The 114,165-nt window shown below is 68.0% G+C and carries 101 protein-coding genes and 1 tRNA gene (2 of these 102 only partly in view); 48 read left to right on the top strand and 54 right to left on the bottom strand.

Features of this window, described 5'->3' with window-relative positions:
- The 3 genes in view from C1932_RS14235 to C1932_RS14225 are tightly spaced (each overlapping or abutting the next) and all read right to left on the bottom strand, a layout consistent with a single transcriptional unit that may run on beyond the window.
- On the bottom strand, window positions 1-1,105 hold the beginning of the coding sequence (locus C1932_RS14235) for a ligase-associated DNA damage response DEXH box helicase (protein ID WP_108762605.1). Its footprint begins 1,355 nt before the window's first position; only the first 1,105 of its 2,460 coding nucleotides appear in the window; it begins with the start codon at window positions 1,103-1,105; its stop codon lies off the left edge, out of view.
- Complete coding sequence (locus C1932_RS14230) at window positions 1,102-2,709, bottom strand: ATP-dependent DNA ligase (RefSeq protein WP_108762604.1); 1,608 nt, start codon at window positions 2,707-2,709, stop codon at window positions 1,102-1,104. The genes C1932_RS14235 and C1932_RS14230 overlap by 4 nt, the downstream gene beginning before the upstream one ends.
- A complete protein-coding gene (locus C1932_RS14225) occupies window positions 2,706-3,704 on the bottom strand; it encodes a ligase-associated DNA damage response exonuclease (RefSeq protein ID WP_108762603.1) in 999 nt (332 codons plus the stop codon). Before C1932_RS14225 ends, C1932_RS14230 begins: the two co-directional genes overlap by 4 nt.
- Before the next feature lie 112 nt (window positions 3,705-3,816).
- Here C1932_RS14225 and C1932_RS14220 point away from each other — a divergent pair, with 112 nt between their 5' ends.
- Complete coding sequence (locus tag C1932_RS14220; protein ID WP_108762602.1) at window positions 3,817-5,454, top strand: acyl-CoA dehydrogenase family protein; 1,638 nt, start codon at window positions 3,817-3,819, stop codon at window positions 5,452-5,454.
- Window positions 5,455-5,493: 39 nt separating this feature from the next.
- Here the strand turns inward: C1932_RS14220 and C1932_RS14215 are convergent, their stop codons facing one another.
- The 3 genes from C1932_RS14215 to C1932_RS14205 form a co-directional block, all read right to left on the bottom strand.
- Window positions 5,494-5,904, bottom strand: coding sequence for a hypothetical protein (locus C1932_RS14215; RefSeq protein WP_108762601.1), 411 nt, complete (start codon window positions 5,902-5,904; stop codon window positions 5,494-5,496).
- A 149-nt stretch (window positions 5,905-6,053) separates the two neighbouring features.
- Window positions 6,054-6,395 (bottom strand): hypothetical protein, encoded by a 342-nt coding sequence (locus C1932_RS14210; RefSeq protein ID WP_108750689.1) that lies wholly within the window; start codon window positions 6,393-6,395, stop codon window positions 6,054-6,056.
- A gap of 122 nt (window positions 6,396-6,517) precedes the next feature.
- Entirely contained in the window at window positions 6,518-7,693 is a 1,176-nt protein-coding gene (locus C1932_RS14205; RefSeq protein ID WP_108756858.1) for an acetyl-CoA C-acyltransferase, read from the bottom strand.
- A 181-nt stretch (window positions 7,694-7,874) separates the two neighbouring features.
- Between C1932_RS14205 and C1932_RS14200 the strand changes: the two genes are divergently transcribed.
- The gene (locus C1932_RS14200) at window positions 7,875-10,715 is read left to right on the top strand and encodes an autotransporter serine protease (protein WP_108762600.1); all 2,841 of its coding nucleotides are present in this window, start codon (window positions 7,875-7,877) and stop codon (window positions 10,713-10,715) included.
- Window positions 10,716-10,775: 60 nt separating this feature from the next.
- Here the strand turns inward: C1932_RS14200 and C1932_RS14195 are convergent, their stop codons facing one another.
- Window positions 10,776-11,873, bottom strand: coding sequence for a Glu/Leu/Phe/Val dehydrogenase dimerization domain-containing protein (locus C1932_RS14195; RefSeq protein WP_108753786.1), 1,098 nt, complete (start codon window positions 11,871-11,873; stop codon window positions 10,776-10,778).
- 275 nt (window positions 11,874-12,148) lie between these two features.
- On the opposite strand from C1932_RS14195, the gene C1932_RS14190 reads away from it, so the two are divergent.
- Window positions 12,149-13,219, top strand: a complete 1,071-nt coding sequence (locus tag C1932_RS14190; protein ID WP_108762599.1) for an HDOD domain-containing protein — start codon at window positions 12,149-12,151, stop codon at window positions 13,217-13,219.
- Between the two features lie 3 nt (window positions 13,220-13,222).
- On the opposite strand, the gene C1932_RS14185 is transcribed toward C1932_RS14190, so the two are convergent.
- From C1932_RS14185 to C1932_RS14175, 3 genes are all read right to left on the bottom strand, one after another.
- Window positions 13,223-14,767 (bottom strand): phospholipase D family protein, encoded by a 1,545-nt coding sequence (locus tag C1932_RS14185; RefSeq protein ID WP_108762598.1) that lies wholly within the window; start codon window positions 14,765-14,767, stop codon window positions 13,223-13,225.
- A gap of 126 nt (window positions 14,768-14,893) precedes the next feature.
- The gene (locus tag C1932_RS14180; protein ID WP_108750683.1) at window positions 14,894-15,592 is read right to left on the bottom strand and encodes an RNA pseudouridine synthase; all 699 of its coding nucleotides are present in this window, start codon (window positions 15,590-15,592) and stop codon (window positions 14,894-14,896) included.
- A 47-nt stretch (window positions 15,593-15,639) separates the two neighbouring features.
- Window positions 15,640-16,140, bottom strand: coding sequence for a M48 family metallopeptidase (locus tag C1932_RS14175; RefSeq protein WP_108753782.1), 501 nt, complete (start codon window positions 16,138-16,140; stop codon window positions 15,640-15,642).
- Window positions 16,141-16,202: 62 nt separating this feature from the next.
- Between C1932_RS14175 and C1932_RS14170 the strand changes: the two genes are divergently transcribed.
- Entirely contained in the window at window positions 16,203-16,760 is a 558-nt protein-coding gene (locus C1932_RS14170) for a DUF2058 domain-containing protein (RefSeq protein ID WP_108762597.1), read from the top strand.
- 111 nt (window positions 16,761-16,871) lie between these two features.
- On the top strand, window positions 16,872-17,138 hold the full coding sequence (locus C1932_RS14165) for a DksA/TraR family C4-type zinc finger protein (protein WP_108750680.1): 267 nt from the start codon (window positions 16,872-16,874) through the stop codon (window positions 17,136-17,138).
- Between the two features lie 519 nt (window positions 17,139-17,657).
- On the opposite strand, the gene C1932_RS14155 is transcribed toward C1932_RS14165, so the two are convergent.
- A complete protein-coding gene (locus C1932_RS14155; RefSeq protein WP_108753780.1) occupies window positions 17,658-18,251 on the bottom strand; it encodes a mechanosensitive ion channel family protein in 594 nt (197 codons plus the stop codon).
- Between the two features lie 36 nt (window positions 18,252-18,287).
- Window positions 18,288-18,467, bottom strand: a complete 180-nt coding sequence (locus C1932_RS14150) for a hypothetical protein (RefSeq protein WP_108762595.1) — start codon at window positions 18,465-18,467, stop codon at window positions 18,288-18,290.
- 125 nt (window positions 18,468-18,592) lie between these two features.
- Here C1932_RS14150 and C1932_RS14145 point away from each other — a divergent pair, with 125 nt between their 5' ends.
- From C1932_RS14145 to C1932_RS14135, 3 genes are read left to right on the top strand one after another with little or no spacing between them, the layout of a single operon-like run.
- Window positions 18,593-19,171 (top strand): sigma-70 family RNA polymerase sigma factor, encoded by a 579-nt coding sequence (locus C1932_RS14145; RefSeq protein WP_108762594.1) that lies wholly within the window; start codon window positions 18,593-18,595, stop codon window positions 19,169-19,171.
- Entirely contained in the window at window positions 19,168-19,692 is a 525-nt protein-coding gene (locus C1932_RS14140) for a hypothetical protein (protein ID WP_108762593.1), read from the top strand. The genes C1932_RS14145 and C1932_RS14140 overlap by 4 nt, the downstream gene beginning before the upstream one ends.
- A gap of 11 nt (window positions 19,693-19,703) precedes the next feature.
- A complete protein-coding gene (locus C1932_RS14135; RefSeq protein ID WP_108762592.1) occupies window positions 19,704-20,582 on the top strand; it encodes a DUF4097 family beta strand repeat-containing protein in 879 nt (292 codons plus the stop codon).
- Between the two features lie 47 nt (window positions 20,583-20,629).
- Here C1932_RS14135 and C1932_RS14130 read toward each other — a convergent pair whose 3' ends face one another.
- The 3 genes from C1932_RS14130 to C1932_RS14120 all read right to left on the bottom strand — a co-directional run bounded on the left by C1932_RS14130 (window position 20,630) and on the right by C1932_RS14120 (window position 22,707).
- Complete coding sequence (locus C1932_RS14130) at window positions 20,630-20,812, bottom strand: hypothetical protein (RefSeq protein ID WP_079222716.1); 183 nt, start codon at window positions 20,810-20,812, stop codon at window positions 20,630-20,632.
- An 11-nt stretch (window positions 20,813-20,823) separates the two neighbouring features.
- Window positions 20,824-21,117, bottom strand: a complete 294-nt coding sequence (locus C1932_RS14125; protein ID WP_108763456.1) for a YkgJ family cysteine cluster protein — start codon at window positions 21,115-21,117, stop codon at window positions 20,824-20,826.
- 228 nt (window positions 21,118-21,345) lie between these two features.
- Window positions 21,346-22,707 (bottom strand): Hsp70 family protein, encoded by a 1,362-nt coding sequence (locus C1932_RS14120; RefSeq protein ID WP_108762591.1) that lies wholly within the window; start codon window positions 22,705-22,707, stop codon window positions 21,346-21,348.
- A gap of 562 nt (window positions 22,708-23,269) precedes the next feature.
- Between C1932_RS14120 and C1932_RS14115 the strand changes: the two genes are divergently transcribed.
- Complete coding sequence (locus C1932_RS14115) at window positions 23,270-23,605, top strand: zinc ribbon domain-containing protein YjdM (protein WP_108751627.1); 336 nt, start codon at window positions 23,270-23,272, stop codon at window positions 23,603-23,605.
- A gap of 6 nt (window positions 23,606-23,611) precedes the next feature.
- Here the strand turns inward: C1932_RS14115 and C1932_RS14110 are convergent, their stop codons facing one another.
- Entirely contained in the window at window positions 23,612-24,760 is a 1,149-nt protein-coding gene (locus C1932_RS14110; RefSeq protein WP_108762590.1) for a tetratricopeptide repeat protein, read from the bottom strand.
- Window positions 24,761-24,991: 231 nt separating this feature from the next.
- Between C1932_RS14110 and C1932_RS14105 the strand changes: the two genes are divergently transcribed.
- The 4 genes from C1932_RS14105 (at window position 24,992) to C1932_RS14090 (ending at window position 27,846) form a co-directional block, all read left to right on the top strand.
- Window positions 24,992-25,594: a hypothetical protein gene (locus tag C1932_RS14105; RefSeq protein WP_108762589.1), complete on the top strand. Its 603-nt coding sequence runs from the start codon at window positions 24,992-24,994 to the stop codon at window positions 25,592-25,594.
- 49 nt (window positions 25,595-25,643) lie between these two features.
- Window positions 25,644-25,823, top strand: a complete 180-nt coding sequence (locus C1932_RS14100) for an oxidoreductase-like domain-containing protein (RefSeq protein ID WP_108756846.1) — start codon at window positions 25,644-25,646, stop codon at window positions 25,821-25,823.
- A complete protein-coding gene (locus C1932_RS14095) occupies window positions 25,820-26,437 on the top strand; it encodes a DUF998 domain-containing protein (protein WP_108762588.1) in 618 nt (205 codons plus the stop codon). Before C1932_RS14100 ends, C1932_RS14095 begins: the two co-directional genes overlap by 4 nt.
- Before the next feature lie 71 nt (window positions 26,438-26,508).
- On the top strand, window positions 26,509-27,846 hold the full coding sequence (locus tag C1932_RS14090; RefSeq protein WP_234412151.1) for an AcvB/VirJ family lysyl-phosphatidylglycerol hydrolase: 1,338 nt from the start codon (window positions 26,509-26,511) through the stop codon (window positions 27,844-27,846).
- Window positions 27,847-27,892: 46 nt separating this feature from the next.
- Here C1932_RS14090 and mprF read toward each other — a convergent pair whose 3' ends face one another.
- Window positions 27,893-30,454: a bifunctional lysylphosphatidylglycerol flippase/synthetase MprF gene (gene mprF / locus C1932_RS14085; protein WP_108762586.1), complete on the bottom strand. Its 2,562-nt coding sequence runs from the start codon at window positions 30,452-30,454 to the stop codon at window positions 27,893-27,895.
- A gap of 190 nt (window positions 30,455-30,644) precedes the next feature.
- Here mprF and C1932_RS14080 point away from each other — a divergent pair, with 190 nt between their 5' ends.
- A complete protein-coding gene (locus C1932_RS14080) occupies window positions 30,645-30,992 on the top strand; it encodes a RidA family protein (protein ID WP_108750666.1) in 348 nt (115 codons plus the stop codon).
- 111 nt (window positions 30,993-31,103) lie between these two features.
- Here the strand turns inward: C1932_RS14080 and C1932_RS14075 are convergent, their stop codons facing one another.
- From C1932_RS14075 to C1932_RS14035, 9 genes are all read right to left on the bottom strand, one after another.
- Window positions 31,104-31,463 (bottom strand): hypothetical protein, encoded by a 360-nt coding sequence (locus tag C1932_RS14075; RefSeq protein ID WP_108762585.1) that lies wholly within the window; start codon window positions 31,461-31,463, stop codon window positions 31,104-31,106.
- A 535-nt stretch (window positions 31,464-31,998) separates the two neighbouring features.
- Complete coding sequence (rnfB, locus tag C1932_RS14070) at window positions 31,999-32,412, bottom strand: Rnf electron transport complex subunit RnfB (RefSeq protein WP_108762584.1); 414 nt, start codon at window positions 32,410-32,412, stop codon at window positions 31,999-32,001.
- A gap of 23 nt (window positions 32,413-32,435) precedes the next feature.
- Window positions 32,436-33,026 carry an HAD family hydrolase gene (locus tag C1932_RS14065; RefSeq protein WP_108750664.1) on the bottom strand — a complete coding sequence of 197 codons (591 nt, stop codon included), beginning with the start codon at window positions 33,024-33,026 and terminating at the stop codon, window positions 32,436-32,438.
- 74 nt (window positions 33,027-33,100) lie between these two features.
- Window positions 33,101-35,182, bottom strand: coding sequence for a methionine--tRNA ligase (metG, locus tag C1932_RS14060; protein WP_108762583.1), 2,082 nt, complete (start codon window positions 35,180-35,182; stop codon window positions 33,101-33,103).
- Between the two features lie 102 nt (window positions 35,183-35,284).
- Window positions 35,285-35,734: a DUF2147 domain-containing protein gene (locus C1932_RS14055; protein WP_108762582.1), complete on the bottom strand. Its 450-nt coding sequence runs from the start codon at window positions 35,732-35,734 to the stop codon at window positions 35,285-35,287.
- Window positions 35,735-35,987: 253 nt separating this feature from the next.
- Entirely contained in the window at window positions 35,988-36,389 is a 402-nt protein-coding gene (locus tag C1932_RS14050; RefSeq protein WP_108762581.1) for a VOC family protein, read from the bottom strand.
- On the bottom strand, window positions 36,386-38,293 hold the full coding sequence (locus C1932_RS14045) for a DUF885 family protein (RefSeq protein ID WP_108762580.1): 1,908 nt from the start codon (window positions 38,291-38,293) through the stop codon (window positions 36,386-36,388). Before C1932_RS14045 ends, C1932_RS14050 begins: the two co-directional genes overlap by 4 nt.
- A gap of 94 nt (window positions 38,294-38,387) precedes the next feature.
- Window positions 38,388-39,185 carry a queuosine precursor transporter gene (locus C1932_RS14040; RefSeq protein ID WP_108762579.1) on the bottom strand — a complete coding sequence of 266 codons (798 nt, stop codon included), beginning with the start codon at window positions 39,183-39,185 and terminating at the stop codon, window positions 38,388-38,390.
- On the bottom strand, window positions 39,182-39,865 hold the full coding sequence (locus C1932_RS14035) for a DUF502 domain-containing protein (RefSeq protein WP_108750658.1): 684 nt from the start codon (window positions 39,863-39,865) through the stop codon (window positions 39,182-39,184). Before C1932_RS14035 ends, C1932_RS14040 begins: the two co-directional genes overlap by 4 nt.
- A 74-nt stretch (window positions 39,866-39,939) precedes the next feature.
- Between C1932_RS14035 and C1932_RS14030 the strand changes: the two genes are divergently transcribed.
- Window positions 39,940-41,217: a hypothetical protein gene (locus C1932_RS14030; RefSeq protein WP_108762578.1), complete on the top strand. Its 1,278-nt coding sequence runs from the start codon at window positions 39,940-39,942 to the stop codon at window positions 41,215-41,217.
- Window positions 41,218-41,239: 22 nt separating this feature from the next.
- Here the strand turns inward: C1932_RS14030 and C1932_RS14025 are convergent, their stop codons facing one another.
- Complete coding sequence (locus C1932_RS14025; protein ID WP_108762577.1) at window positions 41,240-41,698, bottom strand: DUF4442 domain-containing protein; 459 nt, start codon at window positions 41,696-41,698, stop codon at window positions 41,240-41,242.
- Between the two features lie 308 nt (window positions 41,699-42,006).
- On the opposite strand from C1932_RS14025, the gene C1932_RS14020 reads away from it, so the two are divergent.
- Window positions 42,007-42,462 carry a transposase gene (locus C1932_RS14020; RefSeq protein ID WP_108762576.1) on the top strand — a complete coding sequence of 152 codons (456 nt, stop codon included), beginning with the start codon at window positions 42,007-42,009 and terminating at the stop codon, window positions 42,460-42,462.
- Between the two features lie 208 nt (window positions 42,463-42,670).
- Here C1932_RS14020 and C1932_RS14015 read toward each other — a convergent pair whose 3' ends face one another.
- The 3 genes from C1932_RS14015 to trxA form a co-directional block, all read right to left on the bottom strand.
- Complete coding sequence (locus C1932_RS14015; protein ID WP_108762575.1) at window positions 42,671-44,293, bottom strand: CHASE2 domain-containing protein; 1,623 nt, start codon at window positions 44,291-44,293, stop codon at window positions 42,671-42,673.
- Window positions 44,290-45,942, bottom strand: coding sequence for a FecR domain-containing protein (locus tag C1932_RS14010; RefSeq protein WP_234412149.1), 1,653 nt, complete (start codon window positions 45,940-45,942; stop codon window positions 44,290-44,292). Before C1932_RS14010 ends, C1932_RS14015 begins: the two co-directional genes overlap by 4 nt.
- A 150-nt stretch (window positions 45,943-46,092) precedes the next feature.
- The gene (gene trxA / locus C1932_RS14005; protein ID WP_108753758.1) at window positions 46,093-46,950 is read right to left on the bottom strand and encodes a thioredoxin; all 858 of its coding nucleotides are present in this window, start codon (window positions 46,948-46,950) and stop codon (window positions 46,093-46,095) included.
- A gap of 141 nt (window positions 46,951-47,091) precedes the next feature.
- Between trxA and C1932_RS14000 the strand changes: the two genes are divergently transcribed.
- From C1932_RS14000 to C1932_RS13965, 8 genes are all read left to right on the top strand, one after another.
- Window positions 47,092-47,691, top strand: a complete 600-nt coding sequence (locus C1932_RS14000) for a DUF998 domain-containing protein (protein WP_108762573.1) — start codon at window positions 47,092-47,094, stop codon at window positions 47,689-47,691.
- An 82-nt stretch (window positions 47,692-47,773) separates the two neighbouring features.
- Entirely contained in the window at window positions 47,774-50,416 is a 2,643-nt protein-coding gene (gene leuS / locus C1932_RS13995) for a leucine--tRNA ligase (protein ID WP_108762572.1), read from the top strand.
- A gap of 138 nt (window positions 50,417-50,554) precedes the next feature.
- On the top strand, window positions 50,555-51,136 hold the full coding sequence (gene lptE, locus C1932_RS13990) for an LPS assembly lipoprotein LptE (RefSeq protein WP_108753755.1): 582 nt from the start codon (window positions 50,555-50,557) through the stop codon (window positions 51,134-51,136).
- A 12-nt stretch (window positions 51,137-51,148) separates the two neighbouring features.
- Window positions 51,149-52,186 (top strand): DNA polymerase III subunit delta, encoded by a 1,038-nt coding sequence (gene holA / locus C1932_RS13985; protein WP_108753754.1) that lies wholly within the window; start codon window positions 51,149-51,151, stop codon window positions 52,184-52,186.
- Between the two features lie 3 nt (window positions 52,187-52,189).
- Window positions 52,190-52,855 carry a nicotinate-nucleotide adenylyltransferase gene (gene nadD, locus C1932_RS13980; protein ID WP_108753753.1) on the top strand — a complete coding sequence of 222 codons (666 nt, stop codon included), beginning with the start codon at window positions 52,190-52,192 and terminating at the stop codon, window positions 52,853-52,855.
- Between the two features lie 58 nt (window positions 52,856-52,913).
- Window positions 52,914-53,324, top strand: coding sequence for a ribosome silencing factor (gene rsfS, locus C1932_RS13975; protein WP_108750646.1), 411 nt, complete (start codon window positions 52,914-52,916; stop codon window positions 53,322-53,324).
- Window positions 53,325-53,390: 66 nt separating this feature from the next.
- On the top strand, window positions 53,391-53,861 hold the full coding sequence (rlmH, locus tag C1932_RS13970; protein ID WP_079222687.1) for a 23S rRNA (pseudouridine(1915)-N(3))-methyltransferase RlmH: 471 nt from the start codon (window positions 53,391-53,393) through the stop codon (window positions 53,859-53,861).
- A gap of 22 nt (window positions 53,862-53,883) precedes the next feature.
- Window positions 53,884-53,960, top strand: a tRNA-Asn gene (locus C1932_RS13965).
- A 158-nt stretch (window positions 53,961-54,118) separates the two neighbouring features.
- On the opposite strand, the gene C1932_RS13960 is transcribed toward C1932_RS13965, so the two are convergent.
- The 4 genes from C1932_RS13960 to C1932_RS13945 form a co-directional block, all read right to left on the bottom strand.
- Window positions 54,119-55,540, bottom strand: coding sequence for a basic amino acid/polyamine antiporter (locus C1932_RS13960; RefSeq protein ID WP_108763455.1), 1,422 nt, complete (start codon window positions 55,538-55,540; stop codon window positions 54,119-54,121).
- Between the two features lie 108 nt (window positions 55,541-55,648).
- Window positions 55,649-58,459, bottom strand: a complete 2,811-nt coding sequence (locus C1932_RS13955) for a TonB-dependent receptor (protein ID WP_108753750.1) — start codon at window positions 58,457-58,459, stop codon at window positions 55,649-55,651.
- A 217-nt stretch (window positions 58,460-58,676) separates the two neighbouring features.
- A complete protein-coding gene (locus C1932_RS13950; protein ID WP_108762571.1) occupies window positions 58,677-59,336 on the bottom strand; it encodes an energy transducer TonB in 660 nt (219 codons plus the stop codon).
- Between the two features lie 263 nt (window positions 59,337-59,599).
- A complete protein-coding gene (locus C1932_RS13945; protein ID WP_108753748.1) occupies window positions 59,600-60,337 on the bottom strand; it encodes an SIMPL domain-containing protein in 738 nt (245 codons plus the stop codon).
- Between the two features lie 130 nt (window positions 60,338-60,467).
- Here C1932_RS13945 and C1932_RS13940 point away from each other — a divergent pair, with 130 nt between their 5' ends.
- The 4 genes from C1932_RS13940 (at window position 60,468) to tldD (ending at window position 67,957) form a co-directional block, all read left to right on the top strand.
- A complete protein-coding gene (locus C1932_RS13940; RefSeq protein WP_108762570.1) occupies window positions 60,468-61,076 on the top strand; it encodes a Maf family nucleotide pyrophosphatase in 609 nt (202 codons plus the stop codon).
- Window positions 61,069-62,556, top strand: coding sequence for a ribonuclease G (gene rng, locus C1932_RS13935; protein WP_108750641.1), 1,488 nt, complete (start codon window positions 61,069-61,071; stop codon window positions 62,554-62,556). Before C1932_RS13940 ends, rng begins: the two co-directional genes overlap by 8 nt.
- 30 nt (window positions 62,557-62,586) lie before the next feature.
- Window positions 62,587-66,447, top strand: coding sequence for a YhdP family protein (locus tag C1932_RS13930; RefSeq protein ID WP_108762569.1), 3,861 nt, complete (start codon window positions 62,587-62,589; stop codon window positions 66,445-66,447).
- A gap of 64 nt (window positions 66,448-66,511) precedes the next feature.
- On the top strand, window positions 66,512-67,957 hold the full coding sequence (tldD, locus tag C1932_RS13925) for a metalloprotease TldD (RefSeq protein ID WP_108762568.1): 1,446 nt from the start codon (window positions 66,512-66,514) through the stop codon (window positions 67,955-67,957).
- Between the two features lie 41 nt (window positions 67,958-67,998).
- Here tldD and yjgA read toward each other — a convergent pair whose 3' ends face one another.
- Entirely contained in the window at window positions 67,999-68,586 is a 588-nt protein-coding gene (gene yjgA, locus C1932_RS13920; RefSeq protein ID WP_108756825.1) for a ribosome biogenesis factor YjgA, read from the bottom strand.
- Between the two features lie 68 nt (window positions 68,587-68,654).
- Between yjgA and pmbA the strand changes: the two genes are divergently transcribed.
- The gene (gene pmbA / locus C1932_RS13915) at window positions 68,655-70,022 is read left to right on the top strand and encodes a metalloprotease PmbA (RefSeq protein WP_108750637.1); all 1,368 of its coding nucleotides are present in this window, start codon (window positions 68,655-68,657) and stop codon (window positions 70,020-70,022) included.
- 86 nt (window positions 70,023-70,108) lie between these two features.
- Window positions 70,109-70,471 carry a DUF4870 domain-containing protein gene (locus C1932_RS13910; protein WP_108750636.1) on the top strand — a complete coding sequence of 121 codons (363 nt, stop codon included), beginning with the start codon at window positions 70,109-70,111 and terminating at the stop codon, window positions 70,469-70,471.
- Between the two features lie 99 nt (window positions 70,472-70,570).
- On the opposite strand, the gene C1932_RS13905 is transcribed toward C1932_RS13910, so the two are convergent.
- The 5 genes from C1932_RS13905 to C1932_RS13885 all read right to left on the bottom strand — a co-directional run bounded on the left by C1932_RS13905 (window position 70,571) and on the right by C1932_RS13885 (window position 76,353).
- Entirely contained in the window at window positions 70,571-71,449 is an 879-nt protein-coding gene (locus tag C1932_RS13905; protein ID WP_108762567.1) for a farnesyl diphosphate synthase, read from the bottom strand.
- A complete protein-coding gene (locus C1932_RS13900; RefSeq protein ID WP_108753741.1) occupies window positions 71,439-71,699 on the bottom strand; it encodes an exodeoxyribonuclease VII small subunit in 261 nt (86 codons plus the stop codon). The genes C1932_RS13905 and C1932_RS13900 overlap by 11 nt, the downstream gene beginning before the upstream one ends.
- 36 nt (window positions 71,700-71,735) lie before the next feature.
- The gene (gene tilS, locus C1932_RS13895; protein WP_108762566.1) at window positions 71,736-73,022 is read right to left on the bottom strand and encodes a tRNA lysidine(34) synthetase TilS; all 1,287 of its coding nucleotides are present in this window, start codon (window positions 73,020-73,022) and stop codon (window positions 71,736-71,738) included.
- A gap of 1,082 nt (window positions 73,023-74,104) precedes the next feature.
- On the bottom strand, window positions 74,105-74,626 hold the full coding sequence (locus C1932_RS13890) for a WG repeat-containing protein (protein WP_234412147.1): 522 nt from the start codon (window positions 74,624-74,626) through the stop codon (window positions 74,105-74,107).
- A 20-nt stretch (window positions 74,627-74,646) separates the two neighbouring features.
- On the bottom strand, window positions 74,647-76,353 hold the full coding sequence (locus C1932_RS13885) for an alkaline phosphatase (RefSeq protein ID WP_108762564.1): 1,707 nt from the start codon (window positions 76,351-76,353) through the stop codon (window positions 74,647-74,649).
- A gap of 154 nt (window positions 76,354-76,507) precedes the next feature.
- On the opposite strand from C1932_RS13885, the gene C1932_RS13880 reads away from it, so the two are divergent.
- From C1932_RS13880 to C1932_RS13850, 7 genes are all read left to right on the top strand, one after another.
- Complete coding sequence (locus C1932_RS13880; protein WP_108756819.1) at window positions 76,508-77,842, top strand: dicarboxylate/amino acid:cation symporter; 1,335 nt, start codon at window positions 76,508-76,510, stop codon at window positions 77,840-77,842.
- A 273-nt stretch (window positions 77,843-78,115) separates the two neighbouring features.
- Window positions 78,116-78,613 carry a hypothetical protein gene (locus C1932_RS13875; RefSeq protein WP_234412145.1) on the top strand — a complete coding sequence of 166 codons (498 nt, stop codon included), beginning with the start codon at window positions 78,116-78,118 and terminating at the stop codon, window positions 78,611-78,613.
- Window positions 78,613-79,230, top strand: coding sequence for a hypothetical protein (locus C1932_RS13870; protein WP_108763454.1), 618 nt, complete (start codon window positions 78,613-78,615; stop codon window positions 79,228-79,230). The genes C1932_RS13875 and C1932_RS13870 overlap by 1 nt, the downstream gene beginning before the upstream one ends.
- Window positions 79,231-79,273: 43 nt before the next feature.
- Window positions 79,274-80,656, top strand: coding sequence for an adhesin (locus C1932_RS13865; protein ID WP_108762563.1), 1,383 nt, complete (start codon window positions 79,274-79,276; stop codon window positions 80,654-80,656).
- Between the two features lie 139 nt (window positions 80,657-80,795).
- Window positions 80,796-81,500, top strand: coding sequence for a C39 family peptidase (locus tag C1932_RS13860; protein WP_108750275.1), 705 nt, complete (start codon window positions 80,796-80,798; stop codon window positions 81,498-81,500).
- Between the two features lie 13 nt (window positions 81,501-81,513).
- Window positions 81,514-82,266 (top strand): hypothetical protein, encoded by a 753-nt coding sequence (locus tag C1932_RS13855; protein ID WP_108762562.1) that lies wholly within the window; start codon window positions 81,514-81,516, stop codon window positions 82,264-82,266.
- Between the two features lie 45 nt (window positions 82,267-82,311).
- Window positions 82,312-83,601, top strand: coding sequence for a transporter (locus tag C1932_RS13850; protein ID WP_108750273.1), 1,290 nt, complete (start codon window positions 82,312-82,314; stop codon window positions 83,599-83,601).
- Between the two features lie 392 nt (window positions 83,602-83,993).
- Here the strand turns inward: C1932_RS13850 and C1932_RS13845 are convergent, their stop codons facing one another.
- The 3 genes from C1932_RS13845 to C1932_RS13835 form a co-directional block, all read right to left on the bottom strand.
- Window positions 83,994-85,346, bottom strand: a complete 1,353-nt coding sequence (locus C1932_RS13845; protein WP_108762561.1) for a sigma-54 dependent transcriptional regulator — start codon at window positions 85,344-85,346, stop codon at window positions 83,994-83,996.
- 231 nt (window positions 85,347-85,577) lie between these two features.
- Complete coding sequence (locus C1932_RS13840) at window positions 85,578-86,282, bottom strand: C40 family peptidase (protein WP_234412389.1); 705 nt, start codon at window positions 86,280-86,282, stop codon at window positions 85,578-85,580.
- A 200-nt stretch (window positions 86,283-86,482) separates the two neighbouring features.
- Window positions 86,483-87,022 carry a C40 family peptidase gene (locus tag C1932_RS13835; RefSeq protein WP_108763453.1) on the bottom strand — a complete coding sequence of 180 codons (540 nt, stop codon included), beginning with the start codon at window positions 87,020-87,022 and terminating at the stop codon, window positions 86,483-86,485.
- Window positions 87,023-87,133: 111 nt separating this feature from the next.
- Between C1932_RS13835 and C1932_RS13830 the strand changes: the two genes are divergently transcribed.
- The 6 genes from C1932_RS13830 to C1932_RS13805 all read left to right on the top strand — a co-directional run bounded on the left by C1932_RS13830 (window position 87,134) and on the right by C1932_RS13805 (window position 92,618).
- A complete protein-coding gene (locus C1932_RS13830; protein ID WP_108753733.1) occupies window positions 87,134-87,616 on the top strand; it encodes a peptidylprolyl isomerase in 483 nt (160 codons plus the stop codon).
- A gap of 128 nt (window positions 87,617-87,744) precedes the next feature.
- Window positions 87,745-88,962: a DUF418 domain-containing protein gene (locus C1932_RS13825; protein WP_108762559.1), complete on the top strand. Its 1,218-nt coding sequence runs from the start codon at window positions 87,745-87,747 to the stop codon at window positions 88,960-88,962.
- Between the two features lie 108 nt (window positions 88,963-89,070).
- Window positions 89,071-90,429, top strand: a complete 1,359-nt coding sequence (gene gorA / locus C1932_RS13820; protein ID WP_108762558.1) for a glutathione-disulfide reductase — start codon at window positions 89,071-89,073, stop codon at window positions 90,427-90,429.
- Window positions 90,430-90,594: 165 nt separating this feature from the next.
- Entirely contained in the window at window positions 90,595-91,515 is a 921-nt protein-coding gene (locus C1932_RS13815; protein WP_108762557.1) for a DMT family transporter, read from the top strand.
- A complete protein-coding gene (locus tag C1932_RS13810; protein ID WP_234412143.1) occupies window positions 91,422-91,850 on the top strand; it encodes an MGMT family protein in 429 nt (142 codons plus the stop codon). Before C1932_RS13815 ends, C1932_RS13810 begins: the two co-directional genes overlap by 94 nt.
- A 93-nt stretch (window positions 91,851-91,943) precedes the next feature.
- Window positions 91,944-92,618 (top strand): rhomboid family intramembrane serine protease, encoded by a 675-nt coding sequence (locus C1932_RS13805; protein ID WP_108762556.1) that lies wholly within the window; start codon window positions 91,944-91,946, stop codon window positions 92,616-92,618.
- 149 nt (window positions 92,619-92,767) lie between these two features.
- Here the strand turns inward: C1932_RS13805 and C1932_RS13800 are convergent, their stop codons facing one another.
- Together C1932_RS13800 and C1932_RS13795 are read right to left on the bottom strand one after the other, a co-directional pair.
- Window positions 92,768-94,354: an NAD(P)/FAD-dependent oxidoreductase gene (locus C1932_RS13800; protein ID WP_108762555.1), complete on the bottom strand. Its 1,587-nt coding sequence runs from the start codon at window positions 94,352-94,354 to the stop codon at window positions 92,768-92,770.
- Window positions 94,351-94,833: a VOC family protein gene (locus tag C1932_RS13795; RefSeq protein ID WP_108762554.1), complete on the bottom strand. Its 483-nt coding sequence runs from the start codon at window positions 94,831-94,833 to the stop codon at window positions 94,351-94,353. The genes C1932_RS13800 and C1932_RS13795 overlap by 4 nt, the downstream gene beginning before the upstream one ends.
- Before the next feature lie 125 nt (window positions 94,834-94,958).
- Between C1932_RS13795 and C1932_RS13790 the strand changes: the two genes are divergently transcribed.
- Window positions 94,959-96,614, top strand: coding sequence for an SDR family oxidoreductase (locus C1932_RS13790; protein ID WP_108762553.1), 1,656 nt, complete (start codon window positions 94,959-94,961; stop codon window positions 96,612-96,614).
- 89 nt (window positions 96,615-96,703) lie between these two features.
- On the opposite strand, the gene C1932_RS13785 is transcribed toward C1932_RS13790, so the two are convergent.
- From C1932_RS13785 to C1932_RS13770, 4 genes are all read right to left on the bottom strand, one after another.
- Window positions 96,704-98,710 (bottom strand): M13 family metallopeptidase, encoded by a 2,007-nt coding sequence (locus C1932_RS13785; protein WP_108762552.1) that lies wholly within the window; start codon window positions 98,708-98,710, stop codon window positions 96,704-96,706.
- A gap of 212 nt (window positions 98,711-98,922) precedes the next feature.
- Window positions 98,923-101,070 carry a M13-type metalloendopeptidase gene (locus C1932_RS13780; protein ID WP_108763451.1) on the bottom strand — a complete coding sequence of 716 codons (2,148 nt, stop codon included), beginning with the start codon at window positions 101,068-101,070 and terminating at the stop codon, window positions 98,923-98,925.
- Window positions 101,071-101,224: 154 nt separating this feature from the next.
- Window positions 101,225-104,149, bottom strand: a complete 2,925-nt coding sequence (locus tag C1932_RS13775; protein ID WP_234412388.1) for a TonB-dependent receptor — start codon at window positions 104,147-104,149, stop codon at window positions 101,225-101,227.
- 410 nt (window positions 104,150-104,559) lie between these two features.
- Window positions 104,560-107,364, bottom strand: coding sequence for a TonB-dependent receptor (locus tag C1932_RS13770; RefSeq protein ID WP_108762550.1), 2,805 nt, complete (start codon window positions 107,362-107,364; stop codon window positions 104,560-104,562).
- Window positions 107,365-107,721: 357 nt separating this feature from the next.
- On the opposite strand from C1932_RS13770, the gene apbC reads away from it, so the two are divergent.
- Window positions 107,722-108,576, top strand: a complete 855-nt coding sequence (gene apbC / locus C1932_RS13765) for an iron-sulfur cluster carrier protein ApbC (protein WP_108762549.1) — start codon at window positions 107,722-107,724, stop codon at window positions 108,574-108,576.
- A 76-nt stretch (window positions 108,577-108,652) separates the two neighbouring features.
- Window positions 108,653-109,225, top strand: a complete 573-nt coding sequence (gene dcd / locus C1932_RS13760; protein ID WP_108750257.1) for a dCTP deaminase — start codon at window positions 108,653-108,655, stop codon at window positions 109,223-109,225.
- 82 nt (window positions 109,226-109,307) lie between these two features.
- On the opposite strand, the gene C1932_RS19945 is transcribed toward dcd, so the two are convergent.
- From C1932_RS19945 to C1932_RS13750, 3 genes are read right to left on the bottom strand one after another with little or no spacing between them, the layout of a single operon-like run.
- Window positions 109,308-109,475: a DUF5668 domain-containing protein gene (locus tag C1932_RS19945; RefSeq protein ID WP_005410498.1), complete on the bottom strand. Its 168-nt coding sequence runs from the start codon at window positions 109,473-109,475 to the stop codon at window positions 109,308-109,310.
- A 15-nt stretch (window positions 109,476-109,490) separates the two neighbouring features.
- Complete coding sequence (locus C1932_RS13755; RefSeq protein ID WP_108762548.1) at window positions 109,491-109,913, bottom strand: HIT family protein; 423 nt, start codon at window positions 109,911-109,913, stop codon at window positions 109,491-109,493.
- Entirely contained in the window at window positions 109,910-110,581 is a 672-nt protein-coding gene (locus C1932_RS13750) for a dienelactone hydrolase family protein (RefSeq protein WP_108762547.1), read from the bottom strand. Before C1932_RS13750 ends, C1932_RS13755 begins: the two co-directional genes overlap by 4 nt.
- Before the next feature lie 204 nt (window positions 110,582-110,785).
- On the opposite strand from C1932_RS13750, the gene rimO reads away from it, so the two are divergent.
- Window positions 110,786-112,147, top strand: coding sequence for a 30S ribosomal protein S12 methylthiotransferase RimO (rimO, locus tag C1932_RS13745; protein ID WP_108750254.1), 1,362 nt, complete (start codon window positions 110,786-110,788; stop codon window positions 112,145-112,147).
- An 8-nt stretch (window positions 112,148-112,155) separates the two neighbouring features.
- The gene (locus tag C1932_RS13740) at window positions 112,156-112,971 is read left to right on the top strand and encodes a DUF3025 domain-containing protein (protein WP_108762546.1); all 816 of its coding nucleotides are present in this window, start codon (window positions 112,156-112,158) and stop codon (window positions 112,969-112,971) included.
- Between the two features lie 306 nt (window positions 112,972-113,277).
- Here C1932_RS13740 and greB read toward each other — a convergent pair whose 3' ends face one another.
- Both greB and C1932_RS13730 read right to left on the bottom strand, forming a co-directional pair.
- Window positions 113,278-113,784, bottom strand: coding sequence for a transcription elongation factor GreB (gene greB / locus C1932_RS13735; RefSeq protein ID WP_108762545.1), 507 nt, complete (start codon window positions 113,782-113,784; stop codon window positions 113,278-113,280).
- An 82-nt stretch (window positions 113,785-113,866) separates the two neighbouring features.
- Window positions 113,867-114,165, bottom strand: the end of a protein-coding gene (locus tag C1932_RS13730; RefSeq protein WP_108762544.1) for a helicase HerA-like domain-containing protein. 1,207 nt of this gene lie beyond the right edge of the window; 299 of the gene's 1,506 nt are visible here — the last part of the coding sequence; the start codon falls outside the window, past its right edge; the stop codon is at window positions 113,867-113,869.

The following is a 114,165-nucleotide window of genomic DNA, read 5'->3' as shown; positions in this document are numbered from 1 at the left end:
GAATGCAGGTGATGCGGCCGCTGGCGCCGGGGCGATGGCGCGCGCGGCCGGCGCGCTGGCGCAGGCGCGCCACACCCTTGGGGCTGCCCAGCTGCAGCACCTGGTCCACTTCCGGGAAATCCACGCCCAGGTCCAGGCTGGAGGTGGCCACCACGCAGCGCAGGCTGCCTGCACGCAGGCCGTCTTCCACCTGCTGGCGCAGGGTCGGGTCCAGCGAGCCGTGGTGCAGGGCCAGGCTGTCGGCGTCTTCCGGCCACACTGCAGCCAGCGCCTGGTGCCACAGTTCGGCCTGTGCGCGGGTGTTGGTGAACAGCAGGGTGCTGCCTGCGCCCTGGATCGCCTGCAGTACCCGTGGCAACTGCACCAGGCCCAGGTGGCCGGCCCACGGAAACCGTTCGCCGGCTGGCGGCAGCAGGGTCTGCACCTGCACCGGTCGCTGCCGCGCGCCTTCCACCAGCGGCGCGTCGGGCAGGTCGGGCAGCAGCACCTGCCGCGCCTGCTGCAGGTTGCCCAGCGTGGCCGACAGCCCCCACAGCTGCAGGCCGGGGCTGGCATCGCGCAACCGTGCCAGGTTCAGCTGCAACAGCACGCCACGCTTGCTGCCCAGCAGTTCATGCCACTCATCCACCACCACGCAGCGCAGGTGCTGCATGCGCGGCAGCGTATCGGCATAGCTCAACAACAGCGCCAGCGATTCGGGTGTGGTCACCAGCACATCCACGCGTCCCTCGCGCGCCTGGCGCCGCTCGCGGCTGCTGGCATCGCCACTGCGCAGGCCGACCTTCCAGCCCAGCCCAACGCCATCGATGACCGTCTGCAGCGCGCGTGCGGTATCGCTGGCCAGTGCCCGCAGCGGGGTGACCCACAGCACCTGCAGCGGACGCACGGCGCTGGCCCGTGCCGGCGCCGGCGGTGGATCGATCAAGGCCTGCAGCAGGGGCCCGCCGAACATCGCCAGGGTCTTGCCGCTGCCGGTGGGCGTGTGCAGCAGGCCCGATTCGCCAGCCAGGTAGTGCCGCCACATCGCGCGCTGGAACGGCAGCGGGCGCCAGCCGCGCGCGGCGAACCACGCCTGCAGGCGCTGCAGGGCCTGCGCACGGGTCATCGCGCCAGTGCCTGCAGGGTGTGCAGCTGGTCGGCCTCGCTGGCGGGCTTGTCGTGGCGCCAGCGCAGGATGCGCGGGAAGCGCACCGCGATGCCCGACTTGTGCCGGCTGCTGCGGTTCACCGCTTCGAATCCCAGCTCGAATACCTGCACGGCGTCGACGCTGCGCACCGGGCCGAAGCGCTCGCGGGTGTGCGCGCGGATCCAGCGGTCCAGTGCCAGGATCTCCTTGTCGTCCAGGCCCGAATAGGCCTTGGCCACCGGTACCAGCGCGTCACCGTCCCACACCCCGAAGGTGTAGTCGGTGTACAGGGTGCTGCGCCGCCCATGGCCGGCCTGCGCGTACAGCAGCACTGCATCGATGGTGAGCGGCTCGATCTTCCATTTCCACCAGTCGCCGCGACGGCGCCCGGCCTGGTAGACCGAATCGCGGCGCTTGATCATCAGCCCTTCCACGCCGCGTTCGCGGGCACCGTCACGCAGGCGCGCGGCCTCGGCCCAGTCCTTGGCGAGCACCGGTGGCGAGAGCTGCAGGCGAGGATCGGCCAGTGCATCGAGCAGCTGCGCCAGCTGCGTGCGGCGTTCGTGCAGCGGCAGCTCGCGAAGATCCTGGCCATCGCGTTCCAGCAGGTCGTAGGCCAGCACGCGCACCGGCGTGTTGCGCAGGCTGGCGGCACCAGGCTTGCGGCGCTGGATGCGGGTCTGCAGGGCGGTGAAGGCACGCGGCAGGTCATCGGCGCTGTCCCAGGCCAGCAGCTCGCCGTCGATCACGCAGCCATCGGGCAGGCCGGCGGCGGCCTGTTCGATTTCGGGGAAGCGACCATCCAGCCGCTCTTCGCCGCGCGACCACAGGGCCACCTCGCCATTCCGGCGCAGCAGCTGCAGGCGGATGCCGTCCCACTTCCATTCCAGCAACCAGTCATCCAGCACGCCCAGCCGCTCGGCCGGCGCGCCTTCCAGCGGCGAGGCCAGGAAGAACGGGTAGGGCTGCTGGCGGTCGGTCGGCAGCTCGTCTGGCGACAGCAGCTGCGCCAGCGCGGCGGGCGAGGGCACCCACTCGCCCAGCATGCGCTGGGCAATGCGGGCGATATCCAGCCCCGACCATTCGGCCAGCGCCTGCTGCACCAGTCGCTGCGATACGCCCACGCGCAGGGCGCCGGTCAGCAGCTTGTTGAACACCAGGCGTTCGGCGGCGGGCAGTTGCTGCCAGCCCTGCAGCACGGCGGCATGGCGTACCGCCTCGTCCTGGTTGGCCACCGCCAGCAGATGCTGTTCGATCCAGTCGGCCAGGGCCCGTTCGGGGGCGGGCGTTGCCGGGTCATCCAGCAGCAGGGTCAGCGTTTCGGCCAGGTCGCCCACCTGCGCATAGCTGTCTTCCACCAGCCAGGCCGGAAGCCCGGACGCCTCGGCGATCCAGCGGCGCAGCTCGCCGCTGGCGGCCACCTTGCGGCGCGCGCCGCCCACTTTGCCACCGCTCAGCAGGTACAGCGCCCAGGCCGCATCGCGTGGGCGCGCCGTGCGGAAGTAGTCGACCAGCGCGGCCCGCTTGTCCAACGTTGCGGTGCTGCGGTCCAGGCGCTGGTAAAGCGCGGCGAAGGCCTTCATTCCTCGGCCCCGAAATCGGTGCGGAAGGCCTCGGCGGCCACGCCGCGCTCGCGCAGGAAGGGGATCAGCGCATCGGTGTTGCCATGGGTGGCGATGATGCGGCGCGCGCCGGTCTGTTCGATGGTCTGCAGCAGCGCCGGCCAGTCGGCGTGGTCGGAAATGACGAAGCCACGGTCAACATTGCGCCGGCGCCGGTTGCCGCGCAGCTGCATCCAGCCCGACGCGAACGCCAACTGGTGACGGCCGAAGCGGCGCAGCCAGGGCGTGCCCGCCGCCGACGGCGGGGCCAGGATCAGCTGCCCGGCCGCATCCGGGGTACGCCCCTGTTCGGCCACGGTCACCGTGTCCAGCATGTCCACCCCGGCCTGGCGGTAGACCGCCACGCCATTGGCGATGGCGCCGTGCAGCCACGCCGGCTGGTCGTCCAGCGGCAGCAGCTCGGCCAGCACGCGCTGGGCCTTGCCCAGGGCGTAGCACAGCAGCACCGCCGCTTCCCCGCGCGCGGCGCATTCGCGGCGCCAGGCGACGATGTCGGCAGCCACATCGGCGGTGTGTGGCCAGCGGTAGATCGGCAGGGCGAAGGTGGCTTCGCTGATGAAGGTATCGCAGGGCACGACCTCGAACGGCGTGCAGGTGGGATCGTGCTGGCGCTTGTAATCGCCCGAGGCCACCCAGACCTGGCGCCCATCGTCGATGCGCACTTGGGTCGACCCCAGCACATGCCCCGCCGGGTGCAGCGATACCTGCACCCGGCCCAGCGAAAAGGGCGTGCCTTCGGCATGCGCGTGCAGCGGCACATCGCCCAAGCGCCAGCGCAGGATCGGCACGCTGCCGGTGCTGCAGTGGTATTCGCCCATGCCCGGGCGCGCATGGTCGCCATGGCCATGGGTGATGACCGCGCGCGGCACCGGGCGCCACGGATCGATGTGGAAATCGCCGGCGGCGCAGTACAGGCCTTCTGGCCGCAGTACCACCAGATCTTCGTTGTCGCTCATGTGGCCACTCTGGCGCGGCGCTCGTGCAGGCGGTGAGAACCGCGCTGAACGGGCGCTGGCCGGACGATGCGGCACAATCGAGGGGCTCCTTTTCCGCAACGGGAAGCAATGGATGAACGGACCGGGCTTCAGCAGCAACGTTCCCTACGAAACGCACGTGGTGCTGAACCAGCCACCACCGTTCGCCGGGCGGCAGTTATGGACCGACGATGTCGCGCTGGTGGAGGCGGTGCAGCGTGAGGGCGGGGGTGCCTTCGCACCGCGCCTGGCGGTGTATGGCGCACTGGCCGGCGATGAGCTGTACCGCCTGGGGTTCGATGCCAACCGCGACCGGCCGCGCCTGCGCACACACGATGCGCAGGGGCACCGCATCGATCTGGTGGAGTTCCATCCGGCGTACCACCAGCTGATGGGCACGGCCAATCAGCACGGCGTGGCCGGGCTGTCCTGGCACGAACCGCAACCGGGCGCACACGTGGCGCGCGCGGCGCTGAGTTACCTGCATCACCAGGCCGAAGCGGGCACCAGTTGCCCGCTCACCATGACCCACGCCGCCGTGGCGGTGCTGCGCTCGCAGCCGCACCTGGCCGAATGGGCACGCAAGGCGGCCGCGCCGGTCTACGATTCGCGCGATGTGCCGGTGGCCGACAAGGCCGGCATCACCCTGGGCATGGGCATGACCGAAAAGCAGGGCGGTTCGGACGTGCGTGCCAACAGCACCCGCGCCGAGCCGATCGACGGCGAGCGTTATCGCTTGTCGGGGCACAAGTGGTTCTTCTCCGCGCCGATGAGCGATGGCTTCCTGGTGCTGGCACAGGCCCCCGGTGGGCTGACCTGCCTGCTGATGCCACGCCGCCTGGCCGATGGTGACCGCAACGCGTTCCGGCTGATGCGCCTGAAGGACAAGCTGGGCGACTGGGCCAATGCGTCCAGCGAAGTGGAGTTCTGTGGTGCGCAGGCCTGGCGCGTGGGCGAGGAAGGGCGCGGGGTGGCCACCATCATCGGCATGGTGATGATGACCCGGCTGGACTGCATGCTGGGCGCGGCGGCGGAAATGCGCATGGCCCTGGCCCAGGCGCTGCACCATGCACGGCACCGGCGCGCGTTCGGCAAACCGCTGGTGGACCATGCGCTGATGACCAACGTGCTGGCTGATCTGGCGCTGGAATCGGAGGCGGCCACGGTACTGGCCATGCGCATCGCGCGCGCGGTGGATCGCGCCGCCATCGATCCGGCAGAAGCCGCGCTGGCGCGGGTGGGCACGGCCTTGGGCAAGTACTGGCTGTGCAAGCGCGCCCCGGCCTTCGTCAACGAGGCGCAGGAATGTCTGGGCGGCGCCGGCTATGTGGAAGAGTCGATGCTGCCGCGCCTGTACCGGCAGGCGCCGTTGAATTCGATCTGGGAAGGCAGTGGCAACATCCAGTGCCTGGACGTGCTGCGCGCGCTGGCGCGTGAGCCGGAAACGATGGCGGCCCTGCAGCAGGAACTGCAGGCGGCGGCCGATGCCGACCTGCGCTACTCACAGGCGCTCCAGCGCTGGCAGGAATCACCCGGGTTCGATGAGGGGCAGGCACGCGCGTTCTGCGAGCGCACGGCACTGCTGCTGCAGGCCGCCGTGCTGTTGCGGGCGGAAAGCCCCATGGCCGATGCGTTCATCCGCAGCCGCTTGCAGGGCGAGCATGGCCTGGCGCTGGGTACCTTGCCGCCGGGGCTGGAACTGGGCGAGATGCTGGCGCGCGCCCTGCCGTAACGTCGCCGGGCCCGAACAGGCCCGGCGACAGGGTCAGGCTCAGTGCTTGGCTTCTTCGTGGGCCGCGTTGGCCTTTGCGTCATCTGCGACATTGCGGGCCTTGTCGGCCACCTTCTGCGCGGCATTGGCGGTGGCATCGCTGGCGTGCGCGGCGGCATCGGTGGCCGCAGCCTTGGCCTGGTCGGCGGCGTTGGCGGTCGCATCGGCGGCCTTGTCCAGCGCCTGCTGGGTGTCGGCGGCCGCCTGCTCTGAAGCCGCGGCGGTCTTGTCAGCGGCCTCGCGGGTGGCAGCGGCGGCCTGGTCCACGGCATCACGCGCGGCGGCGCCCGCGCTGTCGGCGGCCTGCGCGGCATCCTGGCGGGCCTGTTCGGCTTCCGGGCCCTTGCAGGCGGCCAGGGCCAGCACCAGCGAGGCGGCCAGCAGGGAAGTGGTCAGCGTGCGGATCTTCATGGCGGTCTCCGGTACAGCGATGGATGGGGACGCCAGCCTATTCAGGCCCTTGTGAAGACCCGGTCGCGAGGCCAACAGCGGGATTCAGGCAAAGAAAAAGCCGCTGGCGAACCAGCGGCTTTTCCAGAACAGCGTGAAGAAAGAAGTGATTACTTCTTGGCTTCTTCAGCAGCGTCCTTGGCCTGCTCGGCGGTGGCTTCACCGGCCTTGGCAGCGTCGGCAGCAGCGCCGGCAGCAGCGTCGGTGGCAGCAGCGCCAGCCTGGGCAGCAGCGTCGGTCGAAGCGTCGGCAGCGGTGGCGGCGGTGTCAGCGGCCTGCTGGGCAGCGTCGGCGGTCTGGGCGCCGGCGGCGGCGGCCTGGTCGGCAGCAGCCTGGGCTTCGGTGGCGGCTTCGTTGGCCGAAGCAGCGGCGTCCTGGGCAGCTTCCTGCTTCGAGCAGGCGGCCAGGGCCAGGGCCAGGGACATAGCGACCAGCAGCTTGTTGATGCTCATTGTGTGAATCCTCGTCGTTAGATTAGGCAACGCGCAACTGCGCGCCGACAACATGATGACAAGCCAAGATTGGGTGTCAAGCGCTCCCGCATTCATTTTTGCGAAATCGCCGTTAATTCCTTTCAGATCAACTCGATGGCGATTGCCGTCGCTTCGCCGCCGCCGATGCACAGGGTAGCGATGCCGCGCTTGCCGCCGCGCGTGCGCAATGCGTTGACCAGGGTGACCACCAGACGTGCGCCCGAGGCGCCGATCGGATGGCCCAGTGCGCAGGCGCCGCCATTCACGTTGAGCTTGTCGTGGCTGATGCCCAGTTCACGCATCGGCGCCATGGCCACCACGGCAAAGGCTTCGTTCACTTCGAACAGGTCGACCTGGTCCAGGGTCCAGCCGGTCTTCGCCAGCAGGGCGTGGATCGCGCCGATCGGCGCGGTGGTGAACCACTCCGGCTCCTGCGAATGGGTGGCGTGGCCGACGATGCGCGCCAGCGGGGTGATGCCGCGCGCGGCCGCATCCTCTTCGGCCAGCAGGACCACGGCAGCGGCGCCGTCGGAAATGCTGGAGGAACTGGCGGCGGTTACGCTGCCATCCTTCTTGAACGCCGGGCGCAGGGTCGGGATCTTGGCGATGTCCGAACGGCCGGGCTGCTCGTCGCTGGCGAATTCGACCTCACCCTTGCGGGTGGCCACCTTCACCGAGACGATTTCATCGGCGAATGCACCATTGGCCTGCGCGGCCTGCGCACGGCGCACCGATTCGATGGAATAGGCGTCCTGTTCCTCGCGGGTGAACTGGTACTTGTCCACCGCGCATTCGGCGAATTCACCCATGGCCTTGCCGTCGTAGGCATTGACCAGGCCGTCGTGGGCCATGTGGTCCACCGCCTGGAAGTTGCCGAAGCGGTTGCCGGTGCGCGAGTTGGGCAGCATGTGCGGGGCGTTGGACATCGACTCCATGCCGCCGGCCACCACCACCTTGGCCGAACCGGCCTTGATCAGGTCGTGGCCCAGCATGATGGTCTTCATGCCCGAGCCGCAGACCTTGTTCAGGGTGGTCGCGCCGGCCGACAGGGGAATGCCGGCGGCGATGGCGGCCTGGCGGGCCGGGGCCTGGCCCAGGTTGGCCGACAGCACGCAGCCCATCAGGACTTCGGAAACGTCGCTGGCCGGTACCCCGGACTGCTCAAGGGCGGCGGCGATGGCGGCCGCGCCGAGGGTCGGGGTGGGCACGCCGTTGAACTGGCCCAGGAAGGAGCCAATGGCGGTGCGCTTGGCGGCGGCGATGACGATGTTGGACATGGCAATCTCGTTGATGCGTGAGCAATGTTCGGAAAGGAGACGGCGGGCGTTGGAAGCGGCGCCATTTCCCGGCAGACTGCGTGGGGGTCGACCCAGTATAGAGGGTCGGCGGTAGCTGCCGCTGGCAGCACTGGATGCCTGCAAGGGGTTGCGGCAGGCCAACGTTCATGGGAAGGAAACGATGGAACGTAAGACGATGGGCAGGTCGGTTCTGGCTTCGGCGCTGGTCGCCGCGCTGAGTGCATGTGGCGGTGGCGGTGGCGGCAGCAATGTACGCATCGACCCGCCCCCCACCACGCCGCCGGTAACCCCGCCGCCCACCACACCCACGCCGGCCAAGCCGACCGAGCCGGCGGTGAACGCGCATCTGGTGCAGACCAACGCCCTGGCCGCGCAGTCCGCTGGCCTGACCGGCAAGGGCGTGCGCATCGGCATCGTCGATTCCGGCGTGAAGCGCGATACGGCCGCGCTCAATGGCCGCGTGCTGGCCAACCTCAACTACGTCGATCCGGCGCGCAACAACCTGAACGTGGACGACGTGGTCGGCCACGGCACCGCGGTGGCCAGCCTGGCCGCCGGCGCGACCGTGGGCGTCTGGCCCGGCGGCATCGCGCCGGGGGCGCAGATTGTCTCGGCGCGGATCATTTCCGACACTTCGCCCACCGATGACGGCAGTGGCCAGGGCAACTCCTTCAGCGGCCCGCTGGGCGTGGCCGGCATCCACCAGGACCTGATCAGCTACGGCGTGAAGGTGATGAACAACTCCTGGGGCGGGTTGTACTGGACCGATCTGGCCACCACCGCGCAGGTGGCGGCCGAGTACCGCCCCTTCATCATGAGCAACGGCGGCCTGGTGGTGTTCGCCTCGGGCAACGAGGGCCGCGACCAGCCCAGCAGCGTGGCGGCACTGCCCAGCCAGCGCGGCGTGGGCGGTTCGTTGCCGGCGGCTGATCTGGAAAAGGGCTGGCTGGTGGCCACCGCCATCGATCCCAACAAGCCCGGCGAACGCACCAGCTGGGCCAACGCCTGTGGCGATGCGGCGCGTTACTGCCTGACCGCACCGGGCAGCGCGGTGTTTCCCGAGCGCAACGGCAACGGCTACCAGTGGAATTACGGCACGTCGTTCGCCGCGCCCCTGGTATCAGGCGCGGCCGCACTGGTCTGGGAACGCTTCCCGTACTTCGACAACGACCTGGTGCGGCAGACCCTGCTGGGCACGGCCACCGACATCGGCGCGCCGGGCGTGGACGCCATCTACGGCTACGGCCTGCTGAATGTCGGCAAGGCCGTGAACGGCCCGGCCCGCTTCGACTGGGGCAACACCACCGTCAACGTCTCGCAGCTGGGCCTGAATTCGGTCTGGAGCAACAACATCACCGGCAGTGGCGGCCTGGTCAAACAGGGCGAAGGCTCGCTGGGTCTGTCCGGCACCAATACCTACACCGGCGACACCCGCATCGAACGCGGCACGCTGGTGCTGCGCGACGGTGCGTCCATCACTTCCAACGTGGTGCTTACCGCGCAGGCGGTCAGCCCCAACACGGCCGCGCTGCAGTTCATGACCGGCACCACCCGGGTCAAGGGCAACGTGGACAACGCGGCGATGGTGATCGTGCGCGATGCCAACAGCAGCGCCACCATCGAAGGCAACTACCTGCACCGCGACGGCGCGCGGTTGATGATCTCGCTGGGTTCCAGTCCACTTGCCATCACCGGCAGGGCCACCCTGCAGGGCGGCGACGTGCACGTGTCCAGTGTTGTCAGCGGCTACGTGCCGGCTGCCGGCCGCACCCAGACCGTGCTGCAGGCCGGGCAGGGCGTCAGCGGCACGTTCAACGGGGTCAGCAACAGCCTCAACGCGGGCAGCCTGCTGGATGCATGGCTCAGCTATGGCAGCAACGACGTCACCCTGAACATCGACCGGGTCAACGTGGTCAGCGCGGCATCGGCGGCCGGCCTGGGCGCCAGTACCCAGGCCTCGGCCTCGCGCGTGGAACGCGCGTTCGAAGCACTCGACGATGGGACCGACGTCACCGGCGTGTTCGCCCAGGGCGCGGGCGCGCTGCAGGGCGTGCAGGGCAACCTGGCGCTGCAGCAGAGCCTGGACAGCCTGTCCGGCAAGGCGCATGCGCTGGCTACGGCGGCCACCTTCGACAGCATCGATCTGGGCCGCCGCGCGCTGTCCGCACGCTTCGGCCAGGTGCAGGGCGCACCGCGCCTGGCCGGTGCCTGGCAGAACGCGCTGGGCGAGGCTGGCCAGGGCAGCTTCTCGGCCAGCGGCGCCGACACCCATGGCTGGATGATGGGCCAGGACACGGCACTGGGCAGCAACGGCGTGCTCGGCTTTGCCTTCGGTGAAACGCGCAGCTTCGGCAACCGGGCCTGGGGCAGCGATCGCGGCCGCGACCGGCAGTCGCAGGCGCAGCTGTATGCCGGCTGGAATGCCGGTGGCGCGTATGCGCTGGGCCAGGTGGGTGCCGGCCAGTTCAACCGTGAGATCGATCGCCAGCTGCTGCTGGGTGCCGGCCAGTACGGGGTCAACGCCCGCTACGGTGGCACCTTCAGCACGGCCAGCGTGGAGGCCGGTTATCGCTTCGGCTGGGCCGGTGCCTCGCTGACCCCGTATCTGGGCGCCGATTACACCCGCGTGGACAGCGATCGCTTCAGCGAACAGGGGGGCCTGGGCTTCGGCCTGCGCAGCGCCGGCGATGCCAGCAGCCGCAGCCAGGCACTGGCCGGCGTGCGTGCCGAGCGCCAGTGGCGCAACTGGGCGCTGCGTGGCTATGCCGAATGGCAGCAGCAGTTGTCCAGCCAGGGCATGGATGCGCAGGCCAGCTTCGTCGGCATCGATGCCTGGGCGCCGATGGCCGGGTTGCAGCCGATGCGTTCCGGTGGCCTGCTGGGTTTGGCGGTGGAATCGTGGCTGAGCCGCAACAGCCGCCTCAGCTTCGGCTACGACCAGCGCTTCGGCCCGCGCGGCGAACTGAGCCAGGTCGCACTGCGCTACAGCGCCGCGTTCTGACGCGGCGACACGGCATTGCGTGACCACGCCCGGCAGGCTGCCGGGCGTGGCCAGCGAACATCAACCGCCGCGCAGGTTGCCCAGGCGCGGGGTGCTGCGGCCCAGCGGCATCTTCAGCTTGCCGATGGACTGGATGCGCGCTTCGGCAATGCGGTCGGCCGCGCGCTGCGGCGCGATGTTTTCGCGCTGCGACAGTTCGAAGATGCGCGTCAGGTTGTGGTAGATGCTGCGGATCAGGCGCATCGCCCGTTCGCGGTTGTAGCCGTCGATTTCCAGCGACACATTCATCACGCCGCCGGCGTTCACCGCGTAATCCGGTGCGTACAGGATGCCGCGGGCGTGCAGCTCATCGCCGATGTCCAGGCTGGACAGCTGGTTGTTGGCGGTGCCGCAGATGATCTTCGCCTTGATCCGCGGCAGGGTGTCGGCATTGATCGCCCCTTCCAGCGCACACGGGGCGAACACGTCGGCGTTCACTTCGTGGATCTCATCGGGCTTGACCGCTTCGGCGCCGAAATCGCTGACCGCACGATCCACCAGCGCGCTGTCCAGGTCGGTCACGTAGAGCTTGGCGCCGCGGTCGCGCAGCAGCTTCACCAGTTCCATGCCGATGTGGCCCAGGCCCTGCACGGCAATGCTGGTCTTGCCCACTTCTTCGTGCCCGAACTTGAAGCGCAGCGCCGCCATCAGCGCCTGCAGCGCGCCATAGGCGGTGAACGGGGCCGGGTCGCCGGAACCGCCATGGACCTGGTGCACGCCGGTCACGAACTGGCTTTCCAGGTAGATGTTCTCCATGTCGTTCACATCGGTGCCGACGTCTTCGGCGGTGATGTAGCGGCCACCCAGGGAGTCGACGTAGCGGCCGAACGCACGGAACAGCACCTCGGTCTTGTCCACCTTCGGGTCGCCGATGATCACCGCCTTGCCGCCGCCCACGTTCAGGCCGGCCAGGGCGTTCTTGTAGGTCATGGTGCGGCTGAGCCGCAGCACGTCGTTCAAGGCCTCGTCGGTGCTGGCGTAGGGGCGCATGCGCACGCCGCCCAGGGCCGGGCCCAGGGTGGTGTTGTGAATGGCGATGATCGCCTTCAGGCCGGCATCCTGGCTGTGGCAGAACACCACCTGCTCATGACCGGTGGTGGCGAGGGTTTCGAATAGCATGGCGTCTCCGATGGCGCGATCAGCGGCGAACTGCAGCGAACTGCCAATGAACGGTAGGGTCCCAAAACAAAAAAAGCGACGTCGTCATGGCTGGGGGACGGGTCGCGCGGCGCCATTCTAGTCCATTCGCCCGGCCGATGCCGTGCACGGCCGGGGCGGCGGCATTAAAGAAGATGAAAGCGCGGCCGATGCTGCGACGACGGCAGGTCGCCGAATGTGAAGAAGGCGCGGGTGCAGGCAGTGGCAGCAGCAGTGCAACAACACGGCGGGCGCCGGTGAGGCCGGTCTGGTGGCAGGCCATGACGGCGTGGCTGGCGGGCAGGCGCGCGACCACACCGGTGCGCCGGGCCGAATCGCATGTCCGCACGCCCGCCGGTCCCCTGCAGGGCGAGCCGCTGGCCGCCGGCGAGGTCGCCGCGCACCTGCAGCGCAGCCTGCATGCGCTGGCGCTGTCCCCGCATCTGGTGGGCGAACCGGCGGGCGAGGGCAGCTCGCCGCTGGCCGAGGCGGTGGACCGCGCCCTGCAGGACCGCGACTGGGCCACCCGGCAGCTGCCGCGCCGCCCGCAACTGCTGCCGCAGCTGATCCAGACCGTCAACGACGATGCCGCGTCGGCACGGGTGATGGCCGCCATCATCGGCCAGGACCCGGTACTGACCGGCAACCTGCTGCGCATTGCCAACAGCCCGGCCTACAAGGCGCACGAGCGGCCGGTGGAAAGCCTGCAGCGCGCGGTCACCCTGGTCGGTACCGAAGGGGTACGGCAGATCATCAGCGCCGTGCTGGTACAGCCGGTCATGCAGGTGCAGTGCGATGTCTTCCCGCAGTTCAGCACCATCATCTGGGAACACGCGCTGCTGGCCTCGCGCGCCGCGGCCGACCACGCCCGCACGGTCACCTTCGGCGATGCGTTCGCCGCGCAGTGGCTGGGGCTGGTGCAGGGGCTGGGCGCGGCGCTGGTGATGCGGCAGGTGCTGCAGGAAGCGCAGGGCCGCGGCAGCACGGTGGATGCGGCGCTGGCCCTGGACCTGCTGCAGCGCTGGTCCTTGCCGCTGGCGCAACGCGTGGCCGCCGCCTGGGACCTGCCCGAACCGGTGCACCAGGCGCTGGCCGCCGATGCGCAGGGGCCGCTGGCCGACAGCCTGCGCCTGGGCAGCGCGGCGGCCGCGGCCAGCCTGCTGTGTCGGCATGGCCATGGCAGCCAGGTACGCATGCAGGCGTTGCTGGAACAGCTGCCTTCGGCACCGCCCCACGCGCTGCGCTGGATCTGGCGACGGCTGCACGGGCGCGCGGTGGAAACGCTGGATGAAGCCGGCGCCGAGGGCGGTGAGGCGCCCGTGCCGTAAGCGCTACAGCTGTGATTCCACCGGCAGCCAGCTGATCACCCGCGCGGTCCAGCGCTTGCCCAGCGAACTGCCGGGCTCGCGCCCTACCCAGTGCGGCGGCGGCTGCCGTTCCAGCCAGCGCAGCTCGTTGCCGGCGCCCAGCGCCAGCCACCAGCTGTGCTGCGGGTCGGCCAGCCGCAGGTACTCCTGGCGCAGGCGCGCGCCCAACACGGGATCGTCGAACAGCACGCCCATTTCCGTGTTGAGGTAGGCCGAGCGCGGGTCGAGATTGAACGAGCCCACGAAGCCGCGGCGGTCGTCGACGACGAAGGCCTTGGTATGCAGGCTGGCGCCGCTGCTGCCGAACAGGCTGCTGTCGCCCGGTTCGCCGTGTGCCTTCAGTTCGTACAGCTGCACGCCGGCCTGCAGCAGCGGCACCCGGTAGCCCATGTAGCCGCCGTGCACCGCGGCCACATCGTTGGCGGCCAGCGAGTTGGTCACCACGCCCACCTGCACGCCGCGTGCGGCCATGGCCGAAAGACCCTGCAGGCCTTCGGCACCGGGTACGAAGTAGGGCGAGATCAGCAGCGCGCTGTGCTGGGCGGACTGCAACTGCGCGGCCAGCGCGGTCACCAGCCAACCCTCGCGTGCATCGTCGCGGTGCTTCATCGGCGGATCGGACAGGATGCGCACCTGGGCGCTCCAGTGCAGGGGCTCGGGGCCGGGCTGGCGCAGCGCACGCGAGCTGGCCACGCGCTGCAGGTAGGGGCGGCTGCTGTCATGCAGCGCATCGCGGTTGGACTCCTGCAGCAGCACGCGCAGCTGCGCCTGGCTGTAGTGCGCCAGCGCGCTGATCGGAACGGCGGCGTCGCTGTTCCAGTACGCATCGAAGATGGCGCTGGCCTGCTGCACGGCGGGGCCGGCCACGACCAGGTCCAGGTCCTGGAAGTTCACATCGTCGCGCGCGCTGAAGTATTCCTCGCCGATGTTGCGGCCGCCGACGATTGCCACGCGGCCATCGGCGATCCAGCTCTTGTTGTGCATGCGGTGGTTCACGCTGAAGGCGCGCTGCACCAGTTCCAGCGTACGGGCGACGCCGCTGCGGTTGCGGAACGGGTTGTACAGGCGGATCTCGATGTTCGGGTGCGCATCGAGCGCCAGCATCAGTGCGTCCTTGTCCTTGGCATTCATGTCATCCAGCAGCAGGCGCACGCGCACGCCGCGCACGGCGGCGTCGTGCAGCGCCTTGGCCATCAGGTGGCCCACCCGGTCGTCGTGCCAGATGTAGTACTGCAGGTCCAGGCTGCGGCCAGCCTGTTCGGTGATGACCGCGCGCGCGGCGAAGGCATCCATTCCATCGCTGAGGAAGGCCACGCCGGATTGACCGGGGTGGGCGGCCAGCAGCGGCGCCAGCTGGCGATCGATCGCGGTCTGCGCCGGCTGCAGTGGCAGCACCTGCGATGCGGGCCCGCGCGCGCCGGGGGTGAGATGGTCGGCCAGCAGCAGGCCCGACAACACCAGCAGCACCAGCGCAGCAATGATGATGGCGACGATACGCAGCAGTCTCATGCCACCATGCTAGTGGATCCACGCCATGCGTGGATGGTGTTCTGGGCATGGTCACGCCCTGCGTGGATGGCGCTTTGTGGGGTCAGAGCCCTTGCCTGCGGCAGGGGATCCGACCCCGTGGCGGGCTCAGAACCGCTCGTCGCTGCCCAGGTAGCGCCACTGCCCCGGCACCAGCGGCCCCAGCGCCACGCGGCCGATGCGCAGCCGGCGCACCGCCGTCACCTGCAGCCCGGCAGCGGTCACCGCCACGCGCAGGCCTTTCGCGGTCAGGCCCTTGCCGGCAAAGCGCAGCCGCTGCTCGCTCTGCCAGCTGACCTTGGGACCACCGGCTTCCTGCTGCAGGCGCGCCAGCAGCCACGGGCCACGTTCGGGGCCGCCTTCGGCCACGTCCACCAGGTATTCCTGCTCGGTGCGGCCCAGGTTGCGCTGCAGGTGCGCCAGCGTGGCCGGATCCTGGCTGACCACCACCAGGCCGCTGTCGGCGGCCGGCAGCGCGGCGGCCAGTTGCAGGCCGTGGAAGTGGCGCTGCAGGGCGCGGGTGCCGCTGGCATCCAGTTCGCTGCGCGTCGCGCTGCTGACCAGTGCGCACAATGCCTCGGCCGCCATGCCCGCCGGCTTGTGCAGCAGCATGCTGACCCGTTCGGCCTTTTCATCGCTGGCCTGCTCGGCCACCACGATCACCGCGTCCTCATCCACCGGGCGCTGCGGCTGTTCCACCACTTCTCCGTTCACGGTCACCCAGCCACCTTCCACATAGCGCCGCGCTTCCCCGCGCGGGATGCCGAGCAGGGCGGACAGGCGTTTGTCGAGGCGGATCGGTTCCATGGCGGGCAGGTCGGTCAGGGGGCGCGCAGTGTAGCTGCTGCGGCCGGTCAGCGCTGGCTGCGGTTGGCCAGCTCGGTCAGGTACAGGCGGGTATCGAACTCCAGCTGCAGGTAATCCGGCTCCATGTGCTGGCACAGCTGGTAGAAGGCCTTGTTGTGGTCGGCTTCCTTCAGGTGCGCCAGCTCATGCACCACGATCATGCGCAGGAACGCAGCCGGCGCCTGCCGGAACACGGTGGCGATGCGGATCTCGCGACTGGCCTTGAGGCGACCGCCATGCACGCGGGAAATGGCGGTATGCGTGCCCAGCGCGTGCTTGATCACTTCCAGGGTGTTGTCGTAGCAGACCTTGTTGAGCGGCACCGACTTGCGCAGGTAGCGGTCCTTCAGTTCCTGGGTGTAGTCGTACAACTGGCGGTCGCTGCGCACCTCGTGCGGATCGGGGTAGCGCTGCTGCAGCCAGGGGCCGAGCTTGCCCTGGGCCAGCAGTTCGCTGACCTGGGCCACCAGGGGCTCGGGATAACCGGTGAGGTACTTCAGGACAGCCATGCAGGGGCGGCGGGGCGTCGGTAGAATGGGGCTTCCAAGATTACACGCGGTACCGACCGACCATGGCAAAGCCCAACGCGCTGCAGGAACAATTGCTCAAGGCCGGCCTGGCCAAGAAGTCGCAGGCCAGTGCTGCCGCGCGTGAACAAGCCAAGGCGCGGCAGGGAAAGGCGGAATCGGCCTCGGCCGAGGTGCAGCGCGAAGCTGAACGCGCGCGCGCCGAGAAGGTCGAACGCGACCGCGCCCTGGCGGCCGAGCGCAATGCCCAGGCCCGCAAGGCTGAACAGAAGGCGCAGGCGAAGCAGATCATCATGGCCCACGCGGTGCCGCACAAGGGTGATGACGAGTATCGCTTCAGCGATGGTGCGGCGATCCGCACGCTGCTGATCGACCCCAAGCTGCGCAAGGCGCTGTCGGTGGGCGTGCTGGTCATCGTCGCCCACGGCGAGGGCTACGCCCTGCTGCCGCGTGCGGCCGCCGAGAAGGTGCGCGAGCGTGCCCCCGAGGCGATCATCGTCGACCACGGCCAGCCGGGCTCGACCGCCGAGATTTCCACCGGCAACGCCGAGGACGACGCCTATTACGCCCAGTTCCAGGTGCCGGACGACCTGGTCTGGTAAGGCGCGGCTGAACCGGCCGCCAGCACGCCGGGCAGGGCCCGGCGCTGCCGATTGCAGTTACGGGTAAGGTCCCCATATCAGGGGCATACCTGACAGTTGCGGAGGTGAGTGATGGCCACCGGTTGGGCGGGCGACGGCGCGGTCCAGGACCAGATTGACGCCACCGTTGACGATGCCATTGCCCGTGCGCGGCGCCAGCTGCGCCAGGGGCCGGGTCTGGAACACTGTGAAGAATGCGACGCGCCGATTCCGCTGGCGCGGCGCCAGGCCGTGCCCGGTGTTCGCCTGTGCGTGGCGTGCCAGCAGGCGCTGGACGACGAAGAACAGGCACACGCCGGTTACAACCGCCGCGGCAGCAAGGACAGCCAGTTGCGGTGAGGGTGTTTTTGCAGGGCTGCGCCCTGCACCTGCTCAATGCAACGTCAACGTCAACGTCAAAAGCGGCATTCCGTGGGATGGCGGGGCGGTGTCGGATTGCGGGGACGCCGCAAGTACGTCCTTGTAGGCTTGGCAGCCGCATCCATGCGGCTGACACCCCGCAATCCGACACCGCCCCACCTCTGACAGATTCCCGCGGCTGTTGGTAGGTGTCGACCTTGGTCGACACATCTGTCAGATACCGAATGAATTTATCCGTGTCGACCAAGGTCGACACCTACCAGAGCAGAACGCCGTTGCGGCCGATCGCAGGAAACTGTCGAAGGCGGGGTGGTGTGGGCTTGCAGGACCGCAGGCGCCATGGATGGCGCCTACGAGCCCCCATGGACGGGTTTACGGCGTGTCCTGCAAGCCCACACCACCCCGCCAACCCACGGAATGCAAGCTTTTGCCGTTGCCGTTGCCGTTGCCGTTGCATCGAGCAGGTGCAGGGCTGCAAGCCCTGCAGAGAAAACCCCCTCAGCCGTCGCCCTGGATGCCGCCGGGGGCCTGCGACGGGTCGCGCCAGCGGCGCACCGTGCGCTGGAAGAACAGGTTGTTCGGCAGCTGCAGCACCGTGCCCTGGTGGCCATCGCCGGTTTCCTGCAGCGTGGTGTAGATCAGGTTCACGTCGATCACCCGACCCTTCAGCCCCGGCTTCTCGCCGTTCTCCAGGACTTCGATGTAGTCGTGCAGGCGGAACGGGCGCGTGGTGAAGATCAGCAGCGTGCAGAAGATGTTGGACAGCACGCTCCAGGCCGCGAAGAAGGCCACTGCACCCACCGCCGCAAAACCGGTGAACGCGGTCCACAGCACCGAAGGCGATGCGCCCAGCAGGCTGAGGATGTACAGCAGGGCACTGAAATAGACCACGAAGCTGCTGATCCGCCGCGCGCCCATCGCCATTTCCTGCGGCAGGGTGTAATGCTCGGAAAAGCGCCGGATCAGCCGCCGCGCCAGCAATCGCAGCAACCAGGCGGCCAGCAGCGTGGCCAGGATCTGCAGGCCGACGCCGATGTCGTGCAGCCACGGGTGGGTCCAGGCCGGCAGGTGATCCTTCAGTGACAACATCATGGGGCGACAACGGGCAGCAGGAAACAACGCCCGATCTTACCCGGCGCGCGATGGCGTTTCGACTGCCGGGGGCCACTGCAGGCAGACCAGCGCCTGGCGGTGCCGCTGCAGGCACGCGCCGTGGGCCTCGCCGTGCCATTGCAGCGACAGGCCCAGGCCCTGCTGCGCCACGCAGATCACGATGGCCAGCAGCGCTGCACAGTGGGTGGCGGACATGGGGTCTCCGGGCCTGCGGCCACGCGGGGGATGCAGGCATGGATGCAGCGGCGGCCGAAAAGGTTGCATGCCGAAGCGGCCGTCGGCCGTGTAAACCTTTTGCTGGGCCGCTGCATCCAAGCGCTATGCTCGACACCACCATGCCGCCGCCACCTGCTGCCGCTGATGCGCCCGATGAGCCCGCGTTGATACGGGCGGCTGCGGCCGGCGACACCGTGGCCTATGCGTGCCTGTACCGCAGCCATGCGCCGCGCCTGTTCGCCGTGCTGTGGCGGCTGTGCGGCGGGCAGCAGGCACGGGCCGAAGACGCGTTGCAGGAAGCCTTCCTGCAGGCCTGGAAGGCATTGCCGGGTTTCCGCTTTGAAAGCAGCCTGGCCACCTGGCTGCACCGGCTGGGGGTGAATGCCGCGCTGATGGAACTGCGCGTGCGCGCTGGCGGGCAGGACCACCACAGCCTGAACGACATGGAAGGCGGCCTGCAGGAGCTGGCCGTGTATGACCGCTGCGCCGGCACCGAGCGTGATCTGGAGCGGGCATTGGCAACACTGCCACCGCGGGCCCGTGCGGTATTGGTGCTGCACGATATCGAAGGCTGGAAACACCACGAAATCGCCGAACAACTGCAGATGGCCGTCGGCAGTTCCAAGGCACAGTTGCATCGCGCGCGCGGCCTGCTGCGTGCGCGGCTGGGAGACATGACATGACCACCCCCGACCCCGATCACGACCTGCTGGCGCGGCTGCGCGACCTGCCGCAGCAGCGCACTCCGCCTGCCGATGGCTGGGCGCGGTTGTCGGCACGGCTGCCGCCACGCGAGCCGGTGCAGGCGACCAGCGCGCCGGCTGTGGTGGTGGCGCTGCCGCGTCGCCCGCTGCGTCGCGCCTGGCTGCCGCTGGGCGCGGCGCTGGCCGCAGGCCTGGCGCTGTACGCGGTGGCCCCGTGGCGGCATGACGCCGTGCAGGCGCCGGCACCCGGCGGGCTGCAGCTGCAGGCCAATGCCATGGCCGCGCAGTACCAGCAGGCGGTGGCGTCGCTGCCGGCAGCGCGTGCGCCGGAATGGCAGCCGGCGCTGCAGGAACTGGACCGCAGCGTGGTGCAGATCCGCGCCGCCATGGCGCAGGACCCGCGCGCTGCACATCTATTGGCACAACTGCGGCGCACCTACGCGCTGCGGCTGGAACTGACCCGGCAGGCGGCACAGGCCGCCGCTGGACTGACAACCTGAGGAGATTCCCGATGCGAGCCTTGCTTCCCTTGTCTGCTGCGCTGCTGCTGTTGCCAACGTTGGCGCTGGCCGACACCCGCGTGGACGAACGCCACGCCCTGGCCAGTGGTGGCCGTATTGAACTGAGCAACGTGGCCGGTAAGGTGACGGTGCGCGGCTGGGACCGCAACGATGTGCAGCTGACCGGCAGCCTCAGCGACGGCCTGCAGCTGCGCCAGGAAAAGAGCGCCAACCGCGTGCGCTGGGAAGTGGAATACCCGCGGCGCAGCAACAACGGCGGCGCCACCCTGGTGTTGAATGTTCCGCGCTCGTCCGAGCTGCTGCTCAGCACGGTCAGTGCCGACCAGGACATCAGTGGCATCGATGTGCGCAGGCTGCAGGCCGACACGGTGAGCGGCAACCTGAGTGCGGCCGGGCGCAGCGCCGACAGCAAGCTCAATTCGGTCAGCGGCAATGTGACTGCACGGCTGCAGACGCCGCGGCTGGACGTGAACACGGTCAGCGGGCAGATCCAGGCCGGTGGCGGCGTCGCCGGCGACATCGGTGCGCAGACCGTGTCGGGCAGGGTCGGGGTGGATGCCGGTCGCATCCAGCGCCTGGCCGTGGAAACGGTATCCGGCGGCATCGATCTGTCGGCGTCTACCTTGGCGCCGGGCGGCCGTATCAGCGTGGGGTCGGTGAGTGCGTCGGTCAGCCTGCGGCTGCCGCGTACGGTGTCGGCGCAGCTGTCAGTGAACAGCTTCAGCGGCGCGATCAACAGCGATGCGGGCAGCGTGGAACGCCCACGCTACGGCCCGGGCAGCCATCTGGACACCCGCTTGGGCAGTGGTGATGGGGATATCCGCGTGCAGTCGCACTCGGGCAGCGTGCAGGTCCGTCTGGACCGTTGAGCCGGCCCGGCAGGCCGCGGCGGCAGCGCCGCCGCGGTCAGGGTGGGTCAGCTGGCTTTCTTCAGCGCCCAGGTGGTGCCCAGTACTTCGATCTTGCCACCGCTCTTGCGGAACGCGGCCAGATCGGACGCAATCGAATCGCTGCTGACCGTGGTGCTGGCGGCCGCGCCCTTGCGTTCGCTGCGGATGCTGTTGGTAGCCTTCGCGGGGGTCTTTGCCTTGCGGGGCATGGTTGCTCCTGTCAGGTGGAAGGGGAGGAAAGCGCCCAGGCATCGGCCTGGCGCAGGTAGTCCTGCCGCTCGCGGCGGCAGTCATCGCCGCCCATCGCAAACTGGCGGCAGATCGCCGGGCGCTGCGAATAGATCGTGCAGCGCAGGTGATAGGGATCGATCGCCGCGCACCAGCCTTCATCATTGCGCGCCATCACGGCACGGCCGTGCCTGTCGCGCGAGGTATACTGGCGGGGCACGTCGTCGCCCGCCTGCAGCAGCACGGGCAACCGGCAACAGACCGCGTCACAACGGCGGCAGTCGATGGGTGCAGGTGCTTCTTCAGGTTGTGCGGCCACAGGGGCCAGGCGGGTGCCCAAAGCGGGTCTCGATGGCGGCTCGGGTAGTACGCGGACCATGAACGAGCCAGAAGGCATGGCCGCAAGGCCCGCTGCGCGGGCCGGGCCCTACCCGGGGACACACACCGGCGCAGCCGGCGGAAGGTAGAGCCCTATCAAGCCCACCGAGGGTAGCAAAGTTCGCGTAACGTTTTGTTAATCCCGGCTGGCTGCCGCCAGCGCCAGCCCCTGCACCACGCCCAGCGAGGGCTCGCCTTGCACCATGCGGGCACCGGGGAAGGCCTCGGCCGCGGCCTGGCGCAGGTAGCCGGCGCGGGACATGCCGCCGGTCAGGAACACCGCGTCCGGGTCGCCGCCGATATCACGGCGGACCTGCGCCAGCAGGGCCCGGATCTGTTCCAGGTAGCCGTGCGCGGCCGCGGTCAGGCCTTCGGCGCTGGTGTCGACATGCAGGTCGCGGGCAATGTAGTCCAGCGTGCTGCGGTGCTGCGGGCTGCTGCTCAGGGCGATCTTGGCGCGTTCCACGTCGCGGTACAGGCGGGCGGTGTTGCCGGTGTCCTGCAGTGCCTGCAGGCGGTCGCCCCAGGGGGCGTCCACGTGGTCGTACTTGTGCAGGCGGAATTCGCGCTGGCGGGTCATGTCCTGCACCGTGGCCGCTTCCACGTAGTGGTGGGCGGGCACGCGGGTGATGCCGCGGCCGAACAGCGGCATGTAGCTGGACAGGCTCAGTGCCAGGTCGATATCGGTACCGCCGCGGGCGATGCCCCAGGCGCGGTGGATGCGTGGTGCAGCGTCGCCGCCTACTTCGGCGTGGGCGATGTCGGTGGTGCCGCCGCCGATATCGACGATCACGGCCTGGTGCCGCTCGCGGCTTTCGGCGTGGTAATGCATGGCGGCGGCAGCGGGTTCTTCCAGGAAATCGATCTGGTCGAAGCCGGCCTGGCTGGCGGCCTCGCGCAGGATGTCCAGGGCCTGGGCATTGCCGGCATCGCCGATGGAGCTGCGGAACTGCACCGGGCGGCCGAGCAGGGCGGCGCGCAGCGGCTGGCCCAGCTGGGCGCTGGCGGTCAGGCGGATGTGTTCCAGGATGTGTGCGGCGATGCCGGTGATGGTCTGCTTGGCGCGTGGGTGCAAGTTGTAGCCCAGCATCGATTTCGGGCTCTGCACCAGGTTGCCTTCGTGTTCCTCGAAATAGGCTTCCAGCGCCTCGTCGCCGTAGACCGCGTTCTGCAGCAGGTCGCTGGCGCTGCGTTGCTGCCCGGCGCGGGCTTCCATCCATTCGCGGCGCAGGGCGCGCAGGGCTTCGCGGCGCAGGGCCTGCGGCGTGCGTTCCTGGCCGGCAGCACGTGCCGCGCGGGCGGCGCTGTCGATCATCTGCTGCAGCTGGTGTTCCTGCCCGGCATCGAGCTGGAAATCGTCCGGGTCGGGCACCACGCCGGGGAAGTAGACGCTGGTGCGGAACTGTTCGGCGTCGCCGAAGCGGATCGGCAGCAGCTGGCCATCGCGCACGATCGCGGCGGCGGAGTTGCTGGTACCAAAGTCGATGCCGAGGCGCATGGGAAATCCGGGGGACAGGCGGGGGCCGCGCACTCTGCTGCAGTTCGGCGCGTCCTGCAAGTTTCAGTCGGCTTCGGTTGGGTTTCAGCGCCTGCCTGATCCGTGCTCAGCCGAGGGGGCGGCCGGAGCAGGACACGCCGTCAACCCATCCATGGGGGCTCGTAGGCACCTTGCACGCGTGGGCTGTCCTGCGCACACGGCAAGACCGGGGTTGGGCGTCCTGCCCAACCCGCCCGAGGCATGCCTCGGGCCCCCGGCCGCCCCCTCGGCTCTGGACAGTTTCCCGGCGCGCGGCAGCAGACACCAAAGGCGCAGTGCAAGACTTTGATTTTTACGGCGGCCGCCGCGGGAAACTGTCAAGGCGGGACGGAGAGGGGCCGACGGGACCGTAGGCGCCAGGGATGGCGCCTACGAGCTACATGGACGTATTTACCGCGTGTCCCGTCGGCCCCTCTCCGTCCCGCCCCAGCGAGATCAATCAAAGCGCCGCGCGCGAGAAAAATCGGAGCACAGGCGTGCCGGTTACAATGGCGGCTGTTGATTCATTTTGAGGTACTTGCTGATGTCGTCCGCTCCCGCTTGCCCGCAGTGCACCCTGGAAAACACCTATGCCGATGGCGCGCTGTGGATCTGCGCCGACTGCGGCTTCGAGTGGACCGCCGAAGAGGCCAGCGGTGCGGGGCTGGTAGTGCGTGACAGCAACGGCAATACGCTGCAGAGCGGCGATACGGTCACCGTCATCAAGGACCTGAAGGTGAAGGGGTCTTCCATTCCGTTGAAGCAGGGCACGGTGATCCGCAACATCCGCCTGGTCGAGGACGATGCCGAACACATCGAAGGCAATTCGGACAAGATCAAGGGGCTGGTGCTGAAGACCTGCTTCCTGAAAAAGGCCTGACGCGCTTCAGCGCTGCGCCTGCTGCTGCGCGCGCCAGCGGGCCAGGCTGTCCAGCTTGGCCTGGTAACGCGCCTGCTCGGGCGCCCCGCCCAGTTGCTGGGCACGCAGCAGCTCGCGGTCGGCCCGCTGTACCTGCCCGCTGCGGAAATAGGCGCGGGCCAGCCCGAAATGGAACTGGTGCGCACTGTCGTACAGGCGCACCGCGCGGCGGTAGTAGTAGATGGCGCGGGGCAGGTCGTCGTTGCGCTCGGCCTGTGCGCCCAGCATGTACTGCACGAAAGGATCTTCGCGCTGTGCCGACCGCAGCTGCCGTTCCAGCCCGCTGGCCTGCGATGGCAGGCCCAGTTGCCGGTACAGCGCCGCCAGGTTGCTCAAGGCAGAGTCATGGCGTGGCTCCAGCTGCAGCGCGATTTCCAGCGCACGCCGCGCTGCGGCCAGGTCGCCGTCGCGGCTGCGCAGCACGCCGATGTTGTTCCATGCCGCAGCGAACGACGGGTCCTGGGCCAGGGCTGCATCGAAGAAGGCCTGTGCTCCTGCCCGGTCGTGCGCGGCCAGGCGCTCGGCGCCACGGTTGTTGTAGAAGTGCGCCAATGCCCGTTCGGTGGTGATCGGGTGCGGTCCACGCCGGTCGTACAGCACGTTGCGGTCCAGATCGACCGTGCCGTTGCGTCCGTCGACCAGCACGCTGGCATTGACATGACCGACGCTGTAGACAACGCCCTGGTCCTGGTCCTGATACCACGACACCACCCGGTCCACTTCCTGTACGCGCGCCTTGATGCCGGCCTCGCGCGCCAGGGTGACGAACATCAGGGTGAAGGACAGACAGTTGGCACGCCGCTGCTGCCAGATTTCCGAGACCGTGTAGGTCGCATTGGCGTCGTATTGCAGGTCCATGCCCTGCGAACTGAAGATCATTGCGACCAGCGACTGCAGGCGCTGTTCGCGTGAATTCCAGCGGCCGCTCACCTGGCTTCGCAGCATCTGCCGCAAGGCGGGCGGGATGGCCAGCACCTGCTGCGGCGTCGGCACGGTACCGGGTTCGACGGCCACCTGCACAGTGGCGGCAGGTGGGGGTGCCGTGGGCTGCTGCGCTGCGGCCGCGCTGACCCAGAACGCGGACAACAGCGCGCAGATAGCGGGAAACCGGCACATAGTGGACCCCTGCACGACGGCGGACGCTTTGGCCTGTCGGCAGTGTAGATCGGGGCCCCCGGCCGGGCGCACACCGTCCGTCGGCACGGGCGTTGATCCACAGAGGATGTGGACCAGCGCTTCACAAAGCTGTGGACAACCGTCGCCAGCGCTTGCCGGGCAAGCGTTGTGAGTGCGTGGTGAAAAACTGACCAGCTTGCTCTGGCTGGGCGTCGGCGGGATCATCGTTACATGGACTTCGCCCCCGTTCCGCTGGCGCCGGCGCAGTGGCAGGCGCTTGAAGCGGCCTATGCCACGCCACCGCGCGCCTACCACCACTTCGGCCACGTGCGCGCGGTGCTGCAGCACTGCCAGCAGGTGGCCGACGGCCCGGGCTGGCAGCAGCCGGCCGAGGTCTACCTGGCGGTGCTGTACCACGATGCGGTGTACCAGGCCGGGCGCAAGGACAACGAGGCCCGTTCGGCGCAGTTGGCCGTGCAGGCCATTGCCGATGTGCCCGCACTTGCGCAGCTGGATGCCGCGCGGGTGGAACAGCTGATCCTGCTGACCGCACGCCACGGTGCGCTGGGGCCCGATGAGGTGGACGCCGAGGCCGCGCTGTTCCTGGACTGCGACATGGCCATCCTGGGCGCCCCGGCCGAGGTGTTCGATGCCTACGACCGCGGCGTGGCCGAAGAGTACCGGGGTGTCGTGCCCGGCTTCCTGTACCGTGCCGGTCGCCGTCGCTTCCTGCAGGGTCTGTTGCGTGCGCCGCGCATCTTCCTGAGCGATTTCTTCCATGCGCGTCTGGACGCTGCGGCGCGGGCCAACCTGCGCCGGCACCTGGAACGCTGAGCGGGGCCGTTACACTGGCACGGTGTTTCCTGTTCTGTCTGATCTGCCTGTGACCGATCCCGTGCCCGATCCCGACCCGCGCCCGCTGCCGCCGGAAGAACCCGGCCCCAACGAGTGCTGCGGCAGCGGCTGCCCGTTGTGCGTGCTGGACCTGTATTCGGAAGAGCTGCAGCGTTACCGCAAGGCCCTGGCCGAATGGCAGGCGCGGCACCCGCAGGAGGCGCCGTGAGCCGGGCCCGTCCCGCAGCGCTGTTGGCGCTGGTTGCGCTGCTGCTGTTCGCGGCAACCGCACTGTGGACGCAGTTCGCGCGCGCCGACCTGGACTGGGTGCGGGCAACGTTGAGCCTGTACCTGCATGGCCCGTGGGGGCTGGCCCTGCGCACCGCCTACTGCCTGCTGGCGCTGGCCATCGCGCTGCTGGGCATTTCCCTGTACCGCGGCAGCCGCGGGCCGCGCCGCAGCGCCGCCGCCCCCTTGCTGTTCACCGTGGCGGCGCTGGGCCTGGCCACCGTGGCGATCGGTGACAGCTGGCTGCCGCAGCTGGCACCGCTGATCGCGCCGCTGGTGCATGGGCTGGCCGCCAACACCGCGTTCCTGTGCGCCAGCGTGGCCATGCTGCTGCAGGCCTGGTACCTGCGCCGCGAACCCGGCTGGCAACGCAGCGCGGCGCTGCTATGGGCGTGGGCGTGGCTGGCGTTCGTGTTGTTGTGGATGCACGTGCTGTGGCGCGATGGTCCACCGCGCGGGCTGGGGCAGAAGATCGTGATCGCGGTCATTGTCGGTTGGCTGCTGCACCTGGCCGTGATCCTGTACCGCCGCACGCGCATCGCCAGCGCCCGCTGAACCGCCCACGCCGGTACATGCCGTGCACGCGCCGGCAGCGTATCGTGTGCGCATTCCAACGGGGATGCGACATGACGCGTGCAGGGCTGGGCAGGGCGATGGGGCTGGTGTTGGCGCTGGCGGCGGGATCGGCGGCCGCCGATGTGCAGCAGGTCAGCCACGGCCGCTTTGAACAGGTGCCGGTGCATTCACCGGGCGGTGCGCCCAAGCGCGTGGTGATCTGGTTCCACCAGCCGTCTGCCGCGCCGGCCGCCACCACGCCGATCGAAGCCCTGCGCGCCGATGGTGCGCTGGTGGCGTCGGTCGATGTGGACCACCTGCGCGGTGTGCTCAAGCGCGAGGGCAACAGCAGCTGTGCCTTCGGCGCGGGTGACGTGGAGAACTTCTCGCGCTGGGTGCAGGCCTACCTGCATCTGCCCGGCTACCACCTGCCGTTGGTCGGTGGTGATGGTGAAGGCGCCGAGCTGGCCTACAGCCTGGCCGCACAGGCCGATACCCAGGTGTTCGCCGGCCTGCTGACCAGCGGTTTCTGCCCCGACCACAGCCATGAGCGCCTGGTGTGCGGCGACGGGGTGAAGCACGGCCGCCTGCAACCGGCCGAGTTGAATCTGCCGTGGTTGAACGCCGATGGCGGCGCCGGCTGCAAGGCCGGCCATGCCGATGCCTTCGTGCAGAAGGTGGCCATGGCCCGTGGCTTCAAGCGCACCGCCGCCGGCGATGCCACGCCGGGGCTGGTCGCGGCGGCACGGGTGATGGGTGCGCAGGCCGGGGTGAGCCTGGCGCCGCCGCCCGATGCGCTGAAGGGCCTGCCGGTGGTGGAAGTGCCCGCGCGCGGTGACGGTGACACCCTGGCGGTGTTCGTTTCCGGCGACGGCGGCTGGGCGGGCCTGGACAAGAACGTGGCCGAGTCGCTGGCCGAGCACGGCGTGTCGGTGGTCGGCCTGGATTCGCTGCGCTACTTCTGGACCGCGCGCACCCCGCAGGGGTTCGCCGCGGACCTGCAGAAGATCATCGAGCACTACCGCCAGCAGTGGCACCGCGACAAGGTGATGCTGATCGGTTTCTCGCAGGGCGCCGACGTGCTGCCGGCCAGCATCAACCAGCTGGACGCCGCAACCCGTGCGCGCGTGCAGCGCATTGCCCTGCTGTCGGTGGGGCGCAAGGCCGATTTCGAATTCCACGTGAGCAACTGGCTGGGCGGCGGTGGCGATGGCCTGCCGATCGCGCCCGAGGTTGCGCGGCTGCCGGCGGCGAAAACGCTGTGCGTGTTCGGCGAAAACGATGCCGATGCGTTGTGCCCGGACCTGCCGGCCAACGATGGCGTGCAGAAGGTGAAGCTGCCGGGCGACCACCATTTCGGCGGCGATTACGATCTCGTGGCCGAGGTGATCCTGAAGGGCGGCGCGTAAAACCTCAGGCGTTCGCCGGGCATGGCCCGGCGCAAAACCTGTACGATCACCCGCGCCGCGGGTCCAGCGAAATCAACCGGGTGGCATCGAGCAGCGCCGCCGGCAGGTGCATGCCACCCGGTGCAGCCAGATAACGCGGCCGCCACTGCGGGGCGAACTTCGACTTGAAACGGCGCAGGCCGCTGAACCCATAGAAGCGCTCGCCGTGCCGCGCCAGCAGCCCGGCCAGCCGGTTCCAGCGCCCTGCCAGGCGGTGCTGGGCCAGGCCGGACAGCGGCGCCATGCCCAGCGAGAAACGCGCATAGCCCTGTGCACGGCCCCACAGGAACAGCTCGATGAACAGGAAATCCATCGTGCCCTTCGGCGCTTCGTTCACATGGCGCATCAGGTCGACCGACAGCTCAGCGCCAGCAGGGGCCTGCCACAGGTTGGCGAAGGCCACGATCTGGCCTTCGGCCTCGACCAGAGCGATCGGGAAGCGCGCCAGATAGGCCGGGTCGAAACTGCCCAGCGAGAAGCCCTTCTCATCGCCGGCCTTGTCCTCCAGCCACGCGTTGGAAATGGCCTGCAGGCGGGGCAGCAGGGCCGGAATCTTCTCCACCGGCGCTACCCGGAAACTTAGGCCACCGCGCTTGCCGCGGTTCCAGGCCTGGCGCAGGTCAGCACGTTCCCGCCCTTCCAGGCCGAAATCATGCAGCGGCACCATCGCTTCTTCGCCCAGCTTCACCAGGCCCAGGCCCAGGTCCAGATAGGTCTGCCAATAGGCTTCACCCACTTGGTAGAACACCGGGCGCAGGCCCAGCCGGTCGGCTTCTTCGCGGAAGCGCCAGATCAGCGCGCGGGCCACCTCCGGCGGGCCGACCGGGTCGCCCATGGCGATCAACGAACCGCCGTAGCGCTGCATCATCACGAAGCCCTGCTGCGCCTCGTCGCGCAGCACCGCCTTGTCGGCGGTCAGCACCAGGCAGGCCTGGGTGTCGGTGGCGCCGGCCAGCACCGGTGCCAGTGCCTGCAGGGTGGCATCGTCGGCCGCCGGCAGCGGCGTGCGGGTGCTGTGCAGCAGCCGCGCCAGGCCGAAGATCACCAGCGCGATGGCCACCACCAGCAGCGCACGCAGGGCGCGCGGGGCATTGCCGGACAACGCGAACTGCCACCACAGCTCGTTCTGGTATTCCACGTGGCTGTAGGTGAAGAACAGCAGCCAGGTGACCGCCACCAGCACCAGGCCCAGGTTGCGCAGCCACGGCCACGACCAGGCCTCGTCCAGCAGCGCGCCCTGGCGGTAGAACTCGCGGCGCGCCGCCCACAGGGCCATCGCCACCAGCAGGGCGGAAAATGCGATCAGCGGCTGGCCACCGCGCAGCCAGATCGGCAGCGGGGTGATCACGCAGATCGCCATGGCCAGCATCCAGGCCGCATGGCTGCGCCGAGCCAGGCCTTGGCCGATCAGCAGCAGGGCCACGCCGGTCAGGCTGCCGATCAGGTGCGAGGTTTCCAGGATCGGCAGCGAGGCGTTCAGCAGGTGCCGGCGCGGCGTGGGCAGGGTGCCGTCGATCACCAGCGCCGCGCCCACGCTGAAGGCGGCCAGCGCGATGATCTGCGGCAGCCACGGGCGCAGCGCATGCCAGCCGGCGCGGGTGGCGCCGGCACCGGCCTTGAACGGCTGGCGCAAGGCCGGTGCGAGGGCCAGCAGGGTGGCCAGCAGCAGCGGCAGCACGTAATAGGTCACGCGGTAGATCAGCGCGGCGGCCAGCACGGCGGCCGGGGCCACCTGCGGCAGCAGCTTCAGCAGGCTCCATTCGAACACGCCCAAGCCGGCCGGCACCGTGGACACCAGCCCGGCCAGTACCGCCACCAGATACAGGCCGACGAAGCCGGGAAGGCCGGTGGGGGTGGAATCGGGCAGTAGCACGTAGAAGGCGGCACTGGCCAGCACCAGTTCCACCACGCTCAGTGCGGTCACCCCCAGCATGGTGCGCCGGTCGGGCAGCCACAGGCCATGGCCGAAGATCTGGAAGGTACGGCCGTGGCGGCCGACCAGCAGCACGGTCAGCGCGTAGGCCGCCAAGGCGACGATGCCGACCACGCGCACGGCGGTCGGGTCCAGCGGCAGGGCCAGCGCTGCCGCGGCCGGTTCCATGCACAGGGCCAGGCCCATCAGCAGCCACGCACCGAACACGAAGCCCAGCGTGCTCATCAGCACCACTTGGCCGATCTGCGCCAGGTCCAGGCCGGCGCTACGGTAGCCGCGCAGGCGCACCGCGCCGCCGGTCAGTGCGGCAAAGCCGACGGTCTGGCCCAGGGTGTGGGCCAGGAAGGCGGTGATGCCGATGCGTGCCGGATGCACGCGGATGCCGCTGCGGCGCAGGCCGATGGCATCGAAGCCGATCAGGCAGGCATAGCTGGCCAGACCCAGCAGCACCGTCAGCGCGATCTGGCCAAGGCTGAGGTTCTGGAAGGCGTGGCGGATGGCGCGGTAGCCGTTCTCGTCGAACTCGTTGGCCAACCCATGCAGGGCCAGGGCCAGGATCAGCAGCGGGATGACGATGGTGGCGACGCGCTTCCAGGTGGAAGCGGCGGAGGGCGTGGAATCGGTGGGGGCGGTCATCGGCGCAAGGGTGCGTCAGTGGGGGCGAGGGCGGTGTCAACGCAGCGTGGCGCATCGTGCGCCTGTCGCCGCCGTTTGACCAGCGCCGGACTGTGCGCAGGCTGGCCGGATGCAGTGGCCGCGCCGGGCACACACTTCGCACGCCGGGTGGGTGAGAATGCAGGTCTGTCCACCCGCAGGAGCCACGCCCATGATGGAGCGTTACGACGTCGGACCGCGTATGTCCGAAATGACCGTGCACAACAAGGTCGCCTACCTTTCCGGCCAGATTCCGGAAGACACCAGCCAGGACATCACCGGGCAGACCCGGCAGGTGCTGGCCGAGATCGACAAGCTGCTGGCGCTGGTGGCCAGCGACCGCCAGCACGTGCTGCGTGCGGAAGTATTCCTGGCCGACATCGCCGATTTCGACGGCATGAACAAGGCGTGGGACGAGTGGGTGGTTGAAGGCGCAACCCCGGCCCGCGCCACCTTCGAGGCCAAGCTGGCGCACGCCGAGTGGAAGGTCGAGATCGTGATCACGGCGGCCGTGCCGTAACGCTGTTCAGGGTCAGAGCCCTTTTCTGCGAAAAGGGATCTGACCCCGTCTGTGCCGTAATCCTGCTGGGGTCAGATCCCTTTCCGCAGGAAAGGGCTCTGACCCCTTCAACTAGCGTGGCTGCAGCTGCGCACTGGCCTGCGCGCACAGGCCGATACAGGCCAGCATCAGGCCTTCCATCACACGGTCGCCGACGTGTTCCTGCACGTCGCCGTTCTGGCGGGTGCGTTCGGCGGCCAGCATGATTTCCTGCACCACGCGCAGCCCGGCCAGGGCGCAGTCGGCGTCGGCCAGGGCGCGTTGCCGGCCCGGTTGTTGGGCGTGCTCGGGCCAGGGTTGGCCATCGGCGGCGCTGCCGTGGCCGATGGCGCGCAGGGTCGCCGCCAGGGTGTTGGGGTTGCAGGTGTCTGCCGCATCGGCAGGGGCGGGCGCGGTGCGCGCGTGCAGGTGGGAAATGTCCGGTGTCTTCATGGCAGTGCTCCGTGCAAGGCATTCGGTAGCCGCCACGTAAGGGTGGCGGACGGAGACGTGGCTCGAAAACCGGTGTCGAACAATCCGGTGGGCACGAAGACCCCCACGCTCCGCCCGCCATGGTTGGCAGACGGATTGCCAGCCGGCGCCACGCAAGGTGACGCCGACTGGCAAGCGCAAACAACGTTCGACAAACGGGTTTTCGAGACCCGGCCACTCGTTTTCAGTGGCACGCCATCTATAGCCGTGCTGCTGCCGAATGCCCATCAGAATCGTTGCATTCCACTTCGCAGCAGGACGCTTGCGACAGTGTTGCATCGGGGTGATGGCTGCCATGCCGCTGCGCCGCAAGCGCCTCGACCGAGCGGGCAATCTGCGACAGCTGTCGTGCTTGCGCGGGCGTGGGGCGCGGCGGTGTGGGTTGATTGCGACTAGCTTCGCGGAATGGGGTCAGAGCCCTTTTCTGCGAAAAGGGATCTGACCCCTTCTGCGCTGCGGGGTCGGATCCCTTTTCGCAGAAAAGGGCTCTGACCCCTTACAAAAGCTGCAGATCGATGCAGTCCACCGGGCACGGCGGGATGCACAGCTCGCAGCCGGTGCACAGGTCGGCAATGACGGTGTGCATGTACTTGGCGCCGCCGACGATGGCATCCACCGGGCAGGCCTGGATGCATTTGGTGCAGCCGATGCAGTCTGCTTCCACGATCACCGCCACCTGCGGTGGCTTGTGCGCGCCGCGCGTGCGGTCGAACGGCAGCGCCGGTACGCCCAGCACCTGTGCCAGTGCGCGCGCCCCAGCATCGCCGCCGGGCGGGCAGCGGTCCACGCCGGCGTCGCCACGGGCCATGGCCTGCGCGTACGGGCGGCAGCCATCAAAGCCGCATTGGCCACATTGGGTCTGCGGCAGCAGGCGGTCCAGGCGTTCGGTCAGGGGCGGGATCAGGCTCATGCGTGGCGAAGGCTGCGCGTTGGTTATTTCAGGGGCTTGCCGCGGTACCAGCGCTCGTGGGCGAGAGCCAGCATGGGGCGGTCTTCGTAGCTGTCGCCGTAGGCGTGGATGCGCACATAGCGCGACAGGTCGAATCGGCGGCGGATGTGGTCGACCTTGCGCGGGCCACAGTCACCGTCGGCGTAGCGTCCGGTCAAGCGGCCGTCCTGGCTTTCCAGCCGGTTGCAGATCAACTGCAGGCCCCACTGTTCGCACCACGGCCGCAGGTACAGATCGAGCGAGCCGGACACCACCACCACGGTGTGCTGCTGTTCCTTGTGCCAGCGGATCTGTTCCAGCATTTCCGGCCGCATCACCTCGGGCAGTACCTCGCGGGCGAAGCCGGCGGCCAGCGTGGCGATGTCATCGGCGTGGCGTTCGCTGAAGGTCAGGCGGGTTACGCGCGCGCGGATGCGCTCGGCGGAAATGATGCGCAGGCGGTAGGCCAGCAACCATGGGCCCACCTTCCACCACGCACGCGCCAGCTGTTCGGGCGTGGCCACGCGGCGCACGAAGCGGCCATAGGTATCGCAGGTGGTGATGGTGTGGTCGAAATCGAACAGCGCCAGCTCCATCCTGCTCTCTCCCATGGCGGTGCCTTCCGTGGCGGTGTGCGGATCGGGCGCGGCGTGGGCCGCGCCCGGGGGCATCAGCGGACCGGCATGCCCGGCTGCGCGCCGCTGTCGGCGTCCAGCAGTGCCAGCGCGCCGCCGTCGAAACCGGCCGACAGGATCATGCCTTCGCTCAGGCCGAAGCGCATCTTGCGCGGGGCCAGGTTGGCGATGAACACCACGTTGCGGCCGACCAGCGCTTCCGGTTCGCCGTAGCTGGCGCGGATGCCGGAGAAGATCTGGCGCTTGCCCAGGTCGCCGGCGTCCAGTTCGAAGCGCAGCAGCTTGTCCGAGCCTTCCACGAATTCGCACACCAGCACCTTGCCGATGCGCAGGTCGAGCTTGGCGAAATCGTCGATGCCGATGTAGGCCGGCGCGTCGGCGCCCTTGGCTTCGTCCTTGGCCGGGGCCGGGGCGGCCGGCTTGGCGGCGTCGGGCTTGGCGGCGGGGGCGGCAGCGGCGGCCGGCTGCAGGGTGTCCTTGGAGGCGTCGATCATGGCGTCAATCTTCTTCGGGTCAATACGGGTGAACAGCGGGGTGTAGTCGGCAATGCGGTGGCCCAGCAGCGGCTGTGCCAGCGCGGTCCAGTCGTTGACCGGTGCGGCCAGGAACGCTTCGGCCTGCGCGGCGGTGGTCGGCAGCACCGGCTTCAGTGCGGTCACCAGCACGCGGAACAGGTTCAGGCCCTGGCTGCAGACCGCCTGCAGCTGCGCGTCGGCGCCTTCCTGCTTGGCGATCACCCAGGGCTTCACATCGTCGATGTAGCGGTTGGCTTCGTCGGCCAGGGCCATGGTCAGGCGGATGGCCGCGGCCGGGTCGTTGCGCTCGTAGGCTTCGCGGATCGGCGCCAGGCCATCGACGAAACGCTGGTACTGCGCCGCATCGGGCAGCTGGGTGGCCAGCAGGCCGTCGAAGCGCTTGCTGATGAAGCCGGCGCAGCGGCTGGCCAGGTTGACGAACTTGCCGACCAGATCGGCATTCACGCGGGCAATGAAATCGCCCAGGTTCAGGTCCAGGTCGTCCACGCCGCCGCTGGTCTTGGCTGCGTAGTAATAGCGCAGCGCTTCCGGTTCCAGGCCGGCGTCCAGGAAGGTACGTGCCATCACGAAGGTGCCGCGCGACTTGCTCATCTTGGCGCCGTCCACGGTCAGGTAACCGTTCACGTGTAGGCGGGTGGGCGCGCGGTGGCCGGTGCCATGCAGCACCGCCGGCCAGAACAGGCCGTGGAAGTTGACGATGTCCTTGCCGATGAAGTGGTGCAGTTCGGTGCTGGTGCCGGCGCGCAGGTGCGCGTCGAAGTCTTCGCCCAGCTTGCCGCACAGGGTCTGGAAGCTGGACAGGTAGCCGATCGGCGCATCCAGCCAGACGTAGAAGTACTTGCCCGGCTGGCCGGGAATCTGGAAACCGAAGTACGGCGCATCGCGCGAGATGTCCCACGCGCGCAGGCCGCCTTCGGCGTTCAGCCACTCACCCAGCTTGGCCTTCACGCCCGGCAGGGCGACGTCGCCGGCCAGCCATTCGCGCAGGAACGCATCGAAGTGGCCGACCTCGAAGAAGAAGTGTTCCGAATCGCGCATCTCCGGGGTGGCCCCGGAAATGACCGAACGCGGTTCCTTCAGGTCGGTGGGCGCGTAGGTGGCGCCGCACACTTCGCAGTTGTCGCCGTACTGGTCGGCGCTGCCGCAGTTGGGGCAGATGCCCTTTACGTAGCGGTCGGGCAGGAACATGCCCTTGGCCGGGTCGTAGAACTGCGCCACCGAGCGACGGCTGATGTGGCCGGCCGCTTCCAGCTTCAGGTAGAACTGTTCGGTCAGCACCTTGTTGGCCGCCGAGTTGGTCGAATCGTAGTGGTCGAAGGCCACGCCGAAGGCGGCGAAGTCACGTTCGTGGCTGGCCTGGATGTTGGCGATGAAGGTTTCCGGGGTAACCCCGGCCTTCTCGGCGGCCAGCATGATCGGCGTGCCATGGGTGTCGTCGGCGCAGACGAACCAGGCGGTACCGCCGCTCATTCGCCGCGCGCGCACCCAGATGTCAGCCTGGATGTAGCCGACCAGATGGCCCAGGTGCAGCGGGCCGTTGGCGTAGGGCAGGGCGGTGGTGACGAGCGCGGTACGGGTCATGGTCGCGGGGTGCAGCCGAGGGGAACCGCAGATTATCGCACGCCCGCAACGTCGTGACCCGGCCGGGGCCGGGTCACGGGGTGCTGCGCGGGGTGGGGCGGGTTACTCGCGCACCCAGGTCTGCGCGCGGCAGATGAACGCGATGCAGCCGGACACGTCCAGCTTGCCGCCGCCGGGCTGCAGTTCGATCTTGGACTTGTAGGTCTTGCCGTTGGCCGGGTCCAGGATGGTGCCGCCGGACCACTTGCTGCGGCTGCCCTTGTCCTGCGACAGGTTCCACAGGATGGTCATGCCCTTCACCGGCTTGTTCTTGTTGGCGCCTTCGCAGCCATCGCAGACCGGGTTGGGGCCCTTGTCCGAATGCAGGATGTCGACCACCTTGCCAGACAACGTGCCGTTGGCGGCCTGGGTGATCTCGACGATCGACTTCACCTTGCCGGTCTTGTCGTCGATGGTCTTCCAGCGGCCGGCGGCACTGTCGGCGGCCTGCGCCGAAAGCGCGGCCAGGCACAGCGGCAGTGCCAGCAGCAGGGTCTTGAAGGTCTTGCGCATGGTCCCCTCCCAGGGTTCATTCCGGCACGATGCCGGTACAGGGCGACTGTATACCCATTCGGGTGGGTATGGGGAAGAGGGAGGGCTTTGCAGGGCTGCGCCCTGCACCCGCAGAGGCGGAAGCCGAAGGGTAGGTGTCGACCTTGGTCGGCACGGGGTCGGATCCCGTTGCTGAGCAACGGGCTCTGACCCCATCGGGAATCGCGCGCATGGGGTCAGAGCCCTTTCCTGCGGAAAGGGATCCGACCCCGGCTCAGACGACTTCGTACAGTTCCAGCGGCAGGCCGTCGGGGTCGGCGAAGAAGGTGAAGCGGGCGCCGGTGTATTCGTCCACGCGGATCGGTTCGCAGGCCACGCCGTGGTCGGCCAGGCGCTGGATGAACGGTTCCAGTGCGGCCACCCGGAAGGCCAGGTGGCGCAGGCCCTGTGCTTCGGGCCGGCTGGGCCGCGGCGGCGGTGCGGGGAACGAGAACAGTTCCAGCTGCCCGCCGTCGGGCAGGGCCAGGTCCAGCTTCCACGAATCGCGTGCGGGGCGGTGGTTTTCCGCCAGCACGCGCAGGCCCAGCACGCGCACGTAGAACTCCTTCGAGCGCGCGTAGTCGCTGCAGATCAGCGCCGCATGGTGGATGCCCAGCAGTGCGCCGGCCCCGCTCATGGCGTGGCCGCTGCGGCGGGCTGGGCCATCCAGCGGTCCATCTTGCGGCCCAATACATCCAGCGGCATCGAGCCGTCCTTCAGCAGTTCGGCATGGAAGCGGCGCAGGTCGAACGCAGCGCCCTGCTGCGCGCGGGCCTTGTCACGCAGGGCGACGATGGTGGTCAGGCCGGCCACGTTGGACAGGGCCTGGCCGGGCTGGGCCATGATCCGCTCCACTTCGGCGCTGGCATCGTCGGCGCTCAGGTCTGCATTCTTCTGCAGGTAGCTGATTGCCTGCTGCTTGCTCCAGCCCTGCGCGTGCACGCCGGTGTCAGCCACCACGCGGGTGGCGCGCAGCAGGCGCGAGTAGAGGTAGCCGATGCGGTCGTAGGGATCGCTGTAGGCGCCCAGCTCATCGCCCAGGGTTTCCGCATACAGGCCCCAGCCTTCAATGAAGGCCACATCGCCGCCCTGGCGGCGGAAGCGCGGCAGCTTGGCCAGCTCCTGCTGCAGGCCAAGCTGCACGTGGTGGCCGGGAATGGCTTCGTGCAGGTACTGCACCGGCACGCTCCAGCGCTTGCGGCTGGGCAGGTCGCGGGTGTTCACGTACAGCACGCCCGGCTGTCCGGCCGGCGAAGGCTGGTAGGCGGCGGCTGCGGCAGCCAGGGCGCGTTCCGGATCGACCGGGCGGATCTCCAGCCCAGCCTTGGGCAGCGTATCCAGCACCTGCGGCAGGCGCGTGGACACCTGCTGCTGCACCTGGCGGTAGCGGTTCAGCAGGTCGTCGGCGTTCACGTACTGGAACTGGCGATCATTGCGCATGCTCTTCAGCAGCTTGGCCTGCGAACCACGCAGTTTGTTTTCCTTCATCACCGCGGCGATCTGCGCCTGCAGTTCCTGCACACGCTGTTCGCCCAGCGCATGCAGCTGCGCGGCGGTCTGGTCGCTGGCGGTGGTCTGCACGATCAGGTTGGCGTACCAGGCCTGGCCGTCGGGCAGCGCGCCCAGGCCGGTGCTTTCGCGGGTGGCCGGCAGGTATTCGGTGGCGATGAAACCACGCAGTGCGCGGTAGGCCGGCATGATGCGCAGTTCGATCATGCGCTTGTATTCGGCGCTGATGCGCGCCTTGTCTTCGGCGGCAATGCTGTCGGGCATGGTGCGGATGGGCGACCAGAAGATGCTTTCCTCCGCGGTCGGCTTGATCACCGCATCCAGCTGCGGCAGTACCTTTTCCATCAGGTCGCGCGGCTGCACCACGCCGGCCTTCATGCCCTGGCGCATGTTGTCGATGGCCTGGTCGAACAGCGGGGGAATGCCCAGCGAACGGCGCGACCAGGTGTCGTAGTCCTGCACGGTGTTGAAGGGCTGGGCGCCGGCACCGGCACCGAGGATCGCCATGATGCTGCCGATGTTGTAGTACTGGCTGATCGGCATCATCCAGCTGGGGTAGCGTTCGGCGTCCAGCGTGGCGCGTGCGTCGCGCACGAAGATCTGGTAGCTCAGCAGGTCCTGGCCCTGCAGGCCGTCACTGCCGACCTTTTCCACCTTGCCCAGCCATTCCACGGTGAAATCGTGCGATTGCTGGCGCCAGGCAGCCGACAGGATGTTGGGCAGCTGGTCGTTGTAGCGGGTTTCGCCCTGGAAGGTGGCCTGCAGCGGGTTCAACCGCATCGAGGCATCCCAGTATTCGTCGTACAGGCGCTCCAGCTGCACGGCGCGCGGCACGGCGCGAGCCGGGGCGGTGGGGCGCGGCGCGGCGCGGCGCGGGGCGGCGCGCGGCTTGGCCTTGGGCTTGGCGGCCTGGCGGCTCTGCGCGGCGGCGGGGCGGCTGGCCTTCTTCTTCGCTGCTTCGGCCGACGGTACGGCACTGAACAGGAACAACGCAGCGATGGCGGCGGCCAGGACGCGGAGGGAATACGGCATCAGGAGCTTCCGTGGAACACAGACCGTGGAGCTTGCACGATCCGCGCGCGTACGGCCAGCGTGAAGCCGCAGTCAGCTTGCCGGCGCTGGGTATTCAGTCAGCCGCGGCGGCGGCACGCAGATCGGCCGCGCGCTGCGGCCCCAGGTAGCGGGTGATGGCGCGGCGCATCAGGTACAGCAGGGGAATGAGGGCGATCGCAAAGCCCATCTTGTAGACGTAGTTGACGCTGCTGACTGCCAGGAACAACGACGTGGGCCAGTGCTGCGGGCCCAGCACGAAGGCGATCCAGATGACCACGAAGCTGTCCACCAGCTGCGATACCGCCGTGGAGCCGGTGGCGCGCAGCCACACATGGCGTTCGCCGGTGGCCTGGCGGATGCGGTGGAACACGGCCACGTCGATCAGCTGGCCAACCAGGAAGGCCACCAGCGAGCCGGCAATGGTCCACATGCCCTGGCCGAACACCGCCGCGAAGGCGGCCTGGTAGTCCGGCACGCCGTGGGCGTTCATCGAGGTGACCCACCAGCTGGCCGGGGCCAGCGAGATGGCGACAAAGGCAAACAGGAAGCCGTAGGCGATCAGCACCACCGCCAGCCACGAGATGAAGCGCACGCCGCGCTTGCCGAAGAACTCGTTGATGGTGTCGGTCATGATGAACACCACCGGCCACAGCAGCGTACCGGCGGTGAAACTGAGCGAGCCGGTCTGGCCGAACAGGTTCCAGTTCAGCGGGTTGATGCCCAGCGTGTCTTCCAGCGCGAAGATCTTCACCCCGATCAGTTCGGCCAGCACCGCGTTGCCGCAGAAGAACGTGGCCAGCACGATGAACAGCAGGACCGCGCGGTCCTGCAGTGGCCGCGCATGCGGCGTGGGCTGCGCCGGCTCGCTCACTCGGCGCGTTCGCCGGCGCGGGTGAACGGCACGCTGGCCGGGGCCACCGCACCGCCGGAGATGATGAAGCTCATCGCCTGGTCCACGGTCCAGTCGGTCGGGGTCAGCAGTTCCACCGGCACGATTTCCAGGTAGCCCGAGGTCGGGTTCGGCGTGGTCGGCACGTATACCGCGGCCAGTTCACGGTCGCTGCCCTGTTCCTTGATGACCCGGGTGACCAGGCCGACCGATTTCATGTCACGGTGCGGGAAGTCGATCAGCACCACGCGCTGGGTGCTGCCCGGTTCGGTCTGCAGCATGTCCAGCAGCTTCTTGGCACTGTCGTAGATGATGCTGGCCAGCGGAATGCGCTTGATCACCGCGCCCACCCAGCGCAGCAGGCGCTGGCCGACCACGCGCCGGCTGGCCACGCCCACCGCCAGGATCACCAGCAGGGTGGCCAGCAGGGCGATGGTGTTCTGGATCCATTCGGCGCGTACCCAGCCCAGGTAGTGCGGAAAGTTGGTGGCGATCTGTTCGGACAGCGGCACCACCAGCGGGCTGGAAATGCCCGACAGCAGCACGAACACGAACTTCACCACGACCCAGGTCAGCCAGATCGGCAACAGGGTCAGCAGGCCGGTCAGGAACAGGCGCTGCAGGGAGGGGCGGGGAACCAGGGCGGGGGCTTCGAGCGACATGCGCGCATTGTAGCGGTCGCGGGCTGTCGATTACGCTGCCCGATCACGACGGCGGGCTACAGGGCAGGGATGCTGTGTTGAGGATTCTGCGTGGAATCGGTTGGAGCCTGCTGGCCCTGCTGGGGCTGCTGGTGGCGGTGTGGCTGGCGGCGCGGTTCTGGCCACTGTCGGCCGAGCAGCGCGCGCAGGTGCGCCTGCTGGAAGATGTGCAGCCCCTGCCCGGGCGCAACGGCTTTGCCCTGCTGTGGACGCTGCCGTTCGACGATCTGGATGCGGCGCAGCGCGAGCGGGCCCTCTTGAAGGACGTGGAGCGGTGGCGAGCCGGGCCGGTGCAGGGCATGACCGACTCCCTGCTGGAAGGCACCCAGCCGCAGGTGAAGGCGCAGGTGGGAGTTACCTGTGGGTCCCGCATACCGGATTGCCTGGCACGCGTGCGTGCTGATCCGCAGCGCTTCATCGACGCCCATGCCGGCCATGGCGGCCTGCATGCGCGGCAACAACAGCTGGACGACTTCGATCGTTTCGATTCACCGTTTCTGGGGTTGGGTGACCCGTTGATGATGCCGGTGCCGCGCTATCAGCTGCTGATGGAGGGCACCAGCGCACACGCGCTGGCCTTCGTGCAGGGCGATACGGCGGCAGCGCTCGCCGGTAGTTGCCGTTCCCTGCAGCTGGGCAGGCGCCTGATGCACCGTGGCGGCACGCTGCTGGACAGCATGATCGGCGCCGCGAGCGTGCAGGTGAACGCGCAGTTGCTGGCCGACATGCTGGTGGAACTGCCGGCTGACCACGCGCTGCCAGCGGTCTGCGAAACGGCGCTGCAGCCCCTGGCGAACGGCGAACAGAGCCTGTGCCGCGCGATGCAGGGCGAGTTCGCACTGAACGAACGGGCGATCGATGCGTCGCTGCGGCAGGGCGCCAACGTGCTGATGCTGGACCGCAGCCAGACCCGCGCGCGCATCGCGCAGAACTTCGCCTGGGCCTGCGGTGCTGCTGCCGAACGCAGGCTGACCGAAGACGCGCCGGCGCAGCGCAGCTGGGAACAGCCGTGGGACGTCCGCTGCGTGGCCAATTGGATCGGCTGCACGCTGGCCAGCATCAGCGGCCCGGCGTACCAGGATTACGCCGCGCGCAGCCAGGACAGCGCGGCGCTGGTGCGCCTGCTGGGGGCCCAGCGATGGCTGCGGCAGCAGCCCGATGCCCCGGCGCAGGCGCTGGCACGGCTGCCGGCGCAATGGCGTTCGCCTAGCCGGGTGCCCACGCTGTCGGCCGATGGCCACCACCTGCAGGTGGCGCGCCGCCAGCGCGATGCGACCGGCGAGCTGACGACCATGCTGTCGGTGCCGCTGTAGTCGCAGGCGAGGCGTTGCTGTTTCAGCCGCCGCGTGCCTGCGGCTTCAGGCGCACGTAGACCTGCTTGCGCACGCGCGCGACGACCTCGCCCGATGCATCGACCACGTCGTTGCTGAACCAGCGAAGCACCTTCTCGCCGCCGGCCGCCTCGGCGCGCAGTTCGTCCAGCACCGCGTCATTTATGTGGAAGTGGGTGCGCACGGTGCCACGGCCGGGCTTGAGGAATTCGATGGCACCGGCGCGGTCCCAGACGTAGTAGTCGCGCCCCAGCGTATGCAGCAGGCCCAGCATCCAGAACGGGTCGGTCATGGCGAACAGGCTGCCGCCGAAGTGGGTGCCCACGTAGTTGCGGTTCCACGGGCGCATGCGCAGCTCGACGTCGATCTGCCGGTAGTCGGCGGTGATGCGGGTGACATGGATGCCGGTGAACAGGAACGGCGGCCACAGGTTGATGCCGAGACGGAAGGTGCTGGCTTTCATGCGGGTGCGGGGCAGGGGGCGAGGCCTCGAGTCTAACCATTCGCCACCGTATGTTGAACCCCGGGCATGGCTGGTCGGGCCGGATGGTCATTCGCTGCGCGTACTCCACGGCTGAGGCATATGAACAACTTCGGTAGCGTCGAGCTTGCTCGACGGCTTTGCATTTGACCTTGCTCTGGTAGCGTCGAGCTTGCTCGACGGCTTTGCATTCCCTGTCGGGAAAAGTCAGTCGAGCAAGCTCGGCTCTACGGACGGCAGAATCAGGATCGCCCGACATCAACAGCTCGGCACCCCGGTCAAGCTGGGTCATGCCCAGCCAAGCACTCCTGCGACATCGCAGCTCCGCCATCGGTCAGTTCTATGTCATCACCAGCGTAGTGGCGGGGCGGCGGCGCCTGTTCGCAGATCCTGCCTGCGCGGCCTTGCTGGAAGAGGCATTGCAAAACAGCGACCGGCTGGGGCTGACGCGCTCCTGTGCCTGGGTGATCATGCCTGACCACTTCCATTGGGTCATCCAGTTGCGGAGCGGCACATTGGGGCGTTGTGTGCAGTCGCTGAAGTCACGCGCTGCGATTACGCTCAATGCGCATACTGCCGGGAGCGGCACAGCGGTGTGGCAGCGTGGCTACTACGAGCATTGGATCCGGAACGAGCGCGATGTACGCCAGCAGGCCATGTATGTCATGGGCAATCCGGTCCGGGCGGGGCTGGCAAGCGCGCTGGGGCATTACCCCCACGCGTGGTGCCGCTGGCCGCTTTCGTAGAGTCGAGCTTGCTCGACTGCTTTTCGCCTACATCGCGCAAAGAGCAGTCGAGCAAGCTCGACTCTACGGGCGTGACGCGCAGAGCAGTCGAGCAAGCTCGACTCTACGGGCGTGACGCGCAGAGCAATCGAGCAAGCTCGACTCTACGGGGCAGGCGCGCAGGGCAGTCGAGCAAGCTCGACGCTACGAGCGCCGGGCGGGGTTGGGGTCAGGCGCCGTCCATGGCGTAGCCGTCGCGGCCGTTGGCCTTGGCGCGGTACAGGGCGGCGTCGGCGCCTTCGACGAAATGGTGCGGGTGCAGCTGGCTGTCCGGTACCCGCGTATAGACGCCGATGGTGAGGGTGATGCGGCTGTCGTCGCCCGCTGCCGGCGCGGGCAGGGCGCGTACGTCGGCAATCAGGTCTTCGATCACCTGGCGTGCGCCGCTGGTTGGCGTGTCCGGCAGCACCATCGCGAATTCGTCGCCGCCGTAACGCGCGGCCATGTCGCGCGGGCGTCGCGCATGGGCGGCGATCAGCGCGGCCACGTCGCGCAGTACGCGGTCGCCCAGCTGGTGGCCGTGGCGGTCGTTGTGCCGCTTGAAATGATCCACGTCGATCAGCACCAGGCTTAGTGGCTTCCCGCTGCGCCGTGCGGCGTCGCATTCCTGTTGAAGCGATTGTTCGAAACGCAGGCGGTTGCCCAGCCCGGTCAGGGCATCGCGGTTGGCCTGTCGGTGCCACGCGGAAATGCGCCAGACTGCCCATACCAGCAGCACCATCAGAATGCCGAAGGTGGCTGCGGCCGGGGCCCACCACAGGCTGGTCGTGCGCAGCAGCAGCCAGCTGGTGGCCAGGCCCATCGGCAGCGAACACAGGGCGGCCAGCCAGGGCAGGCGCAGGCCCAGCAGCAGTACGCACAGCGCGGCCAGCAGACCGGCCAGCAGGTCCTGCAGCAGCGGCGGAACCACCTGGATCTGCTTGCCCTGCAGCAGCATCGAGGCAATGTTGGCCTGGTATTCGCTGCCGCTCATCCAGTACTCGCGCGTGGTCGGGGTCAGCAGCCGCGGGGCAATGCCACTGGCGGTCATGCCGACCACGATGCGGCGGTCGCGCAGCAGGGCGGCATCCACCTGGCCGTCCAGTACATCGGCATAGGACACCTGCGGCAACTGCTCCGGCGGGCCGGCGTAGCGCACACGCACGTAGTCATCGCGACGCCACTGGTACGGCGATTCCAGCGCAGGATCGGGGTCGGGCAGCCCGCGCGCGGCATGCACCGGCAGGTCGGCCAAGGCCAGCCCCAGCGCCGGCCAATGCGGCTGGCCGATGCCGGCATGCAGGTACACCCCGCGGGCCACGCCGTCGCCATCCACTTCCACGTCGCTATGGCCCAGCGCTGCAGCGCTGTCGGCAATGAGCGGAATGGGCAGCAGCTCTTCGGCCATGCGGTCGCCGGCGGCGGGTGCCGCCAGCACCGGCAGCACCACGCGACCATTGCGGCGGATGGCGGCGGCCAGCTCGGCATCCTGGCGACTGTCGCGGCGGTCGGGCTCGGTCAGCATCAGGTCCAGCGCCACGCGTTCGGCACCGGCATCGGTCAGACGGTCCAACAGGCGCGCGTGCACCGAACGCGGCCACGGCCATTGGCCGATGCGCGCCAGACTGTCCTCGTCGATGGCCACCACCAGCACGCTGGGGTCGGGCCGATAGGTCCAGTCGCCGACCATCAGGTCGTAGGCCGCTTCATCCTGCCGCCACAGCCACTGCCCGTGGCTGGCCACGGCAGTGGCCACGAAGGCCAGCACGGCCAGCATCAGCCGCCGCGACCAGGGCAGCGGCGAGCGCCTCACAGCAGCAACCAGAGCAGGGCGGCACCGCCGCCGGCGGCGTAGCACAGCCGGCACGGCAGGCTGACCTGCTGCGCGGGCGAGAACGGGCCGGCGTGGCCGTCATCATCGATGTACTGCACGCGCACGTGCAGGGTGCCGTGCCAAGGGCGCTTGAAACTCACCTGGGGCTGCTCGACGGTCTGGTCCAGCCATGGTGCCTCGAATGCGCCGTTGCGGGAAACCTGCACGCGGTAGGTCTGGCCCGCGCTGCCCGGTTGCCAGCGCAGGGTCAGCACCTTGCCGTCCGCTTCCGGCGGTTGCAGGGCCGGGTCCACCGGCAGGTCGGTCAGCTGCAGGGGCAGCGCGTCCCCGTATGGCCCTTGCCGGCCCTGGCCGTCGCGCGAGGCCACGCGCCAGAAATACTGGCCCGGTGGCAGCGGCTGGCGCAGGCGCAGATCGGTGCCGGTGGTGGCCTGCTCCTGCAGGGGCGACAGGAACTGCGGTTCACTGGCGATCTGCAGCACGCTGGCCTGCGCGCCCGGGGCCCGGGTCCAGCGGAATCGCGGGCGGTCGCTGTTGACGTCCTGTCCGTGCAGCGGCGCGACCGTCAGCGGCGGTGGCGGCTGGTCGTCCAGGCTGAAATCGGCGCTGGCGTCCAGGCCTTCCACACCCTGCGCATCGACGGCGCGCAGCAGCAGGCGGTGCTGGCCGGGCGGCAGCGCGGCAATGGTCAGCCGCGTGTCGGTCGTGGTCGTGGCGAACAGTAGAATCTCGGCCATCGCCGCCTGCACCACTTCAATGCGGTAGTGGTCGGCGCCGTCCACCGGCTGCCAGTGCAGCTGCAGCGGCAGGCCGGGGCGCTGCAACGCATCTGCCGCCAGGGACGGGGCGGGCAGCAGTGCCGCTGCCGCCATCGGGGCCGCATCCAGATCCGGCGCCATGCTGGCCTGGCCGGGGCGTACCAGTAGCTGGCCGCGCTGATTGCCGACCTGCACCTTGCCTTCCAGCACTTCGGTGGCGGCCGGCTGTCCGGCCTGGCCGGCGCTGACCCGGAACACGGTGCCGCGCACGCTGCTGGTCGCGGTGGGGGCATCGATGATGTAGCGCGATGCCGGGCCGCGTGCGGGGGTGACGCGGTTGCTGGCACGGCCCTGCTGCAGGCGCATGCGGGTGTCGACCATGCCGGTACGGCCGTAGCGGCTGAGTTGGTCCAGGCGCAGCCGCGAATGCTCGCGCAGCTGCAGGCGCGAGGCATCGGCGAATTCCAGGGTCAGGCTGGCATCGGCGCCGGTCTGCACCACATCGCCGATATGCAGGCTCTCACCGGCCTGCAGTGCGCGGGTGGCGGCGCCAGTGCCGGCGGCCAGCTGCACCGGGCCGCGCACGGCCAGTACCCGCGCCGGCGCCGGTTCCACCCGCAGCCAGCCGATCGGGAAGCGCAGCGGCTGGCCCGGGGGCAGGCGGTAGGGGTTGTCGATGCGGTTGTGCTGCTGCAACTGCTGCCAGGGCACGCTGGGTTTCAGGTACACGCCGCCCAGGTCCCACAGGGTGTCACCGGGGCGCACCCGGTAGGTCCAATCCTGCGCGGCTGCGCTGGCGGGCAGCAGGGTGGCGGCGGCAAGCAGCGCGGCGAACACGCGCACAACGACAGACGAGATCCCAACGGTCACGGCATGCAGTCCCGGCAATGCGGGGGCCAGCGTGCAGACCCCATGGCCCTGACTTATTCCCCCCGGAATGGATGCCGGTCGCGAAAAAGTGCGGCCGGCATCACATTATTGCCCGGCGTGTGACTCGAATCCTGAACGAAAACAGCGGCCTCAGAACAGCAGCGACGCCATCTTGCGACGGTAGCGGCCCACCAGGTCCTCGTCGGCGATGACGTTGAAGGCGTCGATCAGCGTGCGGCGCGGCAGGTTGTCGTCATAGCTGCGGTCGATGCGCAGCATTTCCAGGAACTGTTCCAGCGCCGCTTCGTCGTGGCCGCCCAGCAGCAGCTGCACGCCGCGCAGATGGCGCGCCTGCAGGTCCTTTCCATCGGCGGCAATGCGCGCGTCCAGCGCATCGGCGGCCGGTGCATCCTTCAGTGCGGTGGCGAAGGCCAGGCGGGCGCGGCCACGCACGGCGCGGTCATCGGTGGCCAGGTTGGCCGGCAGGGCGTCGATCAGCTTGCCTGCTTCGTCCACCCCGCCGATCTGCAGCAGGGCCAACGCCAGGTCCAGCTTCAGTTCGTCCTTGTCCGGCTCGGCGGCGATCTGCGCGCGCAGCACGTCCACTTGGCCCTGCGGGTCCAGCGGTGCCTCTTCTTCGCTGCTGGTATCGCCCACGTCGGCCGGCACGATGCCGTGCTGGGCCAGGAATTCGCGCAGCTGGCCTTCCGGAATGGCACCCGGGAAGCCGTCCACCAGCTGGCCGCCCTTGACCAGGAACACAGTGGGCACCGAGCGGATCTGGAAGGCCGCGGCGATCTGCTGCTCGGCATCCACGTCCACCTTGGCCAGCTCGAAGGCGCCGTTGTACTCGGCGGCCAGCTTTTCCAGCATCGGCCCCAGGGTCTTGCACGGGCCGCACCAGGTGGCCCAGAAGTCGACCAGCACCGGCGTCTGCAGCGACTTCTGCAGGACTTCGGCCTCGAAGGTCGCGGTCGTGGCGTCGAATACGTAGGTCGTCTCGGTCATGGGGGCACATCGTTCGGCAACAGGAGACCGATTCTATGGTGTCGATCGATGACGGTCTCAACCCTTTCCTCACGTCTTGGCTTGGCGCCCCGCGTGCCGGCCGCGACAATGGGCGCTTCTTCTGTCGTACGGGTAGGCACCATGTCGTGGGTCCGGATTGATGGTTGGCTGGGGCTGTGCGCCGCACTGCTGTTCATTGCCGCGGTGGTCGGCTTCGGTGCGGGCCTGGGCGGCTATGCGCAGGCGGTGCACCCGGTTGCCCTGCTTGGCGCGCACGGGGTGCCGCATGCCTGGGCGTTCAACCTGCTGGGCTTCGTGGCGCCGGGCATGCTGGCGATGCTGGTGGCCGAGCGCCTGCGCCGGCGACTGCCGGCCACCGAAGGCTGGGCGGGCCGGGTGGGCAGCCAGATGCTGCTGCTGGCCGGTCTGGCCTTCGCGGCCATGGGCGTGCTGCCGCTGGACCTGGACGATCTGCATGGCGGCGCCAGCCAGTTGCATGCCAGTGCCTGGATGGTCTGGGTGCTGGGGTTCGTGGCCGGCGCCTGCATGCTCGGGGCCGGCCGCCTGCGCGACCCCGGTGCACGGGCGCCGGGCGTGCTGGCGCTGGTGGTCGGCATCGCCGCCGCGGTAGCCGCCTTGGGCCTGCAGGGGGTGCTGCCGGCGCCGTTCGCGCAGCGCCTGGCGTTTGCCTGCTGGGCGGTCTGGCTGGCGCTGGCGCTGCCCCTGTCGCGGGGGCGCTGAGACTGCCCGCGATGGGCGGGATTGGAGACGTTTGCCGCACTGCGGTACGCTGTACCGCTTTGCCGCCGCATCCGCGTGTTCCATGACCAGCGCTGAACCCATCGCCTACGACCCGCAGCAGGTTGAATCCGCCGCCCAGCAGTACTGGGACGCCACCCGTGCCTTCGAGGTCAGCGAGACCTCGGACAAGCCGAAGTACTACTGCCTGTCGATGCTTCCGTACCCGTCCGGTGCGCTGCACATGGGCCACGTGCGCAACTACACCATTGGCGACGTGATCAGCCGCTACAAGCGCATGACCGGCCACAACGTGCTGCAGCCGATGGGCTGGGACGCGTTCGGCCTGCCGGCGGAAAACGCGGCCATCAAGAACAAGACCGCGCCGGCGGCGTGGACCTACAAGAACATCGACCACATGCGCAGCCAGCTGAAATCGCTGGGCTATGCCATCGACTGGTCGCGCGAGTTCGCCACCTGCCGCCCGGACTACTACGTCCACGAGCAGCGCATGTTCACCCGCCTGATGCGCAAGGGCCTGGCCTATCGCCGCAACTCGGTGGTGAACTGGGACCCGGTGGACCAGACCGTGCTGGCCAACGAGCAGGTGATCGACGGCCGCGGCTGGCGTTCGGGCGCGCTGGTGGAAAAGCGCGAGATCCCACAGTGGTTCCTGCGCATCACCGATTACGCCCAGGAGCTGCTGGACGGCCTGGATGAACTGGACGGCTGGCCGGAATCGGTCAAGACCATGCAGCGCAACTGGATCGGCCGTTCCGAAGGCCTGGAAATCCAGTTCGACGTGCGCGATGCCGATGGCAGCGCGCTGGACCCGCTGCGCGTGTTCACCACCCGTCCGGACACCGTGATGGGCGTGACCTTCGTGTCGATCGCCGCCGAACACCCGCTGGCCCTGCATGCGGCCAAGAGCAACCCGGCGCTGGCCGCGCTGCTGGCCGAGCTGAAGCAGGGTGGGGTGACCGAGGCCGAGCTGGAAACCCAGGAAAAGCGCGGCATGGATACCGGCCTGCGCGCGATCCATCCGGTCACCGGCGAACAGGTGCCGGTGTGGGTGGCCAATTTCGTGCTGATGGGCTACGGCACCGGCGCGGTGATGGCCGTTCCCGGCCACGACCAGCGCGACAACGAGGTGGCCAACAAGTACGGCCTGCCGATCGTGCAGGTCATCGCGCTGAAGGATGCGCGCAACGACGACGAGCGCACCTGGGACGCCACCCGCTGGCAGGACTGGTACAGCGACAAGAGCCGGCAGACCGAACTGGTCAACTCGGCCGAATTCGACGGCCTGGATTTCCAGGGCGCCTTTGAAGCCCTGGCCGAACGGTTCGAGCGCAAGGCCCAGGGCCAGCGCCGGGTGAACTACCGCCTGCGCGACTGGGGCGTCAGCCGCCAGCGTTACTGGGGCTGCCCGATTCCGGTGATCTACTGCGACAAGTGTGGCGCGGTGCCGGTGCCGGAAGAGCAGCTGCCAGTGGTGCTGCCGGAAGACGTGGCGTTCTCGGGTACCGGTTCGCCGATCAAGACCGACCCGGAATGGCGCAAGACCACCTGCCCGGATTGTGGCGGCGCGGCCGAGCGCGAAACCGACACCTTCGATACCTTCATGGAATCGAGCTGGTACTACGCCCGCTACACCTCGCCGGGTGCGCGTGATGCGGTGGACAAGCGCGGCAACTACTGGCTGCCGGTGGACCAGTACATCGGCGGCATCGAGCACGCGATCCTGCACCTGATGTACTTCCGCTTCTACCACAAGCTGCTGCGCGACGCGCGCATGGTGGACAGCAACGAACCGGCGCGCAATCTGCTGTGCCAGGGCATGGTGATCGCCGAAACCTACTACCGCCCGAACCCGGACGGCTCGAAGGACTGGATCAACCCGGCCGACGTGGACGTGCAGCGCGATGAGCGCGGCCGCATCACCGGGGCCACCCTGGTGGCCGACGGCCAGCCGGTGGTGGTGGGGGGCACCGAAAAGATGTCCAAGTCGAAGAACAACGGCGTGGATCCGCAGGCCATGGTTGGCAAGTACGGCGCCGACACCGTGCGTCTGTTCTCGATGTTCGCCGCACCGCCGGAACAGTCGCTGGAGTGGAACGAAGCCGGCGTGGACGGCATGGCTCGCTTCCTGCGCCGCCTGTGGACCCAGGTGCACAAGCACGCCGAAGAGGGCGTGGCACCGGCCCTGGACGTGGCGGCGCTGGATGCCAACCAGAAGGCGCTGCGCCGCAAGACCCACGAAACCATCGGCAAGGTCGGTGACGACTACGGCCGCCGCCACAGCTTCAACACTGCCATCGCGGCGGTGATGGAACTGATGAACGCACTGGCCAAGTTCGACGATGCCAGCGCGCAGGGCCGCGCGGTGCGCCAGGAGGCCCTGCAGGCCGTGGTATTGCTGCTGAACCCGATCACCCCGCACGCCAGCCATGCCCTGTGGCAGGTGCTGGGCCACGGCGAAACGCTGCTGGAAGACCAGGCGTTCCCGCAGGCCGACAGCACCGCGCTGGTGCGCGATGCGGTCACCCTGGCAGTGCAGGTGAACGGCAAGCTGCGCGGCACCATCGAGGTTGCCGCCGATGCCGCGCGCGACCATATCGAAACGCTGGCACAGGCCGAGCCGAACGCGGCCAAGTTCATGGAAGGCCTGACGGTGCGCAAGATCATCATCGTGCCCGGCAAGATCGTGAACATCGTCGCTGCCTGATGTGTCCGGCACCGGCCGCCCGTGTGGCGGCCGGTGCGTGTTCCCCACGCCGGCGTCAGCGGCCGATGGCCCTGCGTTCACGCGTGATCGGGCAGGCTGTCTGTTGCCGTGATCGCCCGGCTCCGCCAGACTGTTCCCATGACCCGAATCCTGCTTGCCCTCGTCCTTGCCCTCGGCCTTGCCGGCTGTGGCTTCCATCTGCGCAACAAGCTGATGCTGCCCACCGACACGGCGCCAGTGAAGGTGGTCTCCACCGCGCCTTACAGCGAACTGGTCAAGCTGCTCAACCGCAGCCTGCTGGCGTCCGGGGCCAAGCTGGCCGATGACGAAAGCACCGGGCCGAGTACCCAGCTGCAGGTGCTGTCCGAGCGCTGGGGCGATCTGCCCATCGCCATCGATGCGCAGGGCCGTGCCCAGGAATACAGCCTGCGCTATGCGGTCATCTTCATCTTCCGCCGCGAAGACGGCAGCGAACTGGTGCCGCAGCAGGTGATCGAACTGTCGCGCGATTACGTGTCGCCGCCGACCGACGCCACCGGTACCACCACCGAACGCGAGATCCTGGCCGATGAACTGCGCCGGGAAATGTCGGCGTCCATCATCCGCCGCATCGACAGCGTGGTGCGCGCCGAACTGGAACGTGGCGGCAGCCTGGCAGCGCCCAAGCCGGCCGCGGCCCAGGACGTGCAGCCCACGCCGGCACCGCCGGTCGAGCGCTGAGCCGGCGCAGCGATGGAACTGCGTCCGGAGCAGTTGGCCAGCCAGGGCGGTGATACCGCGCTGGCGCCGGTGTACCTGATCGCCGGGCCGGAAACCCTGCGTGTGCTGGAAGCGGCCGATGCCGTGCGCGCACGCGCGCGCGCCGCCGGCATTGGCGAACGTGAAGTGTTCGATGCCGATGGCCGCGACTTCGACTGGAACCAGCTCGACGCCAGCTTCAATGCGCCCAGCCTGTTCAGCGCTCGCCGGCTGGTGGAAGTACGCCTGCCCAGCGGCAAGCCGGGCAAGGACGGCGCCGAAGTGATCAGCCAGTTCTGCGCCAACCCGGCGCCGGACGTGGTGCTGCTGATCACCGCCAACGAATGGAGCAAGGCCCACCAGGGCAAGTGGGCCGAAGCGGTGAACCGCGTCGGCGTGCTGTCGGTGGCTTGGGCGATCAAGCCGCACGAACTGCCCGACTGGATCGAGCGCCGCCTGCGTGGCAAGGGCCTGCGCGCCGATCCCGCCGCGGTGCAGCGCCTGGCCGAACGCGTGGAAGGCAACCTGCTGGCGGCCGCGCAGGAGATCGACAAGCTGGCACTGCTGGCCGACGGCCAGCCGCTGGACGTGGAACGGATGGAATCGCTGGTGGCCGACGCCGCCCGCTACGACGTGTTCCGTCTGCTGGAAGCCACGTTCTCCGGGCAGCCGCAGGCGGTGTTGCGCATGCTGGCCGGGTTGCGCGGCGAAGGCGAGGCGGTGGCCGCGCTGATGCCGATGGTCATCCGCGAACTGCTGGCCGGTGCCGGCCTGGCCCGGGTGCAGGCGCGCGGCGGCAATCTGGCCGCGGAAATGAAGTCGCGCGGTATCTGGGAATCGCGCCAGGCGCCCTACAAGCGTGCGTTGCAGCGCCACCCGGAAGGCAAGCGCTGGGAACGTTTCGTGGCCGAAGCCGGCCTGGTGGATCGCATTGCCAAGGGGCGCGCCGACGGCGATGCCTGGCTGGCCCTGGAGCGGTTGCTGGTGGCGGTGGCCGAGGCCCGCGCCGTGCGCCTGCTGGCCCGGGCCTGAGCCATGAGCCTGCGCATCTATTACGGGGGCACCTTCGATCCGGTGCACCTGGGGCATCTGGCGATCGCCCGCGCCGCACGCGATGAACTGCAGGTGGCGGTGCGGCTGCTGCCGGCGGCCGATCCGCCGCACCGCGCGCCGCCGGGGGCCACCGCCGAGCAGCGCTGCCGCATGCTCTCGCTGGCCATTGGCGACGAGCCGGGCCTGCTGCTGGACCGGCGCGAACTGGAACGGGCCAAGCGCTTCCCGGGTCGTCCTTCCTACACCGTCGACACCCTGCGCGAACTGCGCGCCGAGCTGGGCCCGAGCCGGCCGCTGGCCTGGCTGGTTGGCGCCGACAGCCTGCTGGCCCTGCCGGCCTGGCACGAGTGGCAGGCCTTGTTCGACCTGGCCCACTTCATCGTTGCCGAGCGCCCGGGCAGCCCGCTGCAGGATTCGGTGGATGGCGCCCTGGGCCAGGCCCTGGATGGCCGCTGGGCCGACAACGAGCAGGCCCTGTTCGCCAGCCCGGGCGGGCGGGTGCTGCGCCTGCACCACCCGCTGCGCTCGGAATCGGCCAGCGCGGTGCGTGCGCAGATTGCCGCCACCGGCCCGTGGCGGGCCCTGCTGCCGCCGGCGGTGGCCGATTACGTGGTGGACCACGGTCTGTACCGCCCGGCCACCCCGTGAATGCCGCGGGCGCGCCTTGCCCGTATAATCGCCCCCACGTTTATCGAGTCGATCCGTTTTGAGCAACCAGACCCAGCCCCAGACCATCAAGGTCGAACTGCCCAGCCCGCCGCCTTCGGTGCCGGAACTGCTGGCCAGCGTCCGCCAAGCCACCGAAGACCTGAAGGCCAAGGACCCGGTCGAGATCGACGTGCGTGGCAAGTCCAGCGTCGCCGACTATCTGGTCATCGTCTCCGGTACCTCCACCCGCCACGTGAAGTCGATCGCCGATGAAGTCGTGCGCTTCGCCAAGAAGATCGACGTGATGCCGCTGGGCGTGGAAGGCGAGCGCGAAGCCGAATGGGTGCTGGTGGACCTGGGCGACGTGATCGTGCACGTGATGCTGCCGCGCGTGCGCGAGTTCTACGCGCTGGAGCGCCTGTGGACCGTGGGCGACCAGCCGCCGACCAGCGACGACGAAGTGGCCTGAGCCGCGCGTTGACGCACCCCTTCGACGGCGCCGATGGCGCCGTCGACGTTTGTGGAGGACTGTTTGATGAAAGCCCGTCTGATCGCCACCGGCGAACGTGCCCCCAGCTGGGTGGCGCAAGGGTTTGCCGAGTACCAGAAGCGGCTCTCGCACTGGTTGCCGTTTGAACTGGTGGAAATCGAACCCGGCCTGCGTGGCAAGGGCCGCGATGCGCGCCGTGCCACTGAAGACGAAGGCAAGCGGGTGATCGCGGCATTGCCGAAGAACGCCTACGTGGTGGCACTGGATGTGCCCGGTCGCCAGCTCAGTTCCGAACAGCTGGCACAGCGCCTGGAGCACTGGCGCGGGCAGGGCAGGGACCTGGCTTTCCTGATCGGCGGCCCGGAAGGGCATTCGCCAGAAGTGTCCGCGCTGGCCGACGAGAAGTGGTCGATCGGCCCGTTGACCCTGCCGCACATGCTGGTACGGCTGGTGGTGGCCGAGCAGTTGTATCGGGCCGCGGCAATGATTGCCAATCACCCCTACCATCGCGCGTGAAGAGTGGTTATACTAGTCGTCTGCCCGAATAGCTCAGCCGGTTAGAGCACTTGACTGTTAATCAGGGGGTCGTTGGTTCGAGTCCAACTTCGGGCGCCACCTTTGAAAACCTGCATCGCGAGATGCAGGTTTTTTTTTGTGCGTGATGGCTGCACTTCGTAGAGTCGAGCTTGCTCGACTGCTGTGCGCGCGCTGCAAGAGCCAGTCGAGCAAGCTCGACTCTACAAGGGCGGTGGCGCAGTCGAGCAAGCTCGACGCTACAACGTCAGTGCGCCGCGCCAGAACGCGACCAGGGTGGCGATCGCCACCACCACGATCGCGCCGAACAGCACCGCTTCCCAGCGGGTGAACACGGCCTGCCCATGCTGGCGCCGGGTCAGCGCGAACAGCACCACGCCGGGCACATACAGCAGCACCGACAGCAGCAGGTTGTCCACGCCGCCGGCATAGACCAGCCACAACGCGTAGGCGCTGGCCAGCAGCGCAACGCCGAAGTCGCGCCAGCGCACACCGGTTTCCCCGGCATACGCCTGGCCACGCCAGGCCAGCTGCACGGCGAAGGCCGCCGACAGGAAATACGGCACCAGGCTCATCGATGCGGCCAGCAGCACCAGGCTGGTGTAGCTGCCCGAATTGAACAGCACCAGCAGCAGGAACAGCTGGATCAGGCCGTTGCTCATCCAGAGCGCATTGGCCGGTACGCCGCGCGCGTTCTCGCGGCCCAGGAAGGCGGGCATGGTGCCGTCGCCGGCGGCGGCATACAGCACTTCACCGCACAGCAGCACCCATGCCAGCAGCGCGCCGAGCACGGAAATGACCGAGCCGATGATGATCACGGTAGCGCCCCACTCGCCGACGATGGCGCGCAGCACATATGCCATCGAGGGATTGGGCAGGCCCGCCAGCTCGGCCTGCGACAGCACCCCCATCGCCAGCAGGCTGACCAGCACCAGCAGCAGCCACACCCCGACGAAACCGATCACCGTGGCGCGGCCGACGTCGGCGCGGCGGGCCGCCCGCCGCGAATAGATGCTGGCCCCTTCGATGCCGATGAACACCCACACCGTCACCAGCATCATGCCGCGCAGCTGCGTGCCCAGATCGCCCAGCACGGGTGTGCCGAAGAAGTCGGCGCGGAACACATCCATGCGGAATGCCCCGGCGGCCAGCACCAGGAACAGGGCGATCGGGACCAGCTTGGCCACGGTCACCAGGCCGTTGATGATGGCGGCGGTGCGCAGGCCCCGCAGTACCAGCAGGTGCACCGTCCACAGCAGCAGCGAAGAGGCGGCGAAGGCCACGGGCGTGTTGCCCTCGCCGAACACCGGCAGGAAGTGGCCCAGGCCGCTGAAGATCAGCACGAAGAAGCTGGCATTGCCCAGCACCGAGGCCACCCAGTAGCCCCACGCGGCGGAAAAGCCGATGTAGTTGCCGAAGCCCTCGCGCGCATAGGCGTAGATGCCGGTGTCCAGGTCGGGCCGACGGTTGGCCAGTGCCTGGAACACGAAGGCCAGCATCAGCATGCCGGCGCCGCTCAGGGCCCAGCCGATCAGCGCTGCGGCCGGCCCGGCGCTGCGGGCCACGTTCTGTGGCAGCGAGAAAATGCCGGCGCCGACCATCGAACCGACGACAAGCGCGGTCAGCGCGGCCAGGCCCAGGCGTTGCGTGGAAGACGGCATGCGGTCGTGCCTCGCGCGGTAGGCCTTCATCATGGCCGCGCGCATGTGGTGAAAAAGCAAAGGCCCGGGACATGCCCGGGCCTTTGCAGTGCGGTTGACCTTCGTGGATCAGTTGAAGGTGTACTTGGCGCCGACGGTGAAGTAACGACCAATCGCACCGCTGAAGTGCAGCGGGTTGTAGTTGACCGCGCCGTAGGTGGACGGGTCGAGCGGGGCGATGCGGTCGAACACGTTCTGCACCGAGGCGTTCAGCTCGAACGCATCGGTGATGTTCCAGCGACCGGACAGATCGAAGGTGGTGAACGAAGAGATCTTCTCCACCGGCGAGCCGTCTTCATAGAAGGCCAGGTAGTCGCCACCGCGGCGATCCTTGTTTTCCATGCTGTCGATGTAGTTCACCACGCCGCTCACGCTCCACGGCCCCTGCTTCCAGGTGGTGCCGAAGTTGATGCGGTCCTGCGGGGTGCCGATGCAGTTGGTCACGTCGCAGTTGCCGTGCGTGCCCACGTAGTCGACGGTGGTGTCACCCTCGGTGCGCTCGAACTTCAGCAGGTGGCTCCACTGCAGGTCCATTTCCAGCTGGCCCGGGCCCAGGTCGAAGGTCTGGCGGATATCGGTATCGATACCGCGCACACGCGACGAGTTGGCGTTCACGTACTGCGTGTTGACCGCCAGGATGGTGCCGCTGTTGGCCACGCCGCCGATGTTGTTGCTGTCGCGCAGGACGTTGCCGGCGGCGATGGCGTCGGCGGTGCTGCCCTGGGCGATTTCGTTGGTGCGCTTGATTTCCCAGGCATCAACCGTCAGCGAGGTGCTGGAGGTCGGCTGCAGCACGATACCCACCGAGTAGCTCTTCGACTCTTCCGGCTTCAGGCCGGAATTGGGGCGGGTGATGATGGCCACCGAACGCGCGGTGCACTCGTTGTCCGGGTCGATGGCGCAGCGCACCGGATCGCGGGCGTTGGAGAAGGCGGCCAGGCCACCGTCACCGTTTTCGGCCGGGTTCGGCGCACGGAAGCCTTCGGCGTAGCTGGCGCGCAGGGCGATCCAGTCGGCCGGGGTGAACTTCACGCCCAGCTTCGGGGTGGCTTTGCCTTCACCGCTTTCGTACTTGTCGTAGCGCAGTGCGGCCGACAGTTCCAACTGTTCCAGCACCGGCGCGGACAGTTCGACGTAGCCCGCGTACACGTTCTGGGTACCGTCATAGGCCGAGTAGCCCAGGCCGATGATGTCACCCTGGTCGGTGTAGGTCTGCGGGGTCAGGCTGTTGCTGGTCTTGCGCCATTCGGTACCCATGGCCAGGCCAAGCGGGCCGCCCTTCAGATCCATCAGGCTGCGCGAGACGGTGAAGTCGAACATGTCCAGGCTGGACTTGGCGCGGGCACTGATGGTGGGCGAGATGTAGTCGTAAAGCGCCTGCGAATTCAGGCCGGCGTTGTCGCCGATGCGCCACACACCGCCGGCGCAGGCCGGGTCACCCAGCGCGCACTGCACGGCGCTGTAGCGCAGGAAGCCGGTGCGCTTGTTGACCAGGTCGGTGCCCGAATGCAGGTAGGCGGTGTCGTAGCTCCAGTCGCCCCAGTTGCCCTTCACGCCCACCAGGAAACGGTTGAACTCGTTGGTGTTGTTGGTGACGCGCGGGCCGACATCCCAGGCCGAATAGCGCAGGCGCGAGGCCTGGCCGGGAATCGGGTTGTCCGGATGGGTCGGGCTGAGCACCACGGCACCGTCGCCGCTGCTGGCGTTGACCGGGCCGCCGGGGTAGCCCCAGCCGCCGGAAACACCGGACGGCGTGTTGCTGAAGATCGTTTCCTTCTTCGAGTAGCCGATCTCGGTGTAGACCTCGCCGCCTTCGCCGAAGGCGAAGCTGGCGCGGCCGAACACGTTCACGTACTTCTCTTCCGGGCTCAGGTCGCGGTACAGCTGAGCCGGATTCCACAGGCAGCCCTGCGCCTGTGCGGTGGCATCGCTCTGGCCGGGAATGGTGGTCAGGTCGGCGCAGCCCGGCAGTGCGACCAGGAAGGCCGGGTTTTCATCGTCCACGTTGCGGTCATCGAACACCGAACCGTTCGGGCCCACGCCACCGGCGGTGCCGCCGGACAGGTAGGCGCCGCCCAGGAACTGCGCATCGGCGGCGTCATAGCCCCAGCGACGGATGTCACCGGTGCCGATCCACTTGCGGTTCTTGCGGTCGCTGATCTTGATCGCGTCGGTCTTGCCGACGTCCAGGCTGAAGAACGCATTCCAGCCGTCGCTGGACAGGTCACCAGTACCGGCGGTCAGCGTGGCCTTCTTGGCATCGCCGTCGCCATCGCCGGATACGCCGTACGAACCGCGCAGGATCGCGCCCTGGAAGTCGCTGCGCAGGATGATGTTGACCACGCCGGCGATCGCATCGGAACCGTAGATGGCCGAGGCGCCGTCCTTCAGCACTTCCACGCGCTCGACGGCGTCAAGCGGAATGGTGCTGAGGTCGGTGAACACCTTCTGGCCATCATCGGCCAGGCCATAGGTGGCCATGCGGCGGCCGTTCAACAGCACCAGCGTGGAGCCGGCGCCCAGGCCGCGCAGCGAGATGCCGGCGCCACCGCCGGCAAAACCATTGCCGAAGGTCTTGGGAATGGAACCTGCACCGTCGGAGGTGAGCGTCTGCAGGTATTCGGCCACGGTGGTCTTGCCACTGCGGTCGATTTCCTGGCGGGTCACCACCTGCACCGGCGAGGGCGTTTCGGTGTTGGTGCGGGGAATGTTCGAACCGGTCACGGTGATCCGGTCGAGGTTGGTGGCCTGGTCCTGTGCGAAGGCAGGGGAGACCACGGCGCCGGCCAGCAGCAGAGCGCCGCCGGTGAGGATGTGGGTAATGGAAAATGCCAGGTGGTTTTGGCGGCGGCTGGCGGGCCGTTGGATCGGGTGTTTCACAGCTTCTCTCCTGACTGGAAAACTCGAGCATCGAGGGCTGTCACCGGTGTGCCCCGGGACGCGTCAATCTAGGTTTCTGTCAGGTGACGGCGTTGTGAAGTTTTACTGAATTCGTAACAGAAATGTGATCGCGACTGAAGAATTGGAGAGTCATGGCCGGGTTGTGGCGCAGCCCGCGTTGGAGCCGGCCCGGCAGATCGCCGGGCCGGTCCGTGGGTCAATCGGGCAGGCTGAACTGCACCGGCACCATGCCGATGGCGGACACCGCCTGGCCATCACGCTCGGCCGGGACGAAGCGCCAGTGGCGCAGCACCTGCTGGCGGGCGGCTTGGTCCAGGCTGCGCGAGCCACTGCTGCGTTCAATGCTGACGTTCACCGGCTGCCCGTTCGGATCCACCTCCACCCGCAGCAGCACCGTGCCCTGTTCGTGGTTGCGCAGGGCCGGCACCGGATAGCTCGGCGGCGGCGCGCTGCGGTACTGCAGCTGGGCGCCGGTGACCGGAGCACCCGGCTGCAGCGCGGGCGGCGCTTCCACCGCCACCTCGGCGGCCGCCGGCAGGATGATGCCCTGGGCCTCGTCGAGTGTTGCGGTGGGCGCGGGCAGGGGCGGGGTCACGGTCGGCACCGGCTGCGATTTCGGCACCAGCTTCACCACTTCCGGCTTGGGCGGCAACGGGGTGGGCTCAAGCGGCTTGGGATCTTCCTTGGGGATGAAACGCACCGTGGTGTCGTCGCGCGGCAGGGCGCTGATGGCCTGGTAGGTTGCCGGGATCAGCAGCAGCAACAGCGCGAGCAGGTGCAGGGCAATGGCCGCGCTCCAGGCGGCAATGCGGGCGGGGTCGAAGTGCAGGGATGCAGCGGGATACGTACGAACCATGGTCCACCTCCATGCCAGTGTTGAAGTCCTCAACGCACCAGGGCCGCCATCGGGGTTGCCGCACGCGGCTGGCAGTTCATCATTAGCGCCAGCCACCGGCCACTGCCTAGAGTCAGGTGCGACGCCGTTGGGCTGGGCTTCAGATACAAGGAAGGGGCCCGCGGTGGCGGACCCCTTCTTTGTCTTTTGCAGGTCGCCAACCTGGGGGGCGCCTGCGCCAGCGGCTGCCAACCACGGCTGGCATCTACCGCCTTGCGTGACGGTTACCGCCCCAGTTCGAACACGACGTCCAGGTTCACCGACACGGTCGATTCACCCGGTGCCACCGGGGTGGCCTTGTCCATCGCCGCGCCGGCGGCCATCGCGCGCATCATCGGCATCGGGCGGAAGCCGCCATTGCTGTTCTCGGAAATGCTGACGATCCGGCGCACCTGCAGGCCCAGCGACTTCGCATAGGTCTGGGCACGGGCCTGGGCCTTCTTCAGCGCGGCCAGGCGGGCTTCGTCGTAGACCGGCTCGGGCTGGTCGATCTCGAACTGCGGGCCATTGATCTGGTTGGCGCCCTGTGCGGCCAGGGCATCAAGCACCTTGCCCAGCTTGGCGATGTCACGCACCTTCAGGCTGACCGTGTTGCTGGCCTGGTAGCCGGTGATCTTCGGCGCTTCGTTGTCGGCATAGCGGTACTGCGGGTTCAGGCTGACGCCGCTGGTCTGCACGTCGCGCTCGGCAATGCCGGCGGCCTTGATCGCGGCCAGCACCTTGTCCATCTGCTGGGCGTTCTGGCGCATGGCGCTGTTGCCGTCGGCGGCCTGGGTGACCACGCCGGCCGACAGGGTGGCCACGTCCGGCACGCGGGTGGCTTCGGCGTTGGCCGAGATGTTCAGCAGGGTGCCTTCGGCGGCGGCGACCGCGGGCGGCGGCGGCGGGGCAGCATGGGCGGTCATCGAAGCTCCAAGAGCGAGGGACAGGGCAAGCAGCAGCGGGGTGGCGGTGCGGCGCATGGGATCTCCTTGGTGTGCCGGTGAGGGTGGTGTCGTAGCGATGAACGCGCTGTGAGTCCGTTCGGGGTTGAAGGCGTTCAAGGCGGGGTTGCCGACGATTCAGGTGGCGGCCTCAGGTTATGCTGTGCTGATGCTCTATCTCGCTTCCCGCTCGCCCCGACGCAACCAACTGCTGGCCCGACTCGAACGCCCCTTCCAGGCCCTGGACCTGGAGGTGCCCGAGCAGCGTGCGCCGGAGGAAAGTGCCGAACAGTATGTATGTCGGGTGGCCGCCGACAAGGCGCGCGCCGGGCTGGCCCGGGTGCTGGACACCGACCCGCAGGCGCGGGTGCTGGGCTCGGATACCGAGGTGGTGCTGGACGGCCAGGTGTTCGGCAAGCCGGCCGACGCGGCCGAGGCCTGCGCGATGCTGGCGCGCCTGGCCGGGCGCACCCACCAGGTGATGACCGCGGTGGTGGTCGTGCACGCGCAGGGCCTGGAGACCGAGCTGGTGGTCTCCGAGGTCACCTTCGCGCCGATCGCCGCGGCCGACATCGCCGCCTACGTGGCCACCGGCGAACCGCTGGACAAGGCCGGCGCCTATGCCATCCAGGGCGGCGCCGAGCGCTGGATCGAACACCTGTCAGGCAGCTATTCCGGCGTGATGGGGCTGCCGTTGCTGCACACTGATCGCCTGCTGGCCCGCTGCGGCGTGCCGGCCCCCACTGCCCATGCCGCCAGGGAGGCTGCCGATGTCTGAGGAAATCCTGGTCAATGTGACCCCGCGCGAAACCCGGGTCGCGGTGATCGAAAACGGCATGCTGCAGGAACTGCACATCGAGCGCGGCTGGCGCCGGGGTGTGGTCGGCAACATCTACAAGGGCAAGGTGCAGCGGGTGATGCCCGGCATGCAGGCCGCGTTCGTGGAAGTGGGCTTGGAGCGCGCCGCGTTCCTGCACGCCAACGACGTGGTGCGGCCGGCCCCGGTGGCCAGTGCCGATACCGAGAACACCACCCTGCCGCCGCCGTCCAGCGTGCCGATCGTGGAACTGCTGCGCGACGGCCAGGACATCGTGGTGCAGGTGGTGAAGGACCCGATCGGCACCAAGGGCGCGCGCCTGACCACGCAGATCAGCATTCCCTCGCGCTACATGGTGCTGCTGCCGCAGTCGAAGGTGGTGGGCGTTTCGGCGCGCATCGAAGACGAAGGCGAGCGTGCGCGGCTGAAGGCGCTGGTGACCGAACTGTCGGCGCAGCACGGTGGCTACGGCTACATCGTGCGCACCAATGCCGAAGGACAGCCGGCCGAAGCCATTGCCGAGGACATCGCTTATCTGTCGCGGGTCTGGAACGTGGTCGAGCGCCGTGGCCGCGAGGCGCCCTCGTGCAGCAACATCTATGAAGACCTGAGCCTGCCGCTGCGCTCGGTGCGCGACCTGATCCGCAAGGACGTGGACAAGGTGAAGGTCGATTCCAAGGAAACCTTCGCCCAGCTGCAGGCATTCGTGGCCAAGTACATGCCGGTGCTGGCCGAGAAGATCGAGCTGTACAGCGGTGACCGCCCCATCTTCGACATGTTCGGCGTGGAAGACGAGATCGGCCGCGCGCTGGACAAGCAGGTGCCGCTGAAATCCGGTGGCTACCTGGTGATCGACCAGACCGAGGCGATGACCACCATCGATGTGAACACCGGTTCGTTCCTGGGCCAGCGCAACCTGGAAGAAACCGTGTTCCGCACCAACCTGGAGGCCGCGCAGGCGGTGGCCAGGCAGCTGCGGCTGCGCAACCTGGGCGGCATCATCATCATCGATTTCATCGACATGGACGATGCCGAGCACCGCCGCCAGGTGCTGCGCACGCTGGAAAAGGCGCTGGCCCGCGACCATGCCAAGACCACCGTCTACGACTTCTCGCCGCTGGGCCTGGTGGAGATGACCCGCAAGCGCACCGTGGAAAGCCTGGAGCGCCAGCTGTCGGAAACCTGCCCGCAGTGCAGTGGTCGCGGCAGCATCAAGACCACCGAAACGGTGACCTACGAAATCTTCCGCGAGATCACCCGTGCGGTGCGCCAGTTCGATGCCGCGCGCCTGCTGGTGATCGCCTCGACCAAGGTGGTGGCACGCATCACCGAAGAGGAATCGGCCGCCGTGGCCGAGCTGGAGGAATTCCTCGGCAAGAGCATCCGTTTTCAGGCGGACGAGCAGTACCTGCAGGAGCAGTTCGATGTGGTTCTGCTCTGATCCACGCCGGCTGCGGTCCGGCGCTGGCCGATGAGCGCGCCGCCGCGCCTGCGACTGCGAAGGATCCGCCGTCATCTGATTGCCGCGTGCGCGGTAGGCCTGGTCGTGCTTGCCCTGCTGGTGGGCACGCTCAGCCAGCTGTTGCCGCTGGCCGAGCGCCACCCGCAGCAGATCGCCGCGTGGCTGAGCGCGCGGGCTGGCCAGCCGGTGCGTTTCGAGCGCCTGCAGACTGCCTGGACCCGGCGCGGCCCGTTGCTGCAACTGCAGGGGCTGCGTATCGGCGCCGGGCAGGGGCTGGCCATTGGCGAAGCCGAAGTACTGGTATCGATGTACAGCGGGTTGCTGCCGGGGCGCTCGCTGACCGAGCTGCGCCTGCGTGGGCTGTCGCTGGACCTGCAGCAGGCCGCTGACGGCCGCTGGAGCGTGCGTGGCCTGCCGCAGTCCAGCGGTGCGGGCGATCCGTTGGATGCGCTGCGCCGGCTGGGCGAGTTGCAGGTGATTGGCGGACAACTGGCCGTGCATGCGCCCGCGCTGGGCATCGACGCCACGCTGCCGCGCCTCGATCTGCGCCTGCGCGTGCAGGGCGACCGGCTGCAGGTGGGCGTGCGTGCCTGGGCCCAGGCCGAGGCCCTGCCGCTGACGGCAGTGCTGGAACTGGACCGGCGCAAAGGCAATGGCCAGGCGTGGCTGGGGGCCGACCCGGTGGACTTCCATGCCTGGGCGCCGCTGCTGGCCGGTGCCGGCGTGCGCCTGCGCGAAGGCAAGGGCGAGTTGAACCTGTGGCTGACCCTGCGCGATTTCGCGCCGGTGGCGGTGACCACCGATTCGGACCTGCGTGGGCTGCGTATTGAAGGCGCACCGATGCCGGGCGTGGCGCGCCCGCAGGTGCAGCTGCAGCGCCTGCAGGCACGGCTGCGCTGGCAACGCCAGGCCGACGGCTGGGTGCTGCAGGTGCCGAAGCTGCGCCTGCAGGGCGAAGACGGCGCCCAACAACTGGATGGCCTGCAGGTGCGCCTGGGCCGGCAGCTGCAGATCAGCAGCGGTGCGGTGCAGGCCGGCACGGCCGTGCGCGCGCTGGCCCTGAGCGACCGGCTGGACCCGGGCCTGCGCCGTTGGCTGTACCTGGCCCGGCCACAGCTGGACGTGGCCGCGCTGCAGGTGCGGGGTGAACGCGATGGCCCGCTGTGGGCGCAGGGCGAGCTGCAGTCGCTGGGCTTTGCCAGCGTGGCCGGCGCGCCGGGCCTGCGCGGCCTGGGCGGGCGTTTCGAAGGCGATGCCAATGGCTTCAGCCTGCAGCTGCAGCCGCAGCGGCAACTGCAGTTCGATTGGCCCAGCGGCTTCGGCGTGCGCCACGACCTGCACCTGGCCGGGCAGGTGGTCGGCTGGCGCGATGAAGCCGGTGGTTGGCGCATCGGCACCCCGGCCCTGCGCGTGCAGGGCACCGATTACGCGGCCGACGTGCGTGGCGGGCTGTGGTTCCAGGGCGACGGCACGCGGCCGTGGATGCAGTTGGCGGCCAAGCTGGACGATGTGCCGATGACCGCCGCCAAGCGCTTCTGGATCCATTCCAAGATGAGCAAGGGCGCCACCGACTGGCTGGATATGGCCCTGGCCGGTGGCCAGGTGCGGGGCGGTATCGGTCTGGTCAGTGGTGACCTGGACGACTGGCCGTTCGACAACAACGATGGCCGTTTCGAAGCCACTGGCCACATCAGCAACGGGCAGATCCGCTTCCAGCACGATTGGCCGCTGATGGGCCAGGTGGATGCCGATGTTGCCTTCATCGGGCCGGGCTTCCATATCCAGGGCCGTGGCGACCTGGCCGGGGTGGCGGTGCAGCACTTTGAAGCCGGCATTCCCGATTTCGGCCAGCAGCCGCTGTACGTGCGCGCCGACAGCCGCAGCGAAGCGGGTGCGTTATTGGCCATGCTGCGCCAGAGCGGCCTGCACAAGGAATACGGCGACACCCTGGACAACCTGAGCGCCAGCGGCCCGGCCAACGTGCATTTCGATCTGCTGCAGCCCCTGCACCATGACGAAGGCGGTGGCCACCTGCAGGGCACGGTGGACCTGGCCGGGGTGAAGCTGGCCGACAAGCGCTTCGACGTGGCATTCGATGGCATGCACGGCCAGGCCCGCTACAGCAACGCCGGGTTCGCCGCCGAATCGCTGGCGGTGCGCCACCTGGGCCAGGACGGCACGCTGAGCCTGCGCGCCGGCGGCTTCGTGCGCGATGCGCGGCTGGCCTTCGAATCGGAGTTGTCGGCCAGCCTGGATGCGGGCGTGCTGATCGACCGCGCGCCGGAAATGGCCTGGCTGAAGCCTTACATCAACGGCACCTCGCCGTGGACGATCGCGGTCAACCTGCCCAAGGTCGCCCCCGGCAGCGCCGCCCCGCCCAGTGAGCTGCGCCTGCGCTCGGACCTGGTAGGCACCCGCCTGGATCTGCCGGCGCCGTTGGACAAGCCGGCCGCCGAGCCGCTGGCCACCACCGTGGCCGCGCAGCTGCCGATGGGGGCCGGACGCATCGATGTGGCCTTTGGCGACCGGCTGGCGCTGGCTGCGCGCAGCCACAACAACCAGACCGGTGTACAGGTCACCCTGGGCAGCAGCCAGGTGGACCGCGAGCCGCCGCCCAGCGGACTGACCATCAATGGCCGCAGCCCCACCCTGGACGCGCTGGAATGGATCGGGCTGGCCCGCGGTGCCGACGGCGATGGCGATCCCATGCCGCTGCGCACGGTGGATGTGCAGGTGGGCCAGCTGATGCTGATCGGCGGTGTGTTCGCGCAGACCCGGCTGCAGCTGCACCCCGGGCCGCAGGCGCTGGATGTACGCATGGACGGCCCATCGCTGGCCGGCCGCCTGAGCGTGCCCAATGCCGACGGTGGCACCATCAGCGGCACGCTTGACCGTGTGTACTGGCAATCCCCGCCTGCAGCTGCCGGCGCGGCAACCCCGCCCGCCGCGAAAGTGCAGGCCGGTGCCGACGACATGGACCCGGCCAAGCTGCCGCCGTTCGCGCTGGACATCGCCGACCTGAAGTTCGGCAAGGTGGTGCTGGGCCAGGCCGTGCTGCGCACCCGCCCGCTGGCGCAGGGCCTGAGCGTGGACGAGCTGCGCTTCCGCGCGCCGGACCAGGAAATCGACATCACCGGCCGCTGGCTGGGCAAGAGCGCCGGTGCGCGTACTGAACTGAACGCCCAGGTGCGCAGTGAGGATCTGGGGGGGCTGCTGCAGAACTTCGATTACGCCGGCCAGTTGCGGGGCGGCTCCGGCCAGGCCCAGCTGCAGGCCTCGTGGGCCGGCGGCCCGTCCGACTTCCAGCTGGGCAACCTGCAGGGGCAGCTGGACATCCATGCACGCAACGGCCAGCTGCTGGAACTGGACCCGGGGGCCGGCCGCGTGCTGGGCCTGCTGAGCGTGGCCCAGCTGCCGCGCCGGCTGATGTTCGACTTCCGTGATTTCTTCTCCAAGGGCTTTGCCTTCAATCAGATCGAGGGCGGCATGCAGTTCGGCAACGGCATGGCGCGCACCGACAAGGTGCTGATCGAAGGCCCCGCAGCGAACATCACCATCCGCGGCCAGACCGACCTGCGCCAGCAGCAGTTCGACCAGACCATTGATGTGAACCCGCGCGCCGGCAACCTGCTGACCGTGGTCGGCGCGGTGGCCGGTGGCCCGGTGGGCGCCGCCCTGGGCGCGGCCACCAATGCGGTATTGTCCAAGCCACTGGGTGAGATCGGCGCGCGCACCTACCGGGTGACCGGGCCGTGGAAGGAGCCCAAGGTGGAAGTGATCGAGCGCAGCCGTGACCGCAGCCCCGCGCCGGCCCCGGTGCCCGTGCCGGTTCCGCCGCCGACCGTGACCGACCTGCCGCGCCCGCGCTGAGCGCGGCGCCCCCCGTTCATCGCGTGGCCTTGCCTGGCCACGCCAGCACCCCCAGATCGAGACCATGACTGATACTGCCCTGACCCTTGCCCACGACCGCCTGCTGCGCCCCGGCGGCCTGGATACCGCTGGCCTGGAGCGCGCCTTCGGCCAGCTGCTCGGCCCCGGCGTGGACTTCGGCGACCTGTACTTCCAGCACGCCCGGCGCGAGAGCTGGAGCGTGGAAGACGGCATCGTCAAGGATGGCGCTCATTCCATCGAACAGGGCGTGGGCGTGCGCGCCATTGCCGGGGAAAAGACCGGCTTCGCCTATTCCGACGATATCCATGCCGATGCACTGCTGACTGCGGCACAGTCGGCGCGCGCGATTTCCCGCGAGGGCGGCGCACAGCAGGGCCGTTCGCTGCTGCGCGGCAACGCCCGCGCGCTGTACCCCACGCTGGACCCGATCGACAGCCTGGGCAATGAAGCCAAGGTGGACGTGCTCAAGCGCCTGGATGGCTACCTGCGCGCGGCCGACCCGCGGGTGAAGCAGGTGATGGTCAGCCTGTCCGGCGGCGTGGACACCGTGCTGGTTGCCCGCACCGACGGCGTGCTGGGCGCCGACGTGCGCCCACTGGTGCGCCTGAACGTGCAGGTGATCGTGGAACAGAACGGTCGCCGCGAATCCGGTTATGCCGGTGGTGGCGGCCGCTATGGATACGCCGAACTGTTCGCCGATGGCCGCCCCGAAGCCTTCGCCCGCGAAGCGCTGCGCCAGGCGCTGGTGAACCTGGAAGCGGTGCCGGCCCCAGCTGGAGTGATGCCGGTGGTGCTGGGCCCGGGCTGGCCCGGCGTGCTGCTGCACGAGGCGGTGGGCCACGGCCTGGAAGGTGATTTCAACCGCAAGGGCACCAGCGTGTACGCCGGCCGCATCGGCGAACGCGTGGCCGCGCCGGGCGTGACCATCGTTGACGATGGCACCCTGGACGGGCGCCGCGGTTCGCTGAACATCGATGACGAAGGCCACCCCAGCCAGTGCACCACGCTGATCGAGGACGGCATCCTGGTGGGCTACATGCAGGATGCGCTGAACGCGCGCCTGATGGGCATGGCCCCCACGGGCAACGGGCGCCGCGAATCGTTCGCGCACCTGACCATGCCGCGCATGACCAACACCTACATGCGTGCCGGCCAGCACGACCCGCAGGAGATGATCCGGTCGGTGAAGAAGGGCCTGTATGCGGTCAACTTCGGCGGCGGCCAGGTGGACATCACCAGCGGCAAGTACGTGTTCTCGGCCACCGAGGCCTATCTGATCGAAGACGGCCGCATCACCGCGCCGGTGAAGGGCGCCACGCTGATCGGCAATGGCCCGGAAACCATGCAGAAGGTGCACATGGTCGGCAACGACCTGGCCTTGGACGAGGGCGTGGGCATCTGTGGCAAGGATGGCCAGAGCGTGCCGGTCGGTGTCGGCCAGCCCTCGCTGCTGATCGAGGGGCTGACCGTGGGCGGTACCCAGGCCTGAGCGCGGCGATGGCCAGCGCCCATGCCCGCACCGGCGGGGACTCAGTCCTCGTCGGCTTCGTCGGTGCCGACGTCGTCGGCCTCGTCGGCCGCGGCCTTCAGGCCCAGCGCCGCCGGCAGCATCAGCGCGCGCAGCACCTGGAAGATCTCGCGGTAGGCGCGCGGCGGCTTGTTCTTGGCCTTTTCGGCCTGGGCGTTGCGCACCAGCGTGCGCAGCTGCTGGCGGTCGGCCTGCGGGTAGTCGTCCAGCAGGGCGGCCAGGGCCTTGTCGCCCTCGGCCAGCAGGCGCTCGCGCCAGTCTTCGGCGCGGTGCATCATCGCCACTTCGCGGCGGCCGGTTTCACTGTTGGCGTCCAGCGCATCGCGGATCGCGTCCAGCGTGGCCTCGTCCTCGCGGCGCATGTGCTTGGCCAGGAACGCCAGCTGTCGCTTGTGGGCGATGTGGGCGGTAATGCGCTTGCACTCGGCGATATGCGGCAGCAGGTCCTCCGGGATCGGCAGGCGCGCCAGCTGGGCCGGGGTCAGCGACACCAGCTTCTCGCCCAGGGCCAGCACGTCAAGTGCGTCGCGCCGGTTCTGGCTGCGGCTCTTGTCGTGGAATTCACCGGTTTCTTCGTCGCGTCCGCGCATCGTTCCTACCTGATCTCAAAAAAAGTCGCCCGGCGTGATGCCGGGCCCAACCTGTACAGGATAAAGCATTGAACGTGATCGCCCCTGAAGTCGCCACCGGCGACGACAGCCTGGCCCGGCTGGAACGGCTGGCCGACCTTTCCCAGCAGCTGATCGACCGCGCCCGCGCGCTGGGCGCCAGCCAGACCGAGGTGAGCTGCAGCGAGGACCGCGGGCTGGAGGTCAATGTCCGCCTTGGCGAGGTGGAAACCGTGCAGTCCACCCGCGACCGCGGCATTGCGGTGACCGTCTACTTCGGCCAGCGCAAGGGCAGTGCCAGCACCGCCGACCTGAACGAAGCCAGCCTGCAGGCCACGGTCGAGCAGGCCTGCGCCATTGCCCGGCATACCGAGGACGACCCGGCCGCCGGCCTGGCCGACGCGGCGCTGATGGCCCGCGATTTCCCCGATCTGGACAGCTGGCACCCGTGGGCGCTGCAGGCTGACCAGGCAGTGGACCTGGCCCTGGCCTGCGAGGCTGCTGGCCGCCAGGCCGATGCGCAGATCCGCAATTCCGACGGCGCTTCGGTGTCGAGCATGCAGAGCGTATCGGTGTACGCCAACTCGCATGGCTTCATCGGTCGCGAGCGCGGCACCCACCATTCGATTGGCTGCGCACTGATTGCCGGCACCGGCGATGGCATGCAGCGGGACGGCTGGTACACCGGCGCGCTGGCCCGCGAAGATCTGGAAGACCCGGCCCACGTGGGCCGCCGCGCTGCCGAGCGCACCGTGGCCCGGCTGCAGCCGCGCTCGCTGCCCACCGGCAGCCTGCCGGTGCTGTTTGCCCCGGAAGTGGCGCGCAGCCTGGTCGGCCACCTGCTCTCGGCCGTGTCCGGTGGCGCCCTGTACCGCCAGGCCAGCTTCCTGCTGGACAGCGTGGGCCAGCGCCTGTTCCCCGAGTGGATGCAGATCGAAGAGCTGCCGCACCTGCGCCGCGGCCTGCGTTCGGCCGCCTTCGATGGCGATGGCGTGGCCACCCGCGCCTCGGCCCTGGTGACCGACGGCGTGCTGCAGCGCTACGTGCTGGGCAGCTATTCGGCGCGCAAGCTGGGCCTGCAGACCACCGCCAATGCCGGCGGCGTGCACAACCTGCAGCTGGCCGCCAATGCCGGCTCCCTGCACGAAATTGCCCGGCAGATGGGCAACGGCCTGCTGGTGACCGAACTGATGGGGCAGGGCGTGAACGGGGTAACCGGTGACTACTCGCGCGGTGCCGGTGGCTTCCGGGTCGAGAACGGCGAGATCCAGTACCCGGTCGATGGCATCACCATTGCCGGCAACCTGCGCGACATGTTCGCCAGCATTGAAGCGGTGGGCAGCGATGTCGACCCGCGCTCGCACATCCGCACCGGCTCGATCCTGGTGGGACGGATGACGATCGCCGGTAATGATTGATGGCGTTGATGGCGTAAGCTATGCCCGCCTGACGCGACCGGCCCTCAGCTGGTCGCGCATGACCACCCAAAAAAAGGAGTTTTGTCGTGAGCGATTTCGATAACGTCCCGGCGGCCGGCAACGCGCCGTCCGACCAGCGCACCATGGCGCTGGCCGCGCACCTGCTGGGCATCTTCACCGGTTTCATCGGTGCCCTGATCATCTGGCTGATCAACAAGGACGACGCAGGCAAGTCCTTCGTCACCGACCAGGCCAAGGAAGCGCTGAACTTCCAGATCACCATCGCCATCGCGATGTTCATCTGCATCATCCTGACCTTCGTGATCATCGGCGCCATCCTGGCCCCGATCGTCGGCCTGCTCAGCCTGGTCTTCAGCATCATCGCTGCGGTCAAGGCCAACAACGGCGAGCTGTACCGCTACCCGTTCGCGCTGCGCCTGATCAAGTAATTCTGGCGGCACGTGCACAGCAGAACGCCCGGCAATGCCGGGCGTTTCTGTTTCCATCGCCGGTAGCGCCGGGCCACGCCCCGCGAGCGCACAGCGCGATCAATGATCGCGTTCCACCGCCAACGTGGCCAGCGCACGCAGCGCGTCGGCTTCTTCGTGGTAACCGGCCAGTGCCGCCTGCATGCGCGCGGCCAGGTCGCGCAGGTGCGCCTTGGCCCCGTCCATGCCCAGCAGCGCCGGGAAGGTGCTCTTGTCCTGGGCCTGGTCCTTGCCGGCGGTCTTGCCCAGCTGCTCGGAACTGGCCTCGACATCGAGGATGTCATCGCGCACCTGGAAGGCCAGGCCCAGCGCATCGGCGAAACCGTCCAGCTGCGCCAGCACCGGCGCCGGTGCCTGGCCACACAGCGCGCCCATGCGTACCGCCGCGCGGATCAGCGCACCGGTCTTCAGCGCGTGCATGCGGGTGAGCGCGGCCAGCGACTGCTGCTGGCCGGTGGCGTCGATATCCAATGCCTGGCCGCCGCACATGCCGGCCGCGCCGGAGGCGTGGGCCAGGGTCTGCAGGCAGGCCACGCGCAGGCTGGCCGGCAGCGCGGCATCGGCCAGCAGGCCGAAGGCGCGGGTCTGCAGGGCATCGCCGGCCAGGATCGCGGTGGCTTCGTCGAATGCGATATGCGTGGTCGGCTTGCCGCGGCGCAGGGCGTCATCGTCCATGGCCGGCAGGTCATCGTGTACCAGCGAATAGGCGTGGATCAGCTCCACGGCCATCGCGGCCGCATCCAGTTGCTCCGGCGGCGCACCAAACAGACGGCCGCTGGCATAGACCAGCAATGGCCGCATGCGCTTGCCGCCGCCCAGCACCGAATAGCGCATGGCCTGGTGCAGACGCTGCGGCGCATCGGCCGGCGAGGGCAGGGCGGCGTCAAGCTGGCTTTCAATACGGTCGCGCCAGTGCGCGAACAGCGCCTCAACCGTCATGGCTGGGCGGGTCGAACGGTTCGGCGGTGTCCGGCTGGGCCGGATCGCTGAGCAGGCGTACGCGCAGTTCGGCCTGCTCCAGCGCCTGCTGGCACTGGCGGTACAGACCCACGCCACGTTCGTAAGCACTGAGCGACGCTTCCAGACTGAGCTCGCCGGTTTCCATCTGCTCCACCAGCTGTTCCAGCGATTCGAGCGACTGCTCGAACTGGGCGACCGGGGAGACGTTTTCGGGGGACTTCTTGGCCATGCGACAAGTGTGGACGGCAGCCGCGCGGGGGTCAATTCACCAGCCGCCGGGGCGCCACTGCAGCTGCGCGTCGTGGGCCTGCAGCCACGCCCGCAGGGGGGCGGACACCACCACGTCGGCGGCGGCCAGCAACTGCTCGCCGTCGAACAGCAACGGCAGCTGCGCGCGCCGCCAGGGCGCCAGGTGCTCGCGCTGCAGGCAGTCCTTCAGCGCGTGTGAATGGGTGCGGCCGGGCAGCAGGATGCGCTCGCCCCCCTGCCGTGCGCGTACCTGCAAGGGCTGGGAAAAGGCCTCGCAGCCCAGCAGGCACAGTTGTCCGCCGTCGGGCAGTGGCAGCGGTGCGCGGCCATCCCAGGCGGCGTGCCAGGCGGTCGGCAACGTCGGCAGCACGGCCGGCAGCAGGTAGGCATGTCCACGCCATTGCTGGATCGCGTGGTCCTGCCAGCGCACCTGCGCCTGCCGATCACTGGGCGCTGCCAGCAGTTCCTGCTGCAGCTGCTGCAGCACCGTGGCCGGCAGCGGTGCGGCGCCGTGCGCGCGCACCCAGGCACGCAGCACGCGTGCGGCACGCGCAGGCGCCACCTGGCCCAGCAGCTCCAGCGACAGCACGCGTGGTGCCACTTCCAGGTGCGCGATCAGTTCGGCATCTTCCTCGTCCAGCATCGCCCGCGTCTGCGCGCAGTGGTCGGCGCTGCCGGCCAGGGCGGCGGCTGCGTGTGGCCAGCGTTGGCGCAGCAGCGGCAGGACCTGCAGGCGCAGGAAATTACGGTCGGCGTGGTCGTGGTCGTTGCTGGGGTCTTCGATCCAGCGCAGGGCATGCTGCTGCGCGCAGTCGTGCAGCGCGCTGCGCGCGGTGTGCAGCAGGGGCCGCCACAGGCGGTGGCCGTGCAATGTGCTGTCGGCGGCGATCGCCGCCAGGCCATCGATGCCTGAGCCACGCAATGCGCGCAGCAGGAACGTTTCGGCCTGGTCATCCTGATGGTGGGCCAGGGCGAGGGTTTCACCCGGCCGCAGTTCGGCAGCAAAGGCGGCGCGCCGGGCCTGGCGCGCGGCACCTTCCAGCCCCAGGCCGTCGGCTGTAGCGACCTGTACGCGATGCACAGCCAGGTCGATACCCAGAGCATCGCACTGCTGCTGGCAGTGCCTGACCCAGGCATCGGCATCGGCCTGCAGGCCGTGGTGGACATGCACCGCGCGCAGCGGCGTGGCGCTGGCCTGTGCGCAGCGCCAGAGCCAATGCAGCAGCACGGTCGAATCCAGCCCGCCGCTGTAGGCGACCAGCAGCGGTGCATCCAACGGGACAAGGGCAGGGAAGTCACTCACGGCGGCAAGTATAGGGTGGGGGGGCTGGCAGGGCTGCGCCCTGCACCCGCTCAATCCAACGTCAACGTCAACGTCAACGTCAAAAGCCGGGTATCCGTGGTTTGGCGGGGTGGGTCCGGTTGCGGGGGACGCCGTGAATCCGTCCGTGGAGGCTTGGCCGCGGCATCCATGCCGCGGACACCCCCGCAACCGGACCCACCCCGCCTTCGACAGTTTCCCGCGATCTGTCGGAACGGCGTTCTGCTCTGGTGGGTGTCGACCTTGGTCGACACAGTAGATCCACGCCATGCGTGGATGAAATTGTCAGATATCGAAACGAATGCGGGGTCAGAGCCCGTTGCGCAGCAACGGGATCCGACCCCATGCCATCTGTCGGAACAGCGTTCTGCTCTGGTGGGTGTCGACCTTGGTCGGCACAGTAGATCCACGCCATGCGTGGATGAATCTGTCAGATATCCAAAGAAATTCTGGGGTCAGAGCCCGTTGCGCAGCAACGGGATCCGACCCCATGCCATGCGATCTGTCGGAACGGCGTTCTGCTCTGGTGGGTGTCGACCTTGGTCGACACAGTGGATCCACGCCATGCGTGGATGAACCTGTCAGATATCCAAAAGTAGTCTGGGGTCAGAGCCCGTTGCGCAGCAACGGGATCCGACCCCATGCCATGCGATCTGCCGGAACGGCGTTCTGCTCTGGTGGGTGTCGACCTTGGTCGGCACAGTAGATCCACGCCATGCGTGGATGAATCTGTCAGATATCCAAAAGAATTCTGGGGTCAGAGCCCGTTGCGCAGCAACGGGATCCGACCCCGATTCAATTCGATATCTGACAGATGTGTCGACCAAGGTCGACACCTGCCAACAGCCGCGGGAATCTGTCAGAGGTTGGGCGGTGTCGGATTGCGGGGTGTCAGCCGCGTGGATGCGGCTGCCAAGCCTACACGGACGTACTTGCGGCGTCCCCGCAATCCGACACCTCCCCGCCATCCCACGGAATGCCGCTTTTGCCGTTGCCGTTGCCGTTGCTTCAGTCGAGCATGGCTCGACTCTACAGGGGTGCAGGGCGCAGCCCTGCCGAAAAACCTACTTCAGCCGACGGCCGCTGCGGTCGATGCGGAACCAGTCACCGCCTTCCATCGGCGTGTGCCCGTCAGCATCGGGCGTGCCGCGCCGGCAGCCGTTGCAGACTTCAGCCACACCGTCGTGGAAGGGCCAGGCGAAATCGAAGGTCGGTTCGATCACTTGCCGCAACGTTACGTCGAAGTAACCGATCCGCTCACCCACGCGGCCACGCAGCAGACCTTCCTGCAGCGTGTCCGGGCCGTTGTCCCAGGTGATGACCGCCAGGCTGCGGCCAGTGCGCTCCACATAATGGAAACCGCCGCCGGCATGAACCACCGCCAGCCCCTGCGCGTCGTAGGGCAATGCGGCCAGCGCGGTGGCGTCCAGCCGCGGCTGACCTTCGGCCACGGTGCAGCCCGGCAACGCCACCAGCCCTTCGCTTTCGGTCAGCAGCTGGCACGCAGGCGCTTGTGCCTGCGCACCGGCACTGGCCAGCACGCCCAGCAGGGCCAGCCACCGCGCAATGCGGCGGCCGGCCCCCACGGCAGGGGCCGGCTGCGGCCTCACTTGGCCTCGGCCTTGCGTTCGAAGGCGTTCGGCGCCGGCAGCTGCACCGGCACACCCTGCGCATCGCAGGTGCGGGCCTGGCACAGGCGCGCGCGCAGGGCCGGGGCCGCCTGCACGATCATGTGGTAGATCGCGTTCTGCTCCAGCGTGCCGCGGATCGCCTGGCTGCCCGGGCCACGGGCCCAGATGCCCACGTCTTCGCCGCCGTGAGATTCGGACTTCATCGGCACCAGCGCTTCCTGCATGTAATCGGGGTGCTCGGTGTCCACCGCGTGCAGGTCGGGGCGTCCCTTGGCCTGCTCGAACGTGCTGGGGTTGTGCGGGTAGCGCTTCGGTCCGGCCGGCTGCTGGTTGGTGGCGCCGGTGTGGCCGGGGCCGTTGGCGTAGCTCAGCGTGGTGTAGGGCTGGCCGTTGCCGTCCAGGGCGTTGTCCAGCTTGCCGGCACCGTCTTCGCCCCCCTTGTCCTTCACCTTGCCCAGGATCGGGTTGCCACGCGCCGGGTAGCCGACGAAGTTGAGGGTGTGCGAGTGGTCGGCGGTGACGATGATCAGGGTGTCATCGGCCGAGGTCAGTTCGTTGGCCACGCGCACTGCATCGGACAACGCAACGGTTTCGGTCAGCGCGCGGTAGGCGTTGCCACTGTGGTTGGCATGGTCGATGCGTGCGCCTTCGATCATCAGCACGTAGCCTTCCTTGTGCTGGGCCAGGTTCTTGATCGCCGCGGCGGTCAGTTCGGCCAGGCTCGGCTCGCCGGACGGATCCTGCGGGCGCTCGTATTCGTAACGCATGTGGTCCGGTTCGAACAGGCCGAGCAGGGCCGGGGCGTTGGCGGCGGCGGCCAGCTGCTTGCTGTTCCACACATACGCACCCTGCGGATGCGCCTGCTGCCATTCCTGCACCAGGCTGCGGCCGTCCAGGCGCTGGCCGACCTTGTCGTCATATTCGGGGTCGCGCTCTTCCACGGTGGTGAACTCACCACGACCGCCGCCCAGGGCGACCAGCGGGCCGCGCCCATAGCGCGAGGTGGACAGCAACTGCTGGGCGATGTCCTGGCAGCCGGCGGCCTTGGCTTCCTCGGTCAGGTCGGTGTCGTTTTCCCAGTTGCGCTCGGGCGAATGGGCGTAGGTGGCGGCCGGGGTGGCGTGGGTCAGGCGCGCGGTGGAGACGATGCCGGTGGCCAGGCCGGCGCTGTCGGCCAGCTGCAGCCAGGTCAGCAGGCCTTTGGACAGGCTGTCGGCGCAGTCGGTGCGGCTGCCGGCGCTGACGCCGATGGCGCCCATGTGGGTCTTCACGCCGGTGGTGATGGCGGTCATGGTGCCGGCTGAATCCGGCGTCTGCGAATCGGTGTTGTAGGTCTTGCTGAACGCCGTGGCCGGGAAGCGCTCCCACGACAGCAGGTTCTCTTCGCCGGCGCTGCCCTTGCGCTGGCCTTCATAGATGCGTGCGGCGGCCACGGTGGTCAGGCTCATGCCATCGCCCAGGAACAGGATGACGTTTTTGGCCTTTCCGGCCATCGCGCCGTTGGCTGCGGCCTGTGCGGCGCCACTGCGGTACCACCACTGCGGGGTTTCGCCGGCCGGATGGGCGACAGGATCGACGGCGACCTTCAGGCCGGCCGGGGCAGTGGCGGGGGCGGTGCTGGCGCAGGCTCCCAACAGCAGGGTGGTGGCGCAGGCGGCCAACAGAGAGACGGAACGACGCATGGACGCTGGGATCTCACAAACTGTAACGGGACGTTCATTATGCCCGGCCCAGCAAGGCACGCCGATGACACACTGATTTGCCGGTGCGGCGGTCGTTCCCGCGGCAGGCTTGGGCTATCGTGGAACCATCCCTTCCTTCCCCTCTGGATTGCCTATGAAGCTGGTCTCTGCCTGGCTGCGGATTCCATTCTGGCAGCGCGTGGTCGGTGGCTTCGTGCTCGGCGCGCTGGCCGGCTGGGCGCTGGGCCCGGCCGCGGAAACGTGGTTCGGCCCGCTCGGCGAACTGTATGTCACCCTGATCAAGATGATCGCGGTGCCGCTGGTGTTCTTCGCGGTCATCAACGCGATCTCGTCGCTGCATGGCCAGAAATCGGTCGCCGCGCTCAGTGGCCGCACCTTCCTGTGGTTCGTGATCACCGCGGCGCTGGCCGTCTGCGTGGGCCTGGGTGTGGGCACGGTGCTGCAGCCTGGTGCCGGTGGCCTGCAACTGTCGATGGCCAGCAACTACGTGCCGCGCGAAGTGCCCAGCGTGGTGCAGGTGCTGCTGGACGTGGTGCCGTCCAACGTGTTCTACGCGTTGTCGGGCATCGGCACCAAGGTCAACGCGGCCGGCGAGACCGTGCTGGCGGCCGGTCGCGGTTCGATCCTGCCGGTCATCTTCTTCGCCGGCCTGGTCGGTTTTGCCATCGTCAAGCTGGGCGAGAAGGTGACCGAGGCGCGCAAGCTGGTCGGGCAGATGAGCGACATCATGATCCAGGTGACCCGCTTCGTGCTGGAAGTCACCCCGATCGGTACGTTCGGCCTGATCGCCGGCCTGGTCGGCAGCTACGGTTTCGAAAAACTGCTGCCGCTGGGCCATTTCGTGCTGGCGCTGTACGTGGCCTGCGCGCTGCACATCGTGGTGGTCTACAGCGCGCTGCTGCTGTCGCACGGCCTGAACCCGCTGAAGTTCTTCCGCGGCGCGGCGCCGGGCATGCAGGTGGCCTTCGTCAGTTCGTCCAGCTTCGCGGCGATGCCGGTGGCCTTGCGCTCGATCACCCACAACCTGGGGGTGAACAAGGACTACGGTTCGTTCGCGGTGCCGCTGGGCGCCAGCATCAAGATGGATGGCTGCGGTGCGATCTACCCGGCGCTGTGCGCGGTGTTCATTGCCCAGTACAGCGGCGTGCCGCTTACCCCGGAACAGTACGTGGTGGTGCTGATCGCTTCGGTGCTGGGCAGCTTCGGTACCGCCGGCGTTCCGGGCACCGCGGTGATCATGGCCACCGTGGTGCTGAGCGCGGCCAACCTGCCGCTGGAAACCATCGGCTACCTGTATGCCATCGATCGCATCCTGGACATGATGCGCACGATGACGAATGTGACGGGGCAGATGCTGGTGCCGGTGCTGGTGGCCAAGGAAACCGGGCTGCTGGACCAGAGCGTGTACGACAACCCCAGCACCAATGTCGGTATCGACGATCCCGACCCGACCCCGCCGCGCAGCTGAAGCGGGGCTGCAACGGGTTGTATCAGCCCCTGTAACAGGACTGATACAGCCCCCGCGCAGCCCGTGAATCCTGCGTTTCGCGCGCGTTAAGCCCAACGAAATCCCAACGCGGCTGTAACACCGCGGCATCAACCGGCGCGCGTGAGCGCACGCGCAGGCCTTGTGCAACGGGCCTGCGGAAGTTGGCACGGAAACTGCTCCCTCCCTGCGCATAAGCAACGGGAGAGCGGCATGGACGGCAGCAGCATCCTCATTGGTAGTCCGGTTCGGCAGATGGCACTGCTGCTGGCCCTGGCCTGCCCGCTGGCCGCCGCCGCATCCGGTGCGCGCCAGGGCGTCAAGGCGCAGCCGGGCGAAATCGTGCTGCTGCGCGATGTGTCCACGCGCCCGGCCTACCGCATGGCCCCGCCCGGCGTGGCGTTGATCGCCGACCCCAAGCCACAGCGCGAGATCGCCGGTGCACTCGGCAGCAGCGGCGCGCACGGTGGCATGGACGAACTCAGCGACGATGACTACGCCGGGCTGGGCGCTGGGCAGACCCAGCAGTTGGCCGCGCCCGGTGGCACCACGGTGGAGCGGGTGACCCACCAGGCGCTGGGGGGCACGCTCGGGCGTTCCGGTGACAGCATGATGAGCGGCAGCAACCTGAGCGGGGCGATGAGCGGCCCGCTGGGTGCGGTGGGCAACACCACCCGCGGCATCGGCGATACGGTGCGCGGTGCGCTGTCGCAGTTCCCGCTGGGCGCACCCGCTCCGGGCGGTGGCAAATGATGCGGCGCACGCGGGGCCTGCTGCTGGTGGTGGTGCTGCTGCCGGCCACGGCGCTGGCCGACGACTACAGCGGCATGCTGGCCTACCTGGATATCGCCCGCATCGACGGCCGCGCGCTGGCTGGGGCCAGCGGCGCCATCGCGGTGAACCAGGCCGCGGGCGATCTCAACATCCAGGCCAATCTGCAGGGCATGGCCAGCGGCGACCAGGCCAACGTGGCCGTGGCCGCACGCCAGCAGCACGGCGGCAACGTGGTGCTGTCGGCACCGTTGCAGGCCAGCGCACATATCGCCGGGGAAGCATTGGCCGGCGCCAGTGGCATCGCATCGATCAACCAGGCCAGCGGCATCGCCAACACGACGCTCAACGTCGTCAGCGCGACGCTGGCCCGGCAAGGGATACGCGAATCCGATGACGCGGCATTGGCCGCAGCGGATATCGCGTCAGCAGGGGGGCAGGGCGACACCGGTGACGGTGTTGCGGCGGGTATCCGCAGTGTCGGCGTCGCTTCGACGGCACTGCGGGGCTTCGACGGTGTCCTGCAACTCAATCAGATCGCGGGAGCGCGCAATGACACGGCCAACGTGCTGACCATGGCCGTGCAGGGCAACCCGTGAGCAACAACCACCCGATGTATCACCTGATGAGAGAGAGGGCACCATGAACGCGAACCTGAAAAGGACCGTGCTTGCGATGGCGATTGCCACGGCCTCCACTGCGGCTGCGGCCAACGGCTGGGACAACCAGAACGCCAACGCCAACATCAACCACAACCATGTCGTGACCGAAACCCGCAACGACACCCACAACCACACCGACAACGAGGTCCGCAACTGGACCCGTACCAACACCACGGTACGCAGCAACACCGACACCTCCAACATCACCCGCAACCGCACGGTGAACGAGCAGGTACAGAAGCACAGCAACATCCAGGCCGACGAGCGCAAGGAAAAGAACAACCACGGTGTCGACGTGAACCTGGAAAAGGACCTGCGCCTGAGCTCGGACATCAGCTTCTCGGGTGATCCGGAAGTGACCGGCTCGATCGATCTGGATTCGGCCGCCATCGCGGTCATCGACAACCGCCAGTCGATCAGCAACAACGTAGGCTCCAACAGCCTGGTCACCAACAGCGCCTCCATTGCTGACGATGTCGGCGCTGGTGCGTCGGGCAACCTCGGCTTCAACGTGGTAGCCGGTGACAACAACGCGCAGGACAACGCCGCTTCGCTGTCCGCCGCTGACGCGTCCTTCAGCTTCGGCATGGCCGACGCCGAAGTGTTCGTCAACCAGGCCGGTATGGGCAACGTCACCATGAACTCCGGCGTCACCAACGCCGCCAGCCTCGGTGGCAATGCCTTCGGTGGCGCGTCGGGCAACATCGGCGTGAACATCGCCTCGGGCAACAACAACGAGCAGAAGAACGCGCTCGCTGCTTCGGTGGCCACCAGTGCCATGGCCCAGTCCAGCATCAGCTCCAACCAGATCTCCAGCGGCAACGCGGTGTCCAATGCCGGCTATGTGCAGTCCTACACCGACACCGTGGAAGTGGGCATGAGCGGTGGCGTGGGCGGCCTGACCCTGGCCTACGGCGCCGGCACCTACAGCGGCCGTGGCAACGCTTACCAGATGGCGAACTACTACCTCGACACCTGGGACGGCGACCTGCCGCATCCGGACGGCAACAGCACCGGGCACATCGATCTGGACAACGAGATCCAGAACGCAACGATGAACCCGTACCGTCAGGGCGTGGGTGGCCTGGGCTTCGACACGCGTGAAAGCGGCACCAGCCAGTTCGTCGAACTGGGCATTGCCGACCTGTACGCCAGCCTGAGCGGCACCGTCACCACCACCCGTTGGGTGAACGTCAACGCCACCAACACCTCGGCGCTGTCCGGCAGTGCCTTCTCCGGGGCGTCGGGCAACATCGGCGTGAACGTGGCGTCTGGCACCGGCAACCTGCAGGCCAACAGCCTGGCCCTGGCCGTGGCCCAGCCCAGCACCGGCGGTGGCGGCGGTACCGGTGGCGGCGAGTAACACCGCGCGTGACCGCTTTCGCAGCTGACCTGCGTTGAGCGCAACAAGCCCGGCCGTCCGCCAATGGCCGGGTTCCCCGGGAGCCCCTGTCCCTCCTCCCCCTTGGGGCAGGGGCTCCTTCCTTTCCGTGGAGAGCACCATGGCCGGTTCCCGTTGGTGGTTGCGTGTTCTGACCTGCCTGCTGTTGCTGGGCAGTGCCGGTGCCTGGGCCGGGGACGTCGCCTTCAGCGGCGTGCTGCCCAACGGTGCGCTGATGCAGCAGAAGGTGGAAAGCATGCAGGAGCGGCGCTACCGCAACCTGGTGCGGCAACACACCGACTACAGCTGTGGGGCCGCCGCGCTGGCCACGATCCTGCGCTACGCCTACCACCTGGACACCACCGAAGCCACGGTGATCGAGGGAATGATGGGGGTTTCCGATCCACAACTGGTCAAGGAGCGCGGTTTCTCGCTGCTGGACATCAAGCGCTATGTCGAATCGCTGGGCATGCGCGGCCGCGGCTACCGCATTGATGAAACGCGCCTGCGCACCCTGCGGGTGCCGGGACTGGTGCTGATGGATGTGCGCGGTTTCCGCCACTTCGTGGTGCTCAAGCAGGTGCGGGGCGGCGTGGTGGAAGTGGCCGACCCGATCCTGGGCAACCGTGCGCTGCCGCTGCCGGAGTTCCTGGAAGCCTGGCCGTCGCGCGCCGTTTTCGTCGTCATCGGCAGCGACTTCGATCGCAATACGGTCCTGCTGCAACCGAGCGAACGGCCAAGTGCACGCGCGCTGTATGCGCGGCAGGGACCGATCACCGATGCCGAGCTGGTCGACTTCGGCTTCAGCCATGCCGACCTGTTCTGAAGGAGGCACGATCATGTTTTGCCAACGTGTACTGATTGCTGCGCTGCTGGTACTTCCTGCGTTGCCCGCGTGGGCCGCAGACGGTGCACCGGGGCGTGGCCTGAAGGAAATTCCCGATCCGGAGCTGAACCTGATGCGTGGCCGCTACACCGTGGGCGGCAACAACGTGGCCTGGTTCGGCGTCACCATGATTTCGCAGTGGAAGGGCAATGACGGCGGCGCGGTGCAGGGTGCGCTCACCCTGGGCATGGATTTCCGCCAGGGCAGTACGCCCAAGCTGACCTTCCAGCCCAGCGTGCAGGTCACCGCCGCCGATGCACCGCTACCCGATACCAGTGGCCGCAGCATCGACAGCACCGGTCTGGCCAATGCCAGTGGCCTGTTGCAGAGCGTGCAGGTGGCGGGCGATGGCAACACCGCGCGCAACGTCACCTCGCTCACCATCCGTGATGGCGCCGTGCCCGTGGCCGGCAGTGATGACGGCACGCGCATCGCCCAGGTACAGCTGGGCGGCGCCAGCGCCAGCGCGGTGCTGGACGGCAACCAGGCACGCCTGCTGTTGCAGGTCGATGGCCAGGGCATGGTGCAGCAGTGGATCCGCAATGGCAGCGTCGGCCAGGGCATTGCCCTGAGTGGCGACGGCCAGAACGCCAGCAACCGGCTGCAGCTGGAGCTGGTACGCAATTCCGTGGCCGGCAACCTGCCGTTGAGCCAGAACGTGGCCCAGGCAATCGCGCTGAACCGCGGCATGGGCCCGGGCCAGTAAACCGGTCCGGTCAAGGGGGACGAACGTTCAACGCAGGTCACTGACATGCATACCTATTTGCGGCTTACCCCGCTGGCGCTGGCGGCGCTGGCGGCCAACGCCTTCGCCCAGCAGCCGGCGGCCAATGATACGGCCGACGTGCAGGCACTGATCGGCCAACTGGAACAACTGAAAGCCAACTACGCGCAGGAGGTACGGCGCCTGCGCGAACTGGACATGCAGGTGCAGGCCATGCAGGCCCGCCTGAACGGTCGCGCCGGCGCGGCATCCACACCGGCGGCGCCACTGGCCCCGGCGGCCGCGGCCGCAGTACCGCCCAGCAGCGAGGGCTATGCCAGCACCGCTGCCGAAGCGCAGCAGGCCAAGCAGGAAGCGCGACGCAGCGTGGACGACGTGAAGCAGCAGCAGGCGGCGCTGTTCTCACGCAGGTTCACCCTGGAAAACAGCCTGACCTATGCCCGCTACGACAGGAAGCAGTTGACCCTCAATGGCTTCCTGGCGCTGGATGCGATCTTCCTGGGCAACATCGCCATCGAGAACGTCGAATCCGATTCGCTCACCTACAACCTGGCCGCGCGCTGGGGCGTGAGCCCGAACCTGACCTTGAACGCCGACGTGCCCTACCTGGCACGGCGCACGGTGTACCAGAAGGGCGGTGCCGGCGGTGCCGCCGCTGCGATCGCGCAGGAAGAAACCAACGGCAATGGCCTGGGCGATGTGAGCGTGAGCGCGAACTACCGGCTGTTCGGCGAACGTGGCTGGCGGCCGGAAACCGTGCTGACCGGCGGAGTGACCGCACCGACCGGGCGTGCCCCCTACGGGCTGGACTGGAAGGTGATCGAGCGTGATGACGACGACTACATCCGCTTTGCGGTGCCGCGCGAACAGCCCACCGGCAATGGCGTGTGGCAGGCCAACCTGGGTGTGTCGATGGTCAAGACCGCCGACCCGGCGATCCTGTTCGCCAACGCCGGTTACATCCATTCGTTCCCGCGGGGTTTCAGCGATATCGACAGCAACCCGGACACCACCAACCCGGGTGATGTGAAGCTGGGCGGATCGGTGTACTTCGGCGCAGGCGTGGCGTTTGCCTTCAACGAACGCACCAGCCTGAGCATCTCCTTCAGCGACAAGATCACCGCCCGCGCCTCGACGCGGTTCAAGGGCGGGCAATGGGTGAAGGTGATCGGCAGTGATGCCAATGCCGCCTCGCTGAACCTGGGCGTGACCTATGCGTTGAACCAGAACACCACGCTGGTCACCCTGCTGGGTATCGGCCTGACCCCCGACGCGCCGGACTTCACCCTGGCATTCAAGGTGCCGTACATGCTGTAGCGAAGGGCTGACGCCATGCATCGGTAGCGCCGGGCCATGCCCGGCGTTTCGTTTCCGCGACCGCGGAGGGGTGTCACTTTCTTTGCTTGTGCACCGTGCTGCAGGAGCAGCGCGGAACGGCGCAGCCGGCTCGTAGGGTGGCGCACATGGATGTGCGCCATCAAGAAAGTAACCAAAGAAACACACCGCCGTCGGCGAGCCGGCGCTGCGGGCCGGTACCCTGCGCTCCTCGGCCCGTCGAGGGACGGCGCCGAACTCGCTGCGCTCAGACACCGGCGCCTCTTCGCCCTCGCCGGACCTGCGGTGCTCGGCTCGCTTCAAGGCGGATCCAAATCAACGTCAACGGCAACGGCAACGGCAACGGCAACGGCAACGGCAACGGCAGCCGGGCGTCAGCGCTCCGGGGGCAGTTCCAGGCGGTGCTTGCGGCACAGCCGGTAGACGGTTACGCGCGATACCTGCATGTGCCGGGCGCAGGCGGAGACGTTGTAGCCGTGCTGGCGCAATGCCTGCAGCAGCAGATCGCGTTCCACCTGGCCACGGGCATCCTGCAGCAGTGCACGGGGTTCGGGCAGTGCGTCGTCGGCAAGTTCGAGGTCGGCGGCGGTGATCAGTTCGCCCTCGGCCACGATGGCCGCGCGCTGCACGCGGTTCAGCAGCTCGCGCACATTGCCGGGCCAGCCGAAACCACCCATCGCTTGTCGGGCGCCGGTGTCGAAACCGCGCGCGCGGCCGGGATGGCGCTGGCGGAAGCCGCGCAGGAAATGATCGGCCAGCAGCAGCACATCGCTGCCACGCTCGCGCAGCGGGGGCATCGGCAGGCGCAGCACGTTCAGGCGGTAATACAGGTCGCGGCGGAAGCGGCCCTGGGCCACCGCCTGCTCCAGTTCGACATGGGTGGCGGCCAGCACGCGCACATCCACCCGCAGCGGCTGGTTGCTGCCCACGCGTTCGAGCGTGCCTTCCTGCAGCACGCGCAGCAGGCTGGTCTGCGCATCGCCGGGCAGGTCGCCCACCTCGTCCAGGAACACGGTGCCGCCATGGGCCGATTCGAACAGGCCGATGCGGCGCTGGGCGGCGCCGGTGAACGCGCCGCGCTCATGGCCGAACAGCTCCGACTGCACCAGGTTGGCGGGAATGGCGCCGCAGTTCACCGCCAGGAAGGGCTTGCCGGCCCGTCCAGAGAGTGCATGCAGGGCCTGCGCCGCCAGTTCCTTGCCGGTGCCGGTTTCGCCGGTGACCAGGACCGGCAGATCCACCGGCGCGAACTTGTGCAGGGCCGCGCGCACGGCCAGCACGCGCGGGCTGTCACCGATCAGGGCGGGCAGACCGCCGCCGTCGCAGGCGCGTGCCGGGTCGGTGGTGTCACCGTCGGCCTGGCGCTGCATGGTGGACACCATCGCGCCCAGTTCCAGCGGCAGGGTGAACTGGTTCTGGCAGGCCAGCAGCACGTCGGTCCAGGCGGGGGGAGGGCTGTGTACGTCCGCCGGCAGCACCGCCAGCCAGGGCAGGTGCTGGTGCTGCTGCACCCAGGGCAGCAGTGCCTGCAGCGCGTCCAGATCGAGGTGGCGCAGGTCGATCACCGCCACTAGGTGGTCGCGACCGCGCAGGCCGACCGCCATCGCCGGCCCGGGCGCCACGCAGCGCAGCTGCCAGCCGGCGGCGGCCAGCGCGCCACGCTCGGACGCCTGCGGCTGTCCGAACCAGATCACGCAACGTGATGGAATTTCCAGGCTTGCTGCCATTCCTTTCCCCCCGGCACGCAGACAGCGCGGGCGGGGTCTGGCTGGGTATCCCGGCATGCCGCCCCACGCCGGGTTACGCAGGCCGCGGGCTGGCGGCCGGCCGCGGCCCAACGGACCGTGACATCAAGCACCAACGCACGGGGCGACGGCCAGCGGCCAACGGCGCGGCCACGAAAAAGCCGCTGCAGGGCAGCGGCTCGGTCGTTCAGGCGGTGACGGTGCGGGCGGCGGTCAGAGATCGACCCGGCGCGCCTGCATGAACTTGTTGCCCCAGTAGCCGCTGAGCAGGGTGTCCACGCGCACGTCCTTGCCGGTGCTCGGGGCGTGCAGGAAGCGACCTTCGCCCACGTAGATGCCAACATGGTCGACCCGGCCCTTGCGGCCGAAGAACACCAGATCACCGGCAGCCAACGAGGCGCGGTCGTTGATCAGCTGGGCGTTGTTGTCGTGGGCCATTTCGCGCGAGACGCGCGGCAGTTCGATGCCCAGTGCCGAACGGAACACGTAGCCCACCAGACCGCTGCAGTCGAAGCCGCTGTCCGGGTTGCTGCCGCCCCAGCGGTACGGGGTGCCCAGCAGGGTCATCGCGCGGCGCAGCAGCGACTGCACCTTGCCGTTGTCGGCTTCACTGCCGACCACGACACTGCCATTGGCGGTGCTGCTGGTGTCGTAGTTGGCAAGCAGGCGGCTGAGATCGCCGGCGACCATGGCCGAGCGGTCCATCAGCGGAATGGTGTCGTTGGCAGCCAGGTGCGGCAGCAGGGCGGCCAGGGTGGCGCTGGCGGCGGCGTCGGCGCGGCTGCGCTGGGCGGCGGGTTCGGCCTTGGCGGCCGGCTTGGCGGTGGCTTCCACGGAAGCCGTTGCCGGTGCATCGGAGCGGTTCGGAGCGGTCTGCGCCCAGGCCGAAAGGCTGGAGAGGCAGAGTGCCAGGCCCAGCAGCAGCGGGCGGACACGATGTGAAGGAACGGCGGTCTGGCCTTGGCCTTGCAGGTCGTCAGTCGTCACGCGTCGGTCACAGAAAAAAAACGATGGGGCATCATGCCCTGTAAAAGCCACGATAAGTTAAAAATTCCGTTATAAAATCGTTATTTACAGAGTGATGTTCGTCACAGTTTTGAACATATCGCCTGTTCAGTTTAGCGAAGGACGCGTTTTGCTCCTGTGTAGTGGTCTTTCCAGTAGGGACCACTGAGCGAATCAAGGCGCACCGTGCCGCCGGTGCTGGGCGCGTGCACGAAGCGGCCTTCGCCCACGTAGATGCCCACGTGGGTCACGTTGCCGCGACTGCCGAAGAACACCAGATCGCCGGTGGCCAGGCGCTGCGGGTCGATCTTTGGGCCCTGCACTGCGGCCAGGTCGCGCGAGGTGCGCGGCAGCTTCAGGTCGACCATTTCCCGGTACACATAGGTGACCAGGCCGCTGCAATCGAAGCCCGAATCAGGCGTGTTACCGCCATAGCGGTAGGGCGTGCCGACCAGGCTGATTGCGCGCATCAGCACCGAATTGGCGGCCTCGGGGTTGTCCGGCGTGGTCGCCGGCCAATGCGCCGAGGGCGGCGGCGGGGCGGGGCGGGTGGCCTTGCCGCCGCCGCAGGCGGACAGCAACAGGGGCAGGGCCAGCAGCAGGGCGGGCGCGAAGAGCCGGCGCGGGCCGGACGAAACTGGCGTGATGTGCATGATCTCCGGATAATGCGCCACCTTGGATTGGCCGTCATGATGGCGGCGTCCCCGCCGGGCGACAACCCGCCCCAACCCGCCTGCCTCCGGCAGATCCAGACAGAGTTGCGCATGAAGATCGAAAAAGACCGCGTTGTCCGCTTCCACTACACCGTTTCCGAAGTCGGCCAGGCGCCGATCGAGTCGTCCAAGGACCGCGGCGAGCCGCTGGCGATCCTGATCGGCCACGGCAACATCATCCCGGGCCTGGAAAACGCCATGATGGACCAGGAAGCCGGTGCGACCTTCAGCGTCGACGTGACCGCTGCAGACGCCTACGGCGAACGCCGCGAGGGCCTGTCCCAGCGCGTGCCGAAGAAGCACTTCGGCAATGCCAAGCTGGCCCCGGGCCAGCAGGTCGTGCTGCAGACCAACTTCGGCCCGCGCGCGGTCACCGTGCAGAAGGTCGGCATGAGCGTGGTCGACGTTGACCTGAACCACCCGATGGCCGGCAAGGACCTGCATTTCGACGTGGAAATCGTCGAAGTGCGCGAAGCCGGCAAGGAAGAGATCGAACACGGCCACGTGCACGGCGACGGCGGTCACCAGCACTGATCGCTGCACGATCGTGATGCCCGCAACGGCCCGCTTCGGCGGGCCGTTGTGTTTGCGGGCAGGGCCGCGGGCAGGCCCGCAGTGCGACCGGCGGCGGCATAATGACGGACCTGTCCACCGGATGATCCGTGAACGCCGCACTTCCTTCCCTGCAGCCGGTTACCTCCGGCGAACGCATCGCCGTGCTGGATGTGCTGCGCGGGGTGGCCCTGCTGGGCATCCTGCTGATGAACATCGAGGCCTTCGCCGGCCCGCTGGAGCTGGCCTTCACCGGCATCGACACGCACTGGCAGGGCATCGACTACTGGGCCGATGCCTTCGTCTACGTGTTCGTGCAGGGCAAATTCTTCACCCTGTTCTCGCTGCTGTTCGGTGCAGGCTTCGCGGTCATGGCCCAGCGCGCCGAAGCGGCCGACCGTGACTTCGCCCCGTTCTACCTGCGCCGCAGCGCGGGCCTGCTGCTGATCGGGCTGTGCCATGCGCTGCTGGTCTGGTCCGGCGACATCCTGGTGCTGTATGCGCTGGCGTCGCTGCCGTTGCTGGCCTGCCGTGAAGCGCCGCGCAGCTGGTTGCCCTGGATGGGGGCCACGGTCTATCTGGGCGGCGTGCTGCTGATGCTGCTGGTCGGGGCCATGGTATCGATGGCCACGCCGCAGGATCTGCAGAAGATGCTGGCCGATGCCCAGCAGAGCATCGACCAGCAACGCCTGGTGTATGGGCAGGGCAGCTGGCTGCAGGCCAATGGCCAGCGCCTACACGAGTTCGGCGTGGCGCTGGGCGGCATGATCATTTCCGGGCCGCAGGTGCTGGGCATGTTCCTGCTCGGCAGCTGGTTTACCAGCAGCGGTGCGCTGGCCGCACCGGAACGTTTCCCGCGCCTGTACGCGCTGCTGCGCTGGGTCGCACTGCCGCTGGGCCTGCTGCTGACGCTGGCCGGCACGTACTGGAAGCCCTACCTGCAGCCCGGCGCCTACGATCTGACCACCACCGCCGCCATGGCCCTGGTGGCGATCGGCGCGGTGCCCATGTGCCTGGGTTACCTGGCGTGGATCGTGCGCTGGCGCGTGGCCCTGCGCGGCCTGGCCGCGGTGGGGCGCATGGCGCTGACCCATTACCTGCTGCAGTCGCTGCTGTGCACGCTGCTGTTCTACCACCATGGGCTGGGGGCGTTCGAGCAGGTGCCGCGCGCCTGGCAGCTGCTGCTGGCGCTGGCGCTGTTCGCGGCGCAGGTGTTGATCAGCCACGTGTGGCTGCGTCGTTTCCGCTTCGGGCCGGTGGAATGGCTGTGGCGGGCGATGACCTATCGGCAGTGGCCGGCCATGCGCCAGGCCCGCGCGGCCGACTGACGTGCCGTATCACTCACGCGGGGCTGCCGGCCTGCCGTGGCATGCTGGCCGCGTGCGCGTGGCGTACCCCGATGATGTTGTTGTTTCCCCAGACTGCGAGCGATTGCCATGAGTACTGCGCCCTTCGACTATGACCTGATCGTGCTGGGCGGTGGTTCTGCCGGCCTGGCCGGCGCGATCCGCGCCGCGCAGTACGGCAAGCGGGTGGCGCTGCTGGAACCGGGCGAGCTGGGCGGTACCTGCGTGAACATCGGCTGCGTGCCGAAGAAAGCGATGTGGCTGGCGGCCGATCTGGCCGAGCGTATCGGCCTGGCCCATGCAATGGGTTTCGATGTGCCGGCGCGTCCTGCGCTGTCCTGGAAGGAGCTGGTGATCCACCGCCAGGCCTACATCACCAACATCCACAAGAGCTACCACGCGCGCCTGGACGAGACCGGCGTGGTGCGCATTCCCGCGCGCGGCCACCTGCTGGATGCGCACACCGTGGCCTGCGCCGATGGCGTGCGCTACAGCGCCCAGCACATCCTGATCGCCACCGGCGCGCACCCGCAGCGGCCCGATGTGCCCGGCGCCGAGCTGGGCCTGGTATCGGATGATTTCTTCGATCTGCGCGCGGCGCCGGCCGAGGTGGCGATCGTCGGTGGTGGCTACATCGCCGTGGAACTGGCCGGCCTGCTGCAGGCACTGGGCAGCCGGGTCAGCCTGCTGGTGCGCGGGCAGCGCCTGCTGGACCGTTTCGACCACGAGCTGACCGAACAGCTGGCCGAAAACCTGCGCCAGCAGGGCGTGCGCATCTGCTTCGAGTTCGACCTGAAGGCATTGCAGCGCGAGGGCCAGCAGGTGCGCGTGGTGGGCGCGCAGGGGGCGCTGGACTGCGCGTTCGATGCGGTGTTCTTCGCTACCGGCCGCCGCGGCAACAGTGCGGATCTGGGCCTGGAAACGCTGGGCATCGGCATCGGTGAGCACCGCCAGGTGCAGGTCGATGAGTGGCAGACCACGGCGGTGCCGAGCGTGCACGCGGTGGGTGATATTGCCGGCAAGGTCGGTCTGACCCCGGTGGCGGTGGCCGCAGCGCGGCGCCTGATGGACCGTTTGTTCGGCGGCAAGCCGGAATCGAAGATGGATTATGAGACCGTCCCCAGCGTGGTGTTCTCGCATCCGCCGCTGGGCGCGGTTGGCCTGAGCGAACAGCAGGCGCGCGAGTGCTTCGATCAGGTAACGGTCTACCACAGCCGGTTCCGGCCGATGCTGCAGGCGCTGGCCAACGGCACCCAGCGCAGCCTGTTCAAGATGGTGTGTGCGGGCCCGGAAGAACGCGTGGTCGGCATCCATCTGCTGGGTGAGGCCGCCGATGAGATCCTGCAGGGCTTTGCGGTGGCGGTGAAGATGGGCGCGACCAAGGCACAGTTCGACGCCACCGTGGCGATCCATCCCACCTCGTCGGAAGAAGTGGTGTTGATGCGGTAACCCGGCTGGGTAGAGTCGAGCTTGCTCGACTGATCAACCTTGCTCGACTGATGGATCGCGCATAGTCGAGCAAGCTCGACTCTACCGCCGGCGGCCCGCCGCGCGTGCGACAATGGGCGCCCCACGATTGCCCCTGGCCGCCCCGCGCGGCCTGTTGCCGTTCCCATGCCCAGCCCGTCTTCGCGCATCGCCACCGCTTCGCCCCGTATCGCGCTGGGCGGCATCGGGCTGGCCGCGATCGGTGCCGTTGCGGCTTCCGGCAAGGCCATCATCGTCAAGCTGGGCCTGCGCCATGGCGTGGATGCGACCACGCTGCTGGCCCTGCGCATGCTGATGGCGTTGCCGCTGTTCGTACTCATGGCGCTGTGGAGCGCACGCCGCGCCGAACCGCTGTCCTGGGCGGACCGTGCGCGTGTGCTGTGGCTCGGCTTCACCGGCTACTACCTGTCCAGCCTGCTCGATTTCCAGGGGCTGCAGTACATCAGCGTGACCCTGGAACGGCTGATCCTGTACTTGAACCCGACCCTGGTGCTGCTGATCAACGTGCTGCTGGCGCGGCAGCGGCCGGGGCGCTGGCAGATCGCCGCGCTGGTGCTCAGCTACCTGGGGGTGCTGCTGGCCTTCGGCCATGACCTGCAGCGCGAGGGCGGGCAGATCATCATCGGCAGTCTGCTGGTGCTGGGCAGTGCGCTCAGCTATGCGCTGTACCTGTTCGGCAGCGGGCAGGTGGTGGCGCGCGTGGGCGCGGTGCGGCTGACCGCCTATGCCAGCTGCGTGGCCAGCGTGCTGGTGCTGCTGCACTTTGCGGTGACCCACCCGCTGCCGCTGCTGTGGCAGGCACCGGCGCCGGTGCAGTGGTTGTCGCTGGTCAATGCCACGGTGTGCACGGTGCTGCCGGTGCTGGCGATCATGCTGGCGGTGCAGCGCGTGGGTTCGTCGCTGGCCGCGCAGGTGGGTATGCTGGGCCCTGTTTCCACCATCGTGATGAGCCTATGGTTGCTCGACGAACCGATGGGGCCGACGCAGATCGCCGGCACCGTGCTGGTCCTGCTGGGCGTGCTGCTGGTGACGCGCCTGCGGCGCTGACCCCGGAACAGGCGCGCGCGCGCATCCTGCAGGTGATCCATGCCATTCCGCCGGGCCAGGTGATGGGCTACGGCCAGGTCGCCATGCGTGCCGGTCTGCCCGGTCGCGCCCGCCTGACCGCCCGCGTGCTGGGGCAGAACGACGATCCCGGCCTGCCCTGGCACCGGGTGCTGCGTTCGGACGGCCGTATCGCCATGGCCGAAGGATCGGCGGGCTGGCGCGAGCAGGCGCAGCGGCTGCGTGCGGAAGGCGTGGTGGTCACCAATGGCCGCGTGCGCATGCCGGCGATCGACCCGGCCGCCGCCCTGGACGCGGCGCTGTGGGGCCCGGCCTGAGCATCGCCGCCGGCTGAACCGGCACGCCAGCGCCGTCGCCAAACCCACACCCTGCACCGGCTATGATGGCGTTCGTTCCATGCCGGTCATCCCATGTTCCCGCGACTGCCCACCGTTACCAAGGCCCTGCTGATCGCCAACGCGATCCTGTTCCTGCTGCAGCAGCCGTTCCTGCTCGGCATGCAGACCTTTGCCCCGTTCATGCTGCAGCCCTTGCAGCAAGGCTTCGACGCCTTCTCGCCGGGCGGCAACTTCCAGCCTTGGCAGCTGCTGACCTATGGTTTCCTGCACGGCAGCTTCGGCCATCTGTTCTTCAACATGCTGGCCGTCTTCATGTTTGGCGCGCCGCTGGAACAGACCTGGGGCGAGAAGCGGTTCCTGATCTATTACCTGGTGTGCGTGGTGGGCGCCGGCCTGTGCCAGTTGCTGGTCGGCTCGTTGCTGGAAGATCCGGCGCCGGTGCTGGGCGCATCCGGCGGTGTGTTCGGCCTGCTGCTGGCCTACGGCATGCTGTTCCCGAACCAGCGGGTGATGCTGCTGTTCCCGCCCATTCCGATGAAGGCACGCACCTTCGTGATCCTGTTCGGCGTGGGCGAACTGGTGCTGGGCATGACCGGCTGGCAGCCGGGCGTGGCCCACTTCGCGCACTTGGGCGGCATGCTGTTCGGCTGGCTGCTGATCCGCTACTGGCGCGGCCAACCACCGTTCAACAAGCGCCGCCCACCCGGCCCGCCAAAGCGCCCGAACCACCTGCGCAGCGTGAAGTAAGGCGCGCCGCGCCTTGCTTCACGCGGGGAGGTGCCGACCGTTGGTCGGCACACATTCAACCGGATCATTTGACGCGGGTAGGTGCCAACCTTGGTTGGCACACGCAAAGGCGTGCCAACCCAAGTTGGCACCTACCCATGCCGACCATCTCACAGATCCTGCAACACCACCTGCGCGGCATTGTGCCCCGGTGCTCCGGTTACGCCGCCACCGGGATGGGTGCCCGACCCACACAGATACAGGCCGGGCAGGGCGCCGCGATACCCGGCCTGGCCCACCATCGGCCGCGCTGAGAACAGCTGGTTGGCGCTGAGCGCGCCATGGAAGATGTCGCCGCCGATCAGCCCGAAGGTGCGCTCCAGATCCAGCGGCGACAGCACCTGCCGGCCCAGCACGCTGGCCGCGAACCCGGGTGCATCGCGATCAACGGTGGCGATCATCAGATCGGCCACGGTGTCACGGTGATCATCCCAGTGCATGCCGCCTGGCAGCACCGGCGCCACGTGCTGGCAGAACAGGCTGGCCACGTGCTGCCCCGGCGGCGCCAGCGAATCATCCAGGGTGCTGGGAATCAGCATCTCCACGATCGGTTCGCGCGACCAGCCGTCGCGGCGTGCATCCAGCCACGCGCGATCCATGTAGTCCAGGCTGGGGGCCAGGATGATGCCCGCGCTCAGGTGTGGGCCGGGACCGGGCAGGGCACGGAAGTCGGGCAGGGCAGACAGCGCCACGTTCATGCGGAAGGTGCCCGAACCACAGCGCCACTGCGCCATGCGCTCGCGGGTGGGTGCCGGTACCTGCTGCGGTTCCAGCAACTGTTCGTACAGCAGTTTCGGATTGACGTTGGCCACCACCGCGTGGGCGCGCTCGCTGCTGCCGTCGGCCAGCACCACGCCGACCACGCGCCCGTGTTCGACCTGCAGGTGGCGCACGGCGGCATCGACCCGCAGTTCGGCGCCGGCCTCGCGTGCAGCCGCGGCAATGGCCTGGCTGATCGCGCCCATGCCACCGATCGCGTGGCCCCAGGCGCCCTTCACCCCGTTGCACTGGCCGAACACATGGTGCAGCAGTACGTAGGCGCTGCCTGGCGTATACGGGCTGGCGTAGTTGCCGACGATGCCGTCGAAGCCGAACAGTGCCTTGATCGGTTCGCTCTCGAACCAGCGGTCCAGGTACTCGGCGGCCGACAGGGTGAACAGGTCCAGCAGTTCTTGCCGCAGCGCCGGGTCCAGGGCCGCCAGCTCGCGGCCCAGCCGGCCCATCTGCCACAGCGCCGGAAGCGCATGCCAGCCGGCGTCCACGCCCAGGTCGGGCGGCGCGCGCAGTGCCCAGGCGCGCAGCACGTCGGCGAAGATTTCCAGGCGGGCTTCATAGGCGGGCAGGGCCTGTGCATCGCGCGCGGAAAACTTCGCCACCTCGGCCTGGGTGCGGCCCGGTGCTGCCAGCAGGTAGCGGCCATCGGCCAGCGGCAGGAAGTTGTTTACCGGCCGCGCAACGATGCGCAGCCCGTGCTGGTGCAGCTGCAGGTCGTCGATCACCTTCGGCTGCAGCAGCGATACGGTGTACGAGGCCACCGAGTTGCGGAAACCCGGGTGGAATTCTTCGGTGACGGCGGCCCCACCCAGCACCGCGCGTCGTTCCAGCACCAGTACCCTGTGCCCGGCGCGGGCCAGATAGGCCGCGCACACCAGACCGTTGTGGCCGCCACCGACGATGATCGCGTCCCAGTGGTTCATGCCTGCGCGATGGCCGCTTCGATGGTGGCGATGTCGATTTTCTTCATCGGCATCATGGCGTTGAACGCGCGTCGCGCCAGTGCTTTGTCGTTGCTGGTCACCGCGTCCATCAATACGCGCGGGCTGATCTGCCAGGACACGCCCCAGCGGTCCTTGCACCAGCCACATTCGCTTTCCTGGCCGCCGTTGCCGACGATGGCGTTCCACAGCCGGTCGGTTTCGGCCTGGTCCTCGGTCTGGATCTGGAACGAAAACGCTTCGCTGTGTTTGAACGCCGGGCCGCCATTGAGGCCCACGCAGGGAATGCCGTACACGGTGAATTCCACCATCAGCACATCGCCCGCGCGACCGTCGGGGTAGTCACTGGGCGCGGCATGCACGGCGGTCACCGCACTGTCGGCAAAGGTCTGGGCATAGAAGGTGGCCGCCGCCAGGGCGTCCTTGTCGTACCACACGCAGATGGTGTTCTTGTGGGCCATGGCCGGGCTCCGCAACGGTCGATGGCGCAGCGATAGCACGGCGCCCGTTAACACCGGATCGTGCTGCGCTGCAGGAGCGCCAGGCGGCGCGCTACCATGGCGCAACGACACGACAGGGAAGGCGCGTGAAGATCCTGGTTCTGGGTGGGTACGGTGTGTTCGGTGGGCGCTTGGTGCGGTTGCTGGCCGATCTTGCGCAGTTGGAGCTGTTGATTGCAGGCCGCAACCTGGCGGCGGCGCAGGCGTTCTGCGCGACCCATCAGGGCCAGCCGCGGGTACGCCCGCTGCAGGTGGACCGGCGGCAACTGGTTCCGGTACTGCAGGCCGAGCGCCCTGACCTGGTGGTCGATGCCTCCGGCCCCTTCCAGGATTACGGCGAGCACCGCTACAGCGCGGTGGAAGCGTGCATCGCTGCCGGCATCGATTACCTGGATTTCGCCGATGCCACCGACTTCGTGTTCGGCGTGTCCGCCTACGATGCACAGGCCCGCGCGGCCGGTGTGTACGTGCTGTCCGGGGTCAGCAGTTTCCCGGTGCTGACCGCTGCGGTGCTGCGGCAGATGGCCACGCGCATGGACATTGTGCGGGTGGAAGGGGGTATCGCACCGTCACCGTTCGCAGGCATCGGCCTGAACGTGATGCGCGCGGTGGTGGGCTATGCCGGTTCGCCGGTGAAACTGCGCCGGCACGGCCGCGATGGCCACGGCGTTGGTCTGGCCGAGAGCCGCCGTTTCACCGTCGCGGTGCCGGGGCGCCTGCCGCTGCGCAACCTGCATTTTTCGCTGGTGGATGTGCCGGACCTGCAGGTGCTGCCGCCCGAACACCCGACCATGACCGATATCTGGATGGGCGCCGGCCCGGTGCCGGAAGTGCTGCACCGGGTGCTGAACCTGCTGGCCAAGGCGCGCTGGCGCTTCAAGCTGCCCTCGCTGGAACCGTGTTCGCGCCTGTTCTACACCGTGCTGAACCTGATGAAGTTCGGCGAACACCGCGGCGGCATGATCGTGCGCGCGCAGGGCACCTGCAATGGCGCGCCGGTTGAACAGAGCTGGCACCTGCTGGCCGAGGCCGATGACGGTCCCTACATTCCATCGATGGCGATCGAAGCGGTGATCCGCAAGCAACTGGCCGGTGAGCGGCCGGCACCGGGCGCGCGCGCGGCCACCCACGCGTTGGAACTGTCCGACTACGAACAGCTGTTTGTCGGCCGCACCATCCACACCGGTTTCCGCCGCGACATGCCCGGTGCCAGCCTGTACCAGCGCGTGCTGGGCGACGCGTACGCGCGATTGCCGGCCACCGTGCAGGCGCTGCATGCACCGGGTGCGGCGCAGCGCTGGGTGGGGCAGGCGCAGGTGGAGCGTGGGCGCGGCGTGTTGTCGCGCGTGCTGGGCAGGATCTTCGGTTTCCCCGCCGCCGCTGCGAACGTGCCGGTGACCGTGCAGTTCAGCCCCGAAGCGGGCGGCGAGCGCTGGACGCGCACCTTCAATGGGCAGCGCTTCTCTTCGCTGCAGACCGAAGGCAAGGGGCGCGACGAGGCGCTGCTGGTCGAGCGCTTCGGTGCCGTGGCGGTCGCCTTGGCGCTGGTGGTGGACGGCGGACGGCTGCAGCTGGTGCCGCGCAGCTGGTCGGTGCTGGGCATCCCGCTGCCGCGCGCACTGCTGCCCGGTGACCAGAGCTTCGAGTACGAGGCGGATGGACGTTTCGTGTTCGACGTGGAGATTGGCGCGCCGGGGGTGGGGCGCATCGTGCACTACCGCGGCACGTTGCAGCCGGGTTGACGGGCATCCGCGCATGGCGTGGATCGACCCAGGTACATGCGGAAAAGGCGCCCGAAGGCGCCTTTTCCGTTACTGCATCACCGCTGCATTCAACGCCAGACCTTGATCTGCTCGGCGTCGGTGCGCTGCATCGGCTGGCCGGCCTTGCAGCTGAAGGTCGCGCCGAAGGCCGGCAGGTTCGACAGCGGCCCGTTGGTGCGCCAGCGGCCCGGTGCACGGATGTCGGCGGTCAGGCGGCGCGCGGCTTCGTTCGGCGACAGCTGCTGCGGCCACAGCGCGGCCCAGGCGCGGAAGAAGCCCTGCTGCTGGGCCGGCTTTGCCTTGGGTTCCTGTGCCGTGTAGGCGGCCCAGGCCAGTTCCAGGCCAGCGATGTCGGCCAGGTTCTCTTCCTGGGTCAGCGTGCCGTTCACCTTGGCACCCTTCACACCGGGGAATTCGTAGGCGCCGTACTGCGCGGCCACGCGGTTGCCCAGCAGGGTCCAGGCGGTCTTGTCAGCGGGCGTCCACCAGCTGCGCAGCTCGCCCTTGGCATCCACCAGGGCGCCCTTGGCATCGATGGCGCGGTTCAGTTCGTGGCCGACCAGGCCGCCGAAGCTGCCGAACTTGTCGGCGGCGTCGGCCTTGGCGTTGAACACCGGGCCCTGCAGGATGGCGGCGGTGACGATCAGGCGGTTCTGGGCCAGATCGTAGGCCAGCGACGGTTGCTGCGGCAGCACGTCCCAGCGGCGGTCGGCGTTGCCCTTGCCGATGCGCTTCATCTCTTCGCGGTGGCGCCAGGTGGAGGCGATCAGCATGTTGCCGCCGAACGAACCACGGCCCATCGGCTGCACGCTGTAGTCCAGATCGCGCAGCGGGGTGCCGATCTCGATCTTCAGTGCGGCCAGCTTGGCCTGCGCTTCGGTCTTGGCCTCGGCGCTCATCCAGGTGCTGTTCTTCACCGCGTCGATCTGCACTTCACGCACCTTGTCGACGATCCACGCCGCCTGGCGGCGGTCTTCGGCCGACAGGTAACGCGCGGCATATTCGCGGCCGACCATCGGGCCGGCGGCCACGTTGATGGCGTCCAGCACGCTTTCCCAGCGCTGCGGCGGCAGGGTTTCACCGCGCAGCACGCGGCCGCGGAATTCGAATTCCGCATCGCGGTAGGCCTTGGACAGGTACGGCGCCATCGAATCACCCACGCGCCAGCGCAGGTAGGCCTTCCACTGGTCCGGCTTGAGCTTGGTGACCATGCCGTCGAGCTGCTTGAACAGCTGCGGGTCGGCCAGCGAGACCAGGTCGTCGTTCACGCCCTGCGCCTTCAGGAAGGCATCCAGCTGCAGGTTGCGGTAGCGGCTGTTCAGATCCTTGGTGGAGATCGGCGCGTAGTTGTTGAACGGGTTGTTGATGCCGGCCAGCGACTGCGCATTGCGCGCCAGTTCGGTTTCCAGCGCGATCACCGACTGCGCTTCGGCATCCAGCTTGGCGGCCGGGGTGCCGGTCAGGGCCAGGATCTGCTTCACGTAGTTGCGGTAGCGGCCCATCAGGGCGACCGTGTCCGCGTCGGTGCGGGTGTAGAACGCCGGATCGGGCAGGCCCATGCCGCCCTGCATGAAGTAGCCGATGTGGCGGTCCAGCGCCTTCAGGTCCACGTCCGGGCCAAAGTTGAAGGCCACCGGAATACCGACCTGGTGCAGCGCGGCGATCGAGGCCGGTACATCCTTGGCCTTCTTGATGGCATTGATGCGGGTCAGCAGCGGGGCGATCGGGTTCGAACCGTCCGCTTCCACGGCGGCTTCGTCCAGGCCGCTGGCCCAGAAGTCGCCCAGCAGCTTCTGCACGTTGCCCTGCGGCGCCTTCATCGAGGCGTCCAGCAGTTCACGCTGCTGCTGGCGGCTGCGGTCGACCAGCTGGCCCAGCGCGGTCGCAGCACCGGTCTGCGGGGCCGGGTTGACCTTCAGCCAGCCGGCGTTGGTGGCGTCGTAGAAATCGCTGCACTGGGCGCTCACGGCAGGCGCGCGCGCGGCCTTCTTCTTGGCGGCGAATGCATCGTGGGTCGGGACCAGGGTCGCCAGGCTGATGCCCAGGGCGACGGCAAGCGGACGGAAGTTGGGCATGTAGAACGAATCCGTGATGGATTGAGGGCGGGCGAACTATAGCAAGCCGTGCATGGGCGCGGCATGCACGCGTCACGCGGTGCTGCGTTTGCCCGCGGCAGCAGATCCACGCCATGCGTGGATGGCGTTGCCTGCACGGGATCCGACCCCGGAAAAACAAAGGCCCGGGACGTCCCGGGCCTTTGCAGATCTACCGCAGCCTCAGCCGTGGCTTACCAGATCACCACCTGCTGGTCGCCGGTGCGGGCCATCGGCGAACCGGCCTTGCACTGGAACGCCGCAGCGAAGGTCGGCAGGTTCGACGGCGCACCCATGGCGCGGAACTGCGCCGGGGCGTGCGGGTCGGTGGCCAGGCGGACCTTGGCGTTTTCCGGGGTGTACTTGGTGCGCCACACGGTGGCCCAGTTGAAGAAGAAGCGCTGGTCGCGGCTGAAGCCATCGACCTTCGGGTCTTCCTTGCCGGCGCTGGCCTTCTGCAGGGCGTCGTAGGCCGTGGCCAGGCCGCCCAGGTCGGCGATGTTCTCGCCCAGGGTCAGCTTGCCGTTCACCGCCTGGCCGTCCACCTTGTACTGGTCGAACTGCTTGACCAGCTTGCCGGTCAGGCCCGCGAAGTTCTTCGAATCGCCTTCGGTCCACCAGTTCTCGAAGTTGCCAGTCGGCCCGAAGCGGCTGCCCTGGTCGTCGTAACCGTGGGTCATTTCGTGGCCGATGACCGCGCCGATTCCGCCGTAGTTCAGGGCGTCGTCGGCCTTCGGGTCGAAGAACGGCGGCTGCAGGATGGCGGCCGGGAACACGATCTCGTTCTGCAGCGGGTTGTAGTAGGCGTTGACGGTCTGCGGGGTCATGCCCCACTCGGTCTTGTCCACCGGCTTGCCGATCTTGGACAGGTTGTACTGGTAGTTGAACGCGGTGGCCGCGCGCACGTTGCCCAGGTAGCTGTCACGGTTGGTCTGCAGGCCCGACCAGTCGCGCCACTTGTCCGGGTAGCCGATCTTCGGGGTGAAGGTTTCCCACTTGGCGATGGCCTTGGCCTTGGTTTCATCGCTCATCCAGGACAGGCCCTGGATGCGGTCCTTCAGCGAGGCGGCCAGGTTCTTCACCAGGTCTTCCATCTTCGCCTTGGCTTCCGGCGAGAAGGCCACCTTCACGTACAGCTGGCCGAAGGCTTCGCCGGCGTCGCTTTCAATGGTGCCCAGCACGCGCTTCCAGCGCGGCTTCTGTTCCTTCTGGCCGTTCAGGGTCTTGCCGTAGAAGTTGTAGCTTTCCTGCACGAAGGCTTCGGACAGGTACGGCGAGGCGCCATCAACGGTGTGGAAGCGCAGGTAGGCGCGCCAGATCGACGGATCGGTATCGGCCAGGGCCTTGCTCACTTCCTGGTGGAAGGTCGGGATGGCCAGCGAGAACTTCTCCGGCGCGGCGACGTTCTGCGACTTGAAGAACTCGGTCCAGCTGAAGTTCGGGGTCAGCGCGTCGGCCTCGGCCAGGGTGACCGGGTGGTAGAACAGGGACACGTCGCGCGACAGTTCTTCGCTCGACTTGGAGGCCTTGGCCAGGCGGGTTTCGAACTTGACCACGTCCTCGGCCTGCTTGGCGGCATCAGCCGCAGCCACGCCGGACAGTTCCAGCACCTTGGCCACGTGGGCCTGGTAGGCCTTCAGCTTGTCGGCGTTCTTGGCGTCGGTGTAGTAGGTGGTATCGGGCAGGCCCAGGCCGCCCTGGCTGGCGTAGGCCATGTTCATGGCCGAGTTCTTGAAGTCGGCTTCGGCCCCGAAGCCGAACAGCACGTTCTCGCCCTTGGCCGCGCTGCTGCGCAGGTAATCGGCGATGGCGGCCTTGTCCTGCAGGCCATCGATGGCGGCCAGGTCGGCCTTCAGCGGCTCGATGCCCTGGGCGTTGATCTTGGCCTCGTCCATGCCGGTGGCCCACAGGTCACCGACCACCTTTTCAATGTGGTCCGGGTTCTTCACCTGCGCCACCTGCTCGACCAGCTGGTGCTGCACGGCCACCGAACGCTCGTCCAGGATGGTGAAGGCGCCCCAGCTGGTGCGGTCGCCCGGAATTTCGTTGGCGGCCAGCCACTTGCTGTTCACGTAGTCGCCGAAGGCGGTGCAGGCGTCCTTGCTGGCGTCCAGGTCACCGGGCTGGAAGGCGTTGTAGGCCGGCAGCTTGCTCTCGTCCAGCTTGTAGGCGGTGGCGGCTTCGGCGGCGGCCGGCGTGGAGGCGGCGGCGTCCTTTGCCGGGGTATCAGTCTTGCCGCAGCCGACCAGCGCGGCCGAAACGGCCAGGGTCAGCAGCACGATCTTGGGAGTACGGGTCACTTGAATGGCCTCCAGGCCGAGTGAGTCAGGGAAAGGCCGCATGGACGGCCGTGGGCCGAACAATACGCCTGCGGCCCAGCCTGCAAGGGTGTCGAAGGTCATGGCCGATTGCAAACCCCCCAGCCGTTGGCCGGACCGCCAGATACGGAAAAGGGCGGCTTGCGCCACCCTTTCCGGGTACTGCCTTGAAGCGCTATCAGAACTTGTACGAGGCGCCCATGTAGAAGTAGCGGCCCACGTTGTCATACAGCGCCGAACCCACGTCCGAACCGAAGTAGTTCACCGGCGGATCCTTGTCGAAGGCGTTGTCGATGCCCAGGTACACGTCGATCTTGTCGCCCGGGAAGCGATAGCCGAACTGGAAGTTGTTGTACACGTAGGAACCGTTGCGGATCGGGCTCTGCGAACCGGGGTTGCTGTTGTAGCTGTCCGGGGTCACGCGCAGGTTGCCGTCCACGTAGGTCATGTCCCACGACGCACGCCACTGGCCCAGCGAGTACTTGGTCTGCAACTGGGCGCGCCAGCGCGGATCGGTCACGTAGGTGACGTACTCGGTGTACTCATCCGGGAAGTCCTGGAAGGCCCATTCGCGGGACTGCAGCAGACGGGTACCGACGAAGCGCACCACGGTATCGCCGCCGGCCAGCTTGAAGCGGTAGTCCATTTCCAGGTCGACACCGATGCGGCGCGAGCGGGCCAGGTTCTCGTTCAGCGCGGTCCAGCGGGTGATCGAGTATTCCGGGAACACACGGCCCTGGGCGTCGGTGAAGCCACCGGCCGGCGCACGCACGATCTGGTCACAGAACGCGTTGCCCACGCCCCCCGGCGAATCGACGCAGCGGGTCGCGTTGGTCTGCGCGGTGACCGCACCGATGGCGTCCTTCAGGTTGATGTTCCAGTAGTCGATCGACATGCCGAACCCTTCCAGGAACTCCGGCTGCCACACCAGGCCGTAGGTGAAGCTGCGAGCGCGCTCGGGCTTCAGGTTCGGGTTGCCGCCGCTCACGCCGGGGCGGGTGGCGGTGTAGGTGTCGACCCAGCCCACCGGAATGCCCAGCGCCGAGCAGTTGGCCTGGCGCAGCACCGGGTCCTTGGCGGTGGACGGACGGTTGGTGTTGGTCACCAGGTAGTTGCAGGGATCGGCGACGCTGGCGAAGTTCTCGCTCTGCGGGTTGTACAGCTCACCGATGCTCGGTGCGCGCACCGCCTGCGACAGGGTACCGCGGGCACGCAGCGACGGGATGATGGTCCAGTCCAGGCCGACCTTCCAGGTGGTGGTCTTGCCGATGCTGCTGTAGTCGGACCAGCGACCGGCGGCATCCATGGTCAGGTTGTAGATACCCGGGATGTCGGCCAGCAGCGGCACGGTGGTTTCCACGAACGCTTCACGCACGTCGTACTTGCCGGCGCGGTTGGGAATGGCGTTGAGGAAGGTCAGGCCCTGTGCAGCCAGCGGATCGGTGATTTCGCGGCTCTTCTCGCGGCGGTATTCCACGCCGCCGGCCACGCCCACATCACCGGCCGGCAGGCTGAACAGCGAGCCGTTGGCAACCGATGCGCTGAACACGCTCTGCTGGATGCGCGAGAAGTTGTACGAATTGACGTTCATCCAGTCGCGTGCGGCCTGGGTGACCTGGCCGTTGCCCAGCACGCTGAACGGAACGCATCCGTCACGGCCGAACGCGGAGTAGACGCGGCCGGTGTGCGGATTGATGGCGTTCGGGTTCAGGGTGGTGCGGCAGGTGACCTGGCCGGTGGCCGGGTCGATCACCGCGTCCAGACCCGCCTGCCAACGCTCGTTGATGCGGTTGTTCAGGTTCCAGCGCTTGACCTCGCTCTGGCCCCAGTTGCCGTACACATCGTAGGTCCAGTTTTCGCTCAGGTTGCCTTCCATGCCGAACACGAAGCGCTGGGTGTTGCGCTCCACGTGCTCGCCGCGCTGGCCGGCATCGACGTTGAAGCGGTTCAGCACGATCGAGGAGGCACCGTTGGCCAGCATCAGCGCACGCAGTTCCGGCGACACGTAGGCGTTGTCGCGCTGGATGCGGATGTTGGTGTCGAACGACGGCTGGGCCAGGAAGTCCGACTCGGTCTCGGTGTACTTGCCTTCGAAGTACAGGCGGTGGTTGTCGGTCAGATCGAAGTTGACGATCGTGTTCACGCTCTTGCGATCGAACTCCGGCTGCAGGTCAGCCACGGCGTTCAGATCGGCGAAGTCGCAGTTGGTGCAGCTGCTGTTGCTGACGACGATGCCGTCGTAGCGCTGCTTGCGGAACGTGCCATCCGGGTTGAACTGGTAGCGGTTGCCCCAGGTGGCCGGATTGGTGGCACTGAAGGTGCCCAGGGTGAACGTACCGCCGTAGGAGATCGAGTGGTTGCCGCCCGGGCCGCTCAGCACGGTCTGCGGGTTGCTTTCGCTCGGCGGCTTGGACGAGTCGTAGTTCGGGTTCGGAACCGAGACCAGGTACTCGCGGCCGATCGCACGGTCGGTGCGCACGAAGCGGTCCTGCTTGCTGTATTCCAGCGCAATGGCGGCGTTGCCGCGGCCACCGGCGAAATCGGTGCCGGCCGACACGCTGACGAACGAGCGGTTGAAGCCGCCTTCATCGGCCATGCCGGTCTGGCCACGGATTTCCGCGCCATCGAAGGACTTCTTCATGATGAAGTTGACCACGCCGGCCACGGCGTCGGCGCCGTACACGGCCGAGGCGCCACCGGTGATGACTTCCACGCGCTCGATCCATTCCACCGGAATGGTGTTCACGTCCACCGAGGTCGAACCGGAGGTCGCACCCACGTGGCGGCGGCCGTTCACCAGCACCAGCGTGCGCGAGGTGCCCATGCCGCGCAGGTCCAGCAGGCCTACGCCAGCGGTACCGATGAAGCGGGTGGAGTTGCCCAGCGTGTAGCTCGGGGTCAGCGCCGGCATGCGGGTCATTAGGTCGCCGATGTTGTTCGCGCCGGTGGCGCGGATTTCTTCGGCAGTGATGGCCGTCACCGGTGACGGGGTGACGAAGCCGGTGCGCGCGATACGCGAGCCGGTCACGCTGATGCGATCCAGATCGACCGGGTTGGAACCCGGGGTGGCTTCCTGTGCCAGGACGGGTGCGGCGGCGAACATCAGGCCGGCCAGCAATGCATTGGTCAGCGGGTGGCGACCGGGCAAGCGATGGTGCGTCATCAAGTGAATCCCCCTAAGAAGTGTGAAACGCCGGACTTCCCTGCCGACGTTCTGCAAATGTTCATGCGTCATCCTGACGTCACCGGAACCTAACACGGTCTTAACGAGAAATGTACGGTTGTGTCACAAGAGTTTGCTAAATCAGTCAGTTCGACACACAAAACTGCAACAAATACAGCGTCTTAGTCTCAGTTTCCTTTGCAACTTCTAGCGGCCTGAGTGGACGATGAATGGGGCTGTCGGCTTAACAATGCGCAGCCGGCCGGGTGCTGGCCTGCGGTGGCATGACCGTCAGGCAAAAAAAGACCCCGCCGAAGCGGGGTCTCCAGTCAACGCGTTGTGGGTGTGGCTTACTTCGCGCCGAAGTCGTACTTGGCCTGCACGTAGATCGCACGCCCGTAGGCGCTGTACAGGTAGTTGTTGTACGGCTGGCCGCTGGTGCCGGCGTAGCTGAAGCGCTGGTTGTCAGGCAGCTTGTTGAACACGTTGTTGACCATCAGCGACAGGGTCAGGTTGTCCATCGCGCGGTAGTTCACGCTCAGGTTGTAGGTGGTGTAGGAACCCCACTTGCCGGCCTTGTAGCCCGAGCTGTGCACGTAGTCGTAGCCGTTGCCCGCGTAAGCCATGTAGTTCGGCGTCTTGCCGATGTAGTTGGCATACAGGGTGGTGGTCCACTTGTCCTTGGCCCAGGCGATGGAGCCATCGGCGCGCACCTTGGCGTAGGAATCGTAGACCCACATCGCGTACGGGTCACGCAGCAGGTCCAGGTACTCGTCGCCCGGCTGCGGCTGCAGTTCGCGCTTGAGCATGTTGGTGTAGTTGCCCGAGAACTGCAGCGAGCCGAAGCGACCGATGTCCTGCACGTACTTGAAGCTGGCCGTCAGTGCCTGCAGGTTCTGCCGGGCGACGTTCATCTTCGGCGTGTAGATCTCATCCAGCACGCCCGAGGCATCGCGGGTGATCCAGTCGCTCACGTTCTGGCAGCTGGCCGAGGTGTTGTTGGTCTGGCCGTTGCGGCAGTAGTACTCAGCCAGCAGCAACTGGTCGGAGCTGAGGGTGTTGACCTCGTTCTCGATCTTCCAGTTGTAGTAGTCCAGCGACACCGACAGGTTGTTGATCGGTGCCCAGACCACGCCCGCGTTCCAGACGTCGGCGGTGATCGGTTCCAGGTCCGGGTTGCCGGACTGGGTGCCGAACACCGACACGCTGTCGTACGGGCAGCCGGTGGTGTCGACCGGGTTGAAGCCCAGCTGACCGCAGCGGTAGTAGTCGGTCGAACCGTTGGCGTAGTAGCCGCTCACGCCCTGGAAGGCATCGGACAGGGTCGGCGCGCGGAAGGCGGTGCCGTACTTGCCGCGGAACAGCAGGCTCTCGATCGGGCGGAACTCCAGGCCCACGCTGTAGGTGGCCTTGTCGATGGTGTTGCCACCGATCTTGAAGGCGTCATAGCGACCCGAGCCGGTCACGGTCAGCGAGTCGAGCAGCGGCAGGCGCAGTTCGCTGGTCACCGCGTAGCTGCTGCGGTGGCCGGCGCCGGACACCGCCGTGGTGCCCCACACGCTGCCATCGACCAGGCGGGCATCGGGGGTGTAATCCCAACCTTCGCTGCCGCCTTCGACCACCACCGCGAAGCCGGCATCACCGCCGGGCAGGCTGAACAGCGAACCGTTGGTGACCTGTGCGCGCAGCAGGTTCTGCCAGGTGCGGCTCTGGCTGTAGGTGTAGCCGGTGAAGCTCTGGAAATCACCCGACGGCAGCGGCGAGTAGAACGCATCCCAGTCCGGGCTGTAGATGTTGTAGCCGGTGCTGGTGGTGCCCAGCACCGGGCCCAGCACGCGGTTCTCGAAGTAGTCGTTGATCGGGTCGGCCCAGCGCACGAAGTTGCGCTCGGTCAGCTTGTACTCGCCACGGGTGAAGCTGGCGCTGTAATCCCAGTTGCCCGCCGTACCACGGCCGCCCAGGGTGACCTGGTAGGCTTTGTTGCGGTCGGTGTTCATGATGTCGCGGTAGCCGGCGCCGCCGATGTCCTCCGGCGCGAACACGCGCTGCAGGTTCATGTACTGGCCGCTGTCCTGGTCGTAGAAGCGACCCCAACCGGAGGAGGTGCCCCACCAGGTGTAGTTCGAACCGGTGGCGTACTTCACTTCTTCCAGGCTGTACAGCGCATCGCCGAACAGCTGGAAGTTGTCAGTCACATCGAAGGTGGCCGAGCTGTAGATCTGCCCGCTTTCCTTGCCGTTCTTGATGGTCTTGTAACCGGTGCCGTAGACCGAGCCGCAGGCCTGGCCGGTGGGGCGGGTGCCCAGCACGGTGGTGCCACCGAACTGGCCGGCCACGTCGGCGCACAGGTCCGGGTCCATCATCGCGTAGCGGTTGCCGTTGGCCGGCAGCAGCACCAGGAAATCGTTGGACACGTACTGCGGGCTGTAACCATCGGGGTTGTTGACCTTGGTCAGGTCACGCTGGTAACCCCAGATCGGGCTGGTCTTTTCGTACTGCACGTTCACCAGCGCGTTGAAGCGGTCATCCTTGGAATTGAAGCCGCGCGCCGCGCTGAAGCGGAAGCTGTTGCCGCCGCCTTCGCTGTAGGCACCGCCGCGCACGCTCACCGTGCCGCCGTCCATGCGCTCCTTGAGGATGATGTTGACCACGCCGGCGATGGCGTCCGAACCGTACAGCGAGGACTGGCCGCCCGGCAGGATCTCGATGCGCTCGACGATGTCGATCGGAATGCCGCTGATGTTGTTGAACGTATCGCTGCCGTTGTACAGCGCCGGATACGAAAGCATCGGGCGACCGTTGATCAGGTACTTGGTGTAGCCCGGGCTGAGGCCGAACATGCCAGCCGCTTCAGCGCCCTGGGTGAACGAGGCCGAGGTCTGGCCGCCCTGCAGGCCGCCGGTGGACAGCGAGGACTGCTGCAGCACATCGGCCACGCTGGTGAAACCGCGGGTCTGGATGTCTTCGGCAGTGACCGTCAGGACCGGAGTGTGGTTCTCGATCTCGGTCTGCGGAATCAGCGAGCCGGTAACCGTCACGCGGTCCAGCTGGGTGGTGGCGCCGTCCTGTGCCGCGGCGGCGCCGCTGGCCAGCAGGGTGCCGATCAGGGCGAGAGTCAGTGGGTGACGCGAAAACGCATTGCGGTTGCTGTGCATGAAGGATCCCCATCGAAACAGATCAAGGCGGTGTCATCCATGACGGCTTTAAGGTGTGTTCAGTTGCATTCCATTCATCTGGACCGTAACACGGCTTTAACAAGCCCCACACGTGCCTGTCACAGCCGTTCGGCAGGGACGTCTTGAAAACGTTTTATCAATCAATGACTAAGCGGATTATTTGGAAGTGTGTCAGTTTGTTGCGGTGCGCAATACTGTGTTGCGGCCTCAATAAAAGGCATGTATATCAGTGGCTTGCGTCTTGCGCTGCGCGTGCGGCCGCTGCCGCCAGGGAGCCGGGTCCGGCCCAGCTTGTATGATGGCCGGCTCTCAATTCAGATCTCTTCGGAGTCCGCAGTGAACAGTCAGACCCGCCGTCCCCATGCCAGCCAGGTCCAGAAGGGCCTGACCCCGCATGCGCGCATCCGCAACGTGATCGCGGTGGGCTCGGGCAAGGGCGGGGTGGGCAAGTCCACCACCTCGGTGAACCTGGCCGTGGCGCTGCAGCAGCTGGGCGCACGCGTGGGCGTGCTCGATGCCGATATCTATGGCCCCAGCGTGCCGGCCATGCTGGGCCTGTCCGGCCGCCCGGAAAGCCCGGACAACAAGAGCATCGAACCGATGCGCGCGTTCGGCGTGGACACCATGTCCATCGGCTACCTGGTGGAAGACGAGACGCCGCTGATCATGCGCGCACCGCGTGCCACTGCAGCGCTCACCCAGTTGTTCGAGGACACGCTGTGGGATGACCTGGATTACCTGCTGATCGACCTGCCGCCGGGCACCGGCGACATCCAGCTGACCCTGGTGCAGAAGATCCCGCTGGCCGGTGCGGTGATCGTCACCACCCCGCAGGACATCGCCACGCTGGATGCGAAGAAAGCGCTGAAGATGTTCGAGAAGGTCGAGGTGCCGGTGCTGGGCGTGGTCGAGAACATGGCCGTGCATACCTGCAGCAACTGCGGGCATGTGGAACACCTGTTCGGTGAAGGGGGCGGTGAGCGCATGGCCGCGCAGTACGGCGTGCCGCTGCTGGGCTCGCTGCCGTTGCAGATCGATATCCGCGAACAGGGCGATGCCGGTACGCCGATCACCGCCGCACAGCCCGATTCGGCCACCGCCCAGGCCTACCGCCAGGCCGCGCAGCGGCTGATCGAGGAGGTGGGCAAGCGCCCGCGTGGCTCCATTCCGATCCTGTCTTCGCTGCTGTGAGCGCCGTGGCGGCGCCCCACCGGGCGCCCCCGGCCCCCTGCTAGAATCCCCGCGCCCCTCGCACCCAGGACAAAGCATGAGCATCAAGAGTGACCGTTGGATCCGCCGCATGTCCGAGCAGCACGGCATGATCGAGCCCTTCGAGGCCGGGCAGGTGAAGCAGGCCAACGGCGAGCGCATCGTCAGCTACGGCACGTCCAGCTACGGCTACGACGTGCGCTGCTCGCGCGAGTTCAAGGTGTTCACCAACATCAACTCCACCATCGTCGATCCCAAGCACTTCGACCCGGGCAGCTTCGTGGATATCGTCGGCGATGAGTGCATCATTCCGCCGAACAGCTTCGCGCTGGCGCGCACCGTCGAGTACTTCCGCATTCCGCGCGACACCCTGGTGGTGTGCCTGGGCAAGAGCACCTACGCGCGCTGCGGCATCATCGTCAACGTGACCCCGCTGGAACCGGAATGGGAAGGGCACGTGACCCTGGAATTCAGCAACACCACGCCGCTGCCGGCGCGCATCTATGCCAACGAAGGCGTGGCGCAGATGCTGTTCTTCCAGGCCGCTGCCGATGACGTCTGCGAGACGTCCTACAAGGACCGTGGTGGCAAGTACCAGGGCCAGACCGGCGTGACCCTGCCGCGCACCTGAGCGCACGGGTCATCGCGTATCGGTAGCGCCGGGCCATGCCCGGCGTTGGGGAATTCGCCGGGCATGACCGCCCGGCGTTCTCTTATTTGCCGCGCCCGAACAGCATGGCGATGCCCACGCCCACCAGTGCCACCGGCCACCAGGTCAGCAGCAGCTTGGACAGGTTCAGATGCGTCCAGCCCAGGTTGCTGGCAAGCATGAACAGGCCGATCAGGATCAGCAGGATGGCGGCGACGAGGTTGAATCGCATCGGGTCGGCACTGTCTCAGGAGTGGGCCGGATATCCTAGCCGTTCCTTCCAGTAGGCGACATGCTGGTCCAGTGCCGCCGGCTCGTAGCGGTGGGCCGGGCCGCTGCCCCAGACCGGGCCGGGCCAGGCCGGATCACCGTCGTGGCGGCCGATCACATGGAAATGCAGCTGGCGCACGATGTTGCCCAGCGCGCCGATGTTGATCTTCTCCACCCCGTCCGAGCCCTTCAGGGCCTTGCAGGCGCGGTTGAGTTCGGTGCGCAGCTTGTCCTGCTGCTCGCCGTCCAGCTCGATCCACTCGGTCACCCCGGCCAGGCGCGGTACCAGCACCAGCCAGGGGAAGCGCTCATCGTTCATCAACCGCACTTGCGACAACGGGCCTTCGGCGACCAGCACGCTATCGGTGGCCAGGCGTGTATCCAGTTCGAACTCGCTCATCCAAGATGCTCCGTGAAGAAGTCCAGGGTGCGTTGCAGCGCCAGGGCGGCGCTGTCTGGATCATACGCATGTCCGACGTCGCGGTTGAAGGCGTGGTCGGCCGGATAGACGTAAGTGGGCATCTGCGGCAGTTTTTCGCGGTGGGCCTGCACCGCCTCCGGCGGAATGCTCTTGTCCTGCGCGCCGAAGTGGAAGATCACCGGCGCCTTGGGCGTTTCGTCCAGATAGTTCACGTTGCGGCCGCCGTAGTAGCTCACCGAGGGCAGGCCCAGGCGCATGGCCGCCAGCAGGGCCACGCTGCCGCCCCAGCAGTAGCCGACCGTGCCGACCTTGCCGTACGGGGCCAGCCGCGTCGCGGCGGCGCGTACCACTTCCAGGGCCTTTTCCATGCCCAGGGTGTTCACCCGTTCCAGCCCATCCTTCACGCCTTCGGCGGTGTAGGGCAGGGCATCGGTGTCGGCCTCGGCGCCATCGACCAGATCGAAGAACGACGGCGCCAGCACCGCATAGCCCTGGGCGGCGAAGCGCTCGGCCACGCTGCGGATATGCGGGTTGGCGCCGAAGATCTCCTGCACCACCACCAGGCCGGCGCGCGGTTTGCCCTCGGGCAGGGCCTGCCAGGCGCGAACCGGGCCGTGGTGCGTATCCAGGGTGATCCATTCGGACATCGTCGGGAACCTCGTTGCAGGGGACAGGTCCGCATTGTCGGTGCTGGCTGGGTTAGCGGCGCGTCAGTGGCTGTGCCCGATCAGGCGGCTGGCCGTTCAGGCGCAGGCGCCAACCCCGGTATACTGGCGCCCTTTCAGGCCCCGGCCCCCAGGTCCCCCTGCCATGCCGGCAGGGGCCCAGGCCCCCAGAGTCCCGCGATTTCCATGTCCCAGCTGAACCCCAAAGTCGGCTTCGTCAGCCTTGGCTGCCCGAAGGCCCTTGTCGATTCCGAGCGCATCCTGACCCAGCTCCGCTCGGAAGGGTATGACATCGTCCCGTCCTACGATTCGGCCGACGTGGTGGTGGTCAACACCTGCGGCTTCATCGATTCGGCGGTGACCGAATCGCTGGATGCGATCGGCGAGGCCATGAACCAGAACGGCAAGGTGATCGTCACCGGCTGCCTGGGCAAGCGCCCGGAGCAGATCCGCGAGGCCTACCCGAACGTGCTGGCGGTGTCCGGCCCGCAGGACTACCAGAGCGTGATGGAAGCGGTGCATGAAGCGCTGCCGCCCAAGCACGACCCGTTCGTGGACCTGGTGCCCGACTACGGCATCAAGCTGACCCCGCGCCACTACGCCTATCTGAAGATTTCCGAAGGCTGCAACCACCACTGCAGCTTCTGCATCATTCCCTCGATGCGCGGCAAACTGGTCTCGCGCCCGGTCGATGACGTGCTGCGCGAGGCCGAGCGGCTGGTGCGTGGCGGGGTGAAGGAACTGCTGGTGGTTTCGCAGGACACCTCCGCCTACGGCGTGGACGTGAAGTACGCCGAAAAGATGTGGCGCGACAAGGCCTACCAGACCCGTCTGAAGGCGCTGTGCGAAGGCCTGTCCGAGCTCGATGCCTGGGTGCGCATGCACTACGTCTACCCGTACCCGCACGTGGACGAGGTGGTGCCGCTGATGGCGGAGAACCGCATCCTGCCGTACCTGGATATTCCGTTCCAGCACGCCAGCCCGCGCATCCTGCGCCTGATGAAGCGCCCCGGTGCGGTGGAAAAGACCCTGGAGCGCGTGCAGAACTGGCGCCGCATCGCCCCGGACATCACCGTGCGTTCGACCTTCATCGTCGGCTTCCCCGGCGAGACCGAGGCCGAGTTCGAAGAGCTGCTCTCGTTCCTGGACGAGGCGCAGCTGGACCGCGTCGGTGCCTTCGCCTATTCGCCGGTGGAAGGTGCCACTGCGAACGCGCTGCCGGACCCGGTGCCGGAAGAAGTGAAGCAGGAGCGCCTGGCGCGCTTCATGGAAAAGCAGGCGCAGATTTCCGCTTCGCGCCTGGAAGCCAAGATCGGCACCGTGCAGCAGTGCCTGGTCGATGCCATCGAAGGCGATATCGCCGTGGCCCGTTCGCGCGCCGATGCGCCGGAAATCGACGGCCTGGTGCATATCCAGAACGCCGACCAGGTGGCGCTGCGCGTGGGCGAGTTCGTCGACGTGGAGATCACCGAAAGCGACGACCACGATCTGTACGGCGATGCGCTGCCGCCGAGCACGCGCCCGGCGTTCGACCTCAAGGTTCTGTGACAACAGCGATGGCCGCTGACGCCGGCCATCGACGCTTCGTGCCGCCGCCGCGTGCGGCGGTGGCGGCAGCGGTCTTCCAGCACCCCCTGTATGCCGGCCTGGCGGCCTTCGCTGATCTGCTGGCCGCACCTGGTTGGCCCAGCGTGCCTGCGCTGGATGCGCGCCTGGCCGTGCCGGGCCTGCAGCTGGTGGAACAGGACGCCGCGCTGCTGACCGATGGCCTGCACTACGAAACCCGCATTGCCCAGGGCCGCCTCGCCACGCGTGCGGAAAACTGGCATGACCTGTTCAACGCCCTGGTCTGGGCCAGCCAGCGGCCGTTGAAGCGTGTACTCAATCGCCAGCAGTGCCGGCACATCGCCGCGATGGCACCCGGCCAGCGCAACCGCGCGCAGGCCGCGCTGACCCAGTTTGATGAAACCGGCGTGGTGGTGCGGGTGCGCGACCCAGAGCTGCTTGCTGCGTGGGACGCGCATGACTGGTCGGCACTGTTAGCGCCCGCACCCTGGAAGGCGGGGCGCATCGCAGTGGCGACCGTGTTTGGCCACGCGCTGATGGAGCAGGCGCTGCTGCCCGGGCGGCGACTGGTGGGCAAGTGTCTGGTGGTGCGTGGCGATGAGGATACGGCCTGCATCGAAGCGGTGGTGCAGGCCATCGAACAGGGCCAGGCGCTGACTGATCCATTGCAGCTGCGGCCGCTGCCGCTGGCCGGCATTCCCGGTTGGCACGGCGAACAGGACGCCGCCTTCTACGCCGATGCCGATTACTTCCGCCCGTTGCGTGAAGGGCGCCAGTACCCGCCGCCGCTGCACATGGCCGGGTAGAGTCGACTGTCAGTCGACTGCTTTTCCCGCAATCTGCATCCACGCATGGCGTGGATCTACTGTCGATGCTTTTCCTGCAATCTGCGAAAGCCCCGCGCTGCGCGCGGTAGTCGACTGACAGTCGACTCTACCGGCGCGGAGGGCGCCAGTACCCGCCGCCGCTGGACATGGCCGGGTAGAGTCGACTGTCAGTCGACTGCTTATCCTGCAATCTGCATCCACGCATGGCGTGGATCTACTGTCGATGCTTTTCCTGCAATCTGCGAAAGCCCCGCGCTGCGCGCGGTAGTCGACTGACAGTCGACTCTACCTGGCCGGGTATTCCACCCCGATCACCGCGAACGTGAACTGCCCGCCGGGCAGTTCCACCGAAAACTCATCGTCGATGCGCTTCTTCAGCAGCGCCCGCGCCAGCGGCGAATCAATGCTGATCCAGCCCAGTCCGGCATCGGTCTCGTCCGGGCCAACAATGCGATAACGGCTGGTCTGCCCGCTGTCCACGTTTTCCAGATCTACCCAGGCGCCGAAGAACACCGCCTGCGGGTCGGTCGGGGTGGTGTCCACCACGCGCAGTGCGTCCAGGCGCTTGGTCAGGTAGCGCACCCGGCGATCAATCTCGCCCAGCTGCTTCTTGCGGTAGGTGTATTCGGCGTTCTCGGAACGATCGCCCTCGGCCGCCGCGGCGGCCAGCGCCTTCACCACCTCGGGGCGGCGCACGCGCCACAGCTCATCCAGTTCGGCTTTCAGGTGGGCATGGCCGGCGGCGGTGATCAGGGCAGTGCTTTTTTCTGCGGGCGGACGCCAACGGGACATGCAGTACGGATTCTTGTCAGGAGTAAGGAATGGGGTCGGAGCCCTTTCCCACGGAAAGGGCTCTGACCCCAGCGGTGGAGCGTCAGCGCTTGCCGCCGAAGATGCCACCCAGCAGCCCGCGCACGATCTGGTTGCCCAGCTTGGTGCCCACGGTGCGGGTGGTCTGCTTGGCCATGGTTTCAATCATGCCCTGACGGCGCTTGGTGCCGAAGATCGCATCCTTGATCGCCTGGCCGAAGCCGCCTTCCTGCGCCTCGTCCTGCTCGCGGCTGCGTGCGGCCGGGGCCTCGGCCTTCGCCACCGCCTTCTGCGCGCGCTGGGCCAGCAGTTCGGCGGCCGATTCGCGGTTCACCGCCGTGTCGTAGCGGGTGCCTACCGGGC

The sequence above is a fragment of the Stenotrophomonas sp. YAU14D1_LEIMI4_1 genome, assembly GCF_003086815.1.
In the GTDB taxonomy this organism is placed as follows: domain Bacteria; phylum Pseudomonadota; class Gammaproteobacteria; order Xanthomonadales; family Xanthomonadaceae; genus Stenotrophomonas.
Note: the sequence above shows the minus strand (reverse complement) of the source record. Positions and strands in the feature narration are given on the sequence as shown.

Bases quoted from the DNA above. Each gene is read 5' to 3' on its own strand.
- C1932_RS14230 (WP_108762604.1), bottom strand. From the start codon at position 2,709: ATGAAGGCCTTCGCCGCGCTTTACCAGCGCCTGGACCGCAGCACCGCA.
- C1932_RS14225 (WP_108762603.1), bottom strand. From the start codon at position 3,704: ATGAGCGACAACGAAGATCTGGTGGTACTGCGGCCAGAAGGCCTGTAC.
- C1932_RS14220 (WP_108762602.1), top strand. From the start codon at position 3,817: ATGAACGGACCGGGCTTCAGCAGCAACGTTCCCTACGAAACGCACGTG.
- C1932_RS14215 (WP_108762601.1), bottom strand. From the start codon at position 5,904: ATGAAGATCCGCACGCTGACCACTTCCCTGCTGGCCGCCTCGCTGGTG.
- C1932_RS14210 (WP_108750689.1), bottom strand. From the start codon at position 6,395: ATGAGCATCAACAAGCTGCTGGTCGCTATGTCCCTGGCCCTGGCCCTG.
- C1932_RS14205 (WP_108756858.1), bottom strand. From the start codon at position 7,693: ATGTCCAACATCGTCATCGCCGCCGCCAAGCGCACCGCCATTGGCTCC.
- C1932_RS14200 (WP_108762600.1), top strand. From the start codon at position 7,875: ATGGAACGTAAGACGATGGGCAGGTCGGTTCTGGCTTCGGCGCTGGTC.
- C1932_RS14195 (WP_108753786.1), bottom strand. From the start codon at position 11,873: ATGCTATTCGAAACCCTCGCCACCACCGGTCATGAGCAGGTGGTGTTC.
- C1932_RS14185 (WP_108762598.1), bottom strand. From the start codon at position 14,767: ATGAGACTGCTGCGTATCGTCGCCATCATCATTGCTGCGCTGGTGCTG.
- C1932_RS14180 (WP_108750683.1), bottom strand. From the start codon at position 15,592: ATGGAACCGATCCGCCTCGACAAACGCCTGTCCGCCCTGCTCGGCATC.
- C1932_RS14175 (WP_108753782.1), bottom strand. From the start codon at position 16,140: ATGGCTGTCCTGAAGTACCTCACCGGTTATCCCGAGCCCCTGGTGGCC.
- C1932_RS14170 (WP_108762597.1), top strand. From the start codon at position 16,203: ATGGCAAAGCCCAACGCGCTGCAGGAACAATTGCTCAAGGCCGGCCTG.
- C1932_RS14165 (WP_108750680.1), top strand. From the start codon at position 16,872: ATGGCCACCGGTTGGGCGGGCGACGGCGCGGTCCAGGACCAGATTGAC.
- C1932_RS14155 (WP_108753780.1), bottom strand. From the start codon at position 18,251: ATGATGTTGTCACTGAAGGATCACCTGCCGGCCTGGACCCACCCGTGG.
- C1932_RS14150 (WP_108762595.1), bottom strand. From the start codon at position 18,467: ATGTCCGCCACCCACTGTGCAGCGCTGCTGGCCATCGTGATCTGCGTG.
- C1932_RS14145 (WP_108762594.1), top strand. From the start codon at position 18,593: ATGCTCGACACCACCATGCCGCCGCCACCTGCTGCCGCTGATGCGCCC.
- C1932_RS14140 (WP_108762593.1), top strand. From the start codon at position 19,168: ATGACCACCCCCGACCCCGATCACGACCTGCTGGCGCGGCTGCGCGAC.
- C1932_RS14135 (WP_108762592.1), top strand. From the start codon at position 19,704: ATGCGAGCCTTGCTTCCCTTGTCTGCTGCGCTGCTGCTGTTGCCAACG.
- C1932_RS14130 (WP_079222716.1), bottom strand. From the start codon at position 20,812: ATGCCCCGCAAGGCAAAGACCCCCGCGAAGGCTACCAACAGCATCCGC.
- C1932_RS14120 (WP_108762591.1), bottom strand. From the start codon at position 22,707: ATGCGCCTCGGCATCGACTTTGGTACCAGCAACTCCGCCGCCGCGATC.
- C1932_RS14115 (WP_108751627.1), top strand. From the start codon at position 23,270: ATGTCGTCCGCTCCCGCTTGCCCGCAGTGCACCCTGGAAAACACCTAT.
- C1932_RS14110 (WP_108762590.1), bottom strand. From the start codon at position 24,760: ATGTGCCGGTTTCCCGCTATCTGCGCGCTGTTGTCCGCGTTCTGGGTC.
- C1932_RS14105 (WP_108762589.1), top strand. From the start codon at position 24,992: ATGGACTTCGCCCCCGTTCCGCTGGCGCCGGCGCAGTGGCAGGCGCTT.
- C1932_RS14090 (WP_234412151.1), top strand. From the start codon at position 26,509: ATGACGCGTGCAGGGCTGGGCAGGGCGATGGGGCTGGTGTTGGCGCTG.
- mprF (WP_108762586.1), bottom strand. From the start codon at position 30,454: ATGACCGCCCCCACCGATTCCACGCCCTCCGCCGCTTCCACCTGGAAG.
- C1932_RS14080 (WP_108750666.1), top strand. From the start codon at position 30,645: ATGATGGAGCGTTACGACGTCGGACCGCGTATGTCCGAAATGACCGTG.
- C1932_RS14075 (WP_108762585.1), bottom strand. From the start codon at position 31,463: ATGAAGACACCGGACATTTCCCACCTGCACGCGCGCACCGCGCCCGCC.
- rnfB (WP_108762584.1), bottom strand. From the start codon at position 32,412: ATGAGCCTGATCCCGCCCCTGACCGAACGCCTGGACCGCCTGCTGCCG.
- C1932_RS14065 (WP_108750664.1), bottom strand. From the start codon at position 33,026: ATGGAGCTGGCGCTGTTCGATTTCGACCACACCATCACCACCTGCGAT.
- metG (WP_108762583.1), bottom strand. From the start codon at position 35,182: ATGACCCGTACCGCGCTCGTCACCACCGCCCTGCCCTACGCCAACGGC.
- C1932_RS14055 (WP_108762582.1), bottom strand. From the start codon at position 35,734: ATGCGCAAGACCTTCAAGACCCTGCTGCTGGCACTGCCGCTGTGCCTG.
- C1932_RS14050 (WP_108762581.1), bottom strand. From the start codon at position 36,389: ATGAGCGGGGCCGGCGCACTGCTGGGCATCCACCATGCGGCGCTGATC.
- C1932_RS14045 (WP_108762580.1), bottom strand. From the start codon at position 38,293: ATGCCGTATTCCCTCCGCGTCCTGGCCGCCGCCATCGCTGCGTTGTTC.
- C1932_RS14035 (WP_108750658.1), bottom strand. From the start codon at position 39,865: ATGTCGCTCGAAGCCCCCGCCCTGGTTCCCCGCCCCTCCCTGCAGCGC.
- C1932_RS14025 (WP_108762577.1), bottom strand. From the start codon at position 41,698: ATGAAAGCCAGCACCTTCCGTCTCGGCATCAACCTGTGGCCGCCGTTC.
- C1932_RS14020 (WP_108762576.1), top strand. From the start codon at position 42,007: ATGCCCAGCCAAGCACTCCTGCGACATCGCAGCTCCGCCATCGGTCAG.
- trxA (WP_108753758.1), bottom strand. From the start codon at position 46,950: ATGACCGAGACGACCTACGTATTCGACGCCACGACCGCGACCTTCGAG.
- C1932_RS14000 (WP_108762573.1), top strand. From the start codon at position 47,092: ATGTCGTGGGTCCGGATTGATGGTTGGCTGGGGCTGTGCGCCGCACTG.
- leuS (WP_108762572.1), top strand. From the start codon at position 47,774: ATGACCAGCGCTGAACCCATCGCCTACGACCCGCAGCAGGTTGAATCC.
- lptE (WP_108753755.1), top strand. From the start codon at position 50,555: ATGACCCGAATCCTGCTTGCCCTCGTCCTTGCCCTCGGCCTTGCCGGC.
- holA (WP_108753754.1), top strand. From the start codon at position 51,149: ATGGAACTGCGTCCGGAGCAGTTGGCCAGCCAGGGCGGTGATACCGCG.
- nadD (WP_108753753.1), top strand. From the start codon at position 52,190: ATGAGCCTGCGCATCTATTACGGGGGCACCTTCGATCCGGTGCACCTG.
- rlmH (WP_079222687.1), top strand. From the start codon at position 53,391: ATGAAAGCCCGTCTGATCGCCACCGGCGAACGTGCCCCCAGCTGGGTG.
- C1932_RS13960 (WP_108763455.1), bottom strand. From the start codon at position 55,540: ATGCCGTCTTCCACGCAACGCCTGGGCCTGGCCGCGCTGACCGCGCTT.
- C1932_RS13950 (WP_108762571.1), bottom strand. From the start codon at position 59,336: ATGGTTCGTACGTATCCCGCTGCATCCCTGCACTTCGACCCCGCCCGC.
- C1932_RS13945 (WP_108753748.1), bottom strand. From the start codon at position 60,337: ATGCGCCGCACCGCCACCCCGCTGCTGCTTGCCCTGTCCCTCGCTCTT.
- C1932_RS13940 (WP_108762570.1), top strand. From the start codon at position 60,468: ATGCTCTATCTCGCTTCCCGCTCGCCCCGACGCAACCAACTGCTGGCC.
- rng (WP_108750641.1), top strand. From the start codon at position 61,069: ATGTCTGAGGAAATCCTGGTCAATGTGACCCCGCGCGAAACCCGGGTC.
- C1932_RS13930 (WP_108762569.1), top strand. From the start codon at position 62,587: ATGAGCGCGCCGCCGCGCCTGCGACTGCGAAGGATCCGCCGTCATCTG.
- tldD (WP_108762568.1), top strand. From the start codon at position 66,512: ATGACTGATACTGCCCTGACCCTTGCCCACGACCGCCTGCTGCGCCCC.
- yjgA (WP_108756825.1), bottom strand. From the start codon at position 68,586: ATGCGCGGACGCGACGAAGAAACCGGTGAATTCCACGACAAGAGCCGC.
- C1932_RS13905 (WP_108762567.1), bottom strand. From the start codon at position 71,449: ATGACGGTTGAGGCGCTGTTCGCGCACTGGCGCGACCGTATTGAAAGC.
- C1932_RS13900 (WP_108753741.1), bottom strand. From the start codon at position 71,699: ATGGCCAAGAAGTCCCCCGAAAACGTCTCCCCGGTCGCCCAGTTCGAG.
- C1932_RS13885 (WP_108762564.1), bottom strand. From the start codon at position 76,353: ATGCGTCGTTCCGTCTCTCTGTTGGCCGCCTGCGCCACCACCCTGCTG.
- C1932_RS13880 (WP_108756819.1), top strand. From the start codon at position 76,508: ATGAAGCTGGTCTCTGCCTGGCTGCGGATTCCATTCTGGCAGCGCGTG.
- C1932_RS13875 (WP_234412145.1), top strand. From the start codon at position 78,116: ATGGCACTGCTGCTGGCCCTGGCCTGCCCGCTGGCCGCCGCCGCATCC.
- C1932_RS13870 (WP_108763454.1), top strand. From the start codon at position 78,613: ATGCGGCGCACGCGGGGCCTGCTGCTGGTGGTGGTGCTGCTGCCGGCC.
- C1932_RS13865 (WP_108762563.1), top strand. From the start codon at position 79,274: ATGAACGCGAACCTGAAAAGGACCGTGCTTGCGATGGCGATTGCCACG.
- C1932_RS13860 (WP_108750275.1), top strand. From the start codon at position 80,796: ATGGCCGGTTCCCGTTGGTGGTTGCGTGTTCTGACCTGCCTGCTGTTG.
- C1932_RS13855 (WP_108762562.1), top strand. From the start codon at position 81,514: ATGTTTTGCCAACGTGTACTGATTGCTGCGCTGCTGGTACTTCCTGCG.
- C1932_RS13850 (WP_108750273.1), top strand. From the start codon at position 82,312: ATGCATACCTATTTGCGGCTTACCCCGCTGGCGCTGGCGGCGCTGGCG.
- C1932_RS13845 (WP_108762561.1), bottom strand. From the start codon at position 85,346: ATGGCAGCAAGCCTGGAAATTCCATCACGTTGCGTGATCTGGTTCGGA.
- C1932_RS13835 (WP_108763453.1), bottom strand. From the start codon at position 87,022: ATGCACATCACGCCAGTTTCGTCCGGCCCGCGCCGGCTCTTCGCGCCC.
- C1932_RS13830 (WP_108753733.1), top strand. From the start codon at position 87,134: ATGAAGATCGAAAAAGACCGCGTTGTCCGCTTCCACTACACCGTTTCC.
- gorA (WP_108762558.1), top strand. From the start codon at position 89,071: ATGAGTACTGCGCCCTTCGACTATGACCTGATCGTGCTGGGCGGTGGT.
- C1932_RS13815 (WP_108762557.1), top strand. From the start codon at position 90,595: ATGCCCAGCCCGTCTTCGCGCATCGCCACCGCTTCGCCCCGTATCGCG.
- C1932_RS13810 (WP_234412143.1), top strand. From the start codon at position 91,422: ATGGTTGCTCGACGAACCGATGGGGCCGACGCAGATCGCCGGCACCGT.
- C1932_RS13805 (WP_108762556.1), top strand. From the start codon at position 91,944: ATGTTCCCGCGACTGCCCACCGTTACCAAGGCCCTGCTGATCGCCAAC.
- C1932_RS13800 (WP_108762555.1), bottom strand. From the start codon at position 94,354: ATGAACCACTGGGACGCGATCATCGTCGGTGGCGGCCACAACGGTCTG.
- C1932_RS13795 (WP_108762554.1), bottom strand. From the start codon at position 94,833: ATGGCCCACAAGAACACCATCTGCGTGTGGTACGACAAGGACGCCCTG.
- C1932_RS13785 (WP_108762552.1), bottom strand. From the start codon at position 98,710: ATGCCCAACTTCCGTCCGCTTGCCGTCGCCCTGGGCATCAGCCTGGCG.
- C1932_RS13780 (WP_108763451.1), bottom strand. From the start codon at position 101,070: ATGCGGCCTTTCCCTGACTCACTCGGCCTGGAGGCCATTCAAGTGACC.
- C1932_RS13775 (WP_234412388.1), bottom strand. From the start codon at position 104,149: ATGTTCGCCGCCGCACCCGTCCTGGCACAGGAAGCCACCCCGGGTTCC.
- C1932_RS13770 (WP_108762550.1), bottom strand. From the start codon at position 107,364: ATGCACAGCAACCGCAATGCGTTTTCGCGTCACCCACTGACTCTCGCC.
- dcd (WP_108750257.1), top strand. From the start codon at position 108,653: ATGAGCATCAAGAGTGACCGTTGGATCCGCCGCATGTCCGAGCAGCAC.
- C1932_RS19945 (WP_005410498.1), bottom strand. From the start codon at position 109,475: ATGCGATTCAACCTCGTCGCCGCCATCCTGCTGATCCTGATCGGCCTG.
- C1932_RS13755 (WP_108762548.1), bottom strand. From the start codon at position 109,913: ATGAGCGAGTTCGAACTGGATACACGCCTGGCCACCGATAGCGTGCTG.
- C1932_RS13750 (WP_108762547.1), bottom strand. From the start codon at position 110,581: ATGTCCGAATGGATCACCCTGGATACGCACCACGGCCCGGTTCGCGCC.
- rimO (WP_108750254.1), top strand. From the start codon at position 110,786: ATGTCCCAGCTGAACCCCAAAGTCGGCTTCGTCAGCCTTGGCTGCCCG.
- C1932_RS13740 (WP_108762546.1), top strand. From the start codon at position 112,156: ATGGCCGCTGACGCCGGCCATCGACGCTTCGTGCCGCCGCCGCGTGCG.
- greB (WP_108762545.1), bottom strand. From the start codon at position 113,784: ATGTCCCGTTGGCGTCCGCCCGCAGAAAAAAGCACTGCCCTGATCACC.